This is a genomic window from Sphingobium sp. B8D3B, from assembly GCF_025961875.1.
Taxonomy (GTDB): domain Bacteria; phylum Pseudomonadota; class Alphaproteobacteria; order Sphingomonadales; family Sphingomonadaceae; genus Sphingobium.
Genome location: NZ_JAOQON010000001.1, coordinates 283,517 through 395,100 on the forward strand (window position 1 = coordinate 283,517; position 111,584 = coordinate 395,100).

A 111,584-nucleotide genomic window follows, 5' to 3' on the forward strand; every position below is an offset into this window, starting at 1 on the left:
GCGATTTCGCGGCGGATATGGCGCAGCGGACGCAGGCCGAAGAACACCTGCAGGCCAGCCAATATGATCAGCCCGACGCCGAGGATAACAAAGCTGTTGAACAGGGTGGCCCGCAGCGCATGGATTTGCGCGTCCAGCCCCTCGCGCGCCTGCGCGACGATGAAAATCCACCGCGTATTGCTGCCCGGCAGGATCACCGTGCGAGCCATCAGGCGCAGCGGTTCATCGGGGAACTGGTTGCTGTCCATCCCCTCGCCGGGATTGGTGGTCATGCCCGGCGTGACGCGGATCGCGCGATCCCACAGCGAACGGGAGCGCCAGTCTTCATGGCCCTGACCGCTGATCTGGTAATAGAGCCCGCTCGCCGGCTCCAGAAACCGCTGGTCGGCAAGCGGACGGTTGAACAGCACTTCGCCTTCCGGGCCGATCTCTGCCGAGGAGATCATGGCGGTCAGCACATAGGACAAGCCGTCATCGAAGGTGCGCGTGACGGTGCTGACCAGCACCCGGTCGAGCGCCAGCGCGCCGCCGAGCAACAGAAGGCCGATCCAGATGGCCGAGATGCCGAGAATGCGGCGGCTGAGCGATCCGGTGCTGCGGCTGGAGGCTGGCGGGGGCGCCGTCTCCGCATCGTGCGGCAGCGGTTCAGCCAGCGGGGTCCTCCAGGCTGTAGCCCAGGCCGCGGATGGTGGAGATCACGTCGGCACCCAGCTTCTTGCGGATGCGCGTGACGAACACCTCGATGGTGTTGGAATCCCGGTCGAAATCCTGATCGTAGATATGCTCGATCAGCTCGGTGCGGCTCACCACCTTGCCCTTGTGGTGCATGAGGTAGGAGAGCAACTTATATTCCTGCGCGGTCAGCTTCACCGGCTCGCCGTTCAGCGTGACCTTGCCCGAGCGGGTATCCAGCCGCACGCTGCCGGCGATGAGCTCGGACGAGGCATTGCCGGACGAGCGGCGAATGAGCGCGCGCAGGCGGGCGATCAGCTCCTCGCTCTGGAACGGCTTGGCGAGATAGTCGTCCGCACCGGCATCGAGCCCCGCAACCTTGTCGGACCAGCTGTCCCGCGCTGTCAGCACGAGCACCGGCACCGCCGAGCCTTCCTTGCGCCAGCGGTCGAGCACAGTCAGGCCGTCGATTTCCGGCAGGCCCAGGTCGAGGATGATCGCGTCGTAGCTCTCCGTCGACCCCAGGAAATGACCGTCCTCGCCATCGGTCGCCAGGTCGACGGCATAGCCGACGCCTTCGAGCGTGGACTTGAGCTGTTTGCCCAAGGTCGGCTCATCTTCGACGATCAGCAGACGCATGGCTTTTCCTTTCCGATTGAGGGAGCGTGCGCAGGCGATCCGGCCGGATCAGCGCGTCCGTCCGATGATATTGCCGGTCTTGCCGTCCACATCAACCCAGATGACCTTGCCATCCTGCTGGAGGAACTGCATCCGGTACACGCCTTCGCGAACGGATGGGGCGACGCCGACATATTGGGCGTCGCTGATCTCGCGCTCGACACGACGCTTGATGATCGAAAACGGCATCACCTCACCATCGAGCATGGCGCGCCGCGCCGCCCGCTGGTCATCGCCCCGCGCAAAGCTCTGCGCCGAAACCGGGAGGCTGGTGGCCGCCAGTGCCATCAGCCCGCCGAGCAGAAGAGAGGATGAAAGATGTTTCATGATGCCGTGTTAGCCATCAAGCATTGAACAAGCGCTGAATGTCCCATCTGTCCCCCGTTCAGGGTTCCAGCATATACTGGACGTTGAGGGAAATCGAGGTGGCGATCTCACCGGGCTCGATCTTGGTCTGCGGCGCGGCTGCAGCAGAGTCGCGCATCGCCATCATCGGCATCGGCGGCGGCGCGAAACCGCCACCTTCGGAGATGCTGACCAGCCGGGCGGTGCGGAAGCCGGTCGCCTGCGCATAAAGGTTTGCGCGGGCCTGCGCGGTTTTTAGCGCCTTGGTGCGGGCCTGATCGAGCAGCTTGTCCGGCTCGGCAATGCCAAAGCTCGGGCCATTGATGTTGGTTGCGCCCGCTGCGACCAGCGAGTCGATCAGATCGCCTGCGCTATCCAGCTTGCGGACCGCGACGGTGAGCTGGTTGCTGGCTTCATAGCCGATGAAGCGCGGACCTTTGCCATCCGTGCGGTCGCTATAATCATATTGCGGGTTGAGGTTGATGCCGCTGGTCTGGATGTCCTTGCGGGCGATGCCAGCCTTCACAAGCGCGGCGATCAGCTTATCCATCTGGGTGGCATTCTGCGCCATCGCATCCTTTGCCGACATCGCGCGGGTCTGCACGCCGGTGTTGATCGTCGCCATATCCGGCGCGCTGTTCACCGATTCACTGACGCTCAGGCTCAGCAGCGGGCCCTTGGCAGCCTGGGGTGCCGGCGGTTGCGGCTGGGCCGAGACGATCGCCGGCGTCATGAGAGCGGCAGTTGCAGCGAGCAGAATTGGCAAACGACGCATGGAACATTTTCCCTTTTGTGTGATGGCCATAGAAATGGGCTGAAGCTTCTGAACGCATCCTGACCCATCGAGTTTCTTCCCGTTCATCTGGCGCCTCAGCCCTTGCTCCCGCCGCCTGCATCTGTTTTAGCGCCTTGCCATGGCCCCGCCACTTCTTTCCTTCGAGAATCTCGGTCTCATCCAGGGCGCCGGCTGGCTGTTCCGTGGTCTGGACATTCATGTCGGCGAGCGTGATCGCCTTGCGCTGATCGGTCGCAACGGGGCCGGCAAGACCACGCTGCTGAAGCTGATTGCCGGCACGGCGGAGCCGGATGAAGGCAAGCGCTCGGTCGTGCCGGGGCGCCATGTGGTGATGCTGGAACAAGACCCGGACGTCTCCGCCTTCGCAACGCTGCATGATTTTGCGACGTCCGGCGCCAAGGCGCCGGCTGCCCATGAGGTGGAGGCGATTGCGGACCAGCTCGGCATCGACCTTTCCCGTGCTGCATCGACCGCATCGGGCGGTGAGCGGCGGCGAGCGGCGATTTGCCGCGCACTGGCGAGCGAGCCCGATATCCTGTTGCTCGACGAGCCGACCAACCATCTCGATATCGCCGCGATCACCTGGCTGGAGGATTGGCTGACGCGCTTCAATGGCGCATTCATCGTCATCAGCCACGACCGGACCTTCCTCACGCGCCTCACCCGGTCGACGCTCTGGCTCGACCGGGGTAGCCTGCGGCGGCAGGAGATCGGCTTTGGCGGGTTCGAGGCCTGGATGGAAAAGGCCTATGCCGACGAGGCCCGCGCGGCCGAGAAGCTCGACGCCAAGCTGAAGATCGAGGCGCACTGGCTGGAGCGCGGCGTGACTGCACGGCGCAAGCGCAACCAGGGGCGGCTGGCCAAGCTCTGGGAGATGCGTGCCCAGCGCGCGGCGATGATCGGCCCGCAGGGCGGCGCCAAGCTGGAGGTCACTGCCAACGACACCAAGACCAAGAGCGTGATCACCGCCGAGCATGTCACCAAGCAGTTCGGCGACCGTGCGGTCATCAAGGATTTCTCGATCCGCATCCAGCGCGGCGACCGCATTGGCATCGTCGGCGGAAACGGGGCCGGCAAGACGACGTTGCTGCGCCTGCTGACCGGCGATCTGCAACCGGACAGCGGCACGATCACGCTGGCCAAGACGCTGGACGGCATCGTGATCGACCAGCAACGCTCGCTGATGCAGCCGGACAAAAGGGTGCGCGATGTGCTGGCCGAGGGCGGCGACTGGATCGACGTGCGCGGCGTGCGCAAGCATGTCCACGGTTATCTCAAGGACTTTCTGTTCGATCCCTCGCTGGCCGAGGCGAAGATCGGCACACTCTCGGGTGGCGAGCGCTCGCGCCTGTTGCTGGCGCGCGAATTCGCGCGCGAATCGAACCTGCTGGTGCTGGACGAGCCGACCAACGATCTCGACCTGGAAACGCTCGACCTGCTGCAGGAAGTGATCGCCGATTATGATGGCACGGTGCTGATCGTCAGCCATGATCGCGACTTCCTCGACCGCACTGTCACCGTCACGCTCGGCCTTGATGGCTCGGGCCGGATCGATGTGATCGCCGGCGGATATGCGGACTGGGAAGCCAAGCGCCAAAAGCCCAATGCGGCCGGCAAGCGATCGGCTGCGAAGGCGGATGCACCCGCTGCGCCACCGCCGCCCAAGGCGGCGAAGCTCAGCTACAAGGATCAGCGGGATTACGATCTGCTGCCGGGGCAGATCGAGGCGCTCGAGGCGGCGATTGCGCGCGATGAAGCCGCGCTCGCCGACCCCGATCTCTATACCAAGAACCCCAAGCGCTTCGCCGAGTTGAGCGCGACGATCGAAAAGGCGCGCGCGCAGAAGGATGCGGCCGAGGAGCGCTGGCTGGAATTGGCCGAGCAGGTCGAGGCCCTGCAGGGTTGAGCCCGGCAAGGGCCGCGTGGCGTCCCGCTCTCTTTAGCCGGATCGCGCAGATCAAGATTTTCGACGCACCCAGCCATGGTCGGCGGGGACGTTGTCGCCGACGAGCATTCAGATGACTAGCACTCAACCGATTCGTGGAATTCTGCTCTGCGCCGCCGCTCTGCTGCTGTTCGCGGCGCTGGATACGACCACGAAAGTGCTCACCGCGCATTTCGAGGCGCCTGTGATCGTGGCGGCGCGTTTCATCGGCAACCTCTTGTTGATGCTCGTCGTCATGGCGCCGCGCGGCGGGCGGGAGATGGTGCGCACGACGCGCACCGCGCTCGTCTGGATGCGGGGCTGCTGCCTCGCCTGCGCCTCCGTACTGATGGCGCTCGCGCTCACCCGCATGCCGGTCGGGGAAGCGACGGCGATCATGTTTCTCGCGCCGACACTGGTCGCGCTGGGCGGGGGACTGCTGCTCGGCGAGGAGGTCGGGCTGCGGGGCTGGGGCGCCGTGCTGCTGGGACTCGCCGGCGTTGTGCTGATTGCACGGCCGGGTGGCGGGCTGGATGTCGTGGGCGTCATGCTCGCTCTGGGCGCCGCCATGCTCAATGGCACTTACCAACTCATGTCCCGCACGCTGGCGGCGACCGAGAAGACCTTCGCTTTGCTCTTCTACAGTGCCGCCGTGGGCAGCCTCGTTTTCGGCGCGGTGGCGCCCTTCTACTGGGCGGGGCGGATGCCGACGCTGCTGGAAGGCGCGCTGCTGGCGTCGCTGGGTCTGTGGGGCGGGGTGGGGCATTATCTGTTCACGGCAGCCTTTCGCCACGCCCCGGCTTCGACGCTGGCGCCGATCACGTATCTGCAGGTGCTGTGGGCGACGGTGCTCGGCTGGATCGTGTTCCGGCATGTGCCCGATCCGGTGGCGATTGTCGGGATGCTCACGATCGGCAGCGCCGGCATGTTGATCGTGCTGAAGCGCCGCCGCCGGACTCCGCCCGCGACGGTGTGAACGCACTGGCGCGTGTCAGCCCTCCGAGGTGGCCGAAACCTCATAATGGATGATCTGCTTGTCGCCGATGCCGAGGTCATCCCATGTGGCGCGCCAGTCCTTCATGTGCTGGCTCGCGGCATGGGCCTGCTGGGCCTCACGGTCGCGAAAGACCTCGAAGATACGCAGCAGCCCGGGCTCCTCGAGGTCCTCGGCGAAGCTGTAGGCGATGCAACCCGGCTCCGCGCGGCTGGCCGCGACCATCCGCGCGATCACCAGACGCGCCGCCGGCAGGTTCTCCGGCGGCAAGCGAACGGTCCCGGCGAGGATCAGCATCAGCGGATCGGCGAATCCGGGGCGAGGCGCATGTCGAGATAATTGTCGACGCTCATCATCAGCTGGTCGAGCTCATGCTCGAAGAAGTGATTGGCGTTGCGGATCTCGTCATGATGGATGGTGATGCCCTTCTGCGTGCGCAGCTTGTCGACCAGCTTCTGCACGGAGGCGGCCGAAACGACCTCATCGTTCACGCCCTGCACGATGATGCCGGAGGCGGGGCAGGGTGCCAGGAACGAGAAATCGTACATGTTGGCCGGCGGCGCCACGGAGATGAAGCCGCGCACTTCCGGCCGGCGCATCAGCAGCTGCATGGAGATCCATGCACCGAACGAGAAACCGGCGATCCACGTCGTCTGCGCTTCCTGGTGGAAGCTCTGGATCCAGTCGAGCGCCGCGGCGGCATCGGAGAGCTCACCAATGCCATTGTCGAACACGCCCTGCGAGCGACCGACACCCCGGAAATTGAACCGCAGCGTCGCAAAACCGCGCTTCACGAAGGTCTTGTAGAGTGCTTGCGTGATGCGATCGTTCATCGTGCCGCCGCCCTGCGGGTGCGGATGCAGGATCAGCGCAACAGGCGCACGCGGCCGGGGCGGAGGGCTGAAACGACCTTCGAGACGGCCTTCGGGACCGGGAAAAATGACGTCGGGCATGGCACCTGAGACTTGAAATGGGAGCGGGCGACCGAGACTGGCCGACGACGCGGGACGCGCGCTTATATAGGCGGACGCGCGATTTTCGCAATGTTTCTGGTTGAGGGCGCCCGCTTCAGCCCCCGAACCAGCCCAGAGCAGCGGCGGTGAGGGGGTTCGTCGGGTCCAGCAGCAGCTTGGTGGTGAGCGCGAGGGACATGACGATCAGCAGAGGCCGCGCGATTCCGGCGCCGAAGCGGATCGCGAGATAGGCGCCGAATTGCCCGCCTGCGATGCTGCCGACGGCCATGGCAAGGCCGGTGATCCAGAGCACATGCCCGCCGATGATGAAGACGATCACGCTGGAGAAATTGCTGGCGAAATTCAGTAGCTTGGTATGGGCCACGGCGCGGATGAGGCCAAAGCCGAACAGGCCGACCAGCGCGGTGGTGAAGAAGGAGCCGGTGCCGGGCCCGAAAAAGCCGTCATAGCCGCCGATGATCGCCGCTGTGACGATGAGCACGAGCGGGCCGAAGCGGCTGTGCCTGTCCTCATCGCTCATGCGGGGCGAGAGGAGGAAATAGAGCACCATCGCGATCAGCAGCATCGGCAGCAGCGCGGAGAGAAAGCCGGAATCAATCCGCGTTACCAGAAACGCGCCGCCCGCAGAGCCGATAAATGACGCCAGCGCCGGCATGGCGAAGCGGCGGAAATCAATATGTCCGCGCCGGGCGAAGGCGATGACGGCGCCGCAGGTGCCAAAGCTGCTCTGGAGCTTGTTGGTCGCCAGAGCGGCCACGGGCGGGATGCCCGCCGCCAGCAGCGCGGGAATGGTGACGAGGCCGCCGCCGCCCGCCATGGCGTCGATGGTCGCGGCGAGAAACGCCACGCCCATGAGGATGAGGATGATGTTGAAGGCGGGATCCATGTCTTCGCATATCAGGTCTGTGTTGCGCCGCAACATGGCTGATTGCACCAGAGGGCAAATCCATTTGCCGCGGCGCGGCGGGCCTGTAGGGAAGGGGCGATGAGCCGACGCATCTATCTCGATCATGCCGCGACCACGCCGCTGCTGCCGCAGGCTCGCGCGGCGATGCTGGCCGGGTTCGATGCCTGGGCCAATCCCTCATCGCCGCATGCCGCAGGCCGTCAGGCGCGCGCCTTGCTGGAGGATGCCCGCCGCCGTGTGGCGCAGGCGCTCGACTGGGATGGGCATGTGCTGTTCACCGCCGGCGCGAGCGAGGCGCTGGCTATCGCGTTGACGCGCGCAAAGGCGTCTCCCTTGCTGGCAGGGGCGAGCGAACATGATGCTGTGCTGCGCCACATCCCGGAGGATCGCCGGCTGCCGGTCGATCATGACGGGATCGTGTGCCTGCCCGATGCCATTGCGCCGGGTACGCTGATCGCGATCCAGCAGGTCAATAGCGAGACCGGCGTGATCCAGCCGCTGGAGGCGTTCGCCGAGCGCATCCACGCGCAAAATGGCCTGCTGCTGGCCGATTGCAGCCAATCGGCTGGGAAGATGCCGCTTCCGAAAGGTCCGGACCTGATCGTTCTGAGCGCGCACAAGCTGGGCGGACCGATCGGCATTGGTGCGCTGCTGGTACGGGATCTGACGCTGCTGGCGCCGAGCGGCGGGCAGGAGCAGGGCTACCGCGCCGGCACCGAGGCCATGCCGCTGGCGCTAGGCTTTGCGGCGGCGCTGGAAGCTCCGCGCGACTGGTTGGCTGACGTCGCCGGTTGGCGCGAGCGGATGGACGCGGCTATTCTCGCAGCCGGCGGCGCAATCGTGGCGGACGCCTCCCCGCGATTGCCGACCATCGCCAGCTACCGAATGCGGGGCGTGTCCGCGCAGGCGCAGCTCATCCGCTTCGACATGGCCGGGATCGCGGTGTCGGCAGGCAGCGCCTGCTCGTCGGGCAGCTTGCGTACAAGCCATGTGTTGGCGGCCATGGGTTGGCCGCAGGCTAAGGCCGCCGAGGTGATCCGTGTCACTATGGGGCATGACACGTGCGCGGCCGACATTGACGATTTTCTCACTGAGTGGCAGGCCATCGCGCACGGGAACGCAAGACGATGATCTACCTCGATTACCAGGCCACCACGCCGCTGGCGCCGGAGGTTGCGGATGCCATGGTGGCCGCGATGGATCATTATGGCAATCCGAACAGCGCGCATCGCATCGGCCGCATTGCGGCGGCGGATGTCGAGCTGGCGCGGGGCCGCATCCTTGATGCGCTGGGCCGGGCGGATGGCCGCCTGATCTTCACAAGCGGCGCGACGGAGGCGCTGAACATGGCCATTATCGGCGCCGCGCGGGCCGCTCCGCACAGCCGGCGGCGGGTGGTGACGGTGGCGACCGAACATGCCGCCGTGCTCGATACGGTGATGGCCTTGCGCCGCGAGGGTTTCGAGCCGGTGATCGTGCCGGTGAATGCCGACGGGCTGGTCGATCTGGAGATTGCCGAGGCGGCGATCGATGAGCGAGCCGCCTTGCTTGCGGTAATGCAGGTGAACAACGAGATCGGCGTGGTGCAGCCACTCGACCGGCTGTTCGTGATCGCGCGCGCGGCTGGCGTGCCGACATTGTGCGACGCCGTGCAGGGTTTTGGCCGACTTGCGACCCCTCAGGCGGACCTGATCGCGATCAGCGCTCACAAGATCCACGGCCCGAAGGGCGTGGGCGCGCTGTGGCTGCGCGAAGGCCTCGACCTGCCGCCGCTCATGCATGGTGGCGGGCAGGAGCAGGGGGTAAGGCCGGGGACGCTCTCGCCCATGCTGTGCGCGGGCTTCGGTGTGGCCGCGCAACTGGCGGCGCAGCGCCGCTATGCCGACCTCGCCCATGTCGAAGCGCTCTGGACGCGCGCGCTGGAGCTGTTTGCGGATTGGCACCTCAATGGCACCGGGGAGGCGCGCTATCATGGCAATCTCAATCTCCGCCGGCCTGGGCTGGACGCGGCGCGGCTGATCTCGGATGTACGGACCGTCGCCGTCTCGCTCGGGTCTGCTTGCGCGAGCGGGTCCGGCCGGCCGAGCCATGTGCTCAAGGCCATGGGTCTGAGCGATGCAGAGGCGCGCAGTTCGGTGCGGATCGGCATGGGGCGCTACACCAGCATGGCCGATCTGGAAGAAGCCGCGAGTCTGCTCAATCAGGCCGCCGACGCACAGGGAGTGCCCGCATGACCTTAGTCCGCTTCATCAGCGCCAATGGCGAACATGTGCAGGAAGTGGAGGCCAGCGCGGGCGACATTCTGCTCGACGTGGCGCAGGCCGCCGGCCAGCCGCTGGAAGGCACCTGCGAGGGGCAGATGGCCTGCTCCACCTGCCATGTGATCGTGGACGCGGAGGACTTCGGCAAGCTTCCCCGCGCCAGCGAGGATGAGGAAGACATGCTCGATCTGGCCGCCTCCACCACTCGGACCAGCCGGCTCTCCTGCCAAATCGTGCTGAGTGACGCGCTGGAGACGCTGACCGTGCACATTCCCGCCGAGAGCCGGAATATGCAGGGGGCGTGAGGCAAAAAAAGCCTCTCCTCTTCAGAGGAGGGGTTGGGGTGGTGAGGTGCGTTCCTGCGCGAGGCCGAAAACACCACCCCGCTGCGCGTAACGAACAAGTGCGTAACGCTCGCTGCCCCTCCTCTGAAGAGGAGGGGGTGTCAAAGCATGTCGCACCTATCCCCCGCACATTTCGCGCCGCTTGCATTTCCCGCCTCATGCCGCCATATCCGCCTCGGAAGTCGGGCGGACGTAGTCTTCGCCAACCTGGTCAGGTCCTGACGGAAGCAGCCACAACGAATTCGCTGCGGGTCGTTCCGGCTTCCACCTCCTCTTCATTGTCATCGCCTTGTTCTGCAGCGCTCTTCTGCTTGCGGGCCTGCACGCGGACTTGCCGGGGGCAGGATAGGGCGTCATGGGCATGGCGTCATAGGCAGGCCGCGCTTTCGTGGCTGAGCGGCGCGCGCGAAAGGACTGAGTTCATGGCCGGCAGATCCCGAACCATCGTCTATCTCATGCTGGTGCTGGTGATGCTGCTCTGGTCCGGCAACTCCGTGGTTGCGCGAGCGATCCACACGGAAATGCCGCCTTTCACACTGGCCTTCTGGCGCTGGAGCGGCGCGACCCTGATCGCGCTGCCGGTGGCGTGGCGCTATTTGCGGCAGGACTGGCCCGTGGCCAAAGCCAATTGGAAGATCATTCTGTTCCTCGGCGTGATCGGCGTCGGCTGCTTCAACGCCTTCATGTATTCCGGCCTGCAATATACGACGGCGGCGAACAGCCTGCTCATCCAGGCAGCCATTCCTGCGTTGGTGCTGCTGTTCGACTTCCTGTTCTTCCGCAATCGCCCGCGCGCCATGCAGGTGGTCGGCGTGATCATGGCAGCCGCCGGGGTGCTTACGATCATCCTGCAGGGCAATCCGTCGGCCCTGTTCTCGATGGTGTTCAACCGGGGCGATCTGCTGGTGCTGTGCGCGGTCAGCCTCTGGTCGCTCTACACGGTGTTTCTGCGCCTGCGGCCGAAGATCCACGGGCTGAGCTTTCTGGCGATCACCGCGTTCATCGGCGTGCTGTGCATGGCGCCGCTGTCCGCTTATGAACTGGCACATGCGCGGGTGATCATGACGCCCGGCGTCGCGGCGGGCGTCGCCTATGTCATCCTGCTGCCCTCGCTGGTCGCCTACTTTCTGTTCAACCTGGCGGTGGAGCAGATCGGGGCGGGCGATGCGGGGCAGGTGATCAACCTGCAGCCGGTGTTCGGCGCGCTGCTCGCCGCGCTGCTGCTGGACGAGCCGCTGCATGGCTATCATCTTGCCGGTATGGGCCTGATCTTCATTGGCATCGCGCTGCCCTTCCTGCGGCGATCCGTCCGCGCCCCGATCGCGCATTAACTTCCGGCGCGAGTGCGGCTAGAACGAACGCAATGACCGATTCCTCAGACGATCCGGGCTTCGACCTTGGCGAACCGCCCCGGCCGCAAGCGGCTGTGGCGCCTGACGCGCCCGCCTATCGCGTGCTCGCCCGCGCCTATCGCCCGCAGACCTTTGCCGAGCTGATCGGCCAGGAAGCGATGGTGCGCACGCTCGCCAATGCGATCAAGCGCGAGCGTTTGCCCCACGCCTTCCTGATGACCGGCGTGCGCGGGGTGGGGAAGACGTCCACCGCGCGGCTGATCGCCAAGGCACTCAATTGCGTCGGTCCGGACGGGCAGGGCGGGCCGACGATCGATCCCTGCGGCGTCTGCGAACCGTGCAAGGCGATTGCCGAGGGGCGCCATATCGACGTGATCGAGATGGACGCGGCCAGCCACACCGGCGTCGATGATGTGCGCGAGATCATCGAGGCGGTGCGTTACGCAGCCGTCTCCGCGCGGTTCAAGATCTACATCATCGACGAAGTGCACATGCTCTCGCGCAATGCCTTCAATGCCTTGCTCAAGACTCTTGAGGAGCCGCCGGAGCATGTGAAGTTCCTGTTCGCCACCACCGAGGTGAACAAGGTGCCGATCACGGTGCTCTCCCGCTGCCAGCGCTTCGACCTGAGGCGCATCCCGGTGGAGTTGCTGGTCGATAATTTCCGCATGATTTGCGGCAAGGAAGGCGTCGTTGCCGAGGACGATGCCCTGCGCCTCATCGCCACCGCCGCGGAAGGCTCGGCGCGCGATGGCCAGTCGATCCTCGATCAGGCGATTGCGCATGCCGGGGTCGGCGAGGATGGACGGCCCTTCGTGCAGGCCGATCAGGTTCGCGAAATGCTCGGCCTGTCGGATCGCGGCGCGACGCGGCGGCTGTTCGACCAGATCCTCGATGGCGATGCGCCGGCGGTGCTGGCGACATTGGGCGAGCAGGAAGCGCTCGGCGTCGAGCCGCTCGCCACGGTGAATGCCTTGCTCGATCTCATCCATGCGGCGACGACGGCCAAGGCCGGGCGGGGCGCCGGGCTCGATCGCATGCCGGAGGCCGAGCGCGGCGCGATTGCCGGTTGGGCAGAGCAATTGTCTTTCCCGGTGTTCCATCGGTTGTGGCAATTGCTGCTCAAAGGCCATGCCGAGGTTGCCGCTGCCGCGCGGCCCCACGCGGCCTGCGAAATGGCGCTGCTGCGGCTGATCCACGCCTCAGCCATGCCGGACCCGGCCGAACTGGCGCGCCTCATCCGCGACGGTGCTGGGGGCGGCGGGCAGGCGAGCCCGACGATGCCGGCCCCTGCGCCCAGTGGGACGTTGAGCGAAGCGGCCCAGGCGGCCCCGAGCGCTCCGCCGCCCGCGCCGCCAGCCGCGCCTGAGCCGGAGTCGGAAGCGGCAACGCCAGCGCTGCCGACGGATTTTGCCGCGATGGTCGAGGCGCTCAAGGCGCGCCATGCCCGGCTCAGCGCGGAGCTGCATGATTATGTGAGCCTTGTGCATTATGCTCCGCCGGAACTGGCCTTCCGCATCCTCCAGCCGCTCGATGCCGATTTCCCCCGGCAAGTAGCGGCGGCGTTGCGTGAGGTGACGGGCGAGGTCTGGGATGTCCGCTCGACGGATGTCCACGGCCAGCCAAGCCTGCGCGAGCAGGAGCAGGCCGCCAAGGAAGCGCGGCTTGCCCAGATCAGCGCTGCGCCCATCGTGGCTGCCGCGCTGGAAGCATTCCCCGGAGCACGGCTCGTGCACCCGGATGATGAGCAATATAGGAGTGAAGGCTGATGAAGGACCTCAACGACATTCTCGGCATGGCCAGCCGGGTGCAGGAGGAAATGCAGAAGGCGCAGGCTGAACTCGATAACATCGAGGTCGAGGGTGCTTCCGGCGGCGGACTGGTCAAGGTGCGAGCGAGCGCCAAGGGCCGCATCCTTGGCCTTTCGGTCGATGAGAGCCTGATCGTGCCAGCCGACAAGACGATGCTGGAAGACCTGATTGTCGCTGCCTTCAACGATGCGCGCGCCAAGGCGGATGAAGCCGCCAACGAGCAGATGAGCAAGATGACGGCTGGTCTGCCGCTGCCGCCGGGCTTCAAGATGCCGTTCTGATCGGCGTAAAAAGGCGATAGTTTTTACCCGCGCTTAACCAGTTCAGCCGTCAGTAGCTTTTCGCGCCGTTGAAATGCGCGCGCGGCTGAACGATATGATGCATTGATCGTTTTTCGCGATGCGCGGGAAAAGCGACCGAGTTGTGAAGCGGCCCCTTCTGCACGAAGGCGGTTCGCAGGCTCAGGGGTAAGGCCCCCTGGCTGGATTGGAGTGACAATGGATCTTGATCTGCCTCTCTTGCCGCTGCGGGATATCGTCGTTTTCCCGCAGATGATCGTGCCCCTGTTCGTGGGACGCGACAAGAGCGTGACGGCGCTTGAAAAGGCGATGGCGGGCGACAAGGACATCTTCCTCGTCGCGCAGCTCGACCCGAGCGAGGACGATCCGGACCGGGAAGCGCTTTATGACATGGGCGTCATTGCCAGCATCGTGCAGATGCTCAAGCTGCCCGATGGCAATGTCCGCGTGCTGGTGGAAGGCAAGCAGCGCGCTTCCCTGACCGCGTTGACGGATGCCGAGGATCACATCGTCGCCACCGTTGCGCCGCTGGACGACATCGTCGTGGGCGGTGCTGAGGTAGAGGCGATGATGCGCTCGGTCACCGACCAGTTCGAGAATTACGCCAAGCTCAACAAGAAGCTGCCGGCGGAAGCTGCCGCGCAACTGCGCGAGATCACCGAGGCTGGTCGCCTGTCCGATTTCATTGCGGCCAACCTTGCCGTGAAGGTCGCCGACAAGCAGTCGCTGCTGGTCGAGGGCGATCCGCTCAAGCGCCTGGAAATGGTCTTTGCCTTCATGGAAGGCGAACTCGGCGTGCTGCAGGTCGAGAAGAAAATCCGTGGCCGCGTGAAGCGCCAGATGGAGAAGACCCAGCGCGAATATTATCTCAACGAGCAGCTCAAGGCGATCCAGCGCGAGCTGGGCGGCGGCGAAGGCGAGGAGGGCGATGAGCTTTCCGAGCTGACCGAGAAGATCAAGAAGACACGCCTGAGCAAGGAAGCGCGCAGCAAGGCGGAAGCCGAGCTCAAGAAGCTGCGCTCCATGCAGCCCATGTCGGCCGAAGCGACGGTGGTCCGCAATTATCTCGATGCGCTGCTCGGCGTGCCCTGGGGCAAGAAGAGCAAGCTCAAAAAGGATCTGGTGAAGGCGCAGGACGTGCTGGATGCCGATCACTTCGCGCTCGACAAGGTCAAGGACCGGATCATCGAATATCTCGCCGTGCAGGCGCGCTCTGACAAGCTGAAAGGCCCGATCCTGTGCCTCGTCGGTCCGCCGGGTGTCGGCAAGACCTCGCTCGGTCGTTCCATCGCCAAGGCAACGGGCCGCGAGTTCGTGCGCCAGTCGCTGGGCGGCGTGCGGGACGAGGCCGAGATTCGCGGCCATCGCCGCACCTATATCGGCTCCATGCCGGGCAAGATCGCGTCCAACCTCAAAAAGGCCGGGGCGATGAACCCGCTGGTGCTGCTCGACGAGATCGACAAGCTCGGCCAGGATTTCCGCGGTGATCCGGCTTCCGCGCTGCTCGAGGTGCTGGACCCGGAGCAGAACAGCAAGTTCCAGGACCATTATTTGGAGATCGACCTCGATCTGTCGGATGTGATGTTCGTCACGACCGCCAACAGCCTCAATCTTCCACAGGCGCTGCTCGACCGCATGGAGATCATCCGGCTGGAGGGTTACACCGAGGACGAAAAGCTGGAGATCGCGCAGCGGCATCTGATCGAAAAGCAGATCGAGGCCCATGGGCTGAAGGAAGGCGAATTTGCCATCGAGGAAGCCGCGCTGCGCGACCTCATTCGCTATTATACGCGGGAAGCGGGCGTGCGGACGCTCGAGCGCGAGATTGCGCGTCTGGCGCGCAAGGCGCTCCGCCGTATCCTTGAGGGCAAGGAAACCAGCGTCACCATTACGCCGGAGAATCTGGGCGATTATGCGGGCGTGCGGAAATTCCGTCATGGCATTTCCGAGGAAGAGCACCAGATCGGTGCCGTCACCGGCCTTGCCTGGACGGAAGTGGGCGGCGAGCTACTCACCATCGAATCGGTGACGGTCCCCGGCAAGGGCCAGATCAAGACGACCGGCAAGCTCGGCGACGTGATGACCGAGTCGGTTCAGGCAGCCTTCTCCTATGTGAAGGCGCGCGCCCCAGCTTATGGGATCAAGCCGAGCATCTTCAACCGCAAGGATATTCACATCCACCTTCCCGAAGGCGCGGTACCCAAGGATGGGCCGAGCGCTGGCATCGGCATGGTGACGTCCATCGTCTCCACGTTGACCGGCATCCCCGTCCACAAGGATGTCGCGATGACAGGCGAAGTGACGCTGCGCGGCCGGGTTCTGCCCATTGGCGGGCTGAAGGAAAAGCTGCTCGCGGCGCTGCGCGGCGGAATCAAGACCGTGCTCATTCCGCAGGAGAATGAGAAGGACCTGGTGGAGATTCCGGCGAACATCAAGGAAGGCCTTGAAATCGTGCCGGTGAGCCATGTGGACGAGGTGCTTGCTCGCGCGCTCACCGGGGCGCTGACACCGATTGACTGGTCCGAGGAAGATGATCTCGCCGCCCAGCCTCCGATCGGCTCGGCAGCCGAGCATGAGCAGCGGATGCGGCACTGAGTCTCGCGATGATCGTCATGACGCCGATGCCCAAAACAGCCCGATTTGAAGTTAAGGGCGGTTAAGGATCGTCATAAATGGGCCGGTCCGTCGTCCGGACCGGACCGATCATCGTGAAAAACAGCGTAAATCAGGGTTTTTAACGGGTTTGAGGCGCAAATCTCTTTGACACTTGCGACGAAGCAAGCCTTTATGCGCGCCTTCGTCGCATGATTCCCACCACAAGTTTTCTCAAGAAGGGGGTTCCCAAGGCATGAACAAGCAGGATCTCATCAGTTCGGTCGCGGATCAGAGCGGCCTCACCAAGGCCGATGCGAACAAGGCTGTTGAGGCAGTGTTCGACGCGATCACCGCCGCTCTCAAGAAGGGCGATGAAGTTCGCCTCGTTGGCTTCGGCACGTTCTCCGTTTCGCAGCGCAAGGCCTCGACCGGTCGCAATCCGCGCACCGGCGAAACCATGGCGATCAAGGCTTCCAGCCAGCCGAAGTTCAAGGCCGGCAAGGGTCTCAAGGACGCCGTCAACTAATCAACTCGATCGATCGTTGCCCCGCGCTTTCCGGCCGGGGCACCGCTTGATTGGATCGCCGACAGGGAACGCGACGTCCCATGTCGGCAAAGGCCGGGCTCTGCCTGGCCTTTTTGATTTTCAGCCGGGGTGAAGGCTGACGATGCCCGGTCTGCCGGGAAAAGCGTGCTAATCCCGAAAGGGGCGCGCTCTGTGCTTGACGGCGGTCCTCCCGGGGCATTATGGGCCGCCTCTCGATAGCGTCGATGGACGCTGTGGCGATCGTAGCTCAGTTGGTTAGAGCGCTGGTTTGTGGTACCAGAGGTCGCGGGTTCGGATCCCGTCGATCGCCCCATTTTCTTTTCCGAGATTTGGACGACTGGCGCGCTGCGCTGCGTGCACGGGGCTGACAGCCCGTCGCGCGCAGCCTATAGGCACCGCATGGCAAAAGCAGACGATGATCGGGAGGAAGGGCTGCGGCTCAATCCTCGCTATGACCGCGATGGGTTGATCACAGCCGTGGCGAGCAATGTCGATACCGGCGAATTGCTGATGCTGGCGCACATGAACGCGCAGGCCCTGGCCGCGACGATCGAAACGCGCGTCGCCCATTTCTGGTCCCGCAGCCGGGGCAAGCTCTGGCGCAAGGGCGAGGAGTCCGGCAACGAACTCCACATCGTCGACATGCGGCTGGATTGCGATCAGGACGCCATCTGGCTGCTGGTCAAGCCCGTAGGGCCGGCGTGCCACACGGGCCGCGTCAGTTGCTTTTATCGCCGCGTCACGGATGACGGGCTCGAATGGATCGACCGCGAGCCGCACGCCCATTGAGCTGTAACGGATATGTCGCTCAGTCCCGTCTGAGCACCGGCGCGGAGGGGTTGATTTTCCGTTGACGTAAACGTAAACTGTGCGTCTGACCTTCATGGAAGGATGGATGCAATGACGAAGCTCCAGATGATTGCCGGCATTCCCCAGCCGGAACGGGACGGGCGGGAAGAGTTTTCGATCTCCGACCTGTGCGATGAATTCGAAGTGACGCCGCGCGCTCTGCGCTTTTATGAGGATGAGGAACTCATCTCGCCGCGCCGGCAGGGCCTGACGCGGGTCTACAGCCATCGCGATCGCGCGCGGCTCGCTTGGATCTTGCGCGGCAAGCGGGTGGGATTCAGCCTGGCCGAAATCCGCGACATGATCGACCTGTACGATGCCGGCGATGGTCGGCGCACCCAACGCGAATTTACTGTCGCCAAATGCGAGGAGCGGATCGGATTGCTCCAGCGGCAGCGGCAGGATATCGACGAAGCGATTGAAGAGTTGAAGAATTTCGTCGCGCTCGTCGAAGAAAATCAGCGCCTGTCAGGCGAACTCAACTAAGACTTTCTACCACGGAGAGGCCAATGCCCAGCTATAAGGCGCCCGTCGCCGACACCATGTTCATCCTCAACGAGATCGTCGGGCTGGAGCGTCTGACGAACAATCCCGGCTTTGCTTCGGCGACCAGCGATATCGTTCAGGCCATTCTCGAAGAGGGCGGCAAGTTCGCCAGCGAGGTGCTCAGCCCGCTCAATGCCGTCGGCGACCAGATCGGCTGCAAGCGCAATGACGATGGCACGGTGACGACGCCGCCGGGCTTTCAGGAGGCCTTCGACCAGTTCGTCGCGGGTGGCTGGACCACGCTGCATGCGCCGGAGGAATATGGCGGGCAGGGTCTGCCCATCGTGCTGGCGATCGCCGCCGAGGAATATTTCACGGCATCGAACCACGGCTTCAACATGTATCACGGCCTGACCGGCGCCGCGGTCAGCGCGATCCTCGCCAAGGGCGACGATACGCTCAAGCAGAAATATGTGCCCAACATGGTCTCCGGCCAGTGGTGCGGCACCATGAACCTGACCGAGCCGCATTGCGGCACCGACCTCGGCCTCATCAAGACGCGCGCGTTGCCGCAGGATGATGGCAGCTACAAGATCACTGGCACCAAGATCTTCATCTCGGCCGGCGAGCACAGCATGGCGGAGAACATCATCCACCTCGTGCTGGCCAAGACGCCGGGCGCGCCCGCGGGCAGCAAGGGCATTTCGCTCTTCCTCGTGCCCAAGATGATGGTCAATGACGATGGCTCGCTGGGCGCGCACAACGCCGTTACATGCGGCTCCATCGAGCACAAGATGGGCATTCACGGCAACGCAACCTGCGTCATGAACTATGACGATGCGACCGGCTGGATGATCGGCGAGGAGAATAAGGGCCTCGCTGCGATGTTCATCATGATGAACCAAGCGCGGCTCGGCGTGGGCCTTCAGGGCCTCGCGCAAGGTGAGCTGGCTTATCAGCAGGCGGTCCATTATGCGATGGACCGGCGGCAGGGCCGCGCGCTGACCGGCGCTGCAGAGCCGGACAAGCCCGCTGATACGCTGTTCGTGCACCCCGATGTCCGCCGCATGCTGATGGAGTGCAAGGCGCTCACCGAGGGCCTGCGTGCGCTGGTTCTGTGGGGCGCGCTGCAGGTCGATCTCATCAAATATGCGCCGACCGAGGAAGAGCGTCAGGCGGCGGATGACATCATCTCGCTGCTCACCCCGGTCATCAAGGGCTATGGCACGGACAAGGGCTTCGATGTCGCCGTCCTCGCGCAACAGGTGTTCGGCGGCCATGGCTACATCCGCGAATGGGGCGTGGAGCAGGCGGTGCGGGATGCGCGCATCACCATGATCTACGAAGGCACCAATGGCGTTCAGGCCATGGATCTGGTCGGCCGCAAGCTCCCCGCCAATGGCGGTCGCGCGGTGCAGGCGCTGTTCAAGATGGTCGCCGAGGATGTCGCCGCCGGCAAGGCCGTGCCGGAGACGGCTGCTATTGCTGAGGCGCTGGAGAAGGCCAATCAGCAACTGCAGGCCGCGACCATGTGGCTGATGCAGAACGCCATGCAGAACCCGAACAATGCCGGGGCTGCGGCTTATGCCTATATGCACATCACCGGCATCGTCGCGACGGGCATGATGTGGCTGCGCATGGCGATGGCCGCGCAGGCGCAGCTCAATGCGGGTACGGGCAACCCCGATTACATGAAGGCCAAGCTGGTGACGGCCCGCTACTTCGCCGAGCGCATCATGCCGGAAGCCGGCGCGCTGCGTCGCAAGATCGAGGGCGGCGCCGAGGTGCTGATGGAACTGCCGCCCGAGGCGTTCCTGACGGCAGCCTGATCGGGCTTATCCTGCAGGACCAAGAAGCGGCTTCCTCTCTCCGGAGAGGGAGCCGTTTTCACGTCGATGGCTGAGGTTCAGGGCTTTGCAGATGCCGGCGCATCAGCCCGCAGCGGCGCCTTGAACAGCGCGGCATCGCCGGGCTTGAGCGGCACCAGCTCGCCGCGCTGCATGTCGGCAACCGGGCGGGCGCCGGTCGGCAGGTTGATCCGCGAGCCTTCCCCGCGTTCGTCGGCCAGCAGCTTGGGCGCCGGTGCGCTCGGCGTGCGGCGGACCATGCAGTTGACGCGCGGCACGTCGCGGAACTCGTCGCAATTGTAGAGCGTGCGCTCAATGCCGCTGTCCTTCATGCGGATATAGGAGAAGGACATGGAGGCGAGGCTGGTTTCCGCGACCGGGAAGCTGCGCGGCGTCGCCTTGTCGCTCGTCCAGGCCAGCAGGCGACACTGCGCGCGGCCGGCGCACAGGCGCGCGGCGGCGTCGGCATAGCGGGCCGGATCGCCGCCCGGATCGAGCGTCATCACAAAGCCCGTGCCTCCGGGCTCGATGGCAGCCAGCCGACCGGGGCCGATGCGCTTGCCGATATCCGCAGCGCTAAGCAAGGCCGGCGCGGTGGCGTCGTCGATCAGCGAGCCGGGCAAGGTGCCGGCCAGCGCGCCATCATCGGCGTGAACGGGCGACAAGGCGGCAAGCTTGGCGATGGCGGGCTCGGCAGCGATGCTGAGGCTCCGCGCAAAGGCCGGCGGTGTGCCCCACCAGCCCTCCCAGCGGAAGAACAGGTGCGTATCGACCGCCGCGACCTTGTCGAGCGACTTGCTCCAATAGGGCATCACCCAGTCGGTGTGATAATGGGTGCTGTAGCCCACGGGCGCATAGACATCGCCTGCGAGCATCCGCGCGGCATTGCCCCGGGCGCGATCCCAGGCTGCCGTGGACGGGCGGCGCGCCATGGCGCCATCGCAAGTGAAGGTGAACTGACAGCCGGTGGCCCGCTCCTGCCCCTGAAACACCACGCCGCACACCGTCTTGGGGAAGGCGGGGTGGCGCAGGCGGTTGAGCACGACCTGTCCCACCGCGCGCTGGCCCTTGGCGTCGTCGCCGGCTTCGTAGATCATCGCGGCGGCAAGACAGTCGGTTGCCCGACCCAGTGCCATCGCGTCGCCCTTGAACGTGAAGGGGCGCGCGGCAGGATTGGGCGCGGTCGAGAAGGGGATCTGCGCGTTCAGTTGGCGCGCCTGATCGGGATGGGAGGCGTCGAGCACCAGCGGCTCGACGACGGGCACGGGGCTGTTATCCGGTGCCTTGGGCAGAGCTGTGCTCACGGCCTCGCTGCCGGACAGCGCGGTAACGCTGGTGCGATTGCCGATGGCGAGCAGCGCCAGAGCGCCGGTCAGGATCAGCCCCAGCAGGCCAGCCAGCACGAGTCGGCCCTGGCGCGAAGAGAGCGCCGGGAATGCCGATTTTCGCGCAATCAGACCGTTGGTTGCCATACGTCCTTCCGCCACAGCCGCCATGCGCGGCCGGAGAGGGGCGGTATGTGTGCCTTTAGGTCGCGTTAGGCAAGAGCGGCACGGCCAGCCGCCCGGCCACAGGGACAGCCGTGCCATAACGGGAAATTCCGGCCGGCAAGTCTTAACGGCTCGCCGGCACGGGATGGTCGACCCGGATCAGCCGGCTTCGGGCAGGAAGTCCGGCACCGAAAGATAGCGCTCGCCAGTATCGTAATTGAAGCCCAGCACCTTGGCGCCGGCGGGCAGTTCCGGCAGCTTCTGGGCAATGGCGGCGAGCGTCGCGCCGGAGGAGATGCCGACCAGCACGCCTTCCTCGCTGGCAGCGCGGCGGGCATAATCCTTGGCATCGGCGGGATCGACCTGGATCACGCCGTCCAGCAGATCGGTATGCAGATTGGCCGGGATGAAACCGGCGCCGATGCCCTGGATGGGGTGCGGGCCGGGCGCGCCGCCGCTGATGACCGGGGAGAGCGTCGGCTCCACGGCAAAGACCTGGAGGCCCGGCCACATTGCCTTGAGCACCTGCGCGCAGCCGGTGATGTGCCCGCCCGTGCCGACGCCGGTGATCAGTGCATCCAGCGGCTCATCGGCGAAGTCGTTGAAGATTTCCTGCGCCGTCGTGCGGACATGGACATCGATATTGGCCGGATTCTCGAATTGCTGCGGCATCCACGCACCGGGTGTGGCGGCCACGATCTCCAGCGCGCGCTCGATGGCGCCCTTCATGCCCTTTTCACGCGGGGTCAGGTCGAAGCTGGCACCGTAGGCCAGCATCAGGCGGCGGCGCTCCAGGCTCATGCTCTCGGGCATGACGAGGACGAGCTTATAGCCCTTCACGGCGGCGACCATGGCAAGGCCAATGCCGGTGTTGCCGGAGGTCGGCTCCACGATGACGCCGCCGGGCTTCAAGCTGCCGTCCTTTTCCGCAGCTTCGATCATGGCCAGCGCGATGCGGTCCTTGATCGATCCGCCGGGGTTGGAGCGCTCGGACTTGATCCAGACATTCGCGTCGCCAAACAGGCGGTTGAAGCGGATGTGCGGCGTGCCGCCGATCGTTTCGAGAATGGACGAGACTTTCATGGGCAATCCTCCATAAGGCGATCGATCAATTAAAACTTAATCGATAGAGATTTGCAAGGGGCGGACTCTATCCTTCTTTTGCGGGAGCAGCGCCCGCGTGGGAAGGTCGGAAATGAACCTCGGGCGGATCGAACGTCCGGGCATTCCGCAATTCAGGGAAAAGGCGCGACCACCACAAGGTGATGGCAATCGCACCCACGCCGCCGGCAATCACAGCAGCGATCGGCCCGATGAGCGCGGCGAGAAAGCCCGACTCGGCATCGCCCAGCTCATTCGAGGCGGAAATTGTCATCATCGATACGCTGGTCACCCGGCCGCGCATGTCGTCGGGGGTGTGAAGCTGGATGAGTGATTGGCGGACGAACACAGAGAACATGTCTGCACTGCCCCACGTCGCCATGGCGAACAGGGCGACGATGATCGCGGTCTGCTGCGGCATGAAGGCGGTGAGGCCGAAGACGATGGTCGCCAACCCGAAGATGCCGACGGACAGCATCATTTTCAGCCCGACATTGTGGCGCAGCGGCCGGAACGAGAAGAACAGCGCCGTCAGACCCGCGCCGATGCCGGGCGCTGCGGCAAGATGTCCCAGGCCCTGCGAGCCGATATGGAGCACATCGCGCGCATAGACCGGCAGCAACGCCGTGGTGCCGGCCAGCAGCACGGCAAAGAGATCGAGCGTGATGGCGCCGAACACCAGCCGGTTGGTGCGCACATAGGTGAGGCCGTCAATGATCTGGCCGATCGGATGACGGTCGCGCTGGCGGGCCGCTTGCGGGACCTTGCCCACGAAGATCATGCCGATGACCGCCATGCCGAACAGCGCGCTGCTGAACATGTAGGCGAAATAGGGCTTGAACGCATAGGCGTAGCCGGCGACGGCCGGCCCGACGATGCTGCCGGCCTGCCAGAACATGCTGCTGAATGCGATGGCGCGGGGCAGCAGGTCCTTGGGGACGATGTTCGGGCCCAAGGAGCCGAGCGCTGGCCCCTGGAAAGCGCGGGCAAAGCCGATCAGCGCGGCGAGGGCGAAGATCAGCGGCAGGCTGATCCACCCTTCATAGCTGGAAAGCGCCAAAATCCCTGCCGAGAAGAGCAGCAGCGAGAGCGTGCCCATGGCGATGCGGGTGCGCGAATAATTGTCCGCGACGAGTCCCGCAAAGGGCGTCAGCACGAAGACCATGACGAACTGGATGAGGCCGATCAGCCCGAGCTGCGCTGCCGACTGGCCGGGAGACATGGTCTGCCGGGCGATGTTGTAGGCTTCCCACGCGATAATCAGCGCCATGCCGTTCGACGCGAGGATCGTGGACAGGCGCACCATCAGATAGGCGCGGAAGGCGCCGATCTGAAAGGGATGGGTCGGTGGCTTGCGCCCGGCGGTGCCGTCCGGCTCGCGAGAAGATGGGCTGACCATGCATGTTCCTTGGCGCAAGGCTGGCGACGGCGCAACGGACCAAAACGCGCGCAGGGCAAAGATTTTCGATTGCCGCGCGCCTTCGCTTAGGCGGAACGAAAAAGGCCCGGCAGGAACCCACGCTCCGCCGGGCCGAGTTTGAGCACTGGGGCTGCCAGCGCCCTTCGGGTCGCAGCTCCGCCCTAAGAAAACAGGGTTAATGAGTCATCAGGAAATAAAGCGGCTTGTCATTTTTCCTGGCGCACCTGCGGCGTCATGAACACAATTGCGCCGCCTGAGGTGCCGCACCTCAGGCGAGGCTGATGAAGCTGTCCAGAACCCGCTTGGCGCCGGCCTGCTCGAAATCGATCTCCAGCTTATTGCCCTCGATGCCCGTCACCGTCCCATAGCCGAACTTCTGGTGGAAGACGCGGGTGCCGAGGCTGACGTCGCTGCGGCCCTTGTTGCCGAGGCTCACAGCGCTCTGCCGCGCTTCGACGAGGCGCGTCGGCTCCCGCGAGAACTGGCTTTGCGCCCGTTGCCAGCCTGGTCCGCGCCCTGAACCGCGCGCGACATTGGCGAAGGGATCGTCCCGCTCGGACCAGTTGGCGCGCCACAGGCTGGCGCCGCCGGACATGGTGTTTTCCTCGTCCACCGTCTCCTTGGGCAATTCGCCAATGAAGCGCGAGGGGATGGAACTGGTCCACTGGCCATAGACCCGCCGGTTGGCGGCGTGCAGGATCAGGCAGCGCTGGCGGGCACGGGTGATCGCCACATAAGCCAGCCGACGCTCTTCCTCCAGGCTGGCAAGGCCGCCCTCATCGAGCGCGCGTTGCGAGGGGAACAGGCCATCCTCCCAGCCCGCCAGGAACACGGTGTCGAACTCCAGCCCCTTGGCGGCGTGGATGGTCATCAGCGTGACCTTGGCTTCATCCGCCTGCGCCTCATTGTCCATGACCAGACTGACATGCTCGAGGAAGGCCCCGAGCGTCTCATATTCCTCCATGGCGCGGGTGAGTTCCTGCAGGTTCTCCAGTCGCCCGCTGGCCTCCGTCGTACGCTCGGCCTGCAGCGCAGCGGTGTAACCGCTCTCGTCTAGAATCTGACGCGCGAGATCGGCGTGGTTCATCGCATTGGCGAGATCGCGCCAGCGGGCGAGATCGCCGATGAACCGCCCCAGCGAGCGCCGCGCCTGCGGGGTCAGCTCGTCCGTGTCGAGAATACGGGCCGCCGCGCTGGTGAGCGGCTCCCCCATGGCGCGGGCGAGGCGATGGACCTTCTCGACCGCCTTGTCGCCAAGGCCTCGCTTGGGCACGTTGACGATCCGCTCGAAGGCAAGATCATCGGCCGGCTGGTTGACGAGGCGCAGATATGCCAGCGCATCGCGGATTTCGGCCCGCTCATAGAAGCGGAAGCCGCCGACGATGCGATAGGGCAGGCCGATCTGGATGAAGCGGTCTTCGAACTCGCGGGTCTGGAAGGAGGCGCGCACAAGGATGGCGATCTTCTCGGCGCCGACGCCCTGCCGCTCCAGCGACTCGATCTCCTCGCCGACGCGGCGGGCCTCTTCCGGCCCGTCCCACACGCCGATGACGCGCAGCTTCTCGCCATCGGCCTCCTGCGTCCACAAGGTCTTGCCGAGCCGCCCGCCATTCTGCGCGATGACGCCGGAGGCCGCGGCGAGGATATGCGGCGTCGAGCGATAATTCTGCTCCAGCCGGATGATCGCGGCGCCGGGAAAATCGCGCTCGAAGCGAAGGATGTTGGCCACTTCCGCGCCGCGCCAGCTGTAGATGCTCTGGTCGTCATCGCCGACGCAGCAGATGTTCTTGCGCTGCTGGGCGAGCAGCCGCAGCCATAGATACTGGCTGGTGTTGGTGTCCTGATATTCGTCCACCATGATGTAACGGAACCGCTGCTGATATTGCTCCAGCACCTCGCGATCGGTCTTGAAGATCGTCAGCATGTGCAGCAGCAGGTCGCCGAAATCGCAGGCGTTGAGCGCGCGCAGGCGGGCCTGATACAGCGCATAGATCGCCGCGCCCTTGCCATTGGCGAAGGCCTCGCTCTCGCCCGCGTCGATTTCACCGGGGGTGAGGCCCTTGTTCTTCCACTTGTCGATCAGCCCGGCCAGCGCGCGGGCGGTAAAGCGCTTCTCATCGATCCCCTCGGCGACGATGATCTGCTTCATCAGGCGCAACTGGTCGTCGGTATCGAGAATGGTGAAGTTGCTCTGCAGCCCGACCAGTTCGGCATGGCGGCGCAGCATCTTGGCGCAGACGGAGTGGAAGGTGCCGAGCCAAGGCATGCCCTCGACCGCCTCGCCGATCATCCGCCCCACGCGCTCGCGCATCTCGCGGGCGGCCTTGTTGGTGAAGGTGACGCACAGGATCTCTGATGGCCAGGCGCGGCGGGTCGCCACCAGATGCGCGAGGCGCGCTGTCAGTGCCGCTGTCTTGCCCGTGCCGGCGCCGGCCAGAACCAGAACCGGCCCCTCCGTGGTCAGCACAGCCTCGCGCTGCGGCGCATTGAGGCCCTGAATATAAGGCGGGTCGGCAGGAGAGGGGGCTGACAAAGGATCGGTCACAGGCGAACAACTAGGGAACGGGTGGGGCTGGGGCAAGGGCCTTGGCGTGCGTTCCGACCGCTTCATCCCGATTACGCCCCCGGCGGTCTGCGGTGGATGGTTCGCACGGAACGGCTGTCCCGTTGCGGGATTTCCATCCCACAAGAACGATCACTCATAGGAGGATGCGATCATGCGCTTCTCAACCATTCTCACCTGCGGTGCCGCTTCGGCACTGGCCTTCGCTGCCCACGCACAAGACATGCCGCCTCCGGGTGGCGCGCCGGTCGGCCCGCCGTCCGCGACCGCGCCGATGCCGGGCGGCACACCCGGGCCGATGCCGGGCGGGACGGACACCATGCCCCCGCCGACTGGTAACCCCATGCCCGGCGATGGCATGAACCCGCCGCCGCCGCCGCCGGCTCCCCCGCCGCCCCCTGCACCCGGCGGCACGATGACGCCGCCGCCTCCGCCCCCCGGTGGTGGTCAGGTTGAGATGATGCCGCAGCGGCCCGTGGAGCAGACCGCTCCGCAGCCCCCAGCAGAATATCCGGTCTGCTCGCGCACCGTGAAGGACGGGTGCAAGAACCCCGGTGGGCAGTAATTAACTGAGCTTCTGCTGAGGTCGGCGTCCGTCTAGGTCGCTGGCCTCAGCAGGACCAACTTGGCCTTGCCGACCACGCGCTCGGCATCACAATCGAAGCCTTTGACTGCGATGTCTTCCCGCTTTTCCGTCTCGATGCTCACCCAGGTGCTGGGGCCGACCCAGCCGAGCCGGGCGAGCTTGTCCAGTGCGACGGCGCCCGCGCCGGTGCCATAAGGCGGGTCCATGAAAATCACATCCAGCGGCGCCGACGTGGCGCCAAGCGCAAGAACATCGTTCTGGCGGATGTCGGGTCGCGCAAGTCCGAGCTTTTCGGCATTTTTGCGCAAGGCGGCGATCGCAGCCCGGTCGCGCTCGACGAACAGGCATGTCCCTGCCCCGCGTGAGAGTGCCTCGAGGCCCAGCGCGCCGGAGCCGGCAAAGAAATCGCCCACCGCAAGCCCTTCGAATGAGCCCAGCCGGCTGGTGAGCATCGAAAATAGTGTCTCGCGTGTGCGATCCGCTGTCGGGCGCGTTTCCTCGCCGACTGGCGCCGCCAGCGGGCGGCCCCGCCATTGTCCGGAAATGATCCTCATTTGAGCGTCTTGCGGAACTTGATGAGATCGACCTGGCGCACCTCGGCCACTTCTGCAGGCGCGGAATCGCCCAGCACGAAGGGACCGTAGCGGGTCCGGATCAGCCGGCTGACCTTGAGGCCGAGATGTTCGAGCACGCGCCGCACCTCGCGGTTCTTGCCTTCGGTCAGCGTCATTTCAATCCACTGATTGCGCCCGGTCCGCCGCTCCAGATTGGCGTCGATCCGGCCATAGCGCATCCCCTCGATCTCGACGCCCTCGATCAACTCTTCAAGCTGGGCCTGGCTGATCTCCCCGAACGCGCGCGCGCGATAGGTGCGCTCGACACCGGTGGAGGGCAATTCCAGCTGCCGCTTCAGCTCGCCATCGGTGGTGAGCAGCAGCAGACCTTCCGTGTTGAGATCGAGCCGGCCGACCGGCATCACGCGCGGGAGGTCGGCGGGCAGGCGATCATAAATGGTCGGACGCCCGGCGGGGTCTTTGGCGGTGGTGAGGAGGCCGGCCGGCTTGTGGAACAGGAATAGGCGGGCCGGTGCGGGCTCCTTCACCGCCACACCATCCACCGTCACGCCGCGCAGCGACTTGAGCAGCGTCGCGGGCGTTTCCACCAGCGTGCCGTTCAGCGCCACGCGCCCCTCGGCGATCATCCGCTCGACATCCCGGCGGGAGGCGACGCCCGCGCGGGCCATCAGCTTGGCAATGCGCTCGCCCTCGCGCGCGGTGCCATCATCGGCGGCCTGGCGCACCTGCGGCGCGACGCGGCCTGCGCCCCGGCGCGCTCTGGGCGGCTGGGCTCGACGATCGGTTGCGCCGGCTGCGGCACCGGCTACAGGGCGCTGGGGACGGCGAGGTCCGGAAGGTCCACGAGTGTTCGACAAAATCTGTGTCCGTTTTTGGGGCGGCTGTGTCATCGCTGCACTGGCGAATCGCAGCCGCGCGACCTAGCGTTTTTGTGCGCCGGGATCGATCCGTTTTCGGTCTGCGGTTTGGCGCAACGGGAATGAGGCGGCAATGTTTTTCTCGAAGGAGACGCAGCGAATACGCCGCATCCTGATCGTCGAGGATGAGCCGCTGCTCGCGTTCGATGAAGAACATACCCTCCAGACGGCCGGCTATGAGGTGGTCGCGACGGTCGATCGCTTCCGGGAAGCGACGGCGATCATCCTCGAACAGGGCGCGGTCGATCTGGTGGTGACCGATGTGCGGCTTGCCGGTGTCCGCTCGGGCGTCGAGTTGGCCCGCCATGCCCGCGAACTCGGCATCGCCGTGCTGTTCGCGACGGCCACCTGCCCGGAGGAAGCGCGCGATCAGGACATTGCGCTCGGGTGCCTCTCCAAGCCGTTTCTGCCGCGCGATCTTATCCGTGCCATTGGCGTGTGCGAGCGGGTGATCGGTGGGCGCTCGCCCGGCCGGCTGCCGGCGGGGCTGAAGCTCTTCAAGCGCAACTGAGGGCTGCGCTGAGGCGCGCCGGCAAAAACGATGCTTTGAATTCCGGCATAGCGCTCTAAGACTGCGGGTTCAGGCCCAAGCAGTCGGAGTGTGCATGTCGCAGACCCTCATATTCGCCGTGATTGTCGGTGCAGTCGTGGCGAGCGGCTTCTTCGTTCCAAGCTTTCGTCCCTATTTGCGGCCCATGCCGTTCGTCGCGTTCCTGCTCGGCATATCGAGCGGCTTTCCGCTGACGCTGCTGCTGGCGACCATGACCTTCTGGCTCTCCAAGGTCGGCATCGACAAGTCCACGATCGGCTTCGCCATTGGCCTGACGACGCCCTACACGCTCAAATTCCTCTGGGCGCCGCTGGTCGACAAGCTGCCCTTGCCGGTGCTCACCCGCCTGTTCGGGCAGCGGCGCGCCTGGCTGTTTTTCATTCAGGCATTGCTGTTCGCGGCAATCTGGCAATTGGGCGCCAGCGATCCGGCCGCCGATCTGGCACGATTTGCGCTCTGGGCCATCGCCGTCGCCTTCCTCTCCGCCACGCAGGACATCGTGATCGACGCCTATCGCATCGAGATCCTGAGCGAGCAGGAATTGCCGCACGGCACGGCGATGAACCAGTTCGGCTATCGCACCGGCAATCTGTTGGCCGGTGCGGGGACGATCTTCCTCGCCTCCACCGAAGGCGCCGGGCTGGGTTGGGCCGTCGCCTATGGCATCACCGCCTTCTGCGTGCTCCCGGCTGCCATTGGCGCGCTGCTAGCGGGGCCGGGGCGCTATGTGGAGCACCGCGCGGTGCGCGAGGGGCTAGCGATGGGCGACTGGCTCAAGGAGACCATCGTCAATCCATTCCGCGAGTTCCTCTCCCGCCACGGCGCCTTCCTCGTCCTGGGTTTCGTGCTGATCTACAAGATTGGCGATGCCATGGGGCAGGTGATGCTGGCGCCGATGATCGTCGAGCTGGGCTTTACCGACACCGAATATGTCACCGTCAACAAGTTCGTCGGCTTTGCCGCGCTGATTGCCGGGTCGGCGCTGGGTGCGCCATTCATCGCCCGGCTGGGCATGGGGCGCGCTTTGTTCGTCTCCGGCGCGATGATGATGCTCTCCAACCTGCTGTTCTGCGCGCTGGCCGTGGCCGGACATTCGACGCCGATGCTCGCGCTGGCGGTGGGGACGGAGAATTTCACCAGCGGCATCGGCCTGACGGTGTTCGTCACCTATCTGTCCGGCCTCTCGAGCCTGGCTTATACCGCGACGCAGTTTGCCTTGCTCTCATCCTTCGCCGCAGTCGGCCGGACATGGCTCTCGACGCCTTCGGGCTATCTCGCCGAGGGGCTGGGCTGGGTCGGTTTCTGGGCATTCACCGTCGTGGCCGCCATTCCGGGCATGATCCTGCTCTGGATCATGTGGACGAAAGGCTTCGTGGTGGAGTCCGTGCGACAGCCCAGCACGCAGGACGATTAGCGACGCGCCTCAGACCGGCGGCTGGTTGTTCGCGACCAGCACCTGCCCGGCCAGATAGAGCGTGCCCGCCATGAGCACGGTGCGTCGCGGCCCGGCGGCGACATCCGTCAGCGCCTCCTGGATCGTGGTGAAGCTACGATGCGGCACCTCCCAGGCACGGGCAACTTGCGCGAAGACCTCCGGCCCGTGATGCTCATGGCCGGGCACCGGCAGCGAGCGGATCGAGCGGATCAAGGGACGGAGCGGCTTGAGGAAGCCGGCGACGTCCTTGTTCGAGAGCATGCCGATGATCAGGTCGATGCCCTCATCGGCCAGATGGCTTTCCGTCAGCGCGTCGGCCAGCGCCTTGCCGGCATCGGGATTATGCCCGCCATCGAGCATCAGCGTCCGCCCGGGCAGCATCGCATTGAGCGGGCCCCCTTCCAGACGCTGCATGCGCGCGGGCCAGTGCGCCCAGAGCGGCGCGGCGCGCAGTGCAGCCTCGGGGAGCGGCACCGCCTGCTGGTGGCGGAGCATGGCAATGGCGAGGCCCATATTGGAAATCTGGTGGGCGCCGTGGAGGCGAGGCATCGGCAATTCGATCCGCCCGGCTTCGTCGCGATAATGCAACTGGCCCTGATATTCAGCGATGTCCCAGCTCCGCCCGCGAGGCAGATGCGCGGCACCGGCCTTGTCGGCCACGCGCGCGATCGTGGCGTTCATCGCCGGGCGATAATGCTGGGTGACCAATGGCGCCCCGGCCTTGGCGATGCCGGCCTTCTCAAACGCGATGCGGCTCAGCGGGTCTTCCGGCACGTCATGGTCCGGCGCGAGGAGGAAGCTCTCATGATCGATCGCCAGCGAGGCGATACCGCAGGCGACAGGGGTCTGGATGACGTTCGTTGCGTCCAGCCGTCCGCCCAAGCCTACCTCGATTACGCAGGCATCCGCCGGCACGGTGGCGAACAGCATGAAAGCTGCGGCGGTGGTGATCTCGAAGAAGCTGGCGTTCAGATCGCCGCCGATGTCGAGCACTTGCTCCAGCGCGCGGGCGAGCGTGTCATCGTCGATCAACGTGCCGGCAAGGCGAATGCGCTCGTTGAACCGCACCAGATGGGGAGAAGTGAAGACATGGACGCTCTTGCCGTCGGCTTCCAGCGCCGCGCGCAAATAGGCGCAGGTCGATCCCTTGCCGTTGGTGCCGGCGACATGGAAGACCGGCGGCATCTCCAGATGCGGGTTGCCCAGCCGGCGGACGAGTTCGCTGATGCGCTCCAGCCCCAGCACGTCGCGGCCGGGCGAAAGCGCCATCAGGCGATCGAGTTGCGCCTGCACAGCAGGGTGGTCGGAAACGGCGTGGTCAGCCATCGCAAGGCCTCTGGGTCAGGTGCCGCCCGGCCTGCTTGCCGGGAGACTCGGCCTGCTGCGCAGGTCGGCGAGTCCTCAAGCAGGCGCGGACGGGACGGTAATCGGTGGTTTTATGCCGCTTGCTTCGTCGTCAGATAGCCGATCGTCTTGGCCAGCGTCGCCTTCATTTCCTTGCGATGCGTCACCATGTCAATCATGCCGTGTGCGAGCAGATATTCGGCCCGCTGGAAGCCCTCGGGCAGCTTCTCGCGGATGGTGTTCTCGATCACGCGGGCACCGGCAAAGGCGATCAGCGCATTGGGCTCGGCAATCTGCACGTCACCCAGCATCGCATAGCTGGCGGTGACGCCCCCGGTGGTCGGATCGGTCAGCACCACGATGTAGGGCAGGCCAGCCGCGCGCAGTTGCTGCACGGCGACGGTGGCACGGGGCATCTGCATCAGCGAGAGGATGCCCTCCTGCATCCGCGCGCCACCAGCGGCGGTAAAGATCACATAAGGGCAGGACTGGCGCACGGCTTCCTGCACGCCCGCGACGAAGGCCGCGCCAACCGCCGTGCCCATCGAACCGCCCATGAAGGCGAAGTTCTGCACGCCGACAACGGCAGGCTGGCCATCGATCCGGCCGGAGGCATTGATCAGCGCATCCTGGTCCCCGGTCTGCGCGCGAGCGGCCTTGAGACGATCGGTGTAGCGCTTGGAATCGCGGAACTTGAGCGGGTCTTCCTTGACAACCGGCGCGGGCAGGATGTGCATCGTGCCCTCATCGAAAATATGCGCGAAGCGGGTGTGCGGGCCGATCCGGCCATGATGGTCGCAGCGCGGGCACACCGAGAGATTCTCGTCCCATTCCTTCTGGAAGATCATCTGGCCGCAGCTCGTGCATTTGTGCCAGAGATTGTCCGGTGTCTCGGTCTTCTTGGCGATGAAGGGCAGGGCATTGCGAACGCGGTTCAGCCAGCTCATGCGGCTTTCTCCTTCTGATTGAGCGCGGCGCGGAGGGTCGCCACGAAGTCGCGGACCGGGCCAGCGGCCTGGGCGCCATGCTTGCCGACAAGCTCGACGATGGCCGAGCCGACGACGACCCCTTCAGCCACCGCGCCGATGGCGGCGGCCTGCTCGGGCGTGCGCACGCCGAAGCCAACGGCCACGGGCAGATCGGTTGCGGCCTTGAGTTTGGCGACGGCGGATTCGATGCTGGTTTGCGCGGCCTGCTGCAAGCCGGTGATCCCGGCGACAGACACATAATAGAGAAAGCCCGAGGCGCCCTCCAGCACGGCCGGCAGACGCGCGGCATCCGTGGTCGGCGTCGCAAGGCGGATCAGCGAGACGCCAGCGCCGCGCAGCGCCGGGCCAAGCTCGGCATCTTCCTCGGGCGGAATGTCGACGCAGATCACGCCATCGACGCCCGCCTTGGCGCATTCGGCGGCGAACCAGTCGGCGCCGCGTACGGTCATCGGGTTGGCATAGCCCATCAACACCAGCGGCGTCTCCGGATGGCGGGCCCGGAAGGCGGCGGCGATCTCGAAGATCTTCGCCGTGCTGATCCCCGCCGCCAGCGCGCGCAGATTGGCGGACTGAATGGCCTGCCCGTCCGCCATGGGATCAGTGAACGGCATCCCCAGCTCGATCACATCCGCACCGCCCGCGACCAGCGCATCGAGCACGGAGGCGGTGTCAGCAGGCGTCGGATCGCCGCCGGTGACGAAGGTGACGAGTGCGGCGCGCCCTTCTGAGCGGGTGCGGGCGAAGGTGGAGGTGAGGCGGTTCATATCTTCGCTCCCAGCGCCTGGGCGACGGTGAAGATGTCCTTGTCGCCGCGACCGGAGACGTTGACGACGATCAGCTTGTCCTGCGGCATCGCCGTAGCCTCCGCCTCCAGCGCGGCGAGAGCGTGGGCGCTTTCGAGGGCGGGGATGATGCCTTCCTGCTGCGAGCAGAGCTGGAAGGCGTCGAGCGCGGCGGTATCGGTCACCGGTACATAGCGCACGCGGCCGCTCTCGTGCAGCCAGCTATGCTCGGGGCCGATGCCGGGATAATCGAGGCCCGCCGAAATCGAATGCGCTTCGGTGATCTGGCCGTCCTCGTCCTGCAGCAAATAGGTCTTGTTGCCATGGAGGATGCCGGGCTTGCCGCCGGTGAGGCTGGCCGCGTGCTTGTCCGTATCGATGCCGTGGCCCGCCGCCTCGGTGCCGACCATCGCCACATCTGGATCGTCCAGGAACGGGTGGAACATCCCGATGGCATTGGAACCGCCACCGACGGCCGCGATCAGCAAATCGGGCAGGCGCCCTTCGGCAGCCAGCATCTGCTCGCGGGTTTCCTTGCCGATCACGCTCTGGAAGTCGCGCACCAGCTCGGGATAGGGGTGCGGACCGGCGGCAGTGCCGATAATGTAAAAGGTGTTCTCGACCGTCGCCACCCAATCGCGCAGCGCTTCGTTCATCGCATCCTTCAGGCTTTGCGATCCGCTGGTGACGGGGCGTACTTCCGCGCCCAGCAGCTTCATGCGGAAGACGTTGGGCTGCTGCCGCTCGATGTCCTTGGCGCCCATGAAGATGGTGCAGGGCAGGCCAAAGCGCGCGCAGACGGTGGCCGTCGCTACGCCATGCTGGCCGGCGCCGGTCTCGGCAATGATCCGCGTCTTGCCCATGCGGATGGCGAGCAGGATCTGGCCGATGCAATTGTTGATCTTGTGCGCGCCAGTGTGATTGAGCTCTTCGCGCTTGAAATAGATCTTGGCGCCGAAACCGGGCTTGGCGCGCTCGCGATAATAAGCGGTCAGCCGTTCCGCGAAGTAGAGCGGCGAGGGGCGGCCGACATAATGCGTCATCAGGCCGTTAAATTCGGCTTCGAAAGCCGGGTCTTCCTTGGCAGCGCGATACTCGCGCTCGAGGTCGAGGATGAGCGGCATCAGCGTCTCGGCCACATAACGGCCACCGAACTGGCCGAAATGGCCGCGCTCGTCAGGCAGGGCGCGCAAGGAATTGGGGCGGGAATTGGGGAGGGTGGTTGCAGCAGTCACTGTGCGTCTCTCTTGGTCACTGGGGTCGGGTCGCGTCGAAAGGGTCGAGCGATCAGCGCCATCGTGTCCCGATGCATCTGGCTATGGCAGGCAGTGTCATCATTCCCAACCGCTTTGCAGAAGGTCGCGGCCTTGTCCACCGCATTGACGCATTCGGCGGCTGGCCTTTGGGGCAGTCCGGCAAGCGGCGCCCGCTTTGCCCTCCGTCTGATCCATCAGGCCGGCGGGGCGGGCACGAGGATCAGGGTTCGATCCTCCACGCGCCAGGAGGCCAGTTGGGAGAGAAAGTTCATCCCCAGCACGTCCATGTCGCCCAGCGCGGGCGAGATCACGACCTTGAGATTTTGGGCCGTCAGCGGGCCGATCGCGAGGCGCTCGACGGTGCCCGTTTCCGCCTGCACTGTTCCGTTCGCTGTCTGGAGCACGACCGGCAGCAGGCTGGCCCCGCGGGGCACGCCTGCCAGGTCTGCCGTCCCCGTGGACAGCGCCGTAACGGTGGCGCCGCTATCGATGAGCATCCGCCTGTCGACGCCATTGATCTGCGCCGTCGCCCAGAAATGGCCGTCGGGCGACATCCGGATGCGCACCTCGTCGCCCACGACTTGCTGGGAGTCGACGCCGAGCCGGCTGCTGAAGCGGGACAGGGACGGGTCGAATGGCGCCTGCTGAAACAGCACGAACAAGGCAAACGCCAGCAACGCGAACGAAAACAGGGCGCGCAGAGCCCGTCCCACATAGGGGATTTTGAAGATCAGAATGAGGATCAGCGCCGCACCGCCCGCATAGAGCGCGAGGTGAAGCCATTCGGGGTTGGTCGTCATCGGCATGAAAGCTCAACCGCAATCACGTGCATTCGATCCCGCACAGCGCCCGCGAACCGCCAGGGGGATCCAATCAGCCAGCCTGCGCCGCACGGCAAAAGTCAGCGATCTTGGCCACATCCTTGACGCCCGGCGCGCTCTCGATGCCGGAAGAGACATCCACCAGCGGCGCGCCAGTCAGGCGAATGGCGTCGGCGACATTCTCCGCATCCAGCCCGCCCGAGAGGCCCCAGGGCAGCGGCGGGCGATGGCCGGCGAGCAGCCGCCAGTCAAAGCGCAGGCCCATGCCGCCGGGCAGAGCCGCGCCGTCCGGCGTCTTGGCATCGTAGAGCAGGAAATCGGCCGCGCCCGCATAAGCCGCACCAGTGGCGAGATCGCCGGCGGTCTTCACGGAGATGACTTTCCAGACCTCCAGCCCGGTGCGCTGGCGGATGGCCGCAGCCCGTTCCGGCGTCTCGCGTCCGTGCAACTGGGCAATCTCCATGCCGCCGGCAGCGACGAGCGTATCGATCAGATCATCGCTCGGATCGACGAGAACGCCCACCCGCTTTACATGGGCGGGCACCCGCGCGGCGATGAGGCTCACCCGATCGGGCGCGAGATAACGCGGGCTGGGCGGGAAATAATTAAGGCCGACATGGCTCGCGCCGCCACGCACGGCCGCATCGATAGCTTCGGCGGTCTTGACCCCGCAAATCTTGATGGCGACCTTGGGCATGAACAATGGCATCCGGTTGGGCATCGCCGGCGCTCGCAGCCGGTCCGCGCGCTAGGTAGGGGAGGATTGCTGCCAGCGCAACGCGGCGGAACAGCCTCAGCGGATCATCGCCCCGCCGAGCAGCGTGAGCAGCTTCACGTCCACCGCATAGCCTTCCGCGCGGCGGCCTGCGATCCAGTCGGCGAAGCCGGCGAGCGGGACGCGGTGGACGCGGATGTCCTCGCCGGGAACGCCGCCGCCATCGCTCACTTTCTCAAGGTCGAAGGCACGGAACAGGGTGAAACTTTCCGAGACCATGCCGGGCGAGCTCCAATATTCGCCCAAATCCTCCATGCGGCCTGCGCGATAGCCGGTTTCTTCCTCCAGCTCGCGCGCGGCGGCCAAGCCGGGCTTTTCGCCAGCCGATTCGTCGCCCACCAGTCCGGCGGGTAGTTCGATGCAGCGCCGCCCGAGGGGGACGCGAAACTGGTCGACCAGCAGAATATGGCGCCCGTCCGCGCCTTCATCGATGGCGATGATGACGGCGGCCCGGATGCCGCGGGCGCGCGAGACATATTCCCAGCGACCACGCCGCTTGGCGGTGATGAACCGGCCCTCCCACATGGTTTCCTCGGGGAAGCGGAATTCGTCTTCAGGGGTGGTGTCGCTCACAGTTCGATCAGCCGATCCGGCAACTCATTGGGATTGTCGGCGCTTTTGGGGCAGTGCTCGGCAAGGATGAGGCCGGCTTTCTCGATGGCGAGCGCCATGCCTTGCGCGATGCGCCCGGCGCGCACTTCGTCGATCATCGTGGCCATTGCTTCGCCCCAGACTTCCGGCGACACGCGCGAGGCGATGGCTTCGTCGGCGACGATTTCCGCGCGATGCTCATCGAGCGAGAGGTAGAGCAACATGCCCGTAAGGCGGCGGGTCCGCGCCTCGGCCGAGGTGCGGAACAGCAGCAGAGCGCGCCGCCGCACGCGGCGCGATTTGGTCGCGCCAGGCGTCACCAGCATCCGCAGCGCCGGTATCGCCAGCAGATAGCGCATGATCAGGTAATGAAGGCACATCTGCCCGAACATCAGCAGGTAGAGCAGGTGTCGCGGCAACTCATGATGCCAGCCGCCGGTCAGGCCGATCAAGGCTTGCTCATAGGCTGAGGGGAAGGCGGCAGCGACCAGCGGCACCAGCAGCATGAACAGCAAGGACCAGTGCAGCCCGACATCATGATAAGCATCCGACCGGCGCGCGACGATGGTCACGATCTCCGCGTCGGTCTTCAATTCGGCCTTCGCCACGGCATCGGTGACGATGCGATGATCGGCCTCGCTCATGGAAATCCGCCTGCCCATCACCAGCCTCCGCTCGCGCCGCCGCCGCCGAAGCTGCCGCCACCGCCGGAAAAGCCGCCACCGCCGCCCCAGCCACCGCCGCCACCCCAGCCGCCGCCATCATTGTCGCGACTGTTGAGCGCGCTGCGAATGGCCGCTTCTGCCCCCCAGATGATGATGGGGTGGATGCCGCCGCGATAGCGCCGGCCGCCGCGCAATCGCCCGAAAATGGGCAGCACGACGAAGAAGAGAATGAAGATCGCGAAGAAGATCGCCGGCCCGAAACCTTTGCCCGCCTGGCGCTTGTCCTGCTCGGCTGCGGCCGAGGCGAGCTTGCGCTGTTCTTCAGGCGGCAGTTCGAGAATGCGCACGATCTCGGCGACGCCCGCGCTGATGCCGCCCGGAAAATCCCCATCGCGGAAGCGGGGCGTGATGACATCGCGGATGATGCGGCCAGACAGTGCGTCCGTCAGGATCGGCTCCAGACCATAGCCGACCTGAATGGTCAGCCGGCGCTCGTTCGGCGCGACCAGCAGCAGTACCCCGCTGTTGGTATCCTTCTCGCCGATGCCCCAGGCGCGGCCAAGCCGATAGCCATAATCGCTGATCTCATAGCCATTGAGGTCCGGCACGGTCGCCACGACCAGCTGGCGGCCGGTGGTCTTTTCCAGCGTTTCGGATTGCTGGGTAAGGGCTGCCTCTGTGGCGGGGTCGAGAATGTCGGCGCCGTCCACCACCCGCCCGGTCAGCGCGGGAAAGCTCTGGGCAAGCGCAGCATCCGGCCGCAGCATGAGCAGCGCGGCCAGAAGCAGCATAAAGCGCATCAGCGCCGGCACGATGGCCGGCGCGACAGGGCGGTGGGAACGGGTCAATTGCCGTTGAACATCGCGCCGACATCCGGCGTGGTGTCAGCACCGGCCTTGGCCTCGAAGGGCGTCAGCGGCTTGGCGCCATGGATCAGCTTGGCGCCGATCATCTCCGGGAAGGTGCGGATGCGCGTGTTATAGTCCTGCACCGCGAGATTATAGTCGCGGATTGAGATGTTGATGCGGTTTTCCGTGCCCTCAAGCTGGGTCATCAGGTCTGCGAAGCGCTCCTGGCTCTTGAGGTCGGGATAGCGCTCGACGGTGACGAGCAGGCGGGAGAGGGCGCCGCTCACATTGTTCTGCGCAGCCTGAAACGCCTGGACCTTGGCCGGGTCGCTCAGTTGATCCGCAGTGACCTGCACCTGCGTCGCGGAGGCGCGGGCACTGATCACGCCTTCCAGCGTCTCCCGCTCGATCTGCGCGGAATTGCGCGCGACGGCGACGAGATTGGGAATAAGATCGGCCCGGCGCTGATAAGCCGCCTGCACGTCAGCCCATTTGGCCTTGGCATTCTCCTCGGCGGTGGGCACCGAATTGATGCCGCAGGCCGCCAGCGCCAGCGGCAAGGCAAGCAGCAGAAACATGCGCAGTGCTTTGAATGGCGATGAAAGCGTGGCCATGGCGGTCTGTCCCCTCATAAGGCGGTGTATCGCTTGAGTGATACGCTAAATAGGGTGTTGATTGCCCGCCCGCAACGGGCTTAGCTGCCCCGCATCATCCAAATCCATCATCAGCAGCCCGCAGACGGCAGGGGAGAAACACGATGCTGACCGAATTCAAAGCCTTCATCGCACGGGGCAATGTCCTCGATCTCGCCGTGGGCGTCATCATCGGCGCAGCCTTCGGCGCCATCGTCAGTTCGGTGACGGACGATCTCATCATGCCGGTCATCGGCGCGCTGCTCGGCGGCCTGGATTTCTCCAATTACTTTGTGCCGCTGGCCGCCGTCCCCGCCGGGACCGAACCGACGCTGGAGGCCATGAAGGCTGCGGCGGTGCCGGTCTTCGCTTATGGCTCGTTCATCACGGCGGTGATCAAATTCTTCATTCTGGCGTTCGTCATTTTCCTGATCGTGCGGCAGGCCAACCGCTTCTTCGTTAAGAAAAAAGCGGAGGAGGTTGCAGCGCCTGCTGGGCCCTCCGAGGTCGATCTTCTCAAGGAAATCCGCGACGTTCTGAAGGCGAAGCCCTGATCGGTCCGTCGCATCGCGGTGAACGAAAGGTTGCCGAGCCGGGAACCTTTGTCGCTGCGGGGGTTTTGTTTGCAGTCTCGTGACAGATGGCGGGACCTAACAGGAGACAGACGCGTGAAACCCATGATGATCCTTGCCGCTGCAGGCGTAGCCCTGACGCTGGCCGCATGCGATTCCAAGGAAGCGCAGAACGTCGAAGATGCCTATGACAACCGGGCGGACGCGATTGACAACCAGGCTGACCAGCTTGAGCAGGCGAGCGACCACATGAACGGCGCTGCTGAAGACCGCGCGGAAAACGCCGTGGATCGTCTTGAAAATCGTGCGGATGCCGTGCGGAACATGGGCGACGAGAAGGCTGACGCGATCGACGCGGCCAAGTGAATTACCAATTGATCTAAACGCTCGCTGAGCGTTTGGTTCGACCGGCCCGGCATAGTCCACAGGGATTATGCCGGGCTGTTTGCGTCTGCGGGCTTCTCAACCGCGAATTGATCCCTATATGAGGATCTGCCGGCTTGTCCGGCTATGGCGATAAACTGCGGCGTGTAATAGGCGCAGCGGACCCGGGGGCGGTACCCGGCGGCTCCACCAGAAGTGGCTCTTCCTTTCAGGAAGAACTGTTCCTGACGGGGCCGAACTAGGATCGACGTGTGTTGAAAAACGCTGTTTTTGCCCGGGCTGAGTAACCCGTTCAAGGCTCAAAACCCATAAGTGCCAACGATAACGAAGCACTTGCTCTTGCAGCGTAATTGAGGGCCTCACGGCCTGACATTACCCTAACAGAACGCGGTTGGACCGAACCGGGCAACAGAATCGGATTCCAGCGGCACGGGGAGCGCCGGGCAACAGAAGCTCCCCACCTGATGCCTTTCTCGCACAGCTTTTGAAGACCCGACTTCTGTGGGGCGCTGCTTCGCGGCTCTGGCGTTTCGCGCCCTGAACGTTGCTGCGAAGCGCAGAATCATGAATATTACAGAATTATGACAAAATGCTCCTCTCGTACGTACACACGAAAAATCATGACTATCCTTATGATTTTATGAATTTAAAAATTTTTGTTCGAATATTGATAGCGAGTCATAAAACTGAAATACTCTCGGTCAGATTTCAAAAGATACGAGAGGAATTGTCATGAATTTCAAGATTTTGATTGCAGGAGGCGCCGCGCTCGCGGCACTGGGCTGCACAGGCGCGATCGCCCAGACCGGCGGTGCCACGGGCAGCTATGCCGCCACCGCCATTTCTGCCGGAAAACTGGATGAAGCCGAGCGCCTGTTGCAGCCGGCCAGCATGACCGATGCTGCCGATCCCGCGCGGCTCATCAACATCGCGACGGTCTATGCGCGCACGCAGCGCAAGGCCGAGGCGCGCGAGGCGCTTATGCGCGTTCAGTCGCTGCCCGCCGAGCAGCTCGATCTGGCCGATGGCGCCAGCTATTCGAGCCACGCCGTCGCCCGCACCCTGCTGGCGCGCCTCGATCAGCACTGAGGCCGATCCGGCTCCCGGCCGGACATCATCACGAGAAGGTGCGCGGACGCAGGTCTTGCGCACCTTTTTCTATAGAGGGGAGCGGCGAGCCAGCCAGCGGCAGTTGCAATGCCATACATCCTCCCGCTTCCGAAAGCTGGGCGGATGTTCGCGTCCAAAACCCTTGCGGTCCGCCGATCTCCAAGCCCTGCAACAAAACTGACATGAATTCGTCACGCGAATGACGCGGGGATTGCATCCCGCTGTCACACTCATCGCCTAGCTGCCGCGCCGAGGGCGCAAGGGGGACTTCACAGAGTCGCTACTCCCGTTGGCCGTCCTGCAATCGAAATCCGGAACATCCGGCAGCGGAGACGACGATGAAACTGATCAATCGGACTATCAACTTCATGCTGGCAGGCGCGGCCCTGCCGCTGCTCGCCGGTTGCGGTGCGAGCGAGATCGCATCCCCGGGTACGGGCGGTATCGTGATCAACAATCCAACGCCCACCCCCACGCCGACTCCTACACCGACGCCGACCAACTCGGTCACCGCGGCGCTCGGCTGTCCGACGATCAACAATCCCACCCAGCTGACTGACTCGGGTACGATCTCCGGACCGACCGGAACGTGGCGCGTCTGTTCGCTGCCCGGCGTCATCAGCCGTAACCTGACGTTGGAGAAGATTCCCGGTCTCGTTTATTATCTTAACCCGGCCATCAACAACGGCCGCGTGGATGTCGGCTGCGACGGCGGTTTCTCCGCGCCAAGTTCTGGCTCGCCCCGCGAAAGTACCACGGTCGGCTGTCGCGCAAGCGAGATCGCGGGCCTGGGCCTGCAGAGCTCAGTCGCTAACGGGTCGGGCCAACTGATTGCAGACACCAACGTTACACTGACCATTCAGCCGGGCGTAATTGTCATGGGCCAAGGCGCGGCTTTCCTTGCGGTCAACCGTGGTAACAAGTTGGTCGCCGAGGGCACGCAGACGTCACCCATCATTTTCACCAGCCGCGACAACGTGCTCGGTCAGGAAACCGACACATCGATCGGTCACTGGGGTGGCGTGATCTTGATGGGTCGCGCGCCGGTCACCGACTGCAACTTCGGCACCGTGGGCGTCGATTGCGAGCGCAACACCGAGGGTTCGGTGAACCCCGCGCGGTTTGGCGGCAATGACCCGACCTACAATGCGGGGTCCATGAAATATGTCCAGATTCGCTTCTCTGGCTTTATCCTCAGCGGAAACACCGAACTGCAGGCGCTCACGACCGAAGGCATCGGTAGCGGGACCAAGCTTGATTACATCCAATCGCACAACAGTTCGGACGATGGCGCTGAGTTCTTCGGCGGTGTAGTGAAGTTCAAGCACTATATCGCAACCGGCGCCGACGACGACAGCCTCGATCTGGACACGGGTGCGCAAGGCGCTTTCCAGCATGTCATGCTGATCCAGCGTCCGGGCCAGGGTGATGCACTGTTCGAGATCGACAGTGATGGCAAAGAGACCGACGCACCGCGCTCGAAGCTATACGTCGCGAACTTCACAGCCCTTCAGTCGCAATCCAGCACCAACAACGAAGCCAACGATCTGGCTTCGTCGCTGTTCCGCGGCAACTCGGATACGACGCTGGTCAACGGCGTCATGGTGACGCCGAATAACGAATGTATCCGTCTGAACGGGTCAGGCTCGACGGCGGATCGTGCCACTCTCAAGGCCTATTCGGTCCTGCTCCAGTGCAACAGCGCCAAATTCCTGGGCAACAAGAGCTCTGACTCGAACGCCGCCCGCTATACGGCTGCGGACGTGGCTCTGGCTTTTGGCGCCGGGTCCAACGGCAATAACGACGCCTATACGTCGTCGCTGACTAGCCTATTTATCAACGGTGCCGCAGAAAACGCAGTCGCGGGAACCGATCCCAAGACGATCGCCGGCCTGAGCACGGACTTCCGCGACTTCTTTGACAGCACGACTTATGTCGGCGCCGTCAAGGACGCGAACGACACGTGGTACAAGGGCTGGACCTGCAACTCCAGCTACGCGCAGTTCGACGATACGAGCAATACGAACCGGAACTGCAGCTCGCTTCCGACCACCTGATCGGTTGCCCGAACCTCACTGTTGAGCGGGGTGCGGCGCTGATCGTCGCACCCCGCCGTGACACCGATTATATTTAGGGGATATTCCATGGCGACGCCGCTCAAGTTCGGGGTCTTGCTGCTTCTATCCACGGCGTTCGTTGCCCCTGCAGCGATCGCTCAGGAAGCCAAGGCGGTTCAGGAAAGCGACAATACGGCTCCTGCTGCTGACGGCCAGGAGCAGGCTGCTCCGGACATTTCCATCCCAGGCGGGGATATTGTTGTCACGGGCCGTCGCAATGCGAATGTTCAGCAGGCTGCGCCGGCCGTTGTCTCGGTTCTTTCGACAGCGGACATCGCCCGGACCGGCGAAGGCAACATCGCCGGCGCGTTGGGCCGTGTCACGGGCCTGAGCGTTGTGGGCAATGGCTTTGTGTATGTGCGCGGGCTTGGCGACCGCTATTCGCTCGCTTTGCTCAACGGCCTGCCGCTACCCAGCCCCGAGCCTCTCAAGCGCTCAATTCCCCTCGATCTATTCCCCACCAACATCGTCTCGTCCTCGCTCGTCCAGAAGAGCTACTCGGTGAACTTCCCCGGCGAGTTTGGCGGCGGTGTGGTCAATCTTACCACCAGCGTGGTGCCGCAGGAGAGTTTCCTCACCGCGACGATCGGCGGCAGCTTTCATTCGGAAACGACCGGCATCAATGGTTACACCTATTATGGGTCGAAGACCGACTGGACGGGCTTCGACAATGGCACGCGCAACACGCCGGCGGGCCTTGCGGCTTATTATGCGACCGGTCTCACGACTAGTCAGATCACCAATGAACAGAACAGAACCCTCGCTGGGTCGCTGGTGACGCCAAGCCTGTCGATCGCACAGCGCGACGGCACAATTCCGCCCAACTTCTCGGGCAGCCTGTCCGCCGGCACGTCCTTCGAGCTGGGCAGCGACGCAGCGCTCGGCTTGATCGCCACTGCCGGGTTCAGCAACAAGTGGCAGACCCGCGACGCCATCCAGCAGTTCTCGAGCCAGGACGATCTCGGGTTCCTGAACTCGAATTTTGAGCGGGTGACGACGACGGATCGCAGCGTCGCAAACGGCCTTCTGGGCGTTGGCCTGGAATTTGGCGACAACAAGATCCGGACGACTGCACTATACATTCGCGATACGCTGAAAAGCACGCGCATCGGAATCGGCACCCGGTCCCAGGGGGCCACATTCCAGGTGCAGGACACCGCCTGGTACGAGCGCCAACTCATCGACACACAGGTGGTCGGAGAGTTCAAGCCGTTCGATGGGCTCAGTGTTGATCTGCGTGCCAGTTACGCCAATTCTCAGCGCGAAGCGCCGGCCGAGACGAGTTTCGAGTATTTTCGAACGGGTAACAGTGAGGATCCCTATGGCAACCTCTATCAGATCAGCCTGACCGGCAATGTGGGTAATCGCCCACGCGTTGCCTTCTCGGACCTGAATGAGGATTTGTGGGCAGCAGGGGGTGACGTCACCTACAAGCTTACCCCGGACATCAGTCTGGGCGCCGGCTATTATTATCAGGTGACGCGCCGTACTACCGTCCGCCGCGAATTCCAGTTGAACGCTGACAATTCAACGCCGACGGGTGTTCTGCTATTGCGGCCCGATATCCTGTTTTCGCCGGGCGTCATCAATGCCGTCGGACCGGGTGGTGCGATCAATCCCTATGGCATCGAAGCGAACGAGGTCGAGCCGAACCCGGCTTGGAGCGCTCGCCTCAAGAATCACGCCGGTTACGGCAAGATCAACTGGCAGTTGATACCGGGCCTTACCGTCGATGCTGGCGTCCGCTTTGAAAGGGCGTTCCAGCGCACCCAGCGTATTCAGGTCTTCCTCTCGGACGCTTCGGTGTTCCGCACTGCCCTGAAGAATGACTACTGGCTTCCGGCCGGAACGGTGACCTGGGAGTTCCAGCCGGCCATGCAGCTGCGCTTCAATGCCTCCAAGACCATCGCACGGCCCCAGTTCCGCGAGCTGGTGCTTCAGCCTTATTTCGACCCCGAAACCAACCGGACCTATACGGGCAATCCATTCCTCACGGACAGTAAACTGACCAACTTCGAGGGCCGGTACGAATGGTATTTCGATCGCGACCAGCGGCTGTCCGTCGCCGGGTTCTACAAGACGATCGATCGGCCGATCGAGGCGTATCTATCGCTCGACTCATCCGGAAACAGCGCGTCGACTTTCTTCGCCAATGCGCCGAAGGCAAGTCTGTACGGTGTTGAAGTTGACGTGCAGAAATATTTCAACATGTCCGACTGGTTTGCTGGCGATATGTTCGCGGCCCGCCGTTTGGTGACGATTGCGAACTACACTTACACCAAGTCCAAGCTGAAGGTTGCGAGCGGCGATACCACCATTGGGGCCAACGGCGTCGTGACTGCTGCAACTGCCTATTTCAAGGACGGTTCCTCGCTGACCGGACAGTCCGATCACATCGTCAATTTCCAGCTCGGCATGGAGAATACGGACCGGTTGTCGCAACAGACATTCATCCTCTCCTACGCCAGCAAGCGGGTGACCAGCCGGGGCGTGTCTGGCGTTCAGCCGGACGTGTTCGAGCATCCTGGCTTTAATCTCGACTTCGTCTGGAGAGAGGGCGTGCTGATCGGAAACCGCGAGGTCGACCTCAAGGCAGAGGTCCGCAACATCCTGTACAACAAGTATCGCGAATATCAGGAATTGGGCGACCGGCGCGTCTACTATAATTTCTACAATATCGGTACGACCTTCAGTCTCTCAGCGTCGCTGAAATTCTGATCCACTGCGGGAAGCCGCACTAAAGACCCAGAAAGCGCCCGACCAAGGAAAGGTCGGGCGCTTTCATTGTGTCGAATATGCTGGCTATCGTGACCACATGGCTTACCCCGCCCAAAGCCGCTCGCGATACCACTTCGTGATGATGTACTTCACGCCCGAGCGCACCTTCATGCCGTGATGGATGGTGGCCGGGTTCATTGTCCCGTCCGGCAGGCGATTGTTCCAGGCGACCAGCTTGCCGGTTTCCGGCTGGATCATCTTGTCGACCTGGGTGAAGCGCGTGGCGCCGCCGGCGGCGGGCTGGTTGAGATAGACCATCAACGTCCAGGTGCGGTTGCCCGAGCGACCGCAATAGCGCTCAAAATCCATGCCGCCCGGCTCGAAATAATCGGTGTGCGCCTTGAATTCCTGACCCACGGCGTAGCGCTGCCCCTGCAACTGTTCGCCCTGCGCGGGATCGATGCCGCTATAGGCCGCGAGCTTGGCGTTGATCGCGGCGACGAAGGGGTCGCTATCCTCCAGATCGCAGGTCTCGCTGGTGCGGAAGGCTTCGTAGCCGAGATCATCGGCGATGGTGGAAGGCCGGCGGTTGGCTTCGATGCGATCGATCAGCCCTGCGCATTCGTCCGAATCGAGAAAACCCTTCTTCACGAACAGCGTGAGGTCGCGCCGAGGGAGGCGCTGAATGCCCGGCTGACCGGCAAGAAGAGGTGCGTCGAGCATCGACATGGCTGAACGGTGCGTCTAGCAACGGGAGCGGAGCTGGATCAACCGCTCCACGGCGATTATTTTTGCGGGGTAGACGGCGTCCGACCGGCCATTCAGCGCATCTCAGCGTCGGTTGTCATTTTTTGGTAACCATGGTGAAACGGATCAGTCATACACCGCGCATAGGCAGCGCTTGCTTTGCTGGAGGGCATCAAATCTAGGATGCGGTGGACCGATCTCATTCGGCGCGCGCGACAGGGCCGGCCCGCCGGTTCTTCCAGCCTCGGTCAATGGATCGAGGCGGTGCTGCTCGTCGTCCTCATTATTCAGATCGCCCGGCTGCTCTGGGCGCTCGGCACGCCGGTTGGCCTGTTCGGCGACTGGCGCGCGCGTGAGCCCGTGCTCGTCTCCGCGGATGCGCGGAGCGCCCTGTTCGCCGGCTTCGATCCGTTCTTCCGCACCGGCGCGAGCGCGGGCGGTGGCGTGCAGCAAGTCACGTCCCTGCCGTTCCGCCTGTTCGGCATCCGTCTCAACGAGGCGTCGGGCCAGGGTTCGGCGATCATCGCCAATGAAGCGGGCGAGCAGGCCAGCTATGCGGTGGGCGATCAGATCGCCCCGGGCATCATCCTCAAGGCCGTGCAGTTCGATCATGTCGTCATCGAGCGCGGCGGTGTCGGCGAGACGCTCTACATCGATCAGTCCGGTGGCGACGCGCCCGTGGTGCCCGCGCCGCCGGCCGAGGGCGGCCCTGCCATGCCGCCGGAGATGGTGACCGGCGCCGGTCCGCAGGCCCCTGCCGCGGCGTTGACGCCCGACTCGGTGATGAAGGCGGTCAACATGGCGCCGCGCAATCAGGACGGGAAGGTTACCGGCATTGTCCTCAACGCCGGCAGCGATAGCGGCGCACTGTCACAGGTCGGCTTCCGGCCCGGCGATATCATCGTGCAGATCAACGGGCGGCCCGTAACATCAATGGGCGACATCGCCCAGTTGCAGGCGGCGCTCCGGCCCGGTGCGCGCCTGTCCCTCATGGTCGAGCGCGGTGCCTCCACCGTGCCCATCTCACTCAATCTCCCGGAACGCCAATGACCCTGCTTCCCAAATTCCGCCGTTTCGCCGGCAGCGCTATGATCGCGCTGCTGCTCGCCGTGCCGGCGGTCGGCCAGTTGACGCTGAATGTGCGGGATGCCGATGTGCGCGCCTTCATTCAGGATGCGGCGCGGGTGACCGGTCGCACATTCATCATCGACAATCGGGTGCAGGGCAAGGTTTCGGTCGTGACGGATCGGCCGCTGTCGCGCTCTGAATATTTCGAGATTTTCCTCTCGACTCTGCGCGCCAACGGGCTGGTTGCCGTGCCTGCGGCGGGCGGCGCCTTCCGCATCCAGCCGGTCGAGGGCGCGGCGGGCCAGCCGGGGCAGGTGGGCCGGGCGGCCAACAGCAACCAGTTCGTGACGGAAGTCATCCGCCTGCGTTCCATCGACGCGCAATCGGCGTTGGAAACGCTCCGCCCGCTGGTGAGCCGCGATGGCTCGATCACCGCCAACCGCTCCGGCCGCTCCATTGTGGTCGCGGATTATGCCGACAATATCCGGCGCATCCGCCAGGTGCTCGCGCAGGTGGATACGGACGGATCGACCACGCAGCTCATCACGCTGAAAAATGCCGGCGCGCGCGAGATCGCCACGTCGCTGCAAGGGCTGCTTGCGGGCGAGGAGGGCGCGCCGTCCCGCGCGACTATCGTCGCGATCGACAGTTCCAACAGCATCGCCCTGCGCGGTGACGCGACGACCGTGCAGCGCCTCGCCGCGATGGTGCGGGATATCGATTCGCGCGCCGCCTCCGGCACGGAAATTCGCGTCTATTGGCTGCAGCATGCCGATGCGGACAAGATGCTGCCGGTACTCCAGCAGTTGCTGGGTCAGGCCGGGGTGGTTTCGGAGACGCCCTCGGCGCCCACGCGGTCGAGCACGCCGGCTGCGGCTGGGAGCGCGCCGGCGGCGCCCGCAGCGCCGGTCTCGACCCCCGCTGCGGCCACGGCGGCCAGCGGAAGCGGTATCGGGCGCGGCCCCGCGGTCGTGACCCGCTATGAGGGCGCCAATGCGGTGATCGTCGCCGCCAATGGCGACACGCAGCGGATGCTGGGCGAAGTGATCCGTCAGCTCGATACTCGCCGCGATCAGGTGCTGGTCGAAGCGATCATCGTCGAGATCGGCGACAATGCCGCGCGGCAGCTCGGGGTGCAGTTCCTTGTCGGCAGCACGTCGACCGGCTTTGCCGCGACGAACTATTCCAATGCCAGCCCGAACATCCTGACGCTGGCCGGCGCGCTTGCCGCCCGAAATCTGAGCCAGACGGAAACGGTGGTGGTGGCGCCGGACGGCACGCGCACCACGACCACGACGACCGAGAATAGCGGCCTTGCCAATCAGCTGCAGAGCGCGGCCGTCGATTCGCTGGCGGCGGCGCGCGGCGGCTTTGGCGGCATCGCGACGGAACTGGGCAGCAACGGCGTGTTCGGCGCGATCATCAACGCGGTTCAGTCGGATACCGAGAGCAACATCCTCTCGACGCCGCACATCACCACGCTCGATAACCAGCAGGCCAAGATGCTCGTCGGGCAGGAAGTGCCGGTTGCGACGGGCGAGGCGCTCAGCCCCAATTTCGATAACAAGTTCCGCACCGTGCAGCGGCAGAATGTCGGCATCATGCTCGACGTGACGCCGCAGATCAGCTCGGAAGGGACGATCAAGCTGTTCATCAAGCAGGAGGTCAGCAGCGTCGCCGGGCCGGTCTCCAACAACAGCAGCGATCTCATCATCAACAAGCGCGAGTTCGAGACGACGGTTCTGGTCGATAATGGCGATATCCTCGCCATCGGCGGCCTGCTCGACGAGAATGAGCGCCGGACGATCGAGAAGATCCCGCTGCTGGGGGATATTCCGCTGATCGGTGAGCTGTTCAAGTCGCGCAGCCGGGCGAAGGCCAAGACCAACCTGATGGTCTTCATCCGCCCGACGATTCTCGGCAGCCGCGCCGATGCGCGCAAGATGACCGCCCAGCGCTATGGCTATATTCGCGGCCAGCAGATGCTCGCCAACCCGGATGTCGAGCCGTCCATCGATCAGCTGGTGCGCGAATATCTGGGGACGACGCCGCCGGTCGCCGAGCCGAAGCCTGGCGATCAGGTGGTCGACGGGCGGATCGCGACCGGGCAGGAGGTGCGCTCCCAGCAGGTCGTGCGGCCGGGCGCGGTCAAGACGACGGACGTGCCATGAGCGAGCCCGAGCGCCCCGCTCAGGCCGAAGGCGCGCCCCTGCCGGTGCCGGCTGAACTGATGCCGCCGGTGCAGGCATCTGACGAACCCGCGCCGCTGGTTCACGAGACATTGCCGGTCGATATTCCCTATGCCTTCGCACGCAAGCATGGCGTGGTGCTGGTGGCGGACAAGGCCGAGGCGGATGCCGCGCAGCCCCGCCTTGCCGTCGCGATGCGGGAGGGCGCCGATCCGCGCGTGCTGGTGGAGGTGCGCCGGCATCTTGCCCGCAGCTTCGATGTCTCGATCGTCAGCCAGCAGGATTTCGACAAGCATCTCTCCAACCATTACGCCATGGAAGGCTCGGCAGCGGCGATGGCCGGCTCGCTTGCCATGGGCGGGGACGATCTCGATTTCATCGCCGGCGACCTGCCGACCGCCGAGGATCTGCTCGACAGCGGCGACGACGCACCGGCGATCCGCCTGATCAACGGCATTCTTGCCGAAGCGGCGCGGCAGGGCGTCAGCGATATCCATATCGAGCCTTACGAGACCGGCCTTGTCGTGCGGATGCGCATGGATGGGGTGCTGACCGAGACGCTGCGGATGCCGCCGCATGTCGCCCCGGTCGTCGTCAGCCGAATCAAGGTGATGGCGCGGCTGGACATTGCCGAGCGGCGCGTGCCGCAGGATGGCCGCATCGGCCTCACGCTGGGCGGCAAGCTGCTGGACGTGCGCGTCTCGACCTTGCCCAGCCGGGCGGGCGAGCGGGTCGTCATGCGTATTCTCGACAAGGAGAATGCCGGCATTTCGCTCGATGTGCTCGGGCTGACTGGCACCGCCGATGGCGTCTTCCGTCGCGCGCTGGAGGAGCCGAACGGCATCATCCTCGTCACCGGCCCGACCGGCAGCGGCAAGACGACCACGCTCTATGCCGGCCTGCGCCAGCTGAATGACGGTAGCCGCAACATCCTCACGGTCGAAGACCCGGTGGAATATGCCATCGAGGGTGTCGGCCAGACGCAGGTCAATGCCAAGGTCGGCCTCACCTTTGCTGCCGGCCTGCGTGCCATTCTGCGCCAGGACCCCGATGTGGTGATGGTCGGCGAAATTCGCGACCGGGAGACGGCGGAAATCGCCGTGCAGGCCTCCCTCACCGGCCACCTCGTGCTCTCGACCGTCCACACCAATGATGCGGTGGGCGCGATCACCCGGATGCGCGACATGAAGGTGGAGCCGTTCCTGCTCGCCTCAACGCTGCGCGCGGTCATCGCCCAGCGGCTCGTGCGGCGGCTGTGCCCGCACTGTCGCGAGCAGGTGCCGGCGGACAAGTCGGTCAGCGCGCTGCTCGGCATTGACGAGGGTACGCTAATCTATCGCCCGCGCGGGTGCGACCAGTGCGGCAATAGCGGCTACAAGGGCCGGATCGGCGTGTTCGAGGCCATTCGCGTGGACGAGACGATCCGCCGGATGATCAACGAGGGCGGCGATGAATCGCGCATTGCCCGCCACGCCTATCTCAATGCCCCCAATCTAGTTTCCGCCGCGCGGGCGCTGGTGCTGAGCGGCGAGACGAGCGCGGAAGAAGCGATTCGCATTTCGCGGCACGAAGCGGTCGATGCCTGAAATCGCGATGCCCGAGAGCGGCCATGCCTGAGTTCGACTATGTCGTCATCGACGGCGCCGGGCGGGAGAAGCGCGGGCTGATCCGCGCGGAAACCGCCACCGATGCGCGCAGCGCGCTGGCGGCGAAGAAGCTGTTCGTGGTGCGCATCGGCGAGGGGCGGGGCTCCTCGGGTACCAAGGCCGAAGGCAAGGCCCGGCCGGCGCGCAGCCTGCTGAGCTTTGAGCGCAATCGGCTCTCAAACAAGGACCTCACCTTGTTCACGCGTCAGCTCTCCACGCTGGCGCAGGTCTCGCCGCTGGAAGAAGCGCTGCGCACGATCACCCGGCAGAGCGAGAAGCCCCATGTGCGCGAGATCGTCTCGCGAGTCCATCAGGGCGTGGTCGAGGGGCGCACGCTGGGAGAGGCGATGGGGATGGACCCGCGCAGCTTCCCCGGCCTCTATCGCGCGATGATCGCGGCGGGCGAGCGCTCCGGCAGCCTGCCCATGCTCACCGAGCGGCTGGCGGTGTTGCTCGAACGGCAGGCCGTCATGCGCTCCAAGCTGCTGACGGCGCTGGCCTATCCGACCGTGCTCGCGGCCTTCGCGGTCATCGTCATTATCTCGCTCATGATCTTCGTGGTGCCGCTGGTGGTGGAACAGTTCGATACGCTCGGCCAGCAACTGCCGCTGCTCACCCGCATTGTGATGGCCATCTCCAACCTGCTGGCAAGCTGGTGGTGGGCCATCCTGATCGTGCTGGTGGCGCTTGGCTTCATCGGTTGGCGCGCGCTCAAGAATGAGGATGTACGCTTGCGGGCCGATGCGATGCTGCTTGGCGTGCCGTTCGTCGGCCGGCTGCTGCGCGATCTGCACGCCGCGCGCATGGCCCGCACGCTGGCAACGATGGTGCAGAGCCGCCTGCCGGTGATGGAAGGCCTCTCGCTCACCGTGCCGACCATCCACAACCGCGTGTTACGGGCCGCGACGAGCGAGATCGTGGAGTCGGTGCGCGGCGGCGGCAGCCTGTCCGCTGCGATGCGCCGTGCCGATGTATTCCCACCGCTGCTCGTCTATCTCGCAGCCAGCGGCGAAAGCGCCGGCCAGCTCGACCTGATGCTGGAGCGCGCCGCCGAATATCTGGAGCGCGAGTTCGACAGCTTTACCGCTGCGGCGCTCTCCATGCTGGAGCCGCTGATCATCATCCTCATGGGTGGTATCGTGGCGATCATCATCCTCTCGATTCTGCTGCCGATCATGCAATTGCAGAATCTCACCGGTGCCGGAGTCTGATTCATGAAGTTCGCGCGTTTTCTCGCTTCCTCCCTCCCCCGAAAGGCACGGCGGTCGCGATCCTTCGGACGTGCCCTGCGGGGGCCGCAGCGGCCGAGCGAGCAGGGCTTCACGCTGATCGAACTGCTGGTGGTGATCGTCATCATCGGCCTGCTCGGCACCATCGTGGCGATCAACGTGTTCGGCGCGCTCGGTACGAGCAATGTCGCCAAGGCGAAGGCCGATATCTCCGTCATCGAATCGGCGCTGGAGCAGTATCGGCTGGATAACCTCACTTATCCCAGCACCAGCGATGGCCTGAATGCGCTCACCGCGCCGCCGCCGGGCCTGGCGCAGCCGGAGCGCTATCGCGTCGGCGGGTACGTCAAGAAGCTGCCGAACGATCCCTGGGGCAAGCCCTATCAATATGCCGCTCCCGGCCGTCGCGGCGCCTTCGACGTCTATTCGCTGGGCGCCGACGGCCAGACAGGAGGCGAGGGCGAGAATGCCGACATCTATTCGAGCGATCTTTAAGGGCAGCGCACCGGCGCCGGTCCGTCAGGGAGATTGAGGCATGAGGCGGGGCACGCCCGGTCATCGGCAGGGCTTGCCCGTGCCGCGCCGCGCGTGCGCATCCGCCGGCTTCACCTTGCTGGAAATGCTGGTCGCCCTTGCCATCTTCAGCCTCGCCGCGCTGGCGCTGGTGCGCCTGCAAGGCGTCTCGGCGCGGACCTCGGTCGATCTCAACAGCCGCACCTTGGCGCAGATCGTCGCGCGCAACCTCATGATCGAGAAAATGACCGATCCGCAGCCCCCGGCGCTGGGCGCGAGCAACGGCGTGGCCGAGAATGGCGGCCGCAAATGGCCGTGGATTCAGCGGGTCGACAAGGGGGAAGATGGGCGCCTGCTCATCGTGACGGTGCGTGTGGATGCCGGGCCGGGCCAGTCGCCTGCCGTCCTCACCTTCGGGCGGCCGGCGCAATGATGCGGCGGGCACCGGCCTCGCCTGTGACGCGCGGCACGGCCGGCTTCACGCTGGTCGAACTGATGGTCGTCATCGCGATCATCGGGCTGATCTCGGGCGCGGTTGTCCTCACCATGGCCGATCCGCGCGGGCGGGTCTCGGGCGATGTCGACCGCTTTGCCGGGCGTGTGCGCGCCGCGCGGGATAGCGCCATCATTGCCGGCCGCCCGGTCGCCTTGTGGGTCTCCACCACCGCTTATGGCTTCGAGCGGCGGGCGCAGGGGCAGTGGGAGCCGATCACGGAAGGGCCGCTCGCGGCGCATGACTGGTCCGGCGAGACCCGCGCCGCGCTCGGCCAGCAGACCCGCCTGCGGGTGATGTTCGACAGCGTGGGGCAGGCCGATCAGCCGCTCGATTTTGCGCTGGAGCGGGACGGGCAGAAACTGCCGGTGCGCATGACGATGGACGGCAAGGTAACCAGCGGTGACTGACGCGCGCGCCATTGGCCAGGCCCATGCGGGCGAGGAGGGCTTTACCCTCATCGAGCTGCTGGTGGCGGTGATGATCTTCGCCATGCTCGCGACGGCCGGTGTCGTGCTGTTGCGCACCAGCGTGGACGGACAGGCCGCAATCAGCCGCAATCTCGATGCGCTGGCCGATGTGCAGCGTGGCGTGTCCCTGCTGGATGCCGATCTCTCGCAGGCTGTGACGCGGATCAGCCGGACGGAGGCCGGAACGTTCGCGCCGGCTTTTTTCGGCCGCGCCGCGCAGAGCGAGGAGCCGCTGATCCAGTTCGTGCGCGCGGGCTGGAGCAATCCTGCCACATTGCGCCGCCCGACCTTGCAGAAGATCGAATATTGGTGGCGGGACGGGCGGCTGGAACGCATCGGCTACCCGGCGCTCGATGGCGCGCAGCCGCCGGCCCCATCCGTGCTGTTCGAGCATGTGACGGCGCTCAGTCTGCGCTACCGGGCGCGCAATGGCGTCTGGCAGGACCGCTGGGCCTCCGTGCGCCCGACCGAGCTGCCGACCGTTGTTGAACTCACAGTCGGGCGCCGGAGCGCTGCGCCAGTGACGCTGCGCTTTCCGGTCGGCACGGCGATGTATCAGCCGCCGGCTCAAGAGGCGGAGGCTGCCAGTGCGCCCTGACCTCCTTCATGCCCGCACGGCAACGCCGACGCGTGAGCGGGGCGCCGCGCTACTCACGGTGCTGCTACTCGTGGCCATTCTGTCTGTCGTCACGGCGGTTGCGCTGGACCGCCTCACATTGGCGAGCCGGATGACCCGCAACATTGTCTCGGCCGATCAGGGCCGCGCCTATCTGCTCACCGGCGAGCAGATGGTGGCCAATCTGGTGAGCGACCTTGTGGCGGTGAACGCGGATCGCACCACCTTGCAGGGCGGCTGGCTGGGCCGCGACCAGACCATCTCTGTGCCCGGCGGCGCGGTGACCGTGCAGCTGGTGGATCGCGGCAATTGCTTCAATCTTAACAGTCTGGTCGTGGGGCCGGAGCCGGCGGGCGGGGTAGAGGGGGATGCCTCCACCATGCAGCTCGCTGCCCGGCCGGTCGGCATCGCTCAGTTCGCGGCGCTGATGCGCTTGCTCGGCGTCGATCAGAATGCCGCTACCCAGATCGCGATTTCCGCCGCCGACTGGATCGACAGCGATTCAGAGCCGGGCAATGGCGGCGCGGAGGACAATTATTATGCGGGGTTCGATCCGCCCTATCGCGCGGCCAACACATTGATGGCCGATCCGAGCGAGCTGCTGATGGTCAACGCCATGACGCCGCAGGTCTATCAGCGCATCCGCCCGTGGGTCTGCGCCTTGCCGACGACGCGCCTCTCGCCGATCAACATCAATACGCTGCTGCCGGGGCAGGCCGTGCTGCTGGCCATGCTCGCGCCGGACAGTCTCGGGCTCGAACAGGCGCGGCAGGTGCTGGCGCAGCGCCCTGCGGATGGGTATGGCAGTGTGAACGCCTTCTGGTCTCTCCCGCAGCTTGTCAGGCTTGCGTTGCCCGAGGATGTGAAGAACCAGACCGTGGCCAGGACGCGCTGGTTCGAAGCGACGTTGCGAGCGGATCTCGGGGGAGACCAGGTGAGTGAGATTGTGCTGATCGATGCGGAGACGCAGCCGGCCCGGCTGATGCGCCGCCAATGGGGTGACGAGAGTTGAAGCACGATTATGTCATTGTTCTGCCGCGCGAGAGCGACACGCCCCCGGTCTGGTATCGGGTGGCGGACGAGCAGATCGTGCGGCGCGGACGCGGCATCGAATGGTTTCCGCCCGAACAGGCGAACGAGACCGAGCCCGCCGTCGGCCACGCCATGCTGGTGCTCCCGCCGCATGTGACGACGCTCCACTTCATCGCCTGCCCCGGCATGACGCCAAAGCAAGGCGCCGCCGCGGCGCGGCTGATGGCGCTGGAGGCGAGCATTGGCGATGGGGACCAGCTTCACGCCGCCGTTGCCGCCAATGACGATCCCGATGCGCCGCATGTGGTGGCCGTCACCAGCCGCAGCGCCATGACGCATTGGGTGGACTGGGCGACAGAGCATGGCATCGCGCAGGCAAGTCTCGTCCCTTCCGCTTTGCTGCTGCCGGCGCCTGAGGATGGCTTTGTCCATGCGCCCATTGGCGGCGCGGACGTGGTGCGCGGGCGCGACAGCGCGTTCGATGGCAGCGAGCCGCACGCGCCGCTCATCATCGGCGAGGCGCCGCTGACCCGTCTGCCACCTGATAATGTCGATGAGGCGCTGTTGCTGGCGCTGGCGACGCCGCCGCTGGATCTGCGGCAGGGCGCCTTCGCTCGCCGCGCGCCGGCCTTGTTCGGCAAGGATCGCTGGCGGCGCATGGCCATCATGCTCGGGCTCATTCTGCTGGCCAGCCTCATCGTCTCGCTCATCACCATCGTTCGGCTGAATGCGGAGGCCTCCCGACTGGACGCGCAGACCGTGGCCATCGCGCAAAGTGTCGATCCTGCGGTGGCCGATGCGGCCGGTGCAGAGGCGCGCGTGACCGCCTTGCTCGGCGCGCGGGGCGGGCGCGGCGGGTTCACCGGCACGGTCGCCGGGCTGATGAGCGCCATGCAGGTCAACGCCAATGTCACGCTCACCAGCATCAATCAGGGCAGCGATGGCGCGCTGCGGGTGCAACTGTCCGCCAATCAGGCCGAGGAGATCAATGAGGTGCTGATCGCCATTCAGGAGGCCGGCTGGCGGATCAGCGCCAATGCCGTGCAGCAGCGCGGCGCGCGGATCGTCGCCGATATCACGGTGGTGCGCTGATGCAGGGGCTGCGGACCTGGTGGGCCAATCACAGCCTGGCCGAGCGTCGCTTCATGGCGGGGCTGGGCATCGTGGCGTTGCTGATCTTCCTGTGGCTGGGCATCTGGCGCCCGGTGAATGATGGGCTGGCGGCCGGCTGGGAGCGGCAGGGCGCCGCGCTGGATCGCTACGCGTCCGTGCGGGCCATGGTCGCAGAATTGCGCCAGAAACCGCAAAAGCGCGTGCAGGGCGAGCGCCTTGCGGTCGATCAACGCATCGGCCAGACAGCGGCGGAAGCGGGCTTCACGCTGGATCGCGCCGACCAGCAGGGGCAGGGCCGCATGTCGGTGAACATCGCCTCGGCGCGCGTCGGGCCGTTGCTGCAATGGATCGCGCGGCTGGAGGCAGACGGGGTTGCGGTCCAGACGATCAGCATCGTCCCCGGCGCGGCAGAAGGCACCGTCTCCGTGCAGGCCGTGTTCCAGGAGACGCAGCCATGATGGCGATGGTCCAGACGACGCGGGCGCGCATCATGCTCGGCGTGATCTTCCTGATCGCCCTGCTGGTGACATGGCCGCTTTATGCCGCCTTCGCGCTGTTCGGCCTCAAGGACATGGGCGTCGCCGCCCGATCCCTGCGCGGGCCGATCTGGTGGGGTGGCGCCGAGGAGTTGCAGATCCGCGGTGTTCAGCTGGGCACGGTGGATGTGTTCCTCAGCCCAATCCAGTTGTTCGTGGGCCGCGTGCGCATCGACATCGTGCGGCGGCTGGGCGACCGCGATGATATCAGCGGGGCCTTCACGCTGGGGCTCAACCGGCGCGGCGTGGACGATGTGACCGGATCGGTCGCGCTCGGCGCACCGCTGGCGCCGCTGCCGGTGAGCCGGGTCGAGTTCGAGGATATGACCGTCCACTTCTCCGGCGGCATGTGCACGAAGGCGGAAGGGCGGGTGCGCGCGCGCGTGCCGGCGATCATGAGCGGGCTGGGCCTCGCCAATGGCCTTGCCGGCGCGGTGCGCTGCGCGGGCGATGCAGTGGAACTGCCGCTGGTCAGCCAGTCCGGTCAGGAGCAACTGTTCGTGCGGATCAAGCAGGACGGCAGCTATGAGGCAACGATGCGCATGCGCACAACCGATCCGCTGATCGGTGCGGCGCTGGGCGCCAACGGCTTTCAGGCAGTCAATGGCGAGCAGGTGCTGCGAACCGTCGGCCGGTTCTGACCAAGCGATGCTGGGGGCCGATCTGTTGCGCGTGGCGCTGGGCTGTGGCCTTGGCCTGATCGCCGGCAGTTTTCTCGGCGCCATCGTGACCCGCTGGCCGCGGGGCGGGTCGGTGATGCGCGGGCGCTCCGCCTGCGATGCCTGCGGGCGGACATTGGGCGCGATCGACCTCATTCCACTGCTCAGCGCCTTGCGGACGCGCGGCCGTTGCCGGACCTGCGGTGCGCGGATCGATCCGGCGCATATGATCATGGAACTGGGTGCAGCCCTCATCGGTGGCTTCAGCGCTTGGGCTTTGCCGCTGCCTGCTGCCGCCCTGGTCGCGGTGGCGTTGTGGATCTTGCTGGCGCTGGCGGTGCTGGATGCGCGCCATTTCTGGTTGTCCGATGCCTTGACGTTGCCGCTCGCGGTGCTGGGCCTCACGCTCGGCGACTGGCTGGTGCCCGCGCCTTTTGCGGACCGCATGATCGGCGCCGCCATCGGCTATATCGGCCTGTTCCTGCTGGCCACGAGCTACCGGCGCCTGCGTGGACGTGATGGGCTGGGCTTGGGGGATGCCAAACTGCTTGGCGCGATCGGCGCGTGGCTCGGCTGGCAGCTGCTGCCGGTCGTGCTGTTGCTGGCCAGCATGGGCGGGCTGATCTGGGCTGTCATCCTGCGTCTGAAGGGGCACGCGCTCTCCGGGAACATGCGCTTGCCGTTTGGCACTTTCCTCTGCCTCGCCGCACCGCTAGCGGCGCGACTTGCGTGGACCATCGCCCCGTGACGGTGATGCGTTAGGGTCAAACTTCACCGTTCATGCTGAGTAGGGTCTGAGGTACGCCGCAGGCGCGTATCGAAGAGCCGTATCGAAGCATCGCAGCGCACGGGCTTGTCCTTCGATACGCCGCTTCGACAGGCTCAGCAGCTACTCAGGACGAACGGAGGGGAGGTCCGCAATGGCGTCGTGTCCGGAAAGGCAGCTTTTGAAAAATAGAGCGCAACATCCGCCTTCCGCCGAATCCCGGAATTTGTCCAAGCCTCTTGAGACCCCGCAGGGAACCAACCACCGCGCCGCGGGGTTCATTCCCGGAGGTATCTCATGGCAGCGCGTGCATATTGGCGTGGGCAGATCAAGCTGGCGCTCGTTTCAATCCCCGTGGAGGTCTTTTCCGCCACACGCTCGGGCGCCAAGATCGCTTTTCATCAGGTCCATGAGCCTAGCGGAAAGCGCATCCGCTATGAGAAGGTCGCACCCGGCGTCGGGCCGGTTGATCGCGACGAGATCATGAAGGGCTTTGAGGTTTCCAAGGGGCAGTATGTGCTGCTCGACGATGAGGAAATCGAGGCCGTTAAGATCGAGAGCCGCAAGACGCTGGACCTTGTCCAGTTCGTCGACGCGAGCGAGATCGACGTCCTCTATTACGACAAACCCTATTACGTCGTGCCGGCGGACGATCTGGCCGAGGAAGCCTATGTGGTCCTGCGCGATGCCTTGCGGCAGGCGAAGAAGGTCGGCCTGGGACAGCTTTCCGTGCGCGGGCGGGAGCAGCTGGTCTCCATCAAGCCGTGCGGGCGCGGGCTGGTGATGGAGGTGCTGCGCTATGCCGACGAGGTGGTGAAGGCACAGGGCTTCTTCCGCGATATCGGCGACACCAAGCCGGAGGCCGATTTGCTCGATCTCGCCACCGCGCTGATCGACAAGAAAAGCGCGCCGTTCCACCCGGCCGAATTTCAGGATCGCTACATCCAGGCGCTCGAGGGGCTGATCGAGAAAAAGCGCAAGGCGAAGGGCGGCAAGCGCATCCTCGAGGATGCCGAGGAGGCGAGCCGGCCCGGCGGCAGCAATGTCATCGATCTGATGGCTGCGCTCAAGAAGTCGGTTGGCGATGGTGGGGCTGCCAAGAAGGGCGGCACAACCAAGAGCGCGCCCGCCAAGAGCCGGGCAACCGCCAGCAAGAGCGCAAAGGCTCCGGCCTCGAAGGCGGCGGGAAGCCGGGCAACCGCATCACGGTCGAGCCGCCGCAAGAGCGCCTGACATGGATCTCAACCCCGGAACGCCGCTGCATTGGGTCGATGGGGAGGTGATGCTGCGGCTGGGCATCGCGGCCCTGCTGGGATTGGCTCTGGGGCTGGACCGGGAATTGCGAGGACACGCTGCCGGGCTCCGCACTCATGGGCTCATCTGCTTCAGCGCGGCGGTGATGACGGTGAGCTCGATCTCGCTCTATCGCCAGCTTGCGACCGGCCAGTCGGGCATGGATCCGCTGCGTATCTTTGAGGCGACGGGGACGTTCGTCGGCATCATCGCGGCAGGCCTCATCGTCTTCAGCAAGGGCGAGGTCCATAATCTCACCACCGCGGCGCACATCTGGCTGGCGACCGTGGTGGGCATTGCGTGCGGTGCGGCGCAGTGGCCGCTGGTTTTGGTGGCGAGCATCGTGTCGGTGGTGATGCTGACCTTTCTGCGGCTGGTGGAGCGGCGCTGGATCGAGCCTCGCCTCGCAGAGAGGGCGTCCGACAAGGAAAAGGAGAAGAGCTGATGCCCAGAAAGAGCCCCCTTGCCGATTATGACGCCAAGCGCGATTTCACGCGGACGCCCGAGCCGGCTGGCAAGCAGGAGCGCAGCCCCGGCGGCAATCTGTTCATCGTGCAAAAGCATGACGCGACCCGTCTGCACTGGGACTTCCGGCTGGAAGTGGACGGCGTGCTCAAGAGCTGGGCGGTGACCAAGGGGCCGAGCGTGGACCCGGACGACAAGCGCCTCGCGGTACGGACGGAGGATCATCCGCTCTCCTACGCGACGTTCGAGGGGATCATCCCCAAGGGTGAATATGGCGGCGGCACGGTGATGCTGTGGGACAAGGGAAGCTGGGCGCCGGTGGAAGGCAAGAGCGCCAAGGACATCGAAAAGGGCCATCTCCATTTCCGGCTGGAAGGCGAGCGGATGAAGGGCGAATGGCTGCTGGTGCGCATGAAGCCGCGCCCCGGCGAAAAGCGCGAGAACTGGCTGCTGCGCAAGATCGACGACGCCTTCGCCAGCACCGGCGACGTTCTGGTGGAGCAATCGCTGACGTCCGTGCTCACCGACCGCACCATGGCGGAGATCGCGGCGGATACGGCGGGCGCGCAGTCGCTGGCCGGCAAGAAGGGCAAGGCCTTTACCCAGGCGATGGAGGCCGCCGCTGCGCATAATGACAAGGCTGCCAAGAAGGCGGCGGCGCCTGAGCGCCGGGCGTCGAAAGCTCAGTCGAAAGCCAAGCGGCCGGATTTCCAGTCCGTGCAGCTGGCGACCCTGGTCGACGCGGTGCCAACGGGCAATGAGTGGATGCACGAGATCAAGTTCGACGGCTATCGTGCGCTCGCAGCCGTCAACGGGGCGGATGTTCGGCTCTTCACGCGCAGCGGCCTCGACTGGACGGACAAGTTTCAGCCCATTGCCGATGCCCTTGCCGCGCTGGATCTGCCGCCGGCGCTGATTGACGGCGAGATCGTGGCGCTGGGTAAGGGCGGCAATCCCGATTTCTCGACGTTGCAGGCCGCGTTGAAGGGTGAGGGCAAGGCTGCGCTGAGCTTCTTCGCCTTCGATCTGCTGAGCCTGGATGGCACGGACCTGCGCGCCAGCTCGAACATCGAGCGTAAGGAGCGGCTGGAATCGCTGCTCCATGCGGCACAGCCCCCGCTGCACGTTGCCGATCATGTCATTGGCGCGGGCGAAAAGCTATTTTCCGCCATGTGCAAGGCGGGTGGCGAGGGGATTATCTCCAAGCGCATCGACGCGCCCTATCGCGGCGCGCGGACCCGCAACTGGCTCAAGGTCAAATGTACGCTGCGGCAGGAGTTCGTGCTGATCGGCTGGAGCCGCAGCAGCGCCAAGGGGCGCCCGTTTGCCTCGCTTCTGCTGGGCCAGCGAGAGGGGGAGGAACTGGTCTATAAGGGCAAGGTCGGCACCGGCTTCGATGCGGCGACGATGGACGATCTCGCGGCCCGCTTCGCCACGCGCGCGCTCAAGACCCCGGCGGCGGAGGTGCCCCGGGGCGAGGCACGCGGCGCGCAGTGGATCAAGCCGGACCTGGTTGCCGAGGTGGCCTTTGCGGAATTTACCGGCGACGGCCGAGTTCGGCATGGCAGTTTCCTGGGGCTGCGCAGCGACAAGGATGCGACCGCCGTGACGCCCGAAAAGAAAGCGCCCGCACCCAAGGCGAAAAGCGAAGTGCCGATCTCCAACCGGGAGCGGGCGATTTTCCCCGAGAGCGGGCAGACCAAGGGCGATCTGGCCGATTATTATGCGGCGATCGCGCCGATCATGCTGCCCTTCGTCTCGGACCGGCCGATCAGCCTTGTGCGCTGTCCGCAGGGCCGGGCGAAGCAGTGCTTTTTCCAGAAGCATGATAGCGGTTCGTTCGGCGCCCATGTGCATCATGTGCCCATTCGCGAGAAGGATGGCGGCACGGAGGATTATCTCTACGTGCAGGATAGCGAGGGCCTGCTCGCCTGCGTGCAGATGGGGACCATCGAGTTTCACGGCTGGGCCGCGCGGGCCAGCGATGTCGAGCATCCTGACAAGATGATCTTCGATCTCGATCCCGATGAGGCGCTGGATTTCTCGGAGATCATCCGCGCGGCCCGGGATATCCGCCGGCGGTTGGAGGATATCGGGCTGGTCAGCTTCGCCATGCTGTCCGGCGGCAAGGGCGTGCATGTGATCGTGCCGCTCACGCCGGGGCATGATTGGGACACGCACAAGGATTTCTCGCATCGCTTCGCAGAGGCGATGAGCATGGCCGAGCCGGAGCGCTTCGTCGCCACGATGAGCAAGGCCAAGCGCAAGGGGCGCATCTTCATCGATTATCTGCGCAACCAGCGGGGCGGCACGGCGGTGGTGCCCTATTCCGCGCGCGCCCGTGCTGGCGCGCCGGTTGCGGTGCCGATCAGCTGGGAGGAGCTGGAGGATGCGAAGGATGCGCATCCGTTCAGCATCGCGGATGCGGAGGCCTTGATCGAGCGGTCACGGGACAAGTCGCTGCGGGGCTGGGGATTGATGGCGCAGAGCTTGCCGGAGTTGTGATGCTCGGCATCGCACCGCCGCTCCGTTCGTGTCGAGCCCTTCGACTGCCCGCAGGCGGGCGGTCAGGATAAACTTCAGCTGCAAGCTGAAGTCGAGACACGCCAGCGCTGATCTATCGTGTCTCGACTACGCTCGACACGAACGGGGGAGGATTAGACCCCCTATTCGTGCCGAAGCGCGTCGATGGGGTTCAGGGCCGCCGCCCGCCGGGCGGGGAAGAAGCCGAATACCACCCCGATCAGCGCCGAAATGCAGAAGGCAAAGACGTTGATCTGCGCGTCGAACGTCCACGGCACCTGCATCAAAGGCGTCGCCACCGCGATGGCGATCTGGGCCAACAGCAGGCCGATCGCGCCGCCGAGGCAGGAGAGCACGACTGCCTCAACGAGGAACTGCAGCAGCACCTCGCGCTGCACCGCGCCGATGGCGAGGCGGATGCCGATTTCGCGGGTCCGTTCCGTCACGGAGACGAGCATGATGTTCATGATGCCGATGCCGCCGACCACAAGGCTGATGCCCGCCACCGCCGCGACGATGCGGGTGAGCAGCGTCGTGGTGCCGGTCAGCGTGTCGGAAATCTGACGGGTGTCGAAAATGTTGAAGTCATCTTCCTTGCCGCCGGTGATCTTCCGCCGGTCCCGCAGCAGGTCGGTGAGGGAGGCCTGCACCTGCTGGGTCGAATAGGCTTGATCGACGCCCACCATCAGCAGACGGATATCCGTCGTCCCGGTAAAGCGCCGCTGCACGGTCTTGATCGGCATGATGACGACATCGTCCTGATCGCCGCCGAAGCCGGCCTGTCCGCGCGTGCTCAGCGTGCCGACGATGTCGCAGCTGACGTCGCCGATGCGGAAGCGCTTGCCGATGGCATCGTCGCCCCGGAAGAGGTTGCGCTGCACGGTCGAGCCGATGATGCACACGGCCTTGCCGGCGGTTTCCTCCGCGGGGGTAAACATGCGCCCGGCGCTCAGTGGCCAGGGCTGCACCTTGAAATAATCCATCGTCGTGCCGTTGATCGTCGTCGACCAGTTGGCGCCCTCATAGATCGCCGTCGCGCTGGCCTGCGCCTGCGGGGCGACGGCCGTGACCCCGGCGACCTGCTGCTGAATGGCCGTCACATCCGAGGGTTCGAACTCGGGCGGACGCGGCCCGCCGCCACCCCGGCCGAAGCCCTGGCCGGGCCGCACCTGCAGGATGTTGGTGCCGAGCGCCGCGATCTGCTGCTGCACGGCGGCTGTCGTTGCCTTGCCCAGCGTCACCATGGTCACGACCGCCGCAACGCCGATGATGATGCCCAACGTCGTCAGGAAAGAGCGCAGCTTGTGCCGCAGGATCGAGCGCAGCGCGAGGAGGAAGGTGGTGCCCAGCATCAGTGCATCGCCTTTTTGCCGGCGCCCTGTTCGATGCGATCGACCAGCCCGTCCTTGAAATGCACGATGGTGCGGGCGAACTCGGCCATGTCCGGCTCGTGCGTCACCATGAGCACGGTGATGCCCGCATCGCGATTGAGGCCGCTCAGCAATTCCATGATCTCCACCGAGCGCTCGCTGTCGAGATTGCCGGTGGGTTCGTCGGCGAGCAGCACATCGGGATTGGTGACGATCGCGCGCGCGATGGCGACGCGCTGTTGCTGGCCACCGGAGAGCTCGGCGGGCGTATGGTCCCACCATTTATCCAGCCCGACCTTCTCGAGCGCGCTCATCGCCGCCTCTCGCCGCGCATCCTTGGCATCGCCGCGGTAGAGCAGGGGGAGCTCGACATTTTCGAGCGCCGTCGTGCGCGCCAGCAGGTTGAAGCCCTGGAAGACGAAGCCGAGATATTTGCGGCGCAGCAGCGCCCGCTGATCCCGGTCCAGCGTCTCGACATGCACGCCCTTGAACATGAAGGCGCCGGAGGTCGGCACATCGAGGCAGCCGAGAATGTTCATCGCCGTCGATTTGCCGGAGCCGGACGGGCCCATGACCGCGACGAAATCGCCCTGCGCCACGTCGAGGTCGACGCCCTTGAGCGCCTGGAACGCGGTCGCGCCCTCGCCATAGACCTTGGTGATGCCGCGCAGGGAAATGAAGGCGTTATCGGCCACTGCTGGCGGCCCCGCTGAGCTGGCTGGTGATCACGTTCATGCCGGGCTTGAGGTCGCCGGAGAGCACTTCGGTATGGAAGCCGTCGGTGTCGCCGGTGGTGATCTGCACCGCTTTCGGCTTACCGTCGTCGCCCAGCACATAGACCTGCTGCTGCGCGCCGCGACCCACGGTGACGCTGCGGTCATTGCCGCCGCCTCTGCGGCGCGGCCCCATCGAGAGCGCGCCGGTGATGCCGGATTGGCCGCCGCCGGCCTGACTGCCGCCCTGCCCCTGCGGGGAGAAGCGCAGCGCCGCGTTGGGCACGAGCAGCACATCCTTCTTGTCGGACGTGACGATATCCGCCGTCGCGGTCATGCCGGGGCGCAGGTCGAGCTTTTCGTTATCGACGCTGAGGTCGGCGGCATAGGAGACGACCTGACCCGTGGTGCCGCTCGCGGACGTGCTCGACGTCGAGGATGCGCTGGCCGCGCTGGCCGACAGATTGGAGCCGATGTCGACCCGTGTAATGACGGCCGGGAAGGTCCGCTCAGGGAAGGCATCCACGATGAACGTCGCCTTCTGGCCTTCCTTGACCGTGCCGACATCGGCTTCGTCAATGGCCACCTCCAGCTTCATCTTAGAGAGGTCCTCGGCGATCACGAACAGGGTCGGCGTGTTGAACGAGGCCGCGACCGTCTGGCCGGGGTCGACCTGACGGGCGAGCACGACGCCCGCCACGGGCGAGCGGATGATCGCGCGGGCGCGCTGCGTCTGGTTCTGGGAAAGCGCGGCCTGGCTGGCGACGACATTGGCCTCGGCCACGCGCAGCGCAGCCTGCGCGCGCTGTACATTGGCGCGTCCGGTCTGCAGCTCGGTTTTGGAAGGGACACGTCCGCCGGAAAGTCGGGCGACTTCCTCCAGCCGGGCAAGCTGCGCCTGCGATTCGGAGAGCGTGGCCTTGGCCTGCGCCACCTGCGCCTGATTTGCGGCGAGCTGGGCGCGGCCCTGACGGATCTGATCCTCGATCTGCTCGGGGTCGATCTCGGCCAGCGGCTGGCCCTGCGTCACACGGTCGTTCACGTCCACCAGCACGCGCACCACCAGTCCGGAGAGCTGCGAGCCGACCGTCACCTGATTGGTCGGCGCCAGCTTGCCGGTCGCCGAGACAGTGGTGACGAGGTGGCTGCGCTGCACCGGCGCGGTCACATAGCCGGGCGCCTCCGCGCTGCCGAAGAAGCGCCAGGCGAGCAGGATGAGCAGCAGCGCGCCGGCGACGATGGCGACCCATTTGAAATGGCGACGCCAGGCCGGCTGCGGCTTCACGCCGAGGAAATCATCGAGTTGCTGATCTGCCATGCTTGTGCTTCCGGTCATTGAGGCGCGGTCGGCGTGACGGTGGAATCCCACCCGCCACCCAGTGCGGTGTAAAGAGCGATCAGGGCGGTTGCCTTGTCGGCGCGGGCTTGCACCAGGCCGTTGCGGGCCGAGATGAGCGAGGCTTCCTGCGTGTTGAGCGTGGTGAAGTCAGTTAGGCCGGTGCGATACTGGTCCCGCGCGAGCAAAGCGGAGGTGTTGGCCGCATCGAAGGCGATGGCGAACTGTCGTTCCCGCTCACCGGCGGTGCGCAGCGCAACCAGCGCGTTCTCGACATCTTCCAGCGCGGTCAGCACGGTCGACCGATAGCTGGCGAAGGCGCCTTCCGCACCCGCCTGCGCGGAGCGGATCTGGGCGCTGGTGCGGCCGCCATCGAAGATGAGCTGGCTGAGGCTCGCAAACAGGCTGCCGGTGATCGTATCGAGCACGCTGCCGATGCTGGTGGCGCCCGCGCTGAGGCTGCCGCCGATACTGAGCGCCGGGAAAAGCTGGGCGCGCGAGACGCCGATCTGTGCGGTGGTGGCGGCGAGGTTGCGCTCTGCGGCGCGCACGTCGGGGCGCTGGCGCAGCACGTCGGCGGGGATGCCTGCGGCGATCTCCTCCGGTCCGTGGGGGATAGGCTTGGGCGCTGCCAGCATCTCCTTGAGCGCGCCGGGTGCCTGCCCGGTCAACACGCCGATGCGGGAGACGGCGGCATTATACTGCTGCTCGATCTGCGGCACGCTGGCGGCAGTCTGTGCCCGGCTTGCCCGCGCCTGCTCGGCATCCAGCGAAGAAACCAGCCCGGCTTGCACGCGGAAGCCGGCGATCTCCAGATTATCGTCCTGAATCGCGAGGCTCGACCGGGCATTCTCGATCTGCGCCTGATAGGCGCGCGCCAGCACATAATTGCGCGCGACCTCGCTCTGCACCGAGAGCAGCACGGTCGCATAATCGAAGCCCGCGCCTTCATATTGCGCCCGGCTGGCCGCCACGGAGCTGCGCACGCCGCCGAAGAGATCGAGCTGGTAGCTGGCGTCCAGCCCCAGCGAAAAGCTGTCGGTGCCCCCATCGCCGACGGTCACGACCGAGCCATCCGGCAGCGTCGTTGCCCTGTCGCCGCCCCGCAGCGGCTCGGTCCGGCGGTAACCGGCCGAGCCACTGGCCGAGGGGAGAAGGCTCGAGCGGCTGACCACCAGCGCCTCGCGCGCCTGCCGCAGCCGCGCCGTCGCCTGTGCGAGGTCGAGGTTGGATTGCGCGGCCTGCTCCACCAACTGGCCCAGCACCGGATCATCGAAGCTCTGCCACCAGCGGGTCAGGTCCGCCCGGTCCGGCGTTGCCGGCACGGACCATTGATCGGGCACCCCCAGAGCCGAGGCGCTTTTCGGCTCATAAGCGGGAGCCATGGTGCAGGATGGCAACAGGACGATGCCCGATAGCAGCAGGAATGCGCGGTTCATGCCCGATGAATGGGTGAGCGCGCAATTTTCGTCCAGCCGCAAATTGTCACAAATTATACCGAACGGGTGGATTGCCGCTACGGAACGCTGCGCGAAGCGGCCTTATTCATTCCTTAAGATATTGATGGTTAAGGAAGTTGTTCGGTGAATGCGCGTCGATTATCATGGCTGCAACAGGGCCGGATCGTCGATAGCGACGCACCAGGACGGAGCCCGATCTTCTTCGAGAGAACAGCATGATGAACGTGAGGCTTGGCGCTGCGGCGCTCGCATTGTCTTTGGTGTCGGTCCCCGCTTTGGCGACCTCGACCATTACCGACGGGATCAACAACCCAGCAGGCCAGTGGGCCGGCATCGACTATTGGGGTGTCCAGGTCTCCCAATTCTCGACCGTGGACCAGACATTCACGTTCAATCTGCCGAGCTACAGCAAGGTGGATCTGTTTCTGAGCGGTTCGCCGAAATTCCAGTTCACGGACATTTTGCTCAACGGCACGAGCATCGCCAGCAATCTGACGCCGGGCTGGAGCAACGCGCTGATCGGCTCCGGCTTTGCCGATGCCGGGTCGGTAACCCTCCAGTTCAAGGCGAACTACACCTGCCCCGATTGCTGGGGCGACTGGTTTGGCGGCTATGTGCAGGTGAGCGAGGCGGCCTATAATCCGCCCGTGACGCCGCCGGCCTCCAATCCCATTCCTGAGCCTGCGACCTGGGCGCTGATGCTCGGCGGCCTAGCGTTGGTCGGCATCGTCATGCGCCGACGCAAGGTGTCGGTCAGCTTCGGCTGACCGGTTCCGTCCGTCGCAAAAGGAAGAGAGGGCCGGACTTCCGGCCCTTTTTTCATGGGTCATGCCGGAGCAGGCATGCGGCCCTCTCCGCCAGCGATGGCCAGCACCAGCCTTTCCAGCACGACATTGTCGTCCATCCGCCAGATGCCGATCCGGTGCCGCCCGGCCTCAACCGGGCCGAGGTCGGCGGTCAGGCGTACGCTATTGTCGATGACCGCCTGGGCCCAGCGCTGCTTGGCGGGCGTGTCCTGTGCGCCGCCCGTCGGCTCCAGCACGGCCCGCAAGACCGTGACCGGGCCATCGTCCAGAGACACGCCGAGCGCGACTCCGGCCTGTCCCATCGTGTCCAGCGTGGGGACGAGATAGGCCGTGATCTGGCCGGTCCCGGCCTGGGGGACGTCCACCTCATAATCGAGCGCGACCCCGTCGGCCGGCGTGGTCGCGGGACGACCTTGCGGAAGGGCCACCATCGCACTGCCGCCCTGGCCGAGATGAGCGATGGGCGTCCAGCGCAGGCCCTTGGCCTGGCGCGCGCGGGAGAAGTCGTTCGCCGCGATCGTGATGACGCGGGGGTCTGCAGGGCGGGGCGTGACGAAGAGGGGGGCGCCCTTCGTCGTGCCATCGCCGACCCGCGATATGCTGGGCATGCTCTGTTGGGTCGGCTGCTGCCAGATGACATAGCCGATGTGCACCTGTGCCATCATGCCATCCCACTTGCCGCCATTGAGCCTATGATAGTGCGCGGTCAGATCGGCATCGCGCTGGTAGCTCGTTTCCACCATGTCCGCGAAATGGTTGGCGCGCGGGTCGTTGTCCTGCGCCAGCCGCTTGTTCCACGACGCGCCATAATAGAGCCGGTACAGATTGGCCATCGCGCTGATCGGGTAAGCGAGGAGCTGATCATAAGCATCGTGCTGCTCGGGGCGTAGCCGCGTCCGCGTGGCGAGCATCCGGCGTTCGAGCGCATCCCACTCAGCGACCAGCGCCCCGAACACGCCGCCGTCCAGCGCTCGCGGTGTGACGTCGCCCAGCGGGAAGCTGTCCTGATCGATCAGTTCGGGTTTTCGCCGCGCGGCATATTGGCTGTAGGCCGTCATCATCGCACCGATCGCCTCGGCCTGTTCGGGGCCGAACGTCGCCGCCGCCCAGCGCATCGGATAAGCGGCCAGCGCCTGCGGCGTCATGGCCTCGGGGTTCCAGGCCATCGCCAGGAAGAAGCTTAGCGGATATTCCATGGGCTTGATGTCACCTACATTGACGATCCACATCGCCCGGGCATCGCGCTGATAGGCGAGGTCCATCTGCTGCCAGACCTTCTCGATCTGGTTGGTGTTCAGCCACTTATAGTTGCGCGGCACACCCACATAATCGAAGTGATAATAGACGCCATAGCCGCCGCTGCGGGGTTTCGCGGTCGGATCGGGCAGGCGGCGGATCTGGCCCCAATTGTCGTCCGCGAAGAGCAGGATGACATCGTCGGGCACCTGCATGCCGTGATCGTAATAATCCTGCACTTCCTTGTAGAGCGCCCAGACCTGCGGGGTCTTGTCCGCGCTCTGCCCGGTCGCCTGCGCGATGATGCCGCGCTGGTCCGTCACGATCTGTTCGAGCAGCGGGATCGCGGTGCCTTCCGCCATGGCTTCGTCGCCATCGCCTCGCATTCCGATGGTGACGACAGACTCATAGCGCCCGCCATTCCCTTTCGACATCATGCGGGCGATCCCGCCGCGCCAGAATTCGCGCAGATTGTCGGCGTTGGTCGTGTAATCCCAGCGTCCGCCGGTCACGCCGCCTTCAGGATTGCGGTGCCACTCGTCCTGCGCCCGGAGCATAGGCTCGTGGTGGGAATTGCCCATCACCACGCCCATTTCATCGGCAAGGGTCATGTTCTGCGGGTCGTCGGCGGCGAAAGCGCGCGGTGCCCACATCGCCGGCCAAAGATAATTGCCCTTGAGGCGCAGCAGAAGCTCGAAGACATGGGCGTACATCGCGGTGTTGAAGCCGCCGAACGTCTTTTCCGCCCAACTGCTCAGGCAGGGCGCCTCGTCGTTGATGAAGAACCCACGATAGCGCACCTTGGGCTGATCCCGCACCGGCGTGGCGGAGATCGACACATCCCGCCGCCGTGCGACCGGCACATCGGCAAACCAATGCCATGGCGAGACGCCGAGCTGCTCGGAGACATCATAGGTGCCGAACACGGCGCCGCGCCGATCTGATCCCACGATCACCAGCGCGCGCTCGATCCCCTTGGCCGGATGATCCACGACGATTCGCCGAAAGGCTTCCCAAGCCCCCGCGAGATCGCCCACGTCGATCTTTCCGGCAGCGATCAGACCGTCGATCAATCGGCTTTGGCCCAGCACGCCGATGATGACAGCCACGCTGGAAGGCGCTCTCCCATAGCCTTTCGACACGCGCGCAGCCGTGCCGCACACCCGCCCAATATCTTCCGCGAATCGCGTGGCGACATGGCCCACCGCACTGTCGGCCTCGCTATCGATTATCACCCCAGCCGGCACGCCGCTGCGGATCAGCGGGAAGGGCGCTTGCGCCCCCAATCCCAGCGTCCGGGCGCGCGCGGCGAGTGGAGAGCCTAGCAAAGCGAGCGTCCCGGCAGCCGCGCCTCCCATCAGCCGTCGCCGCGTGACTCCGCTGGCCGCGTGCTCGCGCATGATCCGCTCCCTTCACTCTTCGCCTGTCTGCGGCGCCTCAGCGCATCATCGCGCGTTTTACTCCGACAAATAAAGTGCAAATAGTTGAGCCCGCTGTCAAATGCATCGTTCCGTTTTAATACGGTTTTCGGTCGAGCAGAGGCATGCCGGTGGCAGTGCTTCTGCGGTCATCAATTGGGCATGACGCGCTAACGCTAGCGCGGTCGGAGCGTGCCATATCCCAGAATTTCTGCCATTCTGGCGGGGTTTGGACTTCCGCGCTCAACGCCGTTGGCGCAGGGAACTCTCCATCGCGGCGCCAAACGATCCATTTTTTGCCTCAAATCGAGTGCCCGCAGCGCCGCTCGGCGCGCGATTTTTCCCACGCGGATGGCAATTGCTCCGCCCAAAAAAGGGTGTAAACGCTCAAGGCAGCAGAAGGTTGCACCGGCCTGTAAATGCTTCGGGGCGTCGACGGGGGACTTTACGTGATCAAAGATGTGATTGTTGGTTGGCGTCGCCGTTCCATGAGCCCCGTCTCCTATGCCAACCCTGTGGGCGATGCGCTCCAGGCGTCGGGTTCGCTGAGGGACTCAGTCGTTCGATTGATGGACGGAATTGCCGGCTATAAGTGGGCTGGCGAGACAGCGCCCGAGGTCCCCAACACAACTGCAGACGCGCATCTCAATCAAGTGCAACAGCGGCGCGTTTTTGCCGGACTGTCGCGCAGTTTTCATCCCGATGAGCGCTCGGATGCGATGCACCTGAGCGCCGACCTGAATGCTCTCGACGATCGCCGGACATCCATCGGCGTCCTTTGAGGCGAAATAGGGCGAGGTTGCAACCACTCTCACATCCGTGAGGAAATGGTGCCGGATGCAGGATTTGAACCCGCGACCTTCGGTTTACAAAACCGCTGCACTACCACTGTGCTAATCCGGCAAGGTCGCAACTCCCTATGATTTCGCCGCGCGGGGGTCAATCCGCAATGCGGCTCGGCCGCAAGGTCACGGCCCGGTCTGCATCTCCCGCGCCCAGGCGCGCGCCGCCTCCAGACGGGCAGTATTGACCGCGCAGATCAGCGCGTCGGCGCGGTCAAGAAGGATGGGATCGCGACCGGATCGGTCAACACGCCCGGCATCGCCGGGCGCGGGCAGGCCGGGGCGATCGGGAGCACAGGCAGGGGGCGCGGCTGGCAGGCGCACAACGCGATCACGATAAACAAGGGTAAGAGCCTCGCTCTTCTGTTCGGCAACATCGTTGAGCCTCCTGTTGTGGACGCGCAGCGCGGCGACCTGCGCGTCGAAATCCGCCTGCGCCTTGGCCTGAGCGGCGCGATAATCGTGACGAACCTTTGCGAGTGCGGCGGCATGGCGTTCGCGCAGATGGTCCACCCGCATCCCCCATGCCAGCGCGAGAATAAGAGCGAGGGCGAGCGCGCAGGTGGCGGCGGGCCATCCTTGCAGCGTCACAGGTTGGTCAGGCAGAGCCGGCGCTCTGCCTCGCGCCGGTTGACCAGCCCCTGTACGCGCCGTCCATCGACCATCACCCAGAGCCGGAACGCATCGCAGCCGCCCGGCCAATCGCCCGCATTGAACCGCCGCGCGACTGTCGAGCGCGCAAAGGCCGCTTCACCAATATTGTAGGTAAGCGAAATAGCCGCCGCGAACTGATAGGGCCGATCCTTGAGCGCTGGCACGGCGCGCAGCACCGCGGGCGCCCAGTCGGCGGCCAGCGTTCGGTCCAGCATCGCCGCGCATTCGGCGGGCGTGTAACGCCGCATCGGCACGCGGGTCTCGCCGGTGCAGACCGTCCAAATGCCCGCCATGTCACGATAAGGGTCGGTCCGTGTCCCTTCCCATCGCGCGATGAACGGCGCCGCGATCATGATGGCGAGGCCGATGAAAGCGCTGCCGACCGCGCCGCCCAGCAGCGTGTCCCGCGCGTTCATTTGCTCAAGCCCTTGAAGGCCGCGAACGCGGCGATCATCGAGGCGATGAAACCCGCCACCCATCGGCTCCAGCGCAGCCAAAGCTTCGCCGCGCGCCAGGCTTCGATCACTTCCATGGTCCGCTTGGTGTCCTGTTCGACCAGCGCAAGCCGCTCGGATGCTCGGCCGATTTCCTGCGCCTGCCGGTCGACCGTTTCGGCAAGGCTTTCCACCTTGCCGATCAGTTGATCCAGCTTCCGCGCGAGTTGTGGGCTGGTCATCTTGTCACCACGTCCTTTGCGTCGCCGTCGCAGCGGTAGAGCGCCACGATGTCCGGTTCATCGCCGGTGAGCGGGCCGCTCGGACAGGTGTAGGTCGCGCCGCTGTAGCGCTCGCTGTTGAACACCGCCCATTCATCCAGCGCGCCGCCGGTGAGCCCGTATTCGCCGTTGTGGTTGCGGAGCGAATAGCCCGAGGTGGCCGGCACGATCGTCTCGCCGAACGCGGCATAGCTCTCGCGGGTGCCGGGAAGGCCATCGGTGACGTTGGTCACATAGAGCGCCAGCCCTCCCGGCCCGGCTTGGCAGGCGACATGGTAGCGCTTGCCCGGCGCCAGCACGGTGGTGCCGGTGAGGCCGCTCCATACGCGGAGCTTGCCGGCGCCATCGATGGCGACAAAGCGGGAGCCGTTGCTTCCGAACCCGCCGAACAGCACCTGGATCGCGCCGGGGAGCGGGTCCGGGCAGGTGAAGAAGCCCTCGACCGTGATCGGCGCGAAGACCGGGCTGTAACTGCCACGCGCGGTGCCGCCGGTCATCTGCTGGCCGAACGCCGCGCCACCGGTGCTGGCGGCGTAGGTCGTGCTCGTCTCGGCCATGCTGAGCGGGCTGATCGGCGGGATGAAGCCGCTCGGCGGGGCATTGATCGCGCCGCCCGGCGTCGGCGCCGCGATGGCGATGGGGAGCGTGCTGCCCTGTACGATGCGGCCGGTGGTGATGCCGTCTCCATCGGTCCGGTCATCGCGGATCGTGTCGGTCGCCGCACTGGCCGGGCCGCTCGGGAAGTAGACCCAGAGGTCGAGCTCATGCCCGGGGCCGGGATCGTTGGCGAGCGTGATTGCGAGCGTCGTGGCGTTCACTGCGCTGACCGATGCCACCGGGAAGCGGTTATCGGTCGCGTTGTTGGCCATCGGGTTCACCCGGCCGCGCGGGAACACCCACAAGCGGTTGCCCGGCGTGCCGCTCAGCACCAGCGCGCCCTGGCCGACATTGCTCAGCGTAAGCGTGATCGTGGTGCCGGATCGGGTGGCGGAGAGGGGCGCGGGGCCAAGGCCCGCGCTCGCGCCATAAGAACTGCGCAGGGCGCGATAGAGATGCCGGGCCATGGTCAGCGATCCGGCCTGCGTCTGGTGGATGCCGTCGCCGCTCATCAGCGCATCGTCCATATGGACATAGGTGCCGTCATTGGCCGCGCACCAATCCTGCGCGCCCTTGCGGATGCGGCTCACCTGCCACGGCGTGCCCCAGCTCCGCAGCAGCCCCATGGAGGGGATGGTCCAGACGAGGCGGGCGAATGACGGCAGGCTGTTCAGCGCGGTCAGCTGGCTGAAGAGGGTGCTCAGGGCCTGGCCATAAGCCTTGGGCGGGATACCATAGAGGGCCTCGGTATGGCCCTGGCCCCAGACAAAGGCCTCGAAGCCATTGCCGGCCCGGTTCATCACCTCGGTGAGCGCCGTCCAGTTGCTCTGCCCGCTATAGAAGCTGGCGATGGTGGTGCCGCCGACTGCATGGCCGACAACGCCACAGTTGACGCCGGTCAGCGCGATCATGCGGTTGAGATACTCACCGACGCCGACGGAATTGGGGCCGGTGCTATTGCTCATATCAGCCGGCGTCTGCCATGGCATGGTGGCGGCGGCGGGATTGTAGGTGTTGCCATCCACATAGCGCGCCAGCACCGCGCTGTTGGCATCCGGCGCGATCCCAAGCGAGGCGAAGGTCGCCGTCGAATCGGTGGCCTGTCGCCCCAGCATCCGCACGGTGAGCGACTGACCCGCAAAGCCGGTCAGCATGCCCATGCCGACCTTGACGGTGCCCAGCTGCCAGGCGCCATCCGCGCCCTTCAGATCGACTAAGAACCAGCCAAGCCGCGCATCCACGCCGGTAACGTCGACATAGGTGGCGCCGTTTGCGATCGTGCCGGCGGTCCACGGCCCCTGCAGGATCGTTGTTCCATCCTCGGCGGAGCGGATACGCACCCCGACCGTGCCGGCGGTGACGGTGCCGGACAGCGGCACGCGGATCGTGCCGGTGCCCTTGCCCTGGCCACCGCCGCTGTTGGTCGTGCGCTGGTATATCCGCTTCTCTTCGTAGCTCGGGAACTGCGCCAGCGTGAAGCCTGCGCTGTAACTGGCCGCGATGAGCGCCGCAGCGACCGGCCCGACGGGGTCCGCATCGGCCGACCCACTGCCGCCGGCCCCGCTGGCCAGCTCGCGCAGGTTGATCATCGATCCCATATCGGCGGCGGCCAGCACATAGCTGTTGGCGGTGGCGCCTGCGATGGGTACGCCATCGCGCAGCCACTGCCATCCCGTCGCCGCGCCGTTCACGATGATGCCGCCCAGAGCGGTCAGCATATCGCCGACGCGCGGAGGGCTGGCGGCGCCGGTCATGGCGGGTCTGCTCGTCCAACTGGGGGCGGGCGTCGGGGTTGGTGTAGGCGTCGGCGTCGGGGAGACGCCAAGGGGCCGATGACGGCGCGCAGACCCTGCAGCGCCGAAACCAAATCCGGGACCGACCATCAGGCAAGGCCCACAATGTCGGCCGCGGTCGTGCCGCTGGCGCGGATGTAGCGAGCGCGGATGTCGAGGATCTGCCCTGACGCGACATTCTTGAGCACCACGTCCGTGCTGGAGCCCGCCGCGCGCAGCGTGATGGCACCGCCTGTCCCGACATAGATGGCCTTGGGCAGAGGGTCGATTTCATTGGTGGCGTGGGGCGTAATGGCAAAGGCCTCGCGCGCCGGCTGGGTGAGGGTGTCGGTCTGGGTTTCGAAGCGGTCGGCCATGTCCGTGTCTTTCCTGTGGCAGGTGCCGCGGCCGAATCGCCGCAGCGCCCATAAGCCACCGAATCGGTGCTGTAGGACAGGGGAAATTTACCTATATGGTGAAATCAGGGTGCGGGCGTCTTTTCTTTGAATAGGCATACATCGCTGATGATGCAGCGCCAGCATTCGGGCTTACGGGCTTTGCAGACATAGCGGCCGTGCAGGATCAGCCAATGGTGGGCATCACGTCGGAAGGGCTGAGGGACGCGCTTTTCCAAGCCGTTCTCGACGGTAAGAACCGTCTTGCCAGGGGCCAGCCCCGTCCGGTTGCCGACCCGGAAGATGTGCGTGTCGACCGCAAAGGTCTCCTCATCGAACGCCGTGTTCATCACCACATTGGCTGTCTTGCGCCCCACGCCCGGCAGGGTGGTCAGCACGTCCCGGTCGCGCGGCACTTCGCCGCCATAGGTCTCCACCAAGGCCTGCGAGAGCGCGATGACATTCTTGGCCTTGGTGTTGAACAGGCCGATGGTCTTGATGTGTTCCTTGAGCGCCTCCTCGCCGAGCGCCACCATGTCCGCCGGCGTTTTCACCGTTTCGAACAGCCGCCGTGTCGCCTTGTTGACGCCTGCATCGGTCGCCTGCGCGGAGAGGACGACGGCCACCAGCAACTGGAAATCATTGCCATAATCCAGCTCGGTGCGCGGCTCGGGATTATGTTCCGCCAGTCGCGAGAACAGCGTGAAAATCTGGTCGCGGTTGAGAATGCGCTGGCGGCTCAAGACCTACAGCCCCAGCACATCCGCCATGGCATAGCGCCCAGGCGCCTTGCCGATCAGCCATTGCGCGGCCTTCACCGCACCACGGGCGAAGATGATGCGACTCTCGGCCCGGTGACCCAGCTCGATCCGCTCTTGATCGGCGGCCAGCACCACAAGATGGTCGCCCGCGACCGATCCCCCGCGCAGCGCCGCAAAACCGATGTCGCCGGCCTTGCGCGCGCCGGTGATCCCGTCGCGCCCCCGCGCGCTATGCTCGGCGAGGCTGATCCCGCGCCCGGCCGCCGCCGCTTCGCCGAGCAGCAGCGCCGTGCCGGAAGGAGCGTCCACCTTGTGGCGGTGATGCATCTCCAAAATTTCGATGTCCCAATCGTCGCCCAGTCGCGCGGCCGCTTCCCGAACGAGCGCGGCCAGCAGATTGACCCCGAGCGAGGTGTTGCCCGTCTGCAGCACCGCGATGTGCGTCGAGGCGCGGTCGATGGCGGCGTGATGCGCTGCTTCGAGGCCGGTCGTGCCAATCAGCAGCGGCTTCCCCGCCGCGACGCAGGCATCGAGATGCGCCTGCAGCGCGCCGGGCACCGAGAAGTCGATCAGCACCTCGGCGCTGCCCGCAAGGCCCATCGCATCGCTGGTGATCGCCGCGCCTTCTGCGCCGATGGTCCCGCCCGGCTGACTGTCCGTTCCGCCCGCCACCGCAATCCCGGCATCCGCCGCAACCCCCGCGATCGCCTGACCCATGCGCCCCCGCGCGCCAAAGATGCCGATCGCCGTCATGATGCTTGCGTCCTTCGCCCCAAATCTGTCTCATCGCGCCGATGCCAGACTCGAACGCACTTGTCATCCTCACCGGCGCCGGGATTTCGGCAGAAAGCGGCCTGGAGACCTTCCGCTCGGAAGATGGCCTGTGGGCGCAGCATCGGATCGAGGATGTCTGCACGCCCCAAGCGCTGGCGCGCGATGCTGCGCTGGTCCATCGCTTCTATGATATGCGTCGCGCCGCATTGGACCGCGTTGAGCCCAATCCCGCGCATGAGGCGCTGGCCTGGTTGGAGGCGCATTGGCCCGGTGAGCTCCTGCTGGTCACGCAGAATGTCGATGATCTCCACGAGCGGGGCGGCTCGCGCAACCTCCTCCATATGCATGGCGCGTTGAACAGCGCGCTGTGTGCCGCCTGCGATTACCGTCTGCCGTGGACCGGTCCTCTCCCGCCTGCAGCGGCGTGCCCCACCTGCGGCGCGCCCGACCTGCGGCCCGACATCGTGTTTTTCGGAGAGATGCCTTATCAGATGGCGCGGATCGAAGCGGCGCTGGCCCGTGCCGATCTGTTCGTGTCGATCGGCACGTCGGGCGCTGTCTATCCGGCCGCCGGGTTCGTCCGCATGGCGCAGGCCTATGGCGCGCGGACGCTGGAGCTGAATCTCGAACCTTCAGAAGGCAGCGCCTGGTTCGATGAATCCCGCCTCGGCCCGGCGAGCCAGCTCGTGCCGGCATGGGTCGAGGAGATGCTGGCGTCCTGAACGCCGCTGCCCCGCGCTACCCTTGCGCCGGGCGGATTCGACTGCCAGATCAGACCGCATGACTGCCGATCCAAAAAATCCCCCGATGCGCGCCGCGATGATCCCGGTGACGCCGCTCCAGCAGAATTGCTCGCTCATCTGGTGCACCAAAACCATGCGTGGCGCGCTGGTCGATCCCGGCGGGGATCTGGCGCGGCTCAAAAAGGCGGTGGCGGATGCCGGCGTGACGCTGGAGAAGCTGCTCGTGACGCACGGTCATATCGATCATTGCGGGCAGGCCGGCGTGCTCGCCAAGGAATTGGGCCTGCCTATCGAAGGGCCCCATGAGGATGATCGCTTCTGGATCGCGCGACTGGATGATGATGGCAAGCGCTGGGGCGTACCCGGCGAGCCGTTCGAGCCGACACGCTGGCTGGTCGATGGGGATACGGTCACCGTCGGCGAGCTGGTGTTGGATGTCATCCATTGCCCCGGCCACACGCCGGGTCACGTCGTCTTTCATCACGGCCCGTCCAAGCTCGCTATTGTCGGCGATGTCCTGTTTCAAGGCTCTATCGGCCGTACTGATTTTCCGCTCGGCAATCATGAGGATCTGATCGCGTCGATCACGCGCAAGCTCTGGCCGCTGGGTGGTGAGACGATCTTCGTGCCGGGCCATGGCCAGCCCAGCAGCTTTGCGCATGAGCGGGCCAGTAACCCCTTTGTGGGCGACAGCGTCACGGGCGTGCGCGACTGATGGCGCGATGCGGCCTTCCTATCACCCAATGTCCGGTCTGGTCCCGCAAGCGCCCAGTTTGTCCAATGAATCGGTTGCACCATCAGGAAAAAGCGCTATAGGCGCTCACTCTCGCGAACGCCCGGCTCTCGGTTGGCCGCGGTCCTCTGTGGCCGCCAAGACGCCTTTGCAGGCGGCCAGGCAAGCGAACCCGTTATTGATGTTTTGCGTTTTTTAGACAGGTGCCCTCATGGCTGTCCCAAAGAGAAAAACTTCGCCGTCCAAGCGCGGCATGCGTCGCAGCCATGACTCGCTGCGCGTGGAATCCTATCAGGAATGCCCCAATTGTGGTGAGCTGAAGCGCCCCCACAATCTGTGCACCGCTTGCGGGCACTATAACGGCCGCGAAATCATCGCGATCGGCGCCTGAGGCCCGACCGGGGAATCATGCTGTGAAGACGCCGCGGATCGCGATTGATGCGATGGGCGGTGACGAGGGCGTTCGCGTGATGATCGCGGGCGTTGCCTTGGCGCGTCGTCGGCATGAAGGGCTGCAATTTCTGCTCTTTGGTGACGAGACGCGGATTCGTGCCGCGCTCGCCAACCACCCCAATCTCTCGCAAGCCGCTGAAATCGTTCACACCGACAAGGTGGTGAACGCGGGCGACAAGCCCAGTCAGGCGATCCGCCAGTCCCGCCAGAGCTCGATGGGCCTGGCGATTCAGGCTGTGAAGAACGGCGAGGCGCAGGCTGCCGTCTCCGCCGGCAATACCGGCGCGCTGATGGCGATTGCCAAGCTTGCTCTGCGCACGCTGCCGGGGATCGACCGGCCCGCCTTGGCGGCATTCCTGCCCACGCTGGGCGACAATGATGTCGTCATGCTCGATCTCGGTGCGAACACCGAGTGCGACGCGCGCAATCTCGTTGAATTCGCGGTCATGGGCGCCGCTTACGCCCGTGTCGTGCTCGATCTCGAGATGCCGCGCGTGCGCCTGCTCAACATCGGCACAGAGGATCTCAAAGGCACTGACGAAATTCGCGATGCCGCTGCGGTCCTTCGCAAGGGCATCGGCCTGCCGCTCCGCTTCGATGGCTTCATCGAGGGAGATAAGATCGGCTCGGGCGATGCGGATGTGATCGTCGCCGAGGGGTTTGCCGGCAATATCGCGCTCAAGACGGCTGAAGGCACCGCCCGGTTCGTCACCGACGTGCTGCGCCGTGCCTTTACCAGCTCGTTGCGCTCCAAGGCCGGTTTCCTGCTCTCCAAGCCGGCGCTGCACCTGCTCAAGGTGCATCTTGATCCCAACAATCATAATGGCGCCGTCTTCCTTGGCCTCAACGGCATGGTGGTGAAGAGCCACGGTAGTGCCGACGAAAAGGGCATCGCCAACGCCGTCCACGTCGCCGCGCGGCTGGTCGAGGAAGATCTGAGTGCCCGCATCGCGCAGGACATCGCCCGCGTTGGGCCTATTGGAAAAGAGGAACTGGTCGCCAAATGACCTTGCGGTCCGTGATCGAAGGGACCGGGTCCGCCCTGCCCCGGCGCCGTGTCGACAATCATGAGTTGGCGCAGACAGTGGACACGAGCGACGAGTGGATCGTCGAGCGGACCGGCATTCATGCTCGCCATTTGGCCGGGGAGGGCGAAACGACCTCCACGCTCGCGGTCGAGGCGGCGCGCAAGGCTTTGCAGGCGGCAAATGTCCCGGCCACCGAGGTCGATCTCATCATTCTGGCGACCACGACGCCCGATCAGACCTTCCCGGCGACGGCCACGCGCGTTCAGACCGGTTTGGGCATCAATGATTGCGTCGCGTTCGATGTGGCGGCCGTGTGCTCGGGCTTTCTGTACGCGCTGACGGTGGCGGACAACATGATCCGTGGCGGCGCGGCAAAGACCGCGCTGGTGATCGGCTCGGAGACGATGAGCCGGCTGCTCGACTGGGAAGATCGCGGCACCTGCGTGCTGTTCGGCGACGGCGCGGGCGCCGTGCTGCTGCGCGGGCAGGATACCGATGAGGAGGCCGGGCGGGGTATTCTCGCCAGTCGCCTCCACGCCGATGGCCGGCATAACTGCCTGCTCCATACCGACGGCGGCGTCTCGACCACCGGAACGGTCGGCAAGTTGCGGATGAAGGGGCAGGACGTCTTCCGCCACGCGGTCGTCAACCTTGCGCAGGTTCTCCGCGAAGTGCTCGAGGCGGCCGATATCGCAGTCGAGGATATCGACTGGGTGGTCCCACATCAGGCCAATGCCCGCATTCTAGATGCCACGGCGCGCAAGCTGGGCCTGGAAGCGGAGCGGGTGATCGTCACCGTCGATCAGCATGCCAATACCTCGGCCGCGTCGGTCCCGTTGGCGCTCGATACCGCCGTGCGGGATGGGCGCATCAAGCGGGGCGATCTCCTCGTGCTGGAAGCGATGGGCGGCGGCTTCACCTGGGGCGCGAGTGCCCTGCGGTTTTAGCCCGTGTTCTGATAATCTTATTTTTCAATAATATCACGAAATAACTGCGGCTTGTTTCGATTCTTGCCGATTGCATTGTAAGAGTTTCTGCCGCAGAGACTGCGATGTGGCCTGTTGGGGGACAGGGCACGCTTGGTTTCGTTATTTGGGGGCGAAATGAGTTCAGAAGACACGTTGACCCGCGCTGAGATCGCTGATCGGCTCAACCGCCAGATCGGCCTCTCGCGGTCTGAATCCGCGCAGATTGTCGAGCAGGTGCTCGACCTTGTGAGTGAGGCACTTGAGCAAGGCGAGAATGTCAAAATTTCCGGTTTTGGGACGTTTGTGCTGCGCGACAAAAATGAGCGCGTCGGGCGCAATCCGAAAACCGGCGTCGAGGTGCCGATCACGCCGCGGCGGGTTCTCACCTTCCGGCCTAGCCAGACGCTGCGCGAACGCGTCGCCGGCGCCTGAATATCTCACGGTTAACTGTCGCGTGATGGGCTCGTGCGGTCGGTCGCGGATTGACCCGCTCGCCTATCTCGTTGCAGAATAAGGCATGGCCAAAGATGACGGCGCGTTTCTGACGATTGGAGAGCTGGCTCGTGAACTGGGCGTGGCGCAGCATATCTTGCGCTACTGGGAGACCCGGTTCCCGCAGCTTCGTCCGCTTCAGCGTTCTGGTAATCGCCGCTATTATCGGCCAGCGGACGTGGAACTTGCGCGTCGGATTCATCGACTGTTGAATGAGGAAGGCTTTACTGTGCCAGGTGCGCAGCGGGCCTTGGCCGGCGTGCGCAAGGCGGCGTCGGCGCCTTCCACCCCTGAGGCAGACGCAGCGCAACCCGCTGAGCGGCTCATGCAAGCGCCTCCGCCGGCAGCGAGTGACGGGCGTCCCAGTCCGACACGCACCGCAATGGACGACCTGTTTTCGGGGGCGGGCGTCGATCGGCCGATCCGCCCGCCCGCGCCGGCCTCGCCGGACATCTCCACGGTGATCGCAAGGCTAAGGGTGATCCGCAACAATCTCGAGGAGGCGCTCAACCCCGGTCGAGCGGCCTGCCGGTGATGCGAATCAGCGCTGGTCCGGCCCCAGACTCGGATCCAGATCGCGTGGCCGTACAAAGGCTTCAAGCGTCGCCGCATCAGCGAATCCGCTGGCGAGGTCCGCCCAGCCCGCCACATCGAAGGTCAGCACGGCCATGGCGGCGGTCGGAAATTTCGTTTCGACGGATGCGCGCAGTCCGGCCAGCTGCTCTTGGCCGCTGGCCGTCAGGATGAAATCCTCAAGGCCGGGACTGTGGGCGGCCAACAGAACCGAGGCCCGGTCCGGCGCGGTTTCGCTCAACACCTCTGCTATGGTTCCGGCAGAAGCCAGATAGAGCCGCATGTCCCGCATGGGTTCGGGGCAGGGGCCATAAGCGTCGCGAAAACGTGCCAATGTCTGCGTCACGCGGACGGCGGGTGATGCGATGATCGTCTCGAAGGTTACGCCGTGACCGGCGGCCCATTGGCCCATCACGGCTGCCGCGCGTTCGCCGCGGCCATTCAGCCCGCGGTCGAAGTCCCGCAGCGCGGCATCGCTCCAGTCGGACTTGGCATGGCGCAGAACGATAACCGTCTTCATTCCTTGGTGGACACCCTAGTCTCATAAGATCCGTCCAGCGGTCTCTGCCCGATATCGGCCGAGGAACCAAGGCGTGAGCGTACGCGAGCGATGGCTTCATCGAGCGGAATGCGCAGGATGGGCACATCGGCGGGGAAAGCACTCAACAATCGGCTGGGCATGGCCGAGGAGAGCATTACGAACTGGCCGCTGTCGTCACCCCGGCGGATCAGCCGTCCGAATGCCTGGGCGAGGCGGGCGCGGACCAGCCGATCGTCATAGGCGGTCGGCTCACCACTGGCTTGCCGCCGCGTCGCGTGGAGGACCGAGGGTTTGGCCCAGGGTACGCCTTCCATCACCACCAACCGCAGCGAATCGCCCGGCACGTCGATCCCATCACGCAGCGCGTCCGTGCCGAGCAGGGAAGCGCGCGGATCGTCCCGGAACATGTCGATCAGGGTTGCGGGGTCGAACGGGTCGACATGCTGCGCATAGAGCGGCAGGCCAGCACGGGCGAGCCGATCGGCAATGCGCTTCTGCACGGAGCGCAGCCGGCGAATGGCGGTGAATAGCCCCAGCGTCCCGCCGCCCGCCGCCTCGATCAGCCGGGCATAGGCGCCGGCCAGCGCGGGCAGATCGCCGCGCTTGATGTCGGTGACGATCAGCACTTCGCTCTGCCGCGCATAGTCGAAGGGGCTGGCCGCCTCGAACCACTGCGGCGCGCGGCCGAGGTGCACCGCGCCCGATCGCTCGACGGCCGTCTGGGTATCGCCGCCGGCCCGCAGCGTCGCCGACGTGACGAGCACGCCATGGGCCGGGCGCATCACCGTCTCCGCCAGCGGCTTGGTCGGGTCCAGCCAGTGGCGGTGCAGGCCGATGTCATATTCCTTGCCCTCGACGCGATCCACTGCCAGCCAGTCGACAAAGGCGGGCTCGGGCGGCCCACCGACGCGCAGCAGCAGCGCAATCCAGGCGCGCAGCAGATCGCACCGCCAGCCAAGGGCGGAGATCGCGCCATCGATGCGCGCGCGCGCCGGGCCATCCAGCCAGTCCGGCGCCAGCTCAATGACGGCGACGAGGCGCTTGCCCAGCCGCTGGAGCGGCCCCAGCAGTGCCTCCAGCGCGCGCGCCGCATCCGTGGCAGCATCGATCAGTGCGCCGTCCGCTTCGCTCAGGTCCACTTCCAGCCCATAGCCCGGATCGGTGTCGCGTCCGTCCCGTTCGGCGCGGGCGTAGACGGTGTCGCGCACGGCGGCGAGCACCGCCTCGATCGCTCCCTCGGCGCCATGCTCGACGACGCGGCGCAGCCAGTCCTCGCCCGGCAGGGCGCGAGCGGCTTCGCGTGCGGCGTCGATGGCCTCGGCGCCTTCCTCGTCATAGCTCGCGACATCGGAGAGACGGGCGGCGAGGCCGCGCCGGCGCCCCTTGCGCTCGCTTTCCGGCCCCATGATCCAGCGCCGCAGTTCGATCGCCTCGCGCCCGGTGAGTGCCGCGCCGAAGGTCGAGTCCGCCGCATCGAACAGATGGTGCCCCTCGTCGAAAACGATCCGGGTTGGCGTGCCTTGGGCTTCCCGCCCGCGCGCAGCGTTGATCATCACCAGCGCGTGATTGGCGATCACAATGTCCGCATTTTGGCTGGCGCGGGTCGCCCGCTCGATGAAGCAGGTGCGGAAATGCGGGCAGCCTGCATAGATGCACTCGCCGCGCCGGTCAGTGAGCGCTGTCGCACCCGCGCGGCGGAACAGGGCCATCAGCCAGCCCGGCAGATCGCCCCCGACCATGTCGCCGTCGCGCGTGTAGCCCGCCCAGCGCGCCACAAACTGCGCCAGCACCGCCGCGCGCCCGGCGAAGCCGCCTTGCAGGGCATCTTCCAGGTTGAGCAGGCAGAGATAATTCTCACGCCCCTTGCGAATGACGACATGGCGGCGGAAGGCGGCATCGTCGGGATAATGGCGCCGGGTTTCGCGGTCGAGCTGGCGCTGTAGGGCCTTGGTGTAGGTGGCGATCCACACCGTCCCGCCGGATTGCTCGGCCCACAGCGTTGCGGGCGCGAGATAGCCGAGCGTCTTGCCAATGCCTGTGCCCGCCTGCGCCAGCACGACATTGGGCGTGTCCTCACGCGGTCGGGGCGCGAAGCTGCCGGAGGCGGCGGCGGCGAAATCCCGCTGGCCCTGCCGCGTTTCGGCGCCGCTGCCGGTCAGGCTGCGCAGGCGCGCCAGCACATCCGCCTCGTCGAGGGTCACGGGGCGCGGGGCAGGGCGGGGCGCCTGCTCCTCCCATTGCGGCAGGCGCGTAAACAGCCATCGCTCGGCCTCAGCCGGTTGGCGAATGCGCGGGCGCAGCAGCGGCGCCCAGCTCCACCGCAGCCGCTCGAGCTGATTGAGGCTGGTCCAGGCGCCTTCGCGCTCCGCCCAGTCGGCCCGCTCGGTCCAGCCCAGCATGGAACTGGCAATCTGCGGAATGAGCCGGGCCGCCTCGGCATCGCCGGCCGGCGGCGCCAGACCCATGGCCCGGGCGAGCCCCGCCACTGTGGGAATCACGAACTGGGCGGGGAAGAGGAAGGCAAATAGCTCCAGCAAGTCGAGGCCAGAGAGATCCGCATAACCCAGTCGCGATCCCAGCAACGGCGCGTTGACCAGCAGAAGCGGCGTATCCGCGGCGCGCGCGAGGGCTTGTCCGCGACCAAGCCCGATGGTCTGTTCGCCGCTGCCATCGGTCAGCCAGATGCCGGCATGGCTGGCATGGAGCGCCGGTGGCAGGCCCGGCAGGATCGGATGGGATGGGGACACTCAACAGCCATAGCGTGCTTGGTCCATAAGGGGAACGCGCCGTTCGGTTATTTTACCGCATAACCGCCGGCCGGGGGTGGGGCTCAGCGCCCTAGTCGGTCCCGGAGGTGCCGCAGCGCACGTTCGATCGCCCCATGGTCGAGCGCGCCGCCGACGGACAGGCGGATATGCGTGGACGGGCCATCTCCAATGGCGAACGCACTGCCGGACACGGCAGAAAGGCCCATGCCGCCCAGCACACCGATCAGCGCGTCGATATCCAGCGCCCGTCCGCTGGCATCCCGCAGGTCCAGCCAGAGATGGTAGCCCTCGGGCTGCATCCGGTAGGGCAGGCCGCCCAGATGGCGCGTCACGAGCCGGTGCCGCACTACCGCTTCGTCCCTCACGCCATCGATCAGCGCGCTGAACAGCCCTTCGCGCAACCAGTGGCTGACCAGCGCGACGTTCAACGGCGGCGCCATCACGGCGCTGTCACCGAGCGCCGCGCCCAGTTGCAGATTCTGCTCTGCGGAGGGCGCGCGAACATGCGCGACGCGCAAGACCGGCGAGATGAGCTTGGACGTGCCGGCAATATACCAGCTTTGCGCCGGGATCAGCGCTGCGCAGGGCGGATGGGCAGCGCGGCAGAGCTGTCCATAGGCATCGTCCTCGATCAGCGTCGCGCCATGCGCGGCAATGATGGCGGCAATTTCCTCCCGCTGCCGCAATCCCATGGTGATGCAGGTGGGATTGTCATTGGTGGGCGTGAGATAGACGGCGCGCGCGCCCTCGCGCAGGGCTGCGTCCAGCGCATCCGGCACCAGCCCCTCGTCATCGACAGCGACGGGCGTCAGCACCAGACCCCGTCGCCGCGCCAGCGCGATCATGCCGGGATAGATGAACGGCGCGCAGCACAGGCGGTCGCCCGGCTCCAGAATGCTGTGGACCAGCCCATGCAAGGCATGTTGGGCGCCCGCCGTGATGGCGATCTGGTCCGCCTCGCTCGGCAAGCCGAGCGCCGCCAGCCGCTCGGCCCCTTGCGCGCGGTCCGCGATGTTGCCGAGGCTTGGCTGATACTGGAGGATCGGGGAATGGCGACCGGCGCGCAGCAGGCTGGCCATGCCATTGTGGATCGCCTGCGGAAGCAGGTTGAAGCCCGGCTGCGGAGGTACATTCATGCCTCGGTCGCTCGCGGTTTCGCCAAAGCGGGGCAGGGCGATGTCGTTGCGCACGAAGCTGCCGAGCTTCCCGGCGCCTTCGATCAGCCCGGCCTCGCGCACCAGCGTGTAGGCGCGGGTGACCGTCGTCAGGTCCACGCCGAGCTGCGCGGCCAGATCGCGCTGCGCGGGGAGGCGTTCTCCGGGTCGCAACTCGCCGGAGTGGATCGCGCCGCGGAGGGCATCGGCAATGGCCGCATATTTTGGCCCGTGGTCGGCGCGGAGATTCTCGGCGCGGATCAGGGCAACCCAGTTCTGCATGGCAAGCGCCCGCTTTATGTATGGTAGGATGAAGCCTACATATCGCCTATCTGATTGCCAAATGAAATGGAGCAATCGCCATGTCGAACCTGACCACGCAAGAGCAAGAAAACGGGCCTCGGCATGACCCCGTGCGCACCGGGTTGCGCGGCCGCTGCCCACGCTGCGCGCAGGGCCGGCTATTTAAGGGATTCCTGACGATCCGCGACTCCTGTGAGGTCTGCGGGCTCTCATATGATTATGCCGAGCCGGCCGATGGCCCCGCTTTCTTCGTGATTTGCTTCGCCTGCGTGCCTGCGGTCGTTTTCGCTCTCGTGCTGCAGGTAAAGGCCGATCCGCCGCTGTGGCTGCATCTGGTCACCACCCTGCCGCTGGTGCTCGCCACCTGCATCCTGCCGTTGCAGCCGCTCAAGGGCTGGCTGATCTGCAGCCAGTATTTCTTCAAGGCGCGGGAAGGGCGGGTGTCGCAACCCTGGCGCCCTTATGGCGCGGATGGTCCGCTGGTGGCGCCTTCGGGCGACCGGCCGTGACGGCTGTGCCCATCGATGTGGCCCGCAAGGCCGCAGCGCAGCATCTGCGCGACAGCGGCTTTGCCGAAGAGGCTCAGCGCGTGGCCACGGGCGAGGGTGATGATTTCGTGGAAGTCAGGCTCGCGCTTGCTCTGCTCAAGATTCTCCAGCCAGAATCCGGCCCCCCGGTCCGGCGCAACGGCCGGCGGCTCGTCGGCGAGGAATGTTGAGGTAAAAGACGGGACTCAGGCGAGGCGGCGCCCAAAACCGCGGATTGGGCTAGCGCTCACATCCGCGAAGGCCGCACTTTCCGCAAAAAGGGCTGATCGGGCCAGTTCGAGATGCTGATAGAGCGCGCCATCCCTTAGCGGGAAAATGAACCGGCAGCCGGTACGGTCAACCTCATGCCAGATGGACTGGGCATAGATCGTCTCGCTCATATAATCGATCTGGAAGCGTGTGCCTTCGCTCAGGCTGCATCCTGAAATCAGGCCGCCGTCCTCGGTCAGGTCCACCAATGTGGCCTCCTGCACGTCGAGCACGGTCGTTATGATAACAGGAACTTGGACGCAGACGCGCTGCGGCCGGTCGATCTTATGGTCCACGGTGAGACTCCCACACAAGCCCACCCGATTCTCCCCTCCCCAGGGGTTTTGCGTCTCCGGCGGACGTTCACGATGTCTTACACCAATTGGTAAAATTTTCGTTTCGTCGCATTTCTGTTTTTTGCTCTCCGGCCTTTTTGGTTGTTGCGCGCGCGCTCTTGGCGCTAGAGGCTCGCCGCATGACTGATGCTGATTATGCCGCTCAACTGCGGGAGGCCGCGAAGGTCTCCAAGGCCTGGCCCTATGAAGAAGCGCGCAAGCTGCTCAAGCGCTATCCGCAGGGCAAGCCGGGCGAAGCGCCGATGCTATTCGAGACCGGCTATGGCCCCTCGGGCCTGCCGCATATCGGCACGTTCAACGAGGTGCAGCGCACCACCATGGTCCGCCATGCCTATGAGGAAATCACCGGCGCGCCCACGCGGCTCATTGCGTTCAGCGATGATATGGACGGGCTGCGCAAGGTGCCGGACAACGTCCCCAATCAGGCAATGCTGACCGAACATCTCGGCCGACCGCTCACCCAGGTGCCCGATCCGTTCGAGAAATATGAGAGCTTCGCGCATCACAATAACGCGATGCTGCGCGCATTCCTCGATCGCTACGGGTTCGATTACGAATTCGTCTCCTCGACCGACATGTATCGCGGGGGCCAGTTCGATGACGCCCTGCGCAACGTGCTGCGCAACTATCAGGCGATCATGGACATCATGCTGCCTACGCTGCGCAAGGAGCGGCAGGCAACCTATTCGCCGGTGCTGCCGATCAGCGCCAAAAGCGGCATCGTGCTGCAGGTCCCCGTCGAGGTCGTCGACGCCGATGCCGGGATCGTCCGCTTCGAGGATGATGGCGAGACGATCGAGCAGAGCATCCTCTCCGGCGGCGCCAAGCTGCAGTGGAAGGTCGACTGGGCGATGCGCTGGGTAGCGCTCGGCGTCGATTATGAAATGGCCGGCAAGGACCTGATCGACAGCGTCACGCAAAGCTCCAAGATTGCCCGCGCGCTCGGCGGACGCCCGCCCGAGGGCTTCAACTACGAGATGTTCCTGGACGAGAAGGGGGAGAAGATCTCCAAGTCCAAGGGCAATGGTCTCAGCATCGAACAGTGGCTGACCTATGGCTCGGAAGAGAGCCTGGCCTTCTATATCTATCGCGAGCCCAAGGCGGCCAAGTCGCTGCACATCGGCGTCATCCCCCGCGCGGTCGATGATTATGAGCAGTTCCGCTCCGCCTATGCGACGCAGGCCGTGGACAAGCGCCTCGGCAATCCCGTCCACCACGTGCATGGCGGGCAGGTGACGGACGATCCGCTGCCGGTGACCTATGGCCTGCTGCTCAATCTGGTCGGCGTCATGGGCGCCGATGCGACCGAGCATCAGGTCTGGGCCTATCTGCGCAATTACGCGCCCGATGCCTCGGTGGAGCGCTATCCGCGCGTCGCCGGCCTCGTGCGCAATGCGCTGGCCTATAATCGCGATTTCGTCGCGCCCACGCTTAAGCGCCGCGCGCCGGAGGCCAACGAAGCGCAGGCCCTGCGCGAACTGGATGCCCAACTCGCCGCCTTGCCGGATGACGCTTCGGCCGAGGACATCCAGAATATCGTCTACGAAATCGGCAAGGACCCGCATTACGGCTTCGAGCAACTGCGCGATTGGTTCAAGGCGCTCTATGAGACCTTGCTCGGCGCCCAGCAGGGGCCGCGCATGGGCAGCTTCATCGCACTTTATGGCATTGCAAACAGCCGCAAGCTGATTGCCCAGGCGCTGGATTTGGCAGCCGCATAATCAGTAGAACGGGGGTGAGCTACCCTCCAACGTTCCCCGCGTTCAGCAGCCGCATCAATTCGCGGGACGATGCGGCTGCAACTGTGCGGACCGGATCGCCCCCACGGCTGCGACGGTCTGGTGAAAGAGGAAATGCGTGACATCGCAGGGCAGCGTCTCGCGCAGCAGGCGCGTGGCTTCCGCCTCGTCGCCCTGGATCGCCGTCACCGCCAGATCGCCAAGCAGCGCCTCGTCAGGGCTGAGCGTCATCGCGCAGGGGCGATGCACAAGGAAATGCTCGGGCCAGCCCTCCTGCAATCCCCGCACGAGCAGAATGACGCGCCGGGCGGCATCCATGGACCGCAAGCGGACGGCGAGGTCCGGCACAGGATCACGGCCTGACTGGCTGTAGATAATGCACAGCCGCGCGGCCATGATGAGGTGCATGGCCGTCAACGGAAAGGACCGCAGGTCCCGAAAGGTGAAAAAAGCGGATAAATCCCTGGTCATGGCGACCCCTTCCAGCAGAATGAAGGCTGGCAGGATATGCTATTGCGAACGAATTGCAATAGTGATTGAGGCCGATGTCGGGGTCAATCCCGGTGGCTCTCGCTTGGGCGGCGCCACCGGGTGCACACAGGGCGCAGCCGATTACCGAGCCTTGGCGTGGGCAATCCAATCGTCGATCTTGCGCTCCAGCACGCTCATCGGCAGCGCGCCGGTCATCAGCACCTGATCGTGGAAGGCCTTGACGTCGAACCGGTCGCCAAGCGCCGCCTGCGCCTTCTTCTTCAGCCGCTGGATGGTCAGCGCACCGATCTTGTAGGAGAGGGCTTGGGCCGGCATGGCGATGTACCGCTCGACCTCGGCGGTGGCGTCCGTCTTCCCCATTGAGCTGTTATCCAGCATGTATGCAATGGCCTGATCGCGGGTCCAGCCTTTGGAATGGATGCCGGTATCCACCACCAGCCGCATCGCGCGAAGCATCTCGTCGTCAAGATGGCCCATGCGCTGATAGGGGTCTTTGAACAGGCCGAAATCATAGCCCAGCGTCTCGGCATACAGCGCCCAGCCTTCGACATAGGCCGTGTTGCCGCCGAAGCGGATGAAGTCGGGGAGGCTGGCATTTTCCTGCGCGAGGCTGATCTGGAAGTGATGGCCCGGCGCGCCTTCGTGCAGATAGAGCGTCGTCATGCCCGGAATGCTGCGGGAGGGCAGGTCATAGGCGTTGAAGTAGAACACGCCGGGGCGCGTGCCATCGGGCGTGCCATTCTCGTAGGAACCGCCAGCCTCGAACTTCTCGCGGAATTCGGGATAGGGCCGGATTTCCAGCTTGGCCTTGGGCAGCGTTGAGAACTGGCTCGGCACCTTCTCATCGACGATCTTGCCGATGCGGTAGAATTCCTCCGTCATCCACTCGCGGGACTTGGGGTGAAATTCCGGGGCCTCGCGCAAATGGGTGAAGAAGGCGCCGAGCGTGCCCTTGAATCCCACTTCGTCCCGCACCTGCTCCATCTCGCTGCGGATGCGCGCGACTTCCGAAAGGCCGAGATTGTGGATATAATCCGGCGTGAGCGGCAGCGTCGTCATGCTCTTGACCAGCGCGGCATAAAGCTCCGCGCCACCTTTCATGGCGCTGAGGCCAACGCCCTCGCGTGCCACCGGCAGATAGTCCGCTTTCAGGAAGTCGCGCAGCCGCTTCTGGGCGGGGTTGATCTCGTTGATCAGCGCATCTCGATAGGCCTTGGTCAACCGCTGGCGGTCAGCCGGCGCGATGTCCTCGGGAAAATCCTTCACCGGCTGGTAGAAAGGCGACTCGTCCACCGGCTGGGCCAACAGGGCGTCGAGCTGCGAGATCGTATTGCCGATGGTCAGCTTCGTCTCGACAACGCCGTTCGCCATGCCCTCGCGGAAGCGGCCGATCGCGCGGTCGAGATAGCGGACATAGTCCTTGTGGCGCTTGAGGTTGTTCTCATAGTCGGCGAGCGTCTTGAACGGCGCCGCGCCCTTGCCGGACGACAAGGTCGGGTAGAAGGTGTGAAGCCCCGTGAAATGATTGATCGGAATGACCGCGCTGATGTTGACCAGCGGCGGGCTGAGCTTCGTCAGCTTGTCCTGCACTTCCCACTCGAACACATCATAGGCGATCTTGTTCTGGGCGTTCAGCCGGTCACGGTTGATTGCGTGGAGAGCGGCGAGATTGTCCTGCGCGATTTTGCGCTCGGTCGCGAAATAGGCATCGCTGATATAATCGCCCATGCGGTCGGCATGGCGCATATCACCCCGAAACAGCGCGTCGAGCGGGTTGTTGGCGAGCGTGGCCTCGTTGGCGCGGGCGAACAGCGCGGTCAGGCGCTGATCCTCGCTCGAGGCAGTCTGGCCGGCGGGTTGCGCCGCAGGCGTCTGGGCCAGCAGGGGCGTGGCGGAAGCGGCGGCGGCAAGCAGCAACGAGAGGCTGCGGGTAAGGCGCTGGGCGCGGAACATGGGAAGTCCTTTCCGGGAAGGTCGATCGGGGGATCGCATGCATCGATGCGTAGCGCCGCGCGCGGTTCATCACAACGCTCGACCGGCTCGTTTCGTCGCGCGAAAGCATGCTCAGCCGCACAAAAAAGGGCCGCGCCGAATGTCGGCGCCGCCCTCTTCATTCCCATCCCGAAAAGGGACGCGTGGTCAGCGGTAACGGAAGGCGTTGTGGATCACCTTCACGACCCTGCCGGTGCGCGTGTTCACGAGCAGCGCGTCGTCATAATGGCGCACCCAGACCTGGTTCGCACGGGGGGCGTCCCAGTGGAAGCGGCGCCAGTCATTCACGACATAGTTGCGACCGTAATAGACAGGCCGGATGGCGACGCCTGCCTTGAAGTTCTGATATTTGAACGGGGCCGCGCGCCAGGGGCGCTCGCGATTATAGTCGCGCACCTCGCGCTGATAGTCCCAGCGGGCGTCGCGCAGGTCACGCTTGGCATCGCGAACATCGCGACGGGCGTCGTTCACGTCGCGACGAGCTTCCCTCACATCCTGCCGGTCCTGGGCATGATAGGGCTGGGCCATCGCGGTGGTGGGGATGAGGGTGAGGGCTGCAAGCCCGCCGAGCAGAAACTTTTTCATCATGTGACACTCCTTTCAGTGCCGGCCAGGCGCCTCGTTCTGCGGCCTTGGTCGCCTGATCCTTATCGGCTCGACGGGCTGAATGGCGCTCGAACGCCTGTGTCAGCTTTCGCTCATAAGTGTCGCAATTTGTCGGAGGTTCCCCCGCGTGGCGGAGCGCGGAGTCAGGGCTTGTTACGCGGTTCCCACGGGCGCTCGCGATACCAGCGGGTCACGACATATTTGGCGCCTTTGGTGACGGGCAGGGCCGCATGCAGCGTATCGTAATTGGGGCTGCCGTCCGCGGTCATATTGTTCCAGATCAGCAGCGTCCCGGTGCGGGGCGGGATCGTTACGCCCAAGCGCGGAAACTGCGTCTCGCCGCCCGCTTCGACGTCGCACAGATAGGCCATCGCCGTCCAGCAGCGCTGTCCGCCAGTCGCCCGCATCGCCGGCCAATAGTGCACCTTCGCGGGGAAATAATCGCAATGCAGCTGATACTGCTGAGACTCGTAATAACGCTGGCCCTGCAGCAGCTCGCCATAGTCGCCTTCGATGCCCATCAGCGCATCGATGCGCTTCGTCACCGCGACCACGAGCGGATCGTAGATATCGAGATTGCAGCTGCTGCTGGTGCGGTACGCCGACTCGGTGCCGGAAAACAGCTTGGAGGGTTTGCACCCGACATCGATCTTGCCGATCAGCTCGGTGCATTCCTTGGGCGTCACCAGTCCGTGGCGCAGGAACATCTCGGCGCGCTCGGTCTGTACACGGCTGATCATCGGGTTGCGGGAGAGGCGCTGGCGCACGCGAACGCCGATCTCCGCGCGGGCTTGCGAGGGAAGTTCCGCGTCATCTGGCCAATCTTGCTTCATGCCTGTCTCCTGCCATCCCGATCCCGGGCTTAGCAAGGGGAGGCGGTGCGCCCGCATCCAAAAAAGGACCGGCCCCTGCCGAAGCGGGAACCGGCCCAGTGTTTCCTGAAGGCCGCTCAGGAAGGGCTTGATGCGGGCGCCGACCCGCTCACCAGAAGAAGTCGTGGATCACATCGACGACATAGCCGTCGCGGGTGTCGACCAGCAGCGCATCGTCATAATAGCGCACCCAACGCAGCGAGCCGTATACGGGCGGCAGGCGGTACTCATAGGGATCGCTGATCCAGTAATTCCGCCCGAACAGCATGTCGTTCAGGTAGATGCCAATCGAAAAACGGCGATAGCCGTAGTTCCAGCCATAGGGCGCGTAATAGGTCGGCATCCTGTAGACCGAGCGATACTGCGTACGGTAGCGCTGCCAGTCATAGCGCCGGTCGTTGCGCCAGCGATTGTCCCAGCGGCGCTGGTCGGCCCAGCGTTGGCGCTCGTTCAGGCGCTGCCGCTCCCAGTCGGCGCGGTCCCGGCTGGTGCTGTCATTGCGTCGCCAGTCATTGTCGCGGCGACCATCCCAGCGGCGCGCATCGTCGCGGTCCCGCCAGTCGGTGCGGTTGCCATCGCGATTGGCCTGCTCGCGGCGACGTTCCCATTCTGCGCGGTTCTCCGCCTGCTGGCGGTTGTCGTCACGCCAGTTGGCATTGTTCCGGCTGGTGTCATTCCAGCTTCGCGGCTGATCGCGGGGACGCTCGCGCTGCTCGGGCCTGTCGGGCCGTCCGGCCTGGTCGGGTGCGCGACGGTCCTGCCAATTGGGGCGGGGCGCATCGGACGGCGCGACGCGGGTCGTGGTCACCGTAGCGGGCGGGCGCTGCTGCGGAGCCGGCTGCGGGCGTATGCCTTCGCCACGCGACGGTCCACCGCGCTGTCCCGACCAGTCACGCCGGCGATCGCCGCCATCCTGCCGGGGCGCGGATTGCTGTTGCTGGTTCTGGTTGCGGATCCAGTCGCCGCGGTTGGCGCTGCGCTCCTGCGCAGCAACCGGCGCCGTGACCAGCATGGTGGAAGCCAGCAGGCCGAAGGTCAAAAGACGGCTCATCGTGGTTACATCCTCAAAGCAGGCGGTTGTTCGCCATTAAGGATGTGTTTACGACAAGCCCGCTGTCGTCATGCTGAACATTGCTGACAGCGATGCGAAAGCTTGTCTCGCAGCGGGACGCTCAATCGGCCGTCGAGCGCCCATCACTGGGCGGGGTCATAGCAGGCACATGACGCGCGGCGTCTGCCGGAGCGATGCCCGGTGCCGGCGCGGCCGCGACGCGCTCTTCGCCACGCATGATGCGCCCCGCCTGCTTGATCGCCTCGCGAATGCGCGGATAGGTGCCGCAGCGGCAGATATTGGTCATCGCCCCGTCGATCTGCGCGTCGGTCGGGTTGCTGTTCCGGCGCAGCAGCACGGAGGCCGCCATGATCATGCCGGATTGGCAGTAACCGCATTGCGGCACCATCTGCGCTGCCCAGGCCTGCTGCACAGGATGGCTGCGATCGGGCGACAGCGCCTCGATGGTTGTGACGAACCGGCCTTCCATCGCGGCGATCGTGACCTGGCAGGAGCGGATCGCGAGACCGTCAATGTCGACTATGCAGGCGCCACAGTCGCCCGTGCCACAGCCATATTTGGTGCCGGTGAGATTGGAGGCGTCCCGCAATGCCCACAGCAAGGGCGTCTGCGGGTCCATCTTATATTCGACCGGGCGGTCGTTGACGGTGAACTTGGTCATCGGCCCCGCGTCACTTGCCGTCGACGAGCTTGCGGGTGAAGTAGACCATCTCCATCGCCTTCAGCCGGGCGCTCTGCTCGATGTCCGCATCGCCGGAATGGCCGCCTGCTGTGTCCTCGTAGAAGAGGTAGGGGATGCCATAATCCTTGAGCCGCGCCGCGAACTTGCGAGCGTGCTGCGGGCCGACGCGGTCGTCCTTTGTCGTCGTCCAGATATAGGGCTCAGGATAGGCCTTGCCCTTCACCACATTATGATAGGGCGAGATGGTCTCAAGAAACGCCTTTTCCTCCGGCAACGAGATGCTGCCATATTCATCGACCCAGCTCGGCCCGGCGGCGATCTGCTCAAAGCGCAGCATGTCCAGTAGCGGCACCTGAATGACCACGGCATTCCATAGCTCTGGGTGCTGGTTGAACTCCACCCCCATCAGCAGTCCGCCATTGGATCCGCCGAAGATGCCGAACTTTTTGGGGCTGGAGAGCTTGCGCGCGAAGATATCCAGGCCCACGGCAGCAAAATCATCATAGATGATCTGGCGCTTGGTCTTGAGCCCCGCCTGATGCCAGGCCGGCCCGAATTCCCCGCCGCCACGGATGTTGGCGACGACGAAGCTGCCGCCCCGCTCCAGCCAGAGCTTGCCGATCAGCGCCGAGTAGGACGGCGTGTAGGAAACCTCGAACCCGCCATAAGCCGTCATGATCGTCGGGGTACTGCCATCGCGCGCCATGCCCTCGCGGTGGACGATGAAATAGGGGATTTTCGTTCCGTCGGTAGAACTGGCCTCGAACTGCTCAACCACCAGCCCGCTGGCATCGAAGCGCGCTGGCAGGGCCTTCACCTGCACCGGCGCCGGCTTGGCGGCATCGATCTGCCAGAGTGTCGTCGGCTGGAGAAAACCGGTGACGGAGAGATAGGCCGCATTGTCCCGGTCGCTGGCCGCCGCGATGCCGATAGAGGCATTGTCGGGCAGGGTCAGCGCGGTCGATGTCCAGCCCGTTGCGGTCGGCGTCAATACGGCAGCGCGACCACGCACATTGTCCGTGGTGGCGAGGATGACATGGTCGCGGGTCGTGGCGACCTGCTCGACCGATTGCCGGGCGCCCGGTGCGAACAATATTTGAGGCACCAGCGTTCGCTCGGCGCGCAGATCATCGAGCGAGATCGCCACCGCGCTGCCGGTCGGCACGTTCACGCCGCCGCTGCGCCAAGGCTCGCTGGTCTTGAGGATCACCCGGCCGGCGATCATGCCCGAGAGTGTGGACTTCGCCGGCAGCGGCAGTTTGCGGACGCCCTGCGGCGTGACGAGGATGTAATCATTCTCGAAGAAGGTCCGCGAGCGCACCAGAAACACTGCTCGATTGCCCGCGCCATCGTTGAGCACCGCCGGCCAAACGCCGACATCCTCCTTCGCGCCGCGAAACACCTCTGTGGCATCGCTCAGCGGCGCGCCGCGCTTCAGCGTCTTGACGACGAACGGATAGCCCGATGCCGTCAGCGTGCCTTCGCCCCAGTCGCGCGAGGCGATGAGCGTGTCGGCATCCACCCAGTCGACACCCTGCTTCGACGTGGAGAGCGCAAAACCGCCCTTGACGAAGGTGCCGGTGGTGAGATCGAACTCGCGAATGTCGGTGGCATCCTCGCCACCGTCAGAGAGCGAAATCAGGCAACGCCGCTCATCCGGCTCTAGGCAGGTCGCGCCTTTCCACACCCATTTCTTCGCCTCGGCCTTGCTCAGCGCGTCGAGATCGAGCGCGGTCGTCCAGCGCGGGCTGGCCTGCGCATACTCGCTGGCGCTGGTGTGCCGCCAGATGCCCTGCGGATGCGCGGCATCCCGCCAGAAATTATAGATGCGCCCGCCGATCAGGCTCGGCATCGGGATGCGGTCGGTCGCGGTGGCGATGGCGATCGCGTCCTTCACCATGCCGGGGTAGTTCGGGTCGTTCTGCAGCACGTTCACGGTGCGCGCATTCTCCGCCTCCACCCAGGCCATGGACTTCTCGCCATGCCAGTCCTCGAGCCAGAGGAAGGGGTCGTCCTGCGCCACAGTGTCTGTCGTAGCCGCCGTCGTTCCGCTTGCGAGGGTGATCGCAGCCGCCATTGCCAATACCTTCATGGAGAATCTTCCCGGAAACACGCCCCTGATTGCCACCAGCGGCGTGCCGGAGCAATGCTCAGTCGCGCCAGCTTGGGTCGATCCGGTCGATCACGCGCACCATCGCGGCAAAGTCGAGCATCCCGAACCGCTCGGCCGGAATGGCCGAAAACATGTCGCGCTTATGCACCGCCAGCACCTCGTCCGGGATGATCAGCGGCGTGCCGGCCTGCCGCGTTGCCAGCTGGATCTCGCAGGCCCGCTCGAATACGAAATAGCGCAGGAATGCCTCCGGCAACGTCTGGCCCATCACCAGCAAGCCATGGTTGCGCAGGATCATGAAGCGCTTGTCACCCAGATTGGCGACGAGGCGCGCGCCTTCCTCCGGCCGCACCGTCACGCCCTCGAAATCATGATAGGCGATGTTGCCGATCAGGAAGCCGGCATAGAAGTTCGTCGCCAGCAGCCCTTCCTGCGTGGATGAGACGGCCATGCCCGCCGTGGTATGGGTGTGGATGATGCAATGCGCATCCGGCACATGGCGGTGGAAGACGCTGTGCTGCACGAAGCCTGCGCGGTTGACCGGGTGAGGGCTGCCATCCAGCGTGTTGCCGTCAATGTCGATCTTGACGAGATTGGATGCCTTGACCTCCGAATAATGGAGGCCGAAAGGGTTGATGAGAAACGCCTGCTCTTCGCCCGGCACGCGCAGCGAGATGTGATTATAGATCAGTTCGTCCCAGCCCATATGCGCAAAGATGCGGTAGCAGGCGGCCAATTGCTGGCGGGCCTGCCATTCGGCATCGCTCATCGGGTGTGGTTGGGCGGCTGTAGCCATGATCCTCTCTCCTTGCGCCGGACCCTCCTGGGTCTCGTGGGGCGATGGCTTGGATGATGCGCGGGAGAGGGCGGGTTGTCGAGCGAAAGGCGGCGGCCTGTGCCGCTGTCACTGCGATGACCCGGAGCATCTGCTAACAGAGACCCGCTTTTCGCCAGCTATGGACGAGTGACGATGCAATTTTCCTCGATGATCCGCGCCAGCCTCCCGCTCGGCCTTCTCTTGCTTGGCGCCTGCGCACAGACTGCGCAGCGGCCCGCATCCCCGGCTGGCGACAGTATTGCGCGGCTGCAGATCATCGCCTTCAATGATTTTCACGGCCATATCGATACTGTCGGGCAGACCGTACTCCCGCCGGGCGCCGCAGCCGATGCGCCGCGCACGGCAGCGGGCGGGGCGATCCACTTCGCGCAGGCCGTCTCCCGCCTGCGGGCCGAGAATCCCAACAGCGCCGTGGTCTCCGCCGGCGACATGATCAGCGCCTCGCCACTCATCTCCGGCCATTTCCTCGATGAGCCGACGATCCGCGTGATGAACACCGTCGGCGTCGATTTCAACTCGGTGGGCAATCATGAGTTCGATCGCGGGCCGGACGAGCTGCGCCGGATGCAGACCGGCGGCTGTACCCAGTTCACGCGGCTGCAGCCATGCCAGGTGATGAGCGATTTCCCCGGCGCGCGCTTCGGCTTTCTAGCGGCGAACGTGCAGCAGGCCGATGGGCAGACCTTGTTCCCGGCCTATGGCCTCAAGCGCTTTGCTCTCGCTGGTGGCAAGACGGTAACCGTCGGCTTTGTCGGCGTCACGCTCAAGGGTACGCCGGAGATTGTGGCGCCCAGCGGTGTCGCCAATCTGCGCTTCCTTGATGAAGCGGAGGCGGCGAACAGCTATGTCGCCGCGCTCAAGCAGGCCGGGGCAGAGATATTGGTGCTGCTGATCCACGAAGGCGGCTATCCGGGTGGGGAGGGCGATCACGGCGATTGCGGCTCGCTCTCCGGACCGCTGACGCAGATCATGGCGCGGCTCGATCCTGCTTTCGATCTCGTGATTTCCGGCCATACCCATCAGGCCTATGTCTGCCGCTATGGCACGGTTGATCCCAGCCGACCCTTGCTCGCCACCAGCGCGGGTCAATATGGCACGCTGCTCACCCGCATCACGCTCGATTATGATGTCGCCGCACATCGGCTGGTCGATAAGCGGGCCGAGAACCTTCTTGTGGAGCAGCGCGAGGATGCGCCTGTCGCCCAGCCCGAGCTGACCGATCTCGTGGCCCGCTATCGCACGGCGGCCTCCAGCGTGAGCGACCGAGTCGTCGGCAAGCTGGCCGGCAGCCTGACCCAGATCGCCGATGTGAGCGGCCAGAGCACGCTCGGCAACTTCATCGCCGATGCGCAGTTGGCCTCCGTGCAAGCGCCGGAGCGGGGCGGGGCGCAGCTGGCCCTCATGAATCCCGGTGGGCTCCGCGCGCCTATCGCGCCCTTGGCCGATGGCAGCGTGCGCTTTGGCGATCTCTACTCCGCGCAGCCCTTCGGCAATGTGGTGCTCGTCAAGCAGCTCTCGGGCGCAGACATCCGTGCCGCGCTGGAGCAGCAGTTCACCCGTGGCGATCGCCCGTCGATTCTCAGCGTTTCCAGGGGATTCAGCTATGAGTTCGACGCCAGCCGTCCCGCCGGCGCACGCGTCTTCAACATCCGCCTGAATGGCGCGGCGCTGCGAGATGAGGGGACTTATCGGGTCGCCATGAACAATTTCATCGCGCAGGGCGGTGATGGGCTGCGGCTGTTCGCGCCGGCGCCGGTGCTGGCCGAAGGGCCGGTGGATGTGGACGCGCTGGAGGTGTATATCGCCAGCGACTCGCATCGCGGCCCCCCTGCCCTGGACCGCATCCGCAATGTCACACCGCAATGATTGTGGCCTTTTCCAAGCCTTTCCGGTCTTGATCCGGTAAGGTCACCCTGATAAGGGCAGCCCGTTCCGCCGTGGCAGATTGTCGCGGCGTATGTTATTTTAGGCAGATTGATACCGCGTCCGGAGTGTGCTCCGGTCCCTGCGGACAAGCGATAGAACTGGAGACTGACGAGCTTATGCAAATCATCGTGCGCGACAACAACGTCGACCAGGCGCTGCGGGCGCTCAAGAAGAAGCTGCAGCGTGAGGGCGTTTATCGCGAGATGAAGCTCCGTCGTCACTATGAGAAGCCCTCCGAGAAGCGTGCGCGCGAGAAGGCTGCGGCCATCCGTCGTGCCCGCAAGCTGGAGCGCAAGCGCGCAGAGCGCGACGGCGCCCGTTAAGTTACTTTCAGGGCCGCGCTTGCGGCCCTGTTGATTCTCCCGGTTTCAGTAAGAAGAGGCACGGCCCATGTCCGTCACGGCGGTTCCCTTGCAGCCCATCAGGCGCGGTTCGGTTCGTCGTTTTTGGCTTGCGGTCGTGCTGGTGCTGGCCGTTGCAGCGGTGCTGGCCTGGGCTGGCAGCCGCCAGTTCGGGCATACCGCCAGCGGCCTGCGCTACCAGATGATCACGCAAGGGTCGGGCGAAAGCCCCACCCGCGATGATTTTGCGCTCGTCGCCTATAAGGGCACGCTGCCCGATGGCACGGTGTTCGACGAGAATGAGAGCGCGCCGATGGACCTGCAGTCGCTGGTCCCCGGCTTTGCCGAGGCGGTGACCCTGCTCAAGCGCGGCGGCAGCATCCGTGCGTGGATCCCCGCCGAGCTGGCTTATGGCGACAGCCCCCCTCCGGGTGGCGTCATCCCGCCGAACACGCCGCTTCAGTTCGAGATCAAGCTGCTCGAATTCAAAACCCGCGCCGAGGTCATGCAGGCCCAGCAGATGATGCAGATGCAGCAGATGATGCAGCAGCAGGGCGGAGGTCCGGGCGCCCCGGGTGCCATGCCGCCGGGCGCGCCGGAGATGCCGCAGCCCTGATGGTGAAAGGGCGCCGATCCGGCGCCCGCTTCACACATCCCATCCCGGCCCGGCATCTGGGCCGTCATCCTGTTAAACGCCTCATCCGCCAATGACCGGCCGGCCATAATTCTTGGCATAGGCATTTTCGACACCGGTCAGAATTTCGACGATATCGAAATAACGGTCCCAAAAGGCTGTTTCCCGCAGGTCCTCGACCAGCAACTGGTAGGCGTGGTGGTCGATCGCATCCCACATCCAGATGTCGGTGACGCGCGTCGCGTAGAACTCCACGTCGAAGAAGCGCAGCGCAACCTTGCCGGCGTGCTTGCGCAGAATGGGCGCGAATTGCTCGTTCAGCAGCGCGAAGCGCTGGTCGACGGGAAAGCCGAGCCACTCGGGCGACGTCTTGACGAGCATGAAGACGGTGAGGGTGGGTTCGAACGAAAGGCTTGCATTGGTCATGATAGGTCCTTGTCAGTCTGTGTCTGCGCGGACTAAATGCGAGTAAATGCTCAAGATTGGCTACTCGCATTGATGGCATGACCAACATCTCCTCCCAGCAGCGCTCCATCCCCAGAAAATCGCCCCGGCAGAGCCGCTCTTTGGAGACGGTGAAGGCCATCGTCGAAGCGACGGCTCGCATTCTGGAGGAAAAGGGACTCGGCGGACTGACGACCAATGCCGTTGCCGAGCGCGCCGGCGTCAGCATCGGGTCGCTGTATCAATACTTTCCGGGCAAGGACGCCCTGATCGGCGCGCTGATCTTGCGGGAAACCGCGCTGCTGATCGCTGATTGGGAGGCGGCGACAACGGCCGAGACGGGGGAGGCGGCGCTGGCCCTGCTCATCGCGGCAGCGGTCGCGCATCAACTCCGGCGCCCCGTTTTGGCGCGCCTTCTTGATATCGAGGAGGCCCGGTTACCGCTCGATCCGGCGATTCACGCGGTGGGCGTGCGGCTCCGCGAGATCGTCACCAGCGTGTTACAGCGCTCGGACCTTCCACCCCAATCCGATACGGCGCTCGCCGCGCAGGATATGCTCGCGATCATCAAGGGCATGGTCGATGCGGCTGGTGCGCATGGAGAGTTGGACCGGCCCGGTCTGGAAGAACGCGTCGGTCGGGCCGTGCGCGGCTATCTCGGCTATCGGTGAGGAGCCGCTCTTACCGCAAAAGCGCTCAGCGCTGCGCCGAACCTGCTGTCTCTTCAGGGTGCAGCGACATGCCCGCGCGTCCGCTTCGGAAGCTGCTGATCCAGGTCGCAGGATTAAGCTTCGTCGAGCCGTCGAGCGAGAAGGTGATGAACTCCGCACGTCCACCCAGCGACTCCCAAGGCACGGGGCCACCAAGGCCCTGCATTGCGGCGGAGACGCGGCTGTCCGCGCTATTGTCGCGATTGTCGCCCATCAGGAATACATGGTCGGCGGGGATGCGCACCGGGCCGTACCAGTCGGTCTCGCGTGCGCCCATGTCGATGATCGTGTAGCTGCGTCCATTGGGCAGCGTCTCACGCAGCACCGGGAGCACGCACACCTGTGTGCCATCGGGCTGGGTTTCGAGCGCGCCGGGGAATTGGCGTGGATCGCAGCGGCTGTTGGCGTCCACCGGCATCCGCATGGCGGGCAGGGCCTCCTGCTTCACCGGCTTGCCGTTGAGGATCACCACGCCGTCCCGCACTTCCAGCAGATCGCCGGGCAAGCCGATGACGCGCTTGATATAATCCTCGTTGCTGTTCTGCGGCGTCACGATCGCGATGTCGCCGCGCTCGGGCATCTTGCCCCAAACCCGCCCGTTCATGAACGGCAGCGTGACACCCCAGGGCTCGGGCGGTCCGCCGAGCAACGTCGTGCGCAGGATCGCGGCCGGATTGGGAATCGTCGGGGAGACGTAGGACCAGCCATAGGCATATTTGGAGACGATGAGCCGGTCGCCCACCAACATGGTCGGCATCATCGATTCGGATGGGATGTAGAAAGGCTTGGCCACAAAGCTGTGGAACGCCAGCACCGCCGCCAGCAGCAACACGATGCTCTTGATCTCGCCGACCCAATCGGTCTTCTTGTCAGCGCGTTTCCGGCGCGTTTCCTGCGCCTTGATCGATGCCTCATCCGTCACGGAAAGCGCGCCTCCAGAATGACGAACGCCTGCGCCCAGGGATGATCGTCGGTCAATGTCAGGTGAACAAATAGGCTGGCGCCGGGCGGGGTCAAGGCATCCAGTCGCGCTTTGGCGCCGCCCGTGAGGGCAAGCGTCGGTGCGCCGGAGGGCAGATTGACGACGCCAATGTCCTTCATGAAGACGCCGGCCTTGAATCCGGTGCCGACTGCCTTGCTGAAGGCCTCCTTGGCCGCGAAGCGCTTGGCGAGTGTGCCGGCCTTGGTAAACGGGCGCCGATTGGCTCGGGCGATCTCATGATCGGTGAACACCCGCTGCTCGAATCGCGCTCCGAACCGGTCCAGAGAAGCCTGGATTCGCTCGATATTGCAGAGATCAGAGCCCAGGCCGACGATCATGCCTGGCCGCGCGCCTCGTCCATCAGCCTGCGCATCTGCGCCACGCTGTCGCGCAGGCCCAAGAAGATCGCCTCGCCGATAAGGAAGTGGCCGATATTGAGTTCAGCGACCTGCGGAATCGCTGCGATCGGCGCGACATTCTCGTAAGTCAGGCCATGGCCGGCATGGGGCTCGATGCCGTTCTTGGCGGCCAGCGCCGCCATGTCGGTGATGCGGCGGAGCTCCGCAGCCTGTTCGGGGCCTTCGACTTCGCAATATTTGCCCGTGTGCAGTTCCACCACTGGCACCTTGAGGCGCAGCGCCGCATCGATCTGGCGCGGATCGGCCTCGATGAACAGCGAGACACGGCAGCCCGCTTCGCCGAGCCGATCGACCATGGGCGCGAGGTGATTGTGCAACCCGGCCGCATCCAGCCCGCCCTCGGTGGTGCGCTCCTCGCGACGTTCTGGCACGAGGCAGACGGCGTGCGGCTTATGGCGCAGTGCGATCTCGAGCATCTCCTGCGTGGCGGCCATCTCGAAATTGAACGGGATCTCCAGCTCGGCGGAGAGGCGCGCAATGTCCTTATCCGTGATGTGCCGGCGATCTTCACGCAAATGTGCGGTGATGCCGTCAGCGCCGGCTTCCTGCGCGAGCAGGGCGGCGCGGACCGGATCGGGGTACGAGGCGCCCCGCGCATTGCGGATGGTCGCCACATGATCGATGTTGACGCCCAGGCGCAGGTGGCGGCCGCCTTGGTCCGCCATTGCTGTCATGCCCGGCTGCCCGGCTTGGTGGCCGGGATCGCGGCCAGTTCGGGCGGCAGATCGTCAGCGTCGTACACGGGGAAGTTGAGGCTCACGAGCGGGAAGAAGGGCACGCCGAGATTGGCCTCGCCGGCCGAGCGATCGACCACGGCGGCTTCGGCGATGACCTCGCCGCCTTCCGCGCGCACCGCTTCCATCGCCTGGCGGGAGGAGAGGCCGGTCGTCACGACGTCCTCGACCATCAGCACCTTCTGGCCGGGCATCAGCGAAAAACCGCGACGGAACAGGAAGGTGCCCTGCGGCCGCTCCAGAAACAGCGCATCGCAGCCCAGCGCCCGGCCCATCTCGTGGCCGATGATGATGCCGCCCATTGCCGGCGAGACAACGACGTCGATGGCGGCGCGAATATCACGCGGGATAGACTGGGCGATCGCAACGGCGATGCGGCCGGCGCGCTCGGGATTCATCAGCACGCGCGCGCACTGCAGATAGTTGGCGCTGTGCTTGCCCGAGGACAGCAGAAAATGCCCCTGGAGCAGCGCGTCACAGGCGCGAAATTCAGCGAGCACTTCCGATTCTGTCATGTTTCCCCGACCTCTTATATAGAGCGGCGCAGATAGCGGCGGACGGGCTGACAATCAACGGCTGGCATTCGGGCAATTTCTGCGCTTGAGGCTGGGAGGCTGGCTGCGTATAGGGGCCGCAAGATCAATGAGGGGGGCCGCAGTCGATGTCTTTCGCTAGCGGCCTGAAATTGAAGGCAGGTCGACCGCATGACTAGAAGAATCAATGGCTTCATGGTGGCGATCGCGCTCGGACTGAGCACGCTCGCGCCATCTTCCGCTTTCGGGCAGGCAGAACAGGCTGCTGCACCCGCGGCGGGAGCTGCGGGCGCACCGGCGGCCGCCGCTGCGCCCGCAGCTCCCGCCGCGCCGGCGTTCGATCATGCTGCGCCGGTCGAAGGCGTCGGCCAGCCCGCCGTGGGCGAGACGACCTTCCAGAAGCAGGTGACCTCCACGGGCAATTATGCGCTGTGGATGCACAATGTGATTCTGCTGCCGGTCATCACGGTTATCTCGCTGTTCGTGCTCGGGCTGCTGCTCTGGGTCGTGGTGCGCTATCGTCGCGCCGCCAACCCGGTGCCCTCGCGCACCTCGCACAACACGGCGATCGAGATCGTCTGGACGCTGGCACCGGTGCTGATCCTCATCGGTATCGCCATTCCGTCGATCGACCTGCTGGCCAAGCAGTTCAAGCCGGCCCCCGCCAACGCCATCACCCTCAAGGTGACCGGCTATCAGTGGTACTGGGGTTATGAGTATCCCGATCTCGGCATCGGCGAATATGTCTCCAACATGCTGCCGCCTGAAGAAGCGCTCAAGCGGGGCGAACCCCGCCTGCTCGGGGTCGACAATCGCGTCGTCCTGCCGGTCGGCGTGCCCATCAAGGCGATCATCACCGCGGCTGACGTGATCCACTCCTTCTCGATTCCCGCCTTCTGGGTGAAGGAAGATGCTGTGCCGGGTCGTCTCAACGAGAAGACCTTCACCATCGAGAAGGAAGGCGTCTATTATGGCGTCTGCTCGGAGCTGTGCGGTGCACGCCATGGCTTCATGCCGATCTCGATCGAAGCGGTGAGCCCCGAGCGGTTCGCACAGTGGGTCCGCTCGCAGGGTGGCCAGATGCCGGGTGACGCAGCCGCGCCTGCCGCTGCCGCTGAAGCACCCGCCGCCGCTCCTGCTCCCGCCAACGCCGAGACGCCCGCTGCGGCGCCCGCGACTGCATCCTGAGGACTTCCAAGATGAGCACCACAACCGCAGACGATTTCCACGGGGCGCACGCCCATGGCGATCATGATGCCGATCACAAGCCGGGCTTCTTCGTCCGCTGGTTCATGTCGACGAACCACAAGGACATCGGCACGCTTTACCTGATCTTCGCGATCATGGCCGGCGTCATTGGCGGCGCCATCTCGGGCCTCATGCGTCTCGAGCTGGCTGAGCCGGGTATTCAGTATCTCCAGCATTGGGCCACCTTCGCGGACGGTCCCGATGCGACGATCGATCAGGCCTATCACCTCTGGAACGTGCTGATCACGGCCCACGGCCTCATCATGGTGTTCTTCATGGTGATGCCGGCGATCATCGGCGGCTTCGGCAACTGGTTCGTCCCGATCATGATCGGCGCGCCAGACATGGCCTTCCCGCGGATGAACAATATCAGCTTCTGGCTGCTCATCCCTGCCTTCCTGCTCCTGCTTGGCTCGGCCTTCGTGCCCGGCGGCACCGGCAATGGCGCGGGCACCGGCTGGACCGTCTATGCCCCGCTGTCCACCAGCGGCAGCCCTGGTCCGGCGGTCGACATGGCGATTCTCTCGCTGCACATCGCGGGCGCCAGCTCGATCCTGGGCGCGATCAACTTCATCACCACCATCTTCAACATGCGCGCACCGGGGATGACCATCCACAAGATGCCGCTGTTCGTGTGGTCGGTGCTGGTTACCGCCTTCCTTCTGCTGCTCGCACTGCCCGTGCTGGCCGCGGCCATCACCATGCTGCTGACCGATCGTAACTTCGGCACCGTCTTCTATGACGCGGCCGGCGGCGGCGACCCGGTTCTCTATCAGCACCTGTTCTGGTTCTTCGGCCACCCCGAAGTGTACATCATGATTCTGCCGGGCTTCGGCATCGTCAGCCAGATCGTCTCCACCTTCAGCCGCAAGCCCGTCTTCGGTTATCTCGGCATGGCCTATGCCATGGTCGCCATCGGCGTCGTCGGCTTCATCGTGTGGGCGCACCACATGTTCACCACCGGCATGACCGTGAACATGAAGATGTACTTCACGGCCGCCACCATGGTCATCGCGGTGCCGACCGGCGTGAAGATCTTCTCGTGGATCGCCACGATGTGGGGCGGCTCGATGAGCTTCAAGACCCCCATGGTCTGGTCGCTTGGCTTCATCTTCATGTTCACCGTGGGTGGCGTGACCGGCGTGGTGCTCGCCAATGGCGGCATCGACGATAACCTGCACGACACCTATTATGTGGTCGCGCACTTCCACTATGTGCTCTCGCTCGGTGCCGTGTTCTCGCTGTTCGCAGGCTTCTACTATTGGTTCCCGAAGATGTTCGGGAAGATGTACAACGAGTTCCTGGGTCAGCTTCACTTCTGGGTGTTCTTCATCGGCGTGAACATCATGTTCTTCCCGATGCACTTCCTGGGCATGAGCGGCATGCAGCGCCGCGTGCCGGACTACACCGATGCGCTGGCATACTGGAACGGCATCGCCTCGTTCGGTTATGCGATCATGGGCGTGGGCGTTCTGATCTTCTTCGTGAACGTCTTCATCTCGCTGCTGGCCGGCAAGAAGGCCGCTGCCAATCCGTGGGGCGAGGGTGCCACGACGCTGGAATGGACCCTGTCCAGCCCGCCGCCGTACCACCAGTTTGAAACCCTGCCGGTCATCGATTGATCGGCAGCGGGTTTCACCGCGAGCCGCCGTCTTCAGGATGGCGGCTTGAACAGACAAGATGGCGGTCGGGGGCGCGCAAGCGCTCCCGCTTGCGGTATGAACTGACGAGTTGAACTGAACGCAAGGTCAGAGGTTTTGGCGAGCAAGGCATCGATCATGGGCACCGCGCCACAACAGTCTCCGCTTGGCGGGTCGACGGTTCCGCTCCCGGCGGACTGGCGCGATCTGCTCGCGCTGACTAAGCCGCGCGTGCTGACGCTCGTCGTCTTCACCGGCCTGTGCGGATTGCTGGTCGCACCCGGCAGCCTGTCTCCGGTGCTCGCCTTTACCGCCATTCTCTGCATCGCGCTCGGCGCCGGTGCGGCTGGTGCGCTCAATCAATGGTATGAAGTCGACCGCGACGCGAAGATGAAGCGCACCGCAGGTCGTCCGCTGCCGGCCGGCCGGATGAGCCGGGAAACGGCGCTGCATTTCGGCGTCGGCCTCGCTGCCTTTTCCGTGCTTCTGATGGGCTTTGCGACCAACTGGCTCGCCGCCGGCATCCTGGCGACGTCGATCCTCTTCTATGTGTTCATCTACACCATCTGGCTCAAGCCACGCACGGCGCAGAATATCGTGATCGGTGGTGCGGCCGGTGCCTTTCCGCCGTTGATCGGCTGGGCGGCGGTGACGGGCGATGTGGCGCTGCTGCCCATCGCTCTGTTCATGCTGATCTTCTTCTGGACCCCGCCGCACTTCTGGTCGCTCGCGCTGTTCGTGCGGATGGATTACGCCAATGCCGGCATCCCGATGCTGCCGGTGGTGGCCGGGGAGGTGACCACCCGCCGCCAGATCCTGGGCTATACCAGCATCATGGGCGTCGCCGCGCTGGCGCCGGTGGTGTTGCGGCTGACCGGCCCGATCTATGGACTGACTGCGTTGTTGGCGACAGCGGTGTTCGCGGCCATGGCCCTGCAGGTCTCGCTGCGCCGGGAGAGCGATCCCGCCCAAATGAAGCCGGAGCGGCGGCTGTTCAAATATTCGGTTCTCTATCTTTTCCTGCTCTTCGGCGCGGTTGTCGTCGACCATTGGGTGTATGCGGCATGACCCCTGAAGACCAGAAACTCATTCAGGAGCGCCAGCGGGCGCGGGCGCGGATCATGGCGTGGATCCTTGCCGCATTGGTCGTGCTTTTCTTCGCGATCACCATCGCGAAAATGGCCTGAGGAGCGGCGCGATGACGACGATTGCCGGAAAGCGCGTGAGTAACCGCAAGACAGCCCTGCTGGCGGCGCTGGTGGCGGTGGCGATGCTTGGCCTCGGCTTCGCGGCGGTCCCGCTGTACCGGCTCTTCTGTCAGGTCACCGGTTTCGGCGGCACCACCCAGCGCGTCGATGCCGCAGAGGCCGCCCAGGCGGTCTCGCTGCAGACGCAGGGCCGGCAGCTGTCGATTCGGTTCGACTCGAATATCGGCGGCGGCATCCCGTGGGAATTCTACCCCGAGAAGCGCCGCGTGACCGTGGGCGTCGGTGGCAAGTCGATGGCGATCTTCATCGCCAAGAACACCTCGAACAAGCCGGTCACCGGGCGGGCCGTGTTCAACGTCACGCCCGAATATGTCGGCAAATATTTCAGCAAGGTGCAGTGCTTCTGCTTTACGGAGCAGACCTTGCAGCCGGGGCAGCAGGTGCGGATGCCCGTGCTGTTCTATGTCGACAAGGCGTTCCTTGATGATTCTGACGGCAAGGACGTCCAGGAAATCACGCTGAGTTACACATTCTATCCGGTTGAGAAGCCGGATGACCAGAGCTAAAGAAGCGCGCAAACGAGCGCTCGGATAAAGCGCTTAGATACAGGGAATACGATATGGCCGGCGCCAAGAATCACGATTATCACATTCTCCCCGCCAGTTTCTGGCCGTTGATGGGCTCGATGTCGGCCCTGGTGATGGCGCTGGGCGCCGTTGCCTGGATGCACCCCTCTGAAATGGGCAGCTGGGGCGGCGCGGGCTTCTTCCTCGGTCTGGCCGGCGTGCTCGCCACCATGTTCTTCTGGTGGGCGGACGTTATTCGCGAGGCGCATGCCGGCGATCACACGCCAGTCGTGCAGCTTCACCTGCGCTACGGCATGATCCTGTTCATCGCCTCGGAAGTCATGTTCTTCGTGGGCTGGTTCTGGGCGTTCTTCGATTTCAGCCTCTTCCCGACGGCCTTGCCGCCGATCGACGGCCTGTTCCCGTCCGAGGGCATTGAGGTTCTCAATCCCTTCGAGCTGCCGCTCCTCAACACGCTGATCCTGCTTTGCTCGGGCACCACCATCACCTGGGCGCACCATGCGATCATCCACGGCGACCGGGACGGCCTGAAGAAGGGCCTGTGGCTCACGATCATCCTCGGCATCGTCTTCACCTGCGTGCAGGCCTATGAATATGCGCATGCGCCGTTTGCCTTCGGCACGACGCCTTATGGCTCGGCCTTCTACATGGCGACCGGTTTCCACGGCTTCCACGTTCTGGTCGGCACGATCTTCCTGATCGTCTGCCAGGTGCGGGCCTATAAGGGTCACTTC

Annotated in this window: 110 protein-coding genes, 2 tRNA genes, 2 other RNA genes and 2 pseudogenes (2 of these 116 running past the window's edge); 62 read left to right on the forward strand and 54 right to left on the reverse strand. The window is 65.1% G+C overall.

Annotation, left to right across the window (positions count from 1 at the left end; genetic code table 11):
• From M2343_RS01285 to M2343_RS01300, 4 genes are all read right to left on the reverse strand, one after another.
• Positions 1-572, reverse strand: the 5' portion of a protein-coding gene (locus tag M2343_RS01285; RefSeq protein WP_181561478.1) for a sensor histidine kinase. It extends 733 nt beyond the left edge of the window; the window shows 572 of its 1,305 coding nt (coding positions 1-572); its start codon is at positions 570-572; the stop codon falls past the left edge of the window.
• Positions 573-645: 73 nt separating this feature from the next.
• The gene (locus M2343_RS01290; RefSeq protein WP_181560281.1) at positions 646-1,311 is read right to left on the reverse strand and encodes a response regulator transcription factor; all 666 of its coding nucleotides are present in this window, start codon (positions 1,309-1,311) and stop codon (positions 646-648) included.
• Positions 1,312-1,359: 48 nt separating this feature from the next.
• Positions 1,360-1,677 (reverse strand): hypothetical protein, encoded by a 318-nt coding sequence (locus M2343_RS01295; RefSeq protein ID WP_181560280.1) that lies wholly within the window; start codon positions 1,675-1,677, stop codon positions 1,360-1,362.
• 58 nt (positions 1,678-1,735) lie between these two features.
• Positions 1,736-2,470, reverse strand: coding sequence for an SIMPL domain-containing protein (locus tag M2343_RS01300; protein ID WP_264573336.1), 735 nt, complete (start codon positions 2,468-2,470; stop codon positions 1,736-1,738).
• Between the two features lie 139 nt (positions 2,471-2,609).
• On the opposite strand from M2343_RS01300, the gene M2343_RS01305 reads away from it, so the two are divergent.
• On the forward strand, positions 2,610-4,397 hold the full coding sequence (locus M2343_RS01305; protein ID WP_264575305.1) for an ABC-F family ATP-binding cassette domain-containing protein: 1,788 nt from the start codon (positions 2,610-2,612) through the stop codon (positions 4,395-4,397).
• A gap of 112 nt (positions 4,398-4,509) precedes the next feature.
• Positions 4,510-5,391 (forward strand): DMT family transporter, encoded by an 882-nt coding sequence (locus tag M2343_RS01310; RefSeq protein ID WP_264575306.1) that lies wholly within the window; start codon positions 4,510-4,512, stop codon positions 5,389-5,391.
• A gap of 15 nt (positions 5,392-5,406) precedes the next feature.
• Here M2343_RS01310 and M2343_RS01315 read toward each other — a convergent pair whose 3' ends face one another.
• The 3 genes from M2343_RS01315 to M2343_RS01325 form a co-directional block, all read right to left on the reverse strand.
• Entirely contained in the window at positions 5,407-5,706 is a 300-nt protein-coding gene (locus M2343_RS01315) for a putative quinol monooxygenase (RefSeq protein ID WP_264575307.1), read from the reverse strand.
• Positions 5,706-6,362 (reverse strand): alpha/beta hydrolase, encoded by a 657-nt coding sequence (locus M2343_RS01320; RefSeq protein WP_181560275.1) that lies wholly within the window; start codon positions 6,360-6,362, stop codon positions 5,706-5,708. The genes M2343_RS01315 and M2343_RS01320 overlap by 1 nt, the downstream gene beginning before the upstream one ends.
• A gap of 115 nt (positions 6,363-6,477) precedes the next feature.
• The gene (locus M2343_RS01325; protein WP_264575308.1) at positions 6,478-7,269 is read right to left on the reverse strand and encodes a TSUP family transporter; all 792 of its coding nucleotides are present in this window, start codon (positions 7,267-7,269) and stop codon (positions 6,478-6,480) included.
• A gap of 99 nt (positions 7,270-7,368) precedes the next feature.
• Here M2343_RS01325 and M2343_RS01330 point away from each other — a divergent pair, with 99 nt between their 5' ends.
• The 13 genes from M2343_RS01330 to M2343_RS01390 all read left to right on the forward strand — a co-directional run bounded on the left by M2343_RS01330 (position 7,369) and on the right by M2343_RS01390 (position 19,663).
• Positions 7,369-8,421, forward strand: coding sequence for a cysteine desulfurase family protein (locus tag M2343_RS01330; RefSeq protein WP_264575309.1), 1,053 nt, complete (start codon positions 7,369-7,371; stop codon positions 8,419-8,421).
• Positions 8,418-9,524: a cysteine desulfurase family protein gene (locus M2343_RS01335; protein ID WP_264575310.1), complete on the forward strand. Its 1,107-nt coding sequence runs from the start codon at positions 8,418-8,420 to the stop codon at positions 9,522-9,524. The genes M2343_RS01330 and M2343_RS01335 overlap by 4 nt, the downstream gene beginning before the upstream one ends.
• A complete protein-coding gene (locus M2343_RS01340; RefSeq protein WP_264570940.1) occupies positions 9,521-9,856 on the forward strand; it encodes a 2Fe-2S iron-sulfur cluster-binding protein in 336 nt (111 codons plus the stop codon). The genes M2343_RS01335 and M2343_RS01340 overlap by 4 nt, the downstream gene beginning before the upstream one ends.
• A gap of 213 nt (positions 9,857-10,069) precedes the next feature.
• Positions 10,070-10,167: signal recognition particle sRNA small type (ffs, locus tag M2343_RS01345), an RNA gene on the forward strand.
• Positions 10,168-10,317: 150 nt separating this feature from the next.
• Complete coding sequence (locus M2343_RS01350; protein ID WP_264575311.1) at positions 10,318-11,226, forward strand: DMT family transporter; 909 nt, start codon at positions 10,318-10,320, stop codon at positions 11,224-11,226.
• A gap of 32 nt (positions 11,227-11,258) precedes the next feature.
• Entirely contained in the window at positions 11,259-13,016 is a 1,758-nt protein-coding gene (locus tag M2343_RS01355; RefSeq protein ID WP_264575312.1) for a DNA polymerase III subunit gamma/tau, read from the forward strand.
• Entirely contained in the window at positions 13,016-13,339 is a 324-nt protein-coding gene (locus M2343_RS01360; protein WP_264570937.1) for a YbaB/EbfC family nucleoid-associated protein, read from the forward strand. Before M2343_RS01355 ends, M2343_RS01360 begins: the two co-directional genes overlap by 1 nt.
• Before the next feature lie 216 nt (positions 13,340-13,555).
• Complete coding sequence (gene lon, locus M2343_RS01365; protein WP_264570936.1) at positions 13,556-15,952, forward strand: endopeptidase La; 2,397 nt, start codon at positions 13,556-13,558, stop codon at positions 15,950-15,952.
• 253 nt (positions 15,953-16,205) lie between these two features.
• On the forward strand, positions 16,206-16,478 hold the full coding sequence (locus M2343_RS01370) for an HU family DNA-binding protein (protein ID WP_181560266.1): 273 nt from the start codon (positions 16,206-16,208) through the stop codon (positions 16,476-16,478).
• 257 nt (positions 16,479-16,735) lie between these two features.
• Positions 16,736-16,812: transfer RNA gene (locus tag M2343_RS01375), tRNA-His, on the forward strand.
• Between the two features lie 86 nt (positions 16,813-16,898).
• Positions 16,899-17,288, forward strand: a complete 390-nt coding sequence (gene hisI, locus M2343_RS01380) for a phosphoribosyl-AMP cyclohydrolase (RefSeq protein WP_264575313.1) — start codon at positions 16,899-16,901, stop codon at positions 17,286-17,288.
• Between the two features lie 111 nt (positions 17,289-17,399).
• On the forward strand, positions 17,400-17,834 hold the full coding sequence (locus M2343_RS01385; RefSeq protein ID WP_181560264.1) for a MerR family transcriptional regulator: 435 nt from the start codon (positions 17,400-17,402) through the stop codon (positions 17,832-17,834).
• A gap of 23 nt (positions 17,835-17,857) precedes the next feature.
• Entirely contained in the window at positions 17,858-19,663 is a 1,806-nt protein-coding gene (locus M2343_RS01390) for an acyl-CoA dehydrogenase C-terminal domain-containing protein (RefSeq protein ID WP_264573325.1), read from the forward strand.
• 77 nt (positions 19,664-19,740) lie between these two features.
• Here M2343_RS01390 and M2343_RS01395 read toward each other — a convergent pair whose 3' ends face one another.
• The 4 genes from M2343_RS01395 to M2343_RS01410 all read right to left on the reverse strand — a co-directional run bounded on the left by M2343_RS01395 (position 19,741) and on the right by M2343_RS01410 (position 26,303).
• The gene (locus M2343_RS01395) at positions 19,741-21,153 is read right to left on the reverse strand and encodes a cell wall hydrolase (RefSeq protein ID WP_264575314.1); all 1,413 of its coding nucleotides are present in this window, start codon (positions 21,151-21,153) and stop codon (positions 19,741-19,743) included.
• Between the two features lie 177 nt (positions 21,154-21,330).
• On the reverse strand, positions 21,331-22,254 hold the full coding sequence (gene cysK, locus M2343_RS01400; protein ID WP_264575315.1) for a cysteine synthase A: 924 nt from the start codon (positions 22,252-22,254) through the stop codon (positions 21,331-21,333).
• A 67-nt stretch (positions 22,255-22,321) separates the two neighbouring features.
• Complete coding sequence (locus tag M2343_RS01405) at positions 22,322-23,671, reverse strand: MFS transporter (protein WP_264575316.1); 1,350 nt, start codon at positions 23,669-23,671, stop codon at positions 22,322-22,324.
• 289 nt (positions 23,672-23,960) lie between these two features.
• Positions 23,961-26,303, reverse strand: a complete 2,343-nt coding sequence (locus M2343_RS01410; RefSeq protein ID WP_413715997.1) for an ATP-dependent helicase — start codon at positions 26,301-26,303, stop codon at positions 23,961-23,963.
• Positions 26,304-26,409: 106 nt separating this feature from the next.
• Here M2343_RS01410 and M2343_RS01415 point away from each other — a divergent pair, with 106 nt between their 5' ends.
• A complete protein-coding gene (locus M2343_RS01415; protein WP_264575318.1) occupies positions 26,410-26,820 on the forward strand; it encodes a hypothetical protein in 411 nt (136 codons plus the stop codon).
• A gap of 32 nt (positions 26,821-26,852) precedes the next feature.
• Here the strand turns inward: M2343_RS01415 and rsmD are convergent, their stop codons facing one another.
• Both rsmD and M2343_RS01425 read right to left on the reverse strand, forming a co-directional pair.
• Positions 26,853-27,395, reverse strand: a complete 543-nt coding sequence (rsmD, locus tag M2343_RS01420) for a 16S rRNA (guanine(966)-N(2))-methyltransferase RsmD (protein WP_264575319.1) — start codon at positions 27,393-27,395, stop codon at positions 26,853-26,855.
• A complete protein-coding gene (locus tag M2343_RS01425) occupies positions 27,392-28,306 on the reverse strand; it encodes a pseudouridine synthase (RefSeq protein ID WP_413715998.1) in 915 nt (304 codons plus the stop codon). Before M2343_RS01425 ends, rsmD begins: the two co-directional genes overlap by 4 nt.
• Before the next feature lie 100 nt (positions 28,307-28,406).
• Between M2343_RS01425 and M2343_RS01430 the strand changes: the two genes are divergently transcribed.
• Both M2343_RS01430 and M2343_RS01435 read left to right on the forward strand, forming a co-directional pair.
• Positions 28,407-28,844: a response regulator gene (locus M2343_RS01430; RefSeq protein WP_181560256.1), complete on the forward strand. Its 438-nt coding sequence runs from the start codon at positions 28,407-28,409 to the stop codon at positions 28,842-28,844.
• Positions 28,845-28,938: 94 nt separating this feature from the next.
• Positions 28,939-30,297 carry an AmpG family muropeptide MFS transporter gene (locus M2343_RS01435; protein ID WP_264575320.1) on the forward strand — a complete coding sequence of 453 codons (1,359 nt, stop codon included), beginning with the start codon at positions 28,939-28,941 and terminating at the stop codon, positions 30,295-30,297.
• A gap of 9 nt (positions 30,298-30,306) precedes the next feature.
• On the opposite strand, the gene M2343_RS01440 is transcribed toward M2343_RS01435, so the two are convergent.
• The 10 genes from M2343_RS01440 to M2343_RS01485 form a co-directional block, all read right to left on the reverse strand.
• Positions 30,307-31,644: a bifunctional folylpolyglutamate synthase/dihydrofolate synthase gene (locus M2343_RS01440; protein WP_264575321.1), complete on the reverse strand. Its 1,338-nt coding sequence runs from the start codon at positions 31,642-31,644 to the stop codon at positions 30,307-30,309.
• 110 nt (positions 31,645-31,754) lie between these two features.
• Positions 31,755-32,609: an acetyl-CoA carboxylase, carboxyltransferase subunit beta gene (gene accD / locus M2343_RS01445; protein WP_264575322.1), complete on the reverse strand. Its 855-nt coding sequence runs from the start codon at positions 32,607-32,609 to the stop codon at positions 31,755-31,757.
• On the reverse strand, positions 32,606-33,415 hold the full coding sequence (gene trpA / locus M2343_RS01450) for a tryptophan synthase subunit alpha (protein ID WP_264573317.1): 810 nt from the start codon (positions 33,413-33,415) through the stop codon (positions 32,606-32,608). Before trpA ends, accD begins: the two co-directional genes overlap by 4 nt.
• On the reverse strand, positions 33,412-34,668 hold the full coding sequence (gene trpB / locus M2343_RS01455; RefSeq protein WP_181560251.1) for a tryptophan synthase subunit beta: 1,257 nt from the start codon (positions 34,666-34,668) through the stop codon (positions 33,412-33,414). Before trpB ends, trpA begins: the two co-directional genes overlap by 4 nt.
• A 215-nt stretch (positions 34,669-34,883) precedes the next feature.
• Positions 34,884-35,495: a TIGR02281 family clan AA aspartic protease gene (locus tag M2343_RS01460; protein WP_264575323.1), complete on the reverse strand. Its 612-nt coding sequence runs from the start codon at positions 35,493-35,495 to the stop codon at positions 34,884-34,886.
• Positions 35,496-35,562: 67 nt separating this feature from the next.
• Positions 35,563-36,207, reverse strand: a complete 645-nt coding sequence (locus tag M2343_RS01465) for a phosphoribosylanthranilate isomerase (RefSeq protein WP_264575324.1) — start codon at positions 36,205-36,207, stop codon at positions 35,563-35,565.
• A gap of 96 nt (positions 36,208-36,303) precedes the next feature.
• Positions 36,304-36,810 (reverse strand): NUDIX hydrolase, encoded by a 507-nt coding sequence (locus M2343_RS01470; RefSeq protein WP_264577465.1) that lies wholly within the window; start codon positions 36,808-36,810, stop codon positions 36,304-36,306.
• A 44-nt stretch (positions 36,811-36,854) separates the two neighbouring features.
• Positions 36,855-37,520: a TPM domain-containing protein gene (locus M2343_RS01475; protein WP_264575325.1), complete on the reverse strand. Its 666-nt coding sequence runs from the start codon at positions 37,518-37,520 to the stop codon at positions 36,855-36,857.
• A gap of 17 nt (positions 37,521-37,537) precedes the next feature.
• Positions 37,538-38,341 (reverse strand): TPM domain-containing protein, encoded by an 804-nt coding sequence (locus M2343_RS01480; protein ID WP_264577466.1) that lies wholly within the window; start codon positions 38,339-38,341, stop codon positions 37,538-37,540.
• Between the two features lie 44 nt (positions 38,342-38,385).
• Positions 38,386-39,003: a LemA family protein gene (locus M2343_RS01485; RefSeq protein ID WP_181560247.1), complete on the reverse strand. Its 618-nt coding sequence runs from the start codon at positions 39,001-39,003 to the stop codon at positions 38,386-38,388.
• Between the two features lie 143 nt (positions 39,004-39,146).
• Between M2343_RS01485 and mscL the strand changes: the two genes are divergently transcribed.
• The 6 genes from mscL (at position 39,147) to M2343_RS01515 (ending at position 45,922) form a co-directional block, all read left to right on the forward strand.
• On the forward strand, positions 39,147-39,575 hold the full coding sequence (gene mscL / locus M2343_RS01490; RefSeq protein WP_181560246.1) for a large conductance mechanosensitive channel protein MscL: 429 nt from the start codon (positions 39,147-39,149) through the stop codon (positions 39,573-39,575).
• Positions 39,576-39,698: 123 nt separating this feature from the next.
• A complete protein-coding gene (locus M2343_RS01495) occupies positions 39,699-39,959 on the forward strand; it encodes a hypothetical protein (protein ID WP_264572283.1) in 261 nt (86 codons plus the stop codon).
• A gap of 89 nt (positions 39,960-40,048) precedes the next feature.
• Positions 40,049-40,439, forward strand: a transfer-messenger RNA (tmRNA) gene (gene ssrA / locus M2343_RS01500).
• Positions 40,440-40,709: 270 nt separating this feature from the next.
• Complete coding sequence (locus M2343_RS01505; RefSeq protein ID WP_264575326.1) at positions 40,710-41,066, forward strand: tetratricopeptide repeat protein; 357 nt, start codon at positions 40,710-40,712, stop codon at positions 41,064-41,066.
• Between the two features lie 359 nt (positions 41,067-41,425).
• On the forward strand, positions 41,426-43,144 hold the full coding sequence (locus tag M2343_RS01510; RefSeq protein WP_264575327.1) for a hypothetical protein: 1,719 nt from the start codon (positions 41,426-41,428) through the stop codon (positions 43,142-43,144).
• 87 nt (positions 43,145-43,231) lie between these two features.
• Positions 43,232-45,922, forward strand: coding sequence for a TonB-dependent receptor domain-containing protein (locus M2343_RS01515; protein WP_264575328.1), 2,691 nt, complete (start codon positions 43,232-43,234; stop codon positions 45,920-45,922).
• A 102-nt stretch (positions 45,923-46,024) separates the two neighbouring features.
• Here the strand turns inward: M2343_RS01515 and M2343_RS01520 are convergent, their stop codons facing one another.
• Positions 46,025-46,651 carry a prolyl hydroxylase family protein gene (locus M2343_RS01520; protein ID WP_264570914.1) on the reverse strand — a complete coding sequence of 209 codons (627 nt, stop codon included), beginning with the start codon at positions 46,649-46,651 and terminating at the stop codon, positions 46,025-46,027.
• Positions 46,652-46,852: 201 nt separating this feature from the next.
• Here M2343_RS01520 and M2343_RS01525 point away from each other — a divergent pair, with 201 nt between their 5' ends.
• The 16 genes from M2343_RS01525 (at position 46,853) to ligD (ending at position 63,262) form a co-directional block, all read left to right on the forward strand.
• A complete protein-coding gene (locus M2343_RS01525) occupies positions 46,853-47,719 on the forward strand; it encodes a type II secretion system protein N (RefSeq protein WP_264575329.1) in 867 nt (288 codons plus the stop codon).
• Positions 47,716-49,908, forward strand: a complete 2,193-nt coding sequence (gene gspD, locus M2343_RS01530) for a type II secretion system secretin GspD (protein ID WP_264575330.1) — start codon at positions 47,716-47,718, stop codon at positions 49,906-49,908. The genes M2343_RS01525 and gspD overlap by 4 nt, the downstream gene beginning before the upstream one ends.
• Positions 49,909-49,967: 59 nt before the next feature.
• Complete coding sequence (gene gspE, locus M2343_RS01535; protein WP_264577467.1) at positions 49,968-51,512, forward strand: type II secretion system ATPase GspE; 1,545 nt, start codon at positions 49,968-49,970, stop codon at positions 51,510-51,512.
• 23 nt (positions 51,513-51,535) lie between these two features.
• Entirely contained in the window at positions 51,536-52,783 is a 1,248-nt protein-coding gene (gspF, locus tag M2343_RS01540) for a type II secretion system inner membrane protein GspF (RefSeq protein ID WP_264575331.1), read from the forward strand.
• Between the two features lie 3 nt (positions 52,784-52,786).
• On the forward strand, positions 52,787-53,296 hold the full coding sequence (gene gspG / locus M2343_RS01545) for a type II secretion system major pseudopilin GspG (protein WP_264575332.1): 510 nt from the start codon (positions 52,787-52,789) through the stop codon (positions 53,294-53,296).
• Between the two features lie 40 nt (positions 53,297-53,336).
• A complete protein-coding gene (gene gspI, locus M2343_RS01550) occupies positions 53,337-53,747 on the forward strand; it encodes a type II secretion system minor pseudopilin GspI (RefSeq protein WP_264575333.1) in 411 nt (136 codons plus the stop codon).
• Positions 53,744-54,217 carry a GspH/FimT family pseudopilin gene (locus tag M2343_RS01555; RefSeq protein ID WP_264575334.1) on the forward strand — a complete coding sequence of 158 codons (474 nt, stop codon included), beginning with the start codon at positions 53,744-53,746 and terminating at the stop codon, positions 54,215-54,217. Before gspI ends, M2343_RS01555 begins: the two co-directional genes overlap by 4 nt.
• Positions 54,210-54,875 carry a type II secretion system minor pseudopilin GspJ gene (gene gspJ / locus M2343_RS01560; protein WP_264575335.1) on the forward strand — a complete coding sequence of 222 codons (666 nt, stop codon included), beginning with the start codon at positions 54,210-54,212 and terminating at the stop codon, positions 54,873-54,875. Before M2343_RS01555 ends, gspJ begins: the two co-directional genes overlap by 8 nt.
• Positions 54,865-55,905 carry a type II secretion system minor pseudopilin GspK gene (gene gspK / locus M2343_RS01565; RefSeq protein WP_264575336.1) on the forward strand — a complete coding sequence of 347 codons (1,041 nt, stop codon included), beginning with the start codon at positions 54,865-54,867 and terminating at the stop codon, positions 55,903-55,905. Before gspJ ends, gspK begins: the two co-directional genes overlap by 11 nt.
• A complete protein-coding gene (gspL, locus tag M2343_RS01570; RefSeq protein WP_264575337.1) occupies positions 55,902-57,017 on the forward strand; it encodes a type II secretion system protein GspL in 1,116 nt (371 codons plus the stop codon). Before gspK ends, gspL begins: the two co-directional genes overlap by 4 nt.
• Complete coding sequence (locus M2343_RS01575) at positions 57,017-57,496, forward strand: type II secretion system protein M (RefSeq protein ID WP_264575338.1); 480 nt, start codon at positions 57,017-57,019, stop codon at positions 57,494-57,496. Before gspL ends, M2343_RS01575 begins: the two co-directional genes overlap by 1 nt.
• Positions 57,493-58,215 carry a type II secretion system protein N gene (gspN, locus tag M2343_RS01580; RefSeq protein ID WP_181560233.1) on the forward strand — a complete coding sequence of 241 codons (723 nt, stop codon included), beginning with the start codon at positions 57,493-57,495 and terminating at the stop codon, positions 58,213-58,215. Before M2343_RS01575 ends, gspN begins: the two co-directional genes overlap by 4 nt.
• A gap of 7 nt (positions 58,216-58,222) precedes the next feature.
• Positions 58,223-58,981, forward strand: coding sequence for a prepilin peptidase (locus M2343_RS01585; RefSeq protein WP_264575339.1), 759 nt, complete (start codon positions 58,223-58,225; stop codon positions 58,979-58,981).
• A 315-nt stretch (positions 58,982-59,296) separates the two neighbouring features.
• Complete coding sequence (locus M2343_RS01590; RefSeq protein ID WP_264575340.1) at positions 59,297-60,232, forward strand: Ku protein; 936 nt, start codon at positions 59,297-59,299, stop codon at positions 60,230-60,232.
• A gap of 1 nt (position 60,233) precedes the next feature.
• Positions 60,234-60,737: an MgtC/SapB family protein gene (locus M2343_RS01595; RefSeq protein WP_181560228.1), complete on the forward strand. Its 504-nt coding sequence runs from the start codon at positions 60,234-60,236 to the stop codon at positions 60,735-60,737.
• Entirely contained in the window at positions 60,737-63,262 is a 2,526-nt protein-coding gene (ligD, locus tag M2343_RS01600; RefSeq protein WP_264575341.1) for a DNA ligase D, read from the forward strand. Before M2343_RS01595 ends, ligD begins: the two co-directional genes overlap by 1 nt.
• A gap of 161 nt (positions 63,263-63,423) precedes the next feature.
• On the opposite strand, the gene M2343_RS01605 is transcribed toward ligD, so the two are convergent.
• Genes M2343_RS01605 through M2343_RS01620 form a run of 4 tightly spaced genes read right to left on the reverse strand, consistent with a single transcriptional unit; the run spans position 63,424 to position 68,138 of the window.
• Complete coding sequence (locus M2343_RS01605) at positions 63,424-64,632, reverse strand: ABC transporter permease (protein WP_181560226.1); 1,209 nt, start codon at positions 64,630-64,632, stop codon at positions 63,424-63,426.
• Entirely contained in the window at positions 64,632-65,345 is a 714-nt protein-coding gene (locus tag M2343_RS01610) for an ABC transporter ATP-binding protein (protein ID WP_264575342.1), read from the reverse strand. Before M2343_RS01610 ends, M2343_RS01605 begins: the two co-directional genes overlap by 1 nt.
• Positions 65,335-66,681 carry an efflux RND transporter periplasmic adaptor subunit gene (locus M2343_RS01615; protein WP_264575343.1) on the reverse strand — a complete coding sequence of 449 codons (1,347 nt, stop codon included), beginning with the start codon at positions 66,679-66,681 and terminating at the stop codon, positions 65,335-65,337. The genes M2343_RS01610 and M2343_RS01615 overlap by 11 nt, the downstream gene beginning before the upstream one ends.
• A gap of 14 nt (positions 66,682-66,695) precedes the next feature.
• A complete protein-coding gene (locus tag M2343_RS01620; protein WP_264575344.1) occupies positions 66,696-68,138 on the reverse strand; it encodes an efflux transporter outer membrane subunit in 1,443 nt (480 codons plus the stop codon).
• Between the two features lie 692 nt (positions 68,139-68,830).
• Between M2343_RS01620 and M2343_RS16705 the strand changes: the two are divergent.
• Positions 68,831-68,926: pseudogene (locus M2343_RS16705) on the forward strand (PEPxxWA-CTERM sorting domain-containing protein); the annotation flags it as partial.
• A 59-nt stretch (positions 68,927-68,985) separates the two neighbouring features.
• Here the strand turns inward: M2343_RS16705 and M2343_RS01630 are convergent.
• Positions 68,986-71,601 (reverse strand): glycosyl hydrolase 115 family protein, encoded by a 2,616-nt coding sequence (locus tag M2343_RS01630; RefSeq protein ID WP_264575346.1) that lies wholly within the window; start codon positions 71,599-71,601, stop codon positions 68,986-68,988.
• Positions 71,602-72,068: 467 nt separating this feature from the next.
• Here M2343_RS01630 and M2343_RS01635 point away from each other — a divergent pair, with 467 nt between their 5' ends.
• The gene (locus tag M2343_RS01635) at positions 72,069-72,401 is read left to right on the forward strand and encodes a hypothetical protein (protein WP_264575347.1); all 333 of its coding nucleotides are present in this window, start codon (positions 72,069-72,071) and stop codon (positions 72,399-72,401) included.
• 46 nt (positions 72,402-72,447) lie between these two features.
• Here the strand turns inward: M2343_RS01635 and M2343_RS01640 are convergent.
• From M2343_RS01640 to dapB, 8 genes are all read right to left on the reverse strand, one after another.
• Positions 72,448-72,522: transfer RNA gene (locus M2343_RS01640), tRNA-Thr, on the reverse strand.
• 65 nt (positions 72,523-72,587) lie between these two features.
• Entirely contained in the window at positions 72,588-73,052 is a 465-nt protein-coding gene (locus M2343_RS01645; RefSeq protein ID WP_264575348.1) for a hypothetical protein, read from the reverse strand.
• Positions 73,049-73,531, reverse strand: a complete 483-nt coding sequence (locus M2343_RS01650; protein WP_264575349.1) for a lysozyme — start codon at positions 73,529-73,531, stop codon at positions 73,049-73,051. The genes M2343_RS01645 and M2343_RS01650 overlap by 4 nt, the downstream gene beginning before the upstream one ends.
• Positions 73,528-73,791: a hypothetical protein gene (locus tag M2343_RS01655; protein ID WP_181560218.1), complete on the reverse strand. Its 264-nt coding sequence runs from the start codon at positions 73,789-73,791 to the stop codon at positions 73,528-73,530. Before M2343_RS01655 ends, M2343_RS01650 begins: the two co-directional genes overlap by 4 nt.
• Positions 73,788-76,181: a sialate O-acetylesterase gene (locus M2343_RS01660; RefSeq protein ID WP_264575350.1), complete on the reverse strand. Its 2,394-nt coding sequence runs from the start codon at positions 76,179-76,181 to the stop codon at positions 73,788-73,790. The genes M2343_RS01655 and M2343_RS01660 overlap by 4 nt, the downstream gene beginning before the upstream one ends.
• 128 nt (positions 76,182-76,309) lie before the next feature.
• Positions 76,310-76,576, reverse strand: a complete 267-nt coding sequence (locus tag M2343_RS01665; RefSeq protein WP_264575351.1) for a spike base protein, RCAP_Rcc01079 family — start codon at positions 76,574-76,576, stop codon at positions 76,310-76,312.
• Between the two features lie 104 nt (positions 76,577-76,680).
• Positions 76,681-77,337 (reverse strand): endonuclease III, encoded by a 657-nt coding sequence (gene nth / locus M2343_RS01670; protein ID WP_264575352.1) that lies wholly within the window; start codon positions 77,335-77,337, stop codon positions 76,681-76,683.
• A gap of 3 nt (positions 77,338-77,340) precedes the next feature.
• The gene (dapB, locus tag M2343_RS01675) at positions 77,341-78,108 is read right to left on the reverse strand and encodes a 4-hydroxy-tetrahydrodipicolinate reductase (protein ID WP_264575353.1); all 768 of its coding nucleotides are present in this window, start codon (positions 78,106-78,108) and stop codon (positions 77,341-77,343) included.
• Positions 78,109-78,149: 41 nt separating this feature from the next.
• Between dapB and M2343_RS01680 the strand changes: the two genes are divergently transcribed.
• From M2343_RS01680 to M2343_RS01710, 7 genes and pseudogenes are all read left to right on the forward strand, one after another.
• Entirely contained in the window at positions 78,150-78,851 is a 702-nt protein-coding gene (locus M2343_RS01680; RefSeq protein ID WP_264575354.1) for an NAD-dependent deacylase, read from the forward strand.
• 58 nt (positions 78,852-78,909) lie between these two features.
• Positions 78,910-79,587 (forward strand): MBL fold metallo-hydrolase, encoded by a 678-nt coding sequence (locus M2343_RS01685; RefSeq protein ID WP_319799380.1) that lies wholly within the window; start codon positions 78,910-78,912, stop codon positions 79,585-79,587.
• Between the two features lie 229 nt (positions 79,588-79,816).
• On the forward strand, positions 79,817-79,996 hold the full coding sequence (gene rpmF / locus M2343_RS01690; protein WP_264570885.1) for a 50S ribosomal protein L32: 180 nt from the start codon (positions 79,817-79,819) through the stop codon (positions 79,994-79,996).
• Positions 79,997-80,018: 22 nt separating this feature from the next.
• The gene (gene plsX / locus M2343_RS01695; RefSeq protein WP_181560212.1) at positions 80,019-81,065 is read left to right on the forward strand and encodes a phosphate acyltransferase PlsX; all 1,047 of its coding nucleotides are present in this window, start codon (positions 80,019-80,021) and stop codon (positions 81,063-81,065) included.
• On the forward strand, positions 81,062-82,033 hold the full coding sequence (locus M2343_RS01700; RefSeq protein WP_319799381.1) for a beta-ketoacyl-ACP synthase III: 972 nt from the start codon (positions 81,062-81,064) through the stop codon (positions 82,031-82,033). The genes plsX and M2343_RS01700 overlap by 4 nt, the downstream gene beginning before the upstream one ends.
• A 156-nt stretch (positions 82,034-82,189) precedes the next feature.
• Complete coding sequence (locus tag M2343_RS01705; RefSeq protein WP_264570883.1) at positions 82,190-82,486, forward strand: integration host factor subunit alpha; 297 nt, start codon at positions 82,190-82,192, stop codon at positions 82,484-82,486.
• An 85-nt stretch (positions 82,487-82,571) separates the two neighbouring features.
• Positions 82,572-82,847, forward strand: a pseudogene (locus M2343_RS01710) (MerR family transcriptional regulator); the annotation flags it as partial.
• A 240-nt stretch (positions 82,848-83,087) separates the two neighbouring features.
• Here the strand turns inward: M2343_RS01710 and M2343_RS01715 are convergent.
• The 3 genes from M2343_RS01715 to M2343_RS01725 form a co-directional block, all read right to left on the reverse strand.
• On the reverse strand, positions 83,088-83,639 hold the full coding sequence (locus M2343_RS01715) for a SixA phosphatase family protein (protein ID WP_264575355.1): 552 nt from the start codon (positions 83,637-83,639) through the stop codon (positions 83,088-83,090).
• Entirely contained in the window at positions 83,636-86,407 is a 2,772-nt protein-coding gene (locus M2343_RS01720; protein ID WP_264575356.1) for an ATP-dependent DNA helicase, read from the reverse strand. The genes M2343_RS01715 and M2343_RS01720 overlap by 4 nt, the downstream gene beginning before the upstream one ends.
• Before the next feature lie 83 nt (positions 86,408-86,490).
• Positions 86,491-87,864, reverse strand: a complete 1,374-nt coding sequence (locus M2343_RS01725; RefSeq protein ID WP_264575357.1) for a PLP-dependent aminotransferase family protein — start codon at positions 87,862-87,864, stop codon at positions 86,491-86,493.
• Positions 87,865-87,944: 80 nt separating this feature from the next.
• On the opposite strand from M2343_RS01725, the gene M2343_RS01730 reads away from it, so the two are divergent.
• Positions 87,945-88,394 carry a DUF983 domain-containing protein gene (locus M2343_RS01730; protein ID WP_264575358.1) on the forward strand — a complete coding sequence of 150 codons (450 nt, stop codon included), beginning with the start codon at positions 87,945-87,947 and terminating at the stop codon, positions 88,392-88,394.
• Complete coding sequence (locus tag M2343_RS01735; protein WP_264575359.1) at positions 88,391-88,603, forward strand: hypothetical protein; 213 nt, start codon at positions 88,391-88,393, stop codon at positions 88,601-88,603. Before M2343_RS01730 ends, M2343_RS01735 begins: the two co-directional genes overlap by 4 nt.
• Positions 88,604-88,618: 15 nt before the next feature.
• Here M2343_RS01735 and M2343_RS01740 read toward each other — a convergent pair whose 3' ends face one another.
• Positions 88,619-88,978, reverse strand: coding sequence for a PilZ domain-containing protein (locus M2343_RS01740; protein ID WP_264575360.1), 360 nt, complete (start codon positions 88,976-88,978; stop codon positions 88,619-88,621).
• Between the two features lie 179 nt (positions 88,979-89,157).
• Here M2343_RS01740 and M2343_RS01745 point away from each other — a divergent pair, with 179 nt between their 5' ends.
• Positions 89,158-90,759, forward strand: coding sequence for a lysine--tRNA ligase (locus M2343_RS01745; protein WP_264575361.1), 1,602 nt, complete (start codon positions 89,158-89,160; stop codon positions 90,757-90,759).
• Positions 90,760-90,813: 54 nt separating this feature from the next.
• Here the strand turns inward: M2343_RS01745 and M2343_RS01750 are convergent, their stop codons facing one another.
• From M2343_RS01750 to M2343_RS01785, 8 genes are all read right to left on the reverse strand, one after another.
• On the reverse strand, positions 90,814-91,248 hold the full coding sequence (locus tag M2343_RS01750) for a hypothetical protein (RefSeq protein ID WP_264575362.1): 435 nt from the start codon (positions 91,246-91,248) through the stop codon (positions 90,814-90,816).
• Positions 91,249-91,389: 141 nt separating this feature from the next.
• Positions 91,390-93,222, reverse strand: a complete 1,833-nt coding sequence (locus M2343_RS01755) for a DUF885 domain-containing protein (protein ID WP_264575363.1) — start codon at positions 93,220-93,222, stop codon at positions 91,390-91,392.
• Positions 93,223-93,408: 186 nt separating this feature from the next.
• Entirely contained in the window at positions 93,409-93,849 is a 441-nt protein-coding gene (locus M2343_RS01760; RefSeq protein ID WP_264575364.1) for an RcnB family protein, read from the reverse strand.
• 161 nt (positions 93,850-94,010) lie between these two features.
• The gene (locus tag M2343_RS01765; protein ID WP_264575365.1) at positions 94,011-94,700 is read right to left on the reverse strand and encodes a prolyl hydroxylase family protein; all 690 of its coding nucleotides are present in this window, start codon (positions 94,698-94,700) and stop codon (positions 94,011-94,013) included.
• 148 nt (positions 94,701-94,848) lie between these two features.
• On the reverse strand, positions 94,849-95,790 hold the full coding sequence (locus M2343_RS01770; RefSeq protein ID WP_264575366.1) for an RcnB family protein: 942 nt from the start codon (positions 95,788-95,790) through the stop codon (positions 94,849-94,851).
• 121 nt (positions 95,791-95,911) lie between these two features.
• Positions 95,912-96,472, reverse strand: coding sequence for a (2Fe-2S)-binding protein (locus M2343_RS01775; RefSeq protein WP_264575367.1), 561 nt, complete (start codon positions 96,470-96,472; stop codon positions 95,912-95,914).
• A 10-nt stretch (positions 96,473-96,482) separates the two neighbouring features.
• Positions 96,483-98,585 carry a prolyl oligopeptidase family serine peptidase gene (locus M2343_RS01780; RefSeq protein ID WP_264575368.1) on the reverse strand — a complete coding sequence of 701 codons (2,103 nt, stop codon included), beginning with the start codon at positions 98,583-98,585 and terminating at the stop codon, positions 96,483-96,485.
• Positions 98,586-98,643: 58 nt separating this feature from the next.
• Positions 98,644-99,402 (reverse strand): class II aldolase/adducin family protein, encoded by a 759-nt coding sequence (locus M2343_RS01785; RefSeq protein ID WP_264575369.1) that lies wholly within the window; start codon positions 99,400-99,402, stop codon positions 98,644-98,646.
• A 174-nt stretch (positions 99,403-99,576) separates the two neighbouring features.
• Between M2343_RS01785 and M2343_RS01790 the strand changes: the two genes are divergently transcribed.
• The 3 genes from M2343_RS01790 to M2343_RS01800 all read left to right on the forward strand — a co-directional run bounded on the left by M2343_RS01790 (position 99,577) and on the right by M2343_RS01800 (position 102,327).
• Positions 99,577-101,310: a bifunctional metallophosphatase/5'-nucleotidase gene (locus tag M2343_RS01790; RefSeq protein ID WP_264575370.1), complete on the forward strand. Its 1,734-nt coding sequence runs from the start codon at positions 99,577-99,579 to the stop codon at positions 101,308-101,310.
• A gap of 176 nt (positions 101,311-101,486) precedes the next feature.
• Positions 101,487-101,693, forward strand: a complete 207-nt coding sequence (gene rpsU, locus M2343_RS01795; protein ID WP_181560196.1) for a 30S ribosomal protein S21 — start codon at positions 101,487-101,489, stop codon at positions 101,691-101,693.
• Positions 101,694-101,760: 67 nt separating this feature from the next.
• Entirely contained in the window at positions 101,761-102,327 is a 567-nt protein-coding gene (locus M2343_RS01800) for an FKBP-type peptidyl-prolyl cis-trans isomerase (protein WP_264575371.1), read from the forward strand.
• A gap of 81 nt (positions 102,328-102,408) precedes the next feature.
• Here the strand turns inward: M2343_RS01800 and M2343_RS01805 are convergent, their stop codons facing one another.
• A complete protein-coding gene (locus M2343_RS01805; RefSeq protein WP_264575372.1) occupies positions 102,409-102,771 on the reverse strand; it encodes a darcynin family protein in 363 nt (120 codons plus the stop codon).
• Between the two features lie 77 nt (positions 102,772-102,848).
• Here M2343_RS01805 and M2343_RS01810 point away from each other — a divergent pair, with 77 nt between their 5' ends.
• Complete coding sequence (locus M2343_RS01810) at positions 102,849-103,460, forward strand: TetR/AcrR family transcriptional regulator (protein ID WP_264575373.1); 612 nt, start codon at positions 102,849-102,851, stop codon at positions 103,458-103,460.
• Between the two features lie 25 nt (positions 103,461-103,485).
• On the opposite strand, the gene lepB is transcribed toward M2343_RS01810, so the two are convergent.
• Genes lepB through pyrE form a run of 4 tightly spaced genes read right to left on the reverse strand, consistent with a single transcriptional unit; the run spans position 103,486 to position 106,149 of the window.
• On the reverse strand, positions 103,486-104,403 hold the full coding sequence (gene lepB / locus M2343_RS01815) for a signal peptidase I (RefSeq protein WP_264577469.1): 918 nt from the start codon (positions 104,401-104,403) through the stop codon (positions 103,486-103,488).
• 14 nt (positions 104,404-104,417) lie between these two features.
• Positions 104,418-104,819 carry a holo-ACP synthase gene (acpS, locus tag M2343_RS01820; protein WP_264575374.1) on the reverse strand — a complete coding sequence of 134 codons (402 nt, stop codon included), beginning with the start codon at positions 104,817-104,819 and terminating at the stop codon, positions 104,418-104,420.
• Entirely contained in the window at positions 104,816-105,574 is a 759-nt protein-coding gene (locus M2343_RS01825) for a pyridoxine 5'-phosphate synthase (RefSeq protein ID WP_264575375.1), read from the reverse strand. The genes acpS and M2343_RS01825 overlap by 4 nt, the downstream gene beginning before the upstream one ends.
• Complete coding sequence (gene pyrE, locus M2343_RS01830; RefSeq protein ID WP_264575376.1) at positions 105,571-106,149, reverse strand: orotate phosphoribosyltransferase; 579 nt, start codon at positions 106,147-106,149, stop codon at positions 105,571-105,573. Before pyrE ends, M2343_RS01825 begins: the two co-directional genes overlap by 4 nt.
• A 189-nt stretch (positions 106,150-106,338) precedes the next feature.
• Between pyrE and coxB the strand changes: the two genes are divergently transcribed.
• The 6 genes from coxB to M2343_RS01860 all read left to right on the forward strand — a co-directional run.
• A complete protein-coding gene (gene coxB, locus M2343_RS01835) occupies positions 106,339-107,355 on the forward strand; it encodes a cytochrome c oxidase subunit II (protein WP_264575377.1) in 1,017 nt (338 codons plus the stop codon).
• An 11-nt stretch (positions 107,356-107,366) separates the two neighbouring features.
• Positions 107,367-109,037 (forward strand): cytochrome c oxidase subunit I, encoded by a 1,671-nt coding sequence (gene ctaD, locus M2343_RS01840; protein ID WP_181560188.1) that lies wholly within the window; start codon positions 107,367-107,369, stop codon positions 109,035-109,037.
• A gap of 156 nt (positions 109,038-109,193) precedes the next feature.
• Positions 109,194-110,123 (forward strand): heme o synthase, encoded by a 930-nt coding sequence (locus tag M2343_RS01845; protein ID WP_264577470.1) that lies wholly within the window; start codon positions 109,194-109,196, stop codon positions 110,121-110,123.
• The gene (locus tag M2343_RS01850) at positions 110,120-110,242 is read left to right on the forward strand and encodes a hypothetical protein (protein WP_264570860.1); all 123 of its coding nucleotides are present in this window, start codon (positions 110,120-110,122) and stop codon (positions 110,240-110,242) included. The genes M2343_RS01845 and M2343_RS01850 overlap by 4 nt, the downstream gene beginning before the upstream one ends.
• A gap of 11 nt (positions 110,243-110,253) precedes the next feature.
• The gene (locus tag M2343_RS01855) at positions 110,254-110,829 is read left to right on the forward strand and encodes a cytochrome c oxidase assembly protein (protein WP_264575378.1); all 576 of its coding nucleotides are present in this window, start codon (positions 110,254-110,256) and stop codon (positions 110,827-110,829) included.
• A 53-nt stretch (positions 110,830-110,882) separates the two neighbouring features.
• Positions 110,883-111,584: the 5' portion of a cytochrome c oxidase subunit 3 gene (locus tag M2343_RS01860; RefSeq protein WP_264575379.1), read on the forward strand. Its footprint extends 129 nt past the window's final position; only the first 702 of its 831 coding nucleotides appear in the window; it begins with the start codon at positions 110,883-110,885; the stop codon falls past the right edge of the window.

What these genes read in the sequence shown, in the direction of transcription:
- M2343_RS01290 (WP_181560281.1), bottom strand. Translation starts at nt 1,311, where the DNA reads ATGCGTCTGCTGATCGTCGAAGATGAGCCGACCTTGGGCAAACAGCTC.
- M2343_RS01295 (WP_181560280.1), bottom strand. Translation starts at nt 1,677, where the DNA reads ATGAAACATCTTTCATCCTCTCTTCTGCTCGGCGGGCTGATGGCACTG.
- M2343_RS01300 (WP_264573336.1), bottom strand. Translation starts at nt 2,470, where the DNA reads ATGCGTCGTTTGCCAATTCTGCTCGCTGCAACTGCCGCTCTCATGACG.
- M2343_RS01305 (WP_264575305.1), top strand. Translation starts at nt 2,610, where the DNA reads ATGGCCCCGCCACTTCTTTCCTTCGAGAATCTCGGTCTCATCCAGGGC.
- M2343_RS01310 (WP_264575306.1), top strand. Translation starts at nt 4,510, where the DNA reads ATGACTAGCACTCAACCGATTCGTGGAATTCTGCTCTGCGCCGCCGCT.
- M2343_RS01315 (WP_264575307.1), bottom strand. Translation starts at nt 5,706, where the DNA reads ATGCTGATCCTCGCCGGGACCGTTCGCTTGCCGCCGGAGAACCTGCCG.
- M2343_RS01320 (WP_181560275.1), bottom strand. Translation starts at nt 6,362, where the DNA reads ATGCCCGACGTCATTTTTCCCGGTCCCGAAGGCCGTCTCGAAGGTCGT.
- M2343_RS01325 (WP_264575308.1), bottom strand. Translation starts at nt 7,269, where the DNA reads ATGGATCCCGCCTTCAACATCATCCTCATCCTCATGGGCGTGGCGTTT.
- M2343_RS01330 (WP_264575309.1), top strand. Translation starts at nt 7,369, where the DNA reads ATGAGCCGACGCATCTATCTCGATCATGCCGCGACCACGCCGCTGCTG.
- M2343_RS01335 (WP_264575310.1), top strand. Translation starts at nt 8,418, where the DNA reads ATGATCTACCTCGATTACCAGGCCACCACGCCGCTGGCGCCGGAGGTT.
- M2343_RS01340 (WP_264570940.1), top strand. Translation starts at nt 9,521, where the DNA reads ATGACCTTAGTCCGCTTCATCAGCGCCAATGGCGAACATGTGCAGGAA.
- M2343_RS01350 (WP_264575311.1), top strand. Translation starts at nt 10,318, where the DNA reads ATGGCCGGCAGATCCCGAACCATCGTCTATCTCATGCTGGTGCTGGTG.
- M2343_RS01355 (WP_264575312.1), top strand. Translation starts at nt 11,259, where the DNA reads ATGACCGATTCCTCAGACGATCCGGGCTTCGACCTTGGCGAACCGCCC.
- M2343_RS01360 (WP_264570937.1), top strand. Translation starts at nt 13,016, where the DNA reads ATGAAGGACCTCAACGACATTCTCGGCATGGCCAGCCGGGTGCAGGAG.
- lon (WP_264570936.1), top strand. Translation starts at nt 13,556, where the DNA reads ATGGATCTTGATCTGCCTCTCTTGCCGCTGCGGGATATCGTCGTTTTC.
- M2343_RS01370 (WP_181560266.1), top strand. Translation starts at nt 16,206, where the DNA reads ATGAACAAGCAGGATCTCATCAGTTCGGTCGCGGATCAGAGCGGCCTC.
- hisI (WP_264575313.1), top strand. Translation starts at nt 16,899, where the DNA reads ATGGCAAAAGCAGACGATGATCGGGAGGAAGGGCTGCGGCTCAATCCT.
- M2343_RS01385 (WP_181560264.1), top strand. Translation starts at nt 17,400, where the DNA reads ATGACGAAGCTCCAGATGATTGCCGGCATTCCCCAGCCGGAACGGGAC.
- M2343_RS01390 (WP_264573325.1), top strand. Translation starts at nt 17,858, where the DNA reads ATGCCCAGCTATAAGGCGCCCGTCGCCGACACCATGTTCATCCTCAAC.
- M2343_RS01395 (WP_264575314.1), bottom strand. Translation starts at nt 21,153, where the DNA reads ATGGCAACCAACGGTCTGATTGCGCGAAAATCGGCATTCCCGGCGCTC.
- cysK (WP_264575315.1), bottom strand. Translation starts at nt 22,254, where the DNA reads ATGAAAGTCTCGTCCATTCTCGAAACGATCGGCGGCACGCCGCACATC.
- M2343_RS01405 (WP_264575316.1), bottom strand. Translation starts at nt 23,671, where the DNA reads ATGGTCAGCCCATCTTCTCGCGAGCCGGACGGCACCGCCGGGCGCAAG.
- M2343_RS01410 (WP_413715997.1), bottom strand. Translation starts at nt 26,303, where the DNA reads ATGAAGCGGTCGGAACGCACGCCAAGGCCCTTGCCCCAGCCCCACCCG.
- M2343_RS01415 (WP_264575318.1), top strand. Translation starts at nt 26,410, where the DNA reads ATGCGCTTCTCAACCATTCTCACCTGCGGTGCCGCTTCGGCACTGGCC.
- rsmD (WP_264575319.1), bottom strand. Translation starts at nt 27,395, where the DNA reads ATGAGGATCATTTCCGGACAATGGCGGGGCCGCCCGCTGGCGGCGCCA.
- M2343_RS01425 (WP_413715998.1), bottom strand. Translation starts at nt 28,306, where the DNA reads ATGACACAGCCGCCCCAAAAACGGACACAGATTTTGTCGAACACTCGT.
- M2343_RS01430 (WP_181560256.1), top strand. Translation starts at nt 28,407, where the DNA reads ATGTTTTTCTCGAAGGAGACGCAGCGAATACGCCGCATCCTGATCGTC.
- M2343_RS01435 (WP_264575320.1), top strand. Translation starts at nt 28,939, where the DNA reads ATGTCGCAGACCCTCATATTCGCCGTGATTGTCGGTGCAGTCGTGGCG.
- M2343_RS01440 (WP_264575321.1), bottom strand. Translation starts at nt 31,644, where the DNA reads ATGGCTGACCACGCCGTTTCCGACCACCCTGCTGTGCAGGCGCAACTC.
- accD (WP_264575322.1), bottom strand. Translation starts at nt 32,609, where the DNA reads ATGAGCTGGCTGAACCGCGTTCGCAATGCCCTGCCCTTCATCGCCAAG.
- trpA (WP_264573317.1), bottom strand. Translation starts at nt 33,415, where the DNA reads ATGAACCGCCTCACCTCCACCTTCGCCCGCACCCGCTCAGAAGGGCGC.
- M2343_RS01460 (WP_264575323.1), bottom strand. Translation starts at nt 35,495, where the DNA reads ATGCCGATGACGACCAACCCCGAATGGCTTCACCTCGCGCTCTATGCG.
- M2343_RS01465 (WP_264575324.1), bottom strand. Translation starts at nt 36,207, where the DNA reads ATGCCCAAGGTCGCCATCAAGATTTGCGGGGTCAAGACCGCCGAAGCT.
- M2343_RS01470 (WP_264577465.1), bottom strand. Translation starts at nt 36,810, where the DNA reads ATGTGGGAGGGCCGGTTCATCACCGCCAAGCGGCGTGGTCGCTGGGAA.
- M2343_RS01475 (WP_264575325.1), bottom strand. Translation starts at nt 37,520, where the DNA reads ATGAGCGAGGCCGATCATCGCATCGTCACCGATGCCGTGGCGAAGGCC.
- M2343_RS01480 (WP_264577466.1), bottom strand. Translation starts at nt 38,341, where the DNA reads ATGCGCTTTATGCTGCTTCTGGCCGCGCTGCTCATGCTGCGGCCGGAT.
- M2343_RS01485 (WP_181560247.1), bottom strand. Translation starts at nt 39,003, where the DNA reads ATGGCCACGCTTTCATCGCCATTCAAAGCACTGCGCATGTTTCTGCTG.
- mscL (WP_181560246.1), top strand. Translation starts at nt 39,147, where the DNA reads ATGCTGACCGAATTCAAAGCCTTCATCGCACGGGGCAATGTCCTCGAT.
- M2343_RS01495 (WP_264572283.1), top strand. Translation starts at nt 39,699, where the DNA reads ATGATGATCCTTGCCGCTGCAGGCGTAGCCCTGACGCTGGCCGCATGC.
- M2343_RS01505 (WP_264575326.1), top strand. Translation starts at nt 40,710, where the DNA reads ATGAATTTCAAGATTTTGATTGCAGGAGGCGCCGCGCTCGCGGCACTG.
- M2343_RS01510 (WP_264575327.1), top strand. Translation starts at nt 41,426, where the DNA reads ATGAAACTGATCAATCGGACTATCAACTTCATGCTGGCAGGCGCGGCC.
- M2343_RS01515 (WP_264575328.1), top strand. Translation starts at nt 43,232, where the DNA reads ATGGCGACGCCGCTCAAGTTCGGGGTCTTGCTGCTTCTATCCACGGCG.
- M2343_RS01520 (WP_264570914.1), bottom strand. Translation starts at nt 46,651, where the DNA reads ATGTCGATGCTCGACGCACCTCTTCTTGCCGGTCAGCCGGGCATTCAG.
- M2343_RS01525 (WP_264575329.1), top strand. Translation starts at nt 46,853, where the DNA reads ATGCGGTGGACCGATCTCATTCGGCGCGCGCGACAGGGCCGGCCCGCC.
- gspD (WP_264575330.1), top strand. Translation starts at nt 47,716, where the DNA reads ATGACCCTGCTTCCCAAATTCCGCCGTTTCGCCGGCAGCGCTATGATC.
- gspE (WP_264577467.1), top strand. Translation starts at nt 49,968, where the DNA reads ATGCCGCCGGTGCAGGCATCTGACGAACCCGCGCCGCTGGTTCACGAG.
- gspF (WP_264575331.1), top strand. Translation starts at nt 51,536, where the DNA reads ATGCCTGAGTTCGACTATGTCGTCATCGACGGCGCCGGGCGGGAGAAG.
- gspG (WP_264575332.1), top strand. Translation starts at nt 52,787, where the DNA reads ATGAAGTTCGCGCGTTTTCTCGCTTCCTCCCTCCCCCGAAAGGCACGG.
- gspI (WP_264575333.1), top strand. Translation starts at nt 53,337, where the DNA reads ATGAGGCGGGGCACGCCCGGTCATCGGCAGGGCTTGCCCGTGCCGCGC.
- M2343_RS01555 (WP_264575334.1), top strand. Translation starts at nt 53,744, where the DNA reads ATGATGCGGCGGGCACCGGCCTCGCCTGTGACGCGCGGCACGGCCGGC.
- M2343_RS01575 (WP_264575338.1), top strand. Translation starts at nt 57,017, where the DNA reads ATGCAGGGGCTGCGGACCTGGTGGGCCAATCACAGCCTGGCCGAGCGT.
- gspN (WP_181560233.1), top strand. Translation starts at nt 57,493, where the DNA reads ATGATGGCGATGGTCCAGACGACGCGGGCGCGCATCATGCTCGGCGTG.
- M2343_RS01585 (WP_264575339.1), top strand. Translation starts at nt 58,223, where the DNA reads ATGCTGGGGGCCGATCTGTTGCGCGTGGCGCTGGGCTGTGGCCTTGGC.
- M2343_RS01590 (WP_264575340.1), top strand. Translation starts at nt 59,297, where the DNA reads ATGGCAGCGCGTGCATATTGGCGTGGGCAGATCAAGCTGGCGCTCGTT.
- M2343_RS01595 (WP_181560228.1), top strand. Translation starts at nt 60,234, where the DNA reads ATGGATCTCAACCCCGGAACGCCGCTGCATTGGGTCGATGGGGAGGTG.
- ligD (WP_264575341.1), top strand. Translation starts at nt 60,737, where the DNA reads ATGCCCAGAAAGAGCCCCCTTGCCGATTATGACGCCAAGCGCGATTTC.
- M2343_RS01605 (WP_181560226.1), bottom strand. Translation starts at nt 64,632, where the DNA reads ATGCTGGGCACCACCTTCCTCCTCGCGCTGCGCTCGATCCTGCGGCAC.
- M2343_RS01615 (WP_264575343.1), bottom strand. Translation starts at nt 66,681, where the DNA reads ATGGCAGATCAGCAACTCGATGATTTCCTCGGCGTGAAGCCGCAGCCG.
- M2343_RS01620 (WP_264575344.1), bottom strand. Translation starts at nt 68,138, where the DNA reads ATGAACCGCGCATTCCTGCTGCTATCGGGCATCGTCCTGTTGCCATCC.
- M2343_RS01630 (WP_264575346.1), bottom strand. Translation starts at nt 71,601, where the DNA reads ATGCGCGAGCACGCGGCCAGCGGAGTCACGCGGCGACGGCTGATGGGA.
- M2343_RS01650 (WP_264575349.1), bottom strand. Translation starts at nt 73,531, where the DNA reads ATGAACGCGCGGGACACGCTGCTGGGCGGCGCGGTCGGCAGCGCTTTC.
- M2343_RS01655 (WP_181560218.1), bottom strand. Translation starts at nt 73,791, where the DNA reads ATGACCAGCCCACAACTCGCGCGGAAGCTGGATCAACTGATCGGCAAG.
- M2343_RS01660 (WP_264575350.1), bottom strand. Translation starts at nt 76,181, where the DNA reads ATGACCGGCGCCGCCAGCCCTCCGCGCGTCGGCGATATGCTGACCGCT.
- M2343_RS01665 (WP_264575351.1), bottom strand. Translation starts at nt 76,576, where the DNA reads ATGGCCGACCGCTTCGAAACCCAGACCGACACCCTCACCCAGCCGGCG.
- dapB (WP_264575353.1), bottom strand. Translation starts at nt 78,108, where the DNA reads ATGACGGCGATCGGCATCTTTGGCGCGCGGGGGCGCATGGGTCAGGCG.
- M2343_RS01680 (WP_264575354.1), top strand. Translation starts at nt 78,150, where the DNA reads ATGCCAGACTCGAACGCACTTGTCATCCTCACCGGCGCCGGGATTTCG.
- M2343_RS01685 (WP_319799380.1), top strand. Translation starts at nt 78,910, where the DNA reads ATGACTGCCGATCCAAAAAATCCCCCGATGCGCGCCGCGATGATCCCG.
- rpmF (WP_264570885.1), top strand. Translation starts at nt 79,817, where the DNA reads ATGGCTGTCCCAAAGAGAAAAACTTCGCCGTCCAAGCGCGGCATGCGT.
- M2343_RS01700 (WP_319799381.1), top strand. Translation starts at nt 81,062, where the DNA reads ATGACCTTGCGGTCCGTGATCGAAGGGACCGGGTCCGCCCTGCCCCGG.
- M2343_RS01705 (WP_264570883.1), top strand. Translation starts at nt 82,190, where the DNA reads ATGAGTTCAGAAGACACGTTGACCCGCGCTGAGATCGCTGATCGGCTC.
- M2343_RS01715 (WP_264575355.1), bottom strand. Translation starts at nt 83,639, where the DNA reads ATGAAGACGGTTATCGTTCTGCGCCATGCCAAGTCCGACTGGAGCGAT.
- M2343_RS01725 (WP_264575357.1), bottom strand. Translation starts at nt 87,864, where the DNA reads ATGCAGAACTGGGTTGCCCTGATCCGCGCCGAGAATCTCCGCGCCGAC.
- M2343_RS01730 (WP_264575358.1), top strand. Translation starts at nt 87,945, where the DNA reads ATGTCGAACCTGACCACGCAAGAGCAAGAAAACGGGCCTCGGCATGAC.
- M2343_RS01745 (WP_264575361.1), top strand. Translation starts at nt 89,158, where the DNA reads ATGACTGATGCTGATTATGCCGCTCAACTGCGGGAGGCCGCGAAGGTC.
- M2343_RS01750 (WP_264575362.1), bottom strand. Translation starts at nt 91,248, where the DNA reads ATGACCAGGGATTTATCCGCTTTTTTCACCTTTCGGGACCTGCGGTCC.
- M2343_RS01755 (WP_264575363.1), bottom strand. Translation starts at nt 93,222, where the DNA reads ATGTTCCGCGCCCAGCGCCTTACCCGCAGCCTCTCGTTGCTGCTTGCC.
- M2343_RS01760 (WP_264575364.1), bottom strand. Translation starts at nt 93,849, where the DNA reads ATGATGAAAAAGTTTCTGCTCGGCGGGCTTGCAGCCCTCACCCTCATC.
- M2343_RS01765 (WP_264575365.1), bottom strand. Translation starts at nt 94,700, where the DNA reads ATGAAGCAAGATTGGCCAGATGACGCGGAACTTCCCTCGCAAGCCCGC.
- M2343_RS01770 (WP_264575366.1), bottom strand. Translation starts at nt 95,790, where the DNA reads ATGAGCCGTCTTTTGACCTTCGGCCTGCTGGCTTCCACCATGCTGGTC.
- M2343_RS01775 (WP_264575367.1), bottom strand. Translation starts at nt 96,472, where the DNA reads ATGACCAAGTTCACCGTCAACGACCGCCCGGTCGAATATAAGATGGAC.
- M2343_RS01780 (WP_264575368.1), bottom strand. Translation starts at nt 98,585, where the DNA reads ATGAAGGTATTGGCAATGGCGGCTGCGATCACCCTCGCAAGCGGAACG.
- M2343_RS01785 (WP_264575369.1), bottom strand. Translation starts at nt 99,402, where the DNA reads ATGGCTACAGCCGCCCAACCACACCCGATGAGCGATGCCGAATGGCAG.
- M2343_RS01790 (WP_264575370.1), top strand. Translation starts at nt 99,577, where the DNA reads ATGCAATTTTCCTCGATGATCCGCGCCAGCCTCCCGCTCGGCCTTCTC.
- rpsU (WP_181560196.1), top strand. Translation starts at nt 101,487, where the DNA reads ATGCAAATCATCGTGCGCGACAACAACGTCGACCAGGCGCTGCGGGCG.
- M2343_RS01800 (WP_264575371.1), top strand. Translation starts at nt 101,761, where the DNA reads ATGTCCGTCACGGCGGTTCCCTTGCAGCCCATCAGGCGCGGTTCGGTT.
- M2343_RS01805 (WP_264575372.1), bottom strand. Translation starts at nt 102,771, where the DNA reads ATGACCAATGCAAGCCTTTCGTTCGAACCCACCCTCACCGTCTTCATG.
- M2343_RS01810 (WP_264575373.1), top strand. Translation starts at nt 102,849, where the DNA reads ATGACCAACATCTCCTCCCAGCAGCGCTCCATCCCCAGAAAATCGCCC.
- acpS (WP_264575374.1), bottom strand. Translation starts at nt 104,819, where the DNA reads ATGATCGTCGGCCTGGGCTCTGATCTCTGCAATATCGAGCGAATCCAG.
- M2343_RS01825 (WP_264575375.1), bottom strand. Translation starts at nt 105,574, where the DNA reads ATGACAGCAATGGCGGACCAAGGCGGCCGCCACCTGCGCCTGGGCGTC.
- pyrE (WP_264575376.1), bottom strand. Translation starts at nt 106,149, where the DNA reads ATGACAGAATCGGAAGTGCTCGCTGAATTTCGCGCCTGTGACGCGCTG.
- coxB (WP_264575377.1), top strand. Translation starts at nt 106,339, where the DNA reads ATGACTAGAAGAATCAATGGCTTCATGGTGGCGATCGCGCTCGGACTG.
- ctaD (WP_181560188.1), top strand. Translation starts at nt 107,367, where the DNA reads ATGAGCACCACAACCGCAGACGATTTCCACGGGGCGCACGCCCATGGC.
- M2343_RS01845 (WP_264577470.1), top strand. Translation starts at nt 109,194, where the DNA reads ATGGGCACCGCGCCACAACAGTCTCCGCTTGGCGGGTCGACGGTTCCG.
- M2343_RS01850 (WP_264570860.1), top strand. Translation starts at nt 110,120, where the DNA reads ATGACCCCTGAAGACCAGAAACTCATTCAGGAGCGCCAGCGGGCGCGG.
- M2343_RS01855 (WP_264575378.1), top strand. Translation starts at nt 110,254, where the DNA reads ATGACGACGATTGCCGGAAAGCGCGTGAGTAACCGCAAGACAGCCCTG.